At 43.3% G+C, this 115,343-nt stretch carries 85 protein-coding genes (2 of these 85 only partly in view); 58 read left to right on the top strand and 27 right to left on the bottom strand.

Annotation, left to right across the window (positions count from 1 at the left end; genetic code table 11):
* Positions 1–59: the 3' end of a putative sensor domain DACNV-containing protein gene (locus HUW51_RS08115; RefSeq protein WP_228466967.1), read on the top strand. The gene continues 1,123 nt to the left of window position 1, outside the view; only the last 59 of its 1,182 coding nucleotides appear in the window; its start codon lies beyond the left edge, outside the window; its stop codon occupies positions 57–59.
* A gap of 70 nt (positions 60–129) precedes the next feature.
* On the opposite strand, the gene HUW51_RS08110 is transcribed toward HUW51_RS08115, so the two are convergent.
* On the bottom strand, positions 130–990 hold the full coding sequence (locus tag HUW51_RS08110) for a restriction endonuclease (RefSeq protein ID WP_185273472.1): 861 nt from the start codon (positions 988–990) through the stop codon (positions 130–132).
* Between the two features lie 97 nt (positions 991–1,087).
* Here HUW51_RS08110 and hrpB point away from each other — a divergent pair, with 97 nt between their 5' ends.
* Together hrpB and HUW51_RS08100 are read left to right on the top strand one after the other, a co-directional pair.
* Positions 1,088–3,631 carry an ATP-dependent helicase HrpB gene (gene hrpB / locus HUW51_RS08105; protein WP_185273471.1) on the top strand — a complete coding sequence of 848 codons (2,544 nt, stop codon included), beginning with the start codon at positions 1,088–1,090 and terminating at the stop codon, positions 3,629–3,631.
* A gap of 231 nt (positions 3,632–3,862) precedes the next feature.
* A complete protein-coding gene (locus HUW51_RS08100; protein WP_185273470.1) occupies positions 3,863–4,756 on the top strand; it encodes an aldo/keto reductase in 894 nt (297 codons plus the stop codon).
* A 48-nt stretch (positions 4,757–4,804) separates the two neighbouring features.
* Here the strand turns inward: HUW51_RS08100 and HUW51_RS08095 are convergent, their stop codons facing one another.
* Positions 4,805–5,782: a pseudouridine synthase gene (locus tag HUW51_RS08095; protein WP_185273469.1), complete on the bottom strand. Its 978-nt coding sequence runs from the start codon at positions 5,780–5,782 to the stop codon at positions 4,805–4,807.
* A gap of 234 nt (positions 5,783–6,016) precedes the next feature.
* Between HUW51_RS08095 and HUW51_RS08090 the strand changes: the two genes are divergently transcribed.
* The 5 genes from HUW51_RS08090 (at position 6,017) to HUW51_RS08070 (ending at position 10,312) form a co-directional block, all read left to right on the top strand.
* Positions 6,017–6,646, top strand: a complete 630-nt coding sequence (locus HUW51_RS08090; protein WP_185273468.1) for a Crp/Fnr family transcriptional regulator — start codon at positions 6,017–6,019, stop codon at positions 6,644–6,646.
* A gap of 169 nt (positions 6,647–6,815) precedes the next feature.
* Positions 6,816–7,745, top strand: a complete 930-nt coding sequence (locus HUW51_RS08085; protein ID WP_185273467.1) for an NAD-dependent epimerase/dehydratase family protein — start codon at positions 6,816–6,818, stop codon at positions 7,743–7,745.
* Between the two features lie 194 nt (positions 7,746–7,939).
* A complete protein-coding gene (locus HUW51_RS08080) occupies positions 7,940–9,112 on the top strand; it encodes a glycoside hydrolase family 130 protein (protein ID WP_185273466.1) in 1,173 nt (390 codons plus the stop codon).
* A gap of 93 nt (positions 9,113–9,205) precedes the next feature.
* The gene (locus tag HUW51_RS08075; RefSeq protein ID WP_185273465.1) at positions 9,206–9,670 is read left to right on the top strand and encodes a DinB family protein; all 465 of its coding nucleotides are present in this window, start codon (positions 9,206–9,208) and stop codon (positions 9,668–9,670) included.
* Positions 9,671–9,889: 219 nt separating this feature from the next.
* Positions 9,890–10,312, top strand: a complete 423-nt coding sequence (locus HUW51_RS08070) for a glycosyl-4,4'-diaponeurosporenoate acyltransferase CrtO family protein (RefSeq protein WP_185273464.1) — start codon at positions 9,890–9,892, stop codon at positions 10,310–10,312.
* A gap of 132 nt (positions 10,313–10,444) precedes the next feature.
* Here the strand turns inward: HUW51_RS08070 and HUW51_RS08065 are convergent, their stop codons facing one another.
* Positions 10,445–13,444, bottom strand: coding sequence for an AsmA-like C-terminal region-containing protein (locus HUW51_RS08065; RefSeq protein ID WP_185273463.1), 3,000 nt, complete (start codon positions 13,442–13,444; stop codon positions 10,445–10,447).
* A 177-nt stretch (positions 13,445–13,621) separates the two neighbouring features.
* Between HUW51_RS08065 and HUW51_RS08060 the strand changes: the two genes are divergently transcribed.
* Together HUW51_RS08060 and gldJ are read left to right on the top strand one after the other, a co-directional pair.
* The gene (locus tag HUW51_RS08060) at positions 13,622–14,635 is read left to right on the top strand and encodes a PorP/SprF family type IX secretion system membrane protein (protein WP_185273462.1); all 1,014 of its coding nucleotides are present in this window, start codon (positions 13,622–13,624) and stop codon (positions 14,633–14,635) included.
* Between the two features lie 59 nt (positions 14,636–14,694).
* The gene (gldJ, locus tag HUW51_RS08055; protein WP_185273461.1) at positions 14,695–15,936 is read left to right on the top strand and encodes a gliding motility lipoprotein GldJ; all 1,242 of its coding nucleotides are present in this window, start codon (positions 14,695–14,697) and stop codon (positions 15,934–15,936) included.
* Between the two features lie 52 nt (positions 15,937–15,988).
* On the opposite strand, the gene HUW51_RS08050 is transcribed toward gldJ, so the two are convergent.
* A complete protein-coding gene (locus tag HUW51_RS08050; RefSeq protein ID WP_185273460.1) occupies positions 15,989–16,693 on the bottom strand; it encodes a ComF family protein in 705 nt (234 codons plus the stop codon).
* 112 nt (positions 16,694–16,805) lie between these two features.
* Here HUW51_RS08050 and HUW51_RS08045 point away from each other — a divergent pair, with 112 nt between their 5' ends.
* The 11 genes from HUW51_RS08045 to HUW51_RS07995 all read left to right on the top strand — a co-directional run bounded on the left by HUW51_RS08045 (position 16,806) and on the right by HUW51_RS07995 (position 28,770).
* Positions 16,806–17,147 (top strand): carboxymuconolactone decarboxylase family protein, encoded by a 342-nt coding sequence (locus HUW51_RS08045; RefSeq protein WP_185273459.1) that lies wholly within the window; start codon positions 16,806–16,808, stop codon positions 17,145–17,147.
* Positions 17,147–17,503, top strand: a complete 357-nt coding sequence (locus HUW51_RS08040) for a hypothetical protein (RefSeq protein ID WP_185273458.1) — start codon at positions 17,147–17,149, stop codon at positions 17,501–17,503. The genes HUW51_RS08045 and HUW51_RS08040 overlap by 1 nt, the downstream gene beginning before the upstream one ends.
* The gene (locus HUW51_RS08035) at positions 17,504–18,277 is read left to right on the top strand and encodes an exodeoxyribonuclease III (protein ID WP_185273457.1); all 774 of its coding nucleotides are present in this window, start codon (positions 17,504–17,506) and stop codon (positions 18,275–18,277) included.
* A gap of 391 nt (positions 18,278–18,668) precedes the next feature.
* On the top strand, positions 18,669–21,791 hold the full coding sequence (locus tag HUW51_RS08030; protein ID WP_228466966.1) for a DUF4175 family protein: 3,123 nt from the start codon (positions 18,669–18,671) through the stop codon (positions 21,789–21,791).
* 33 nt (positions 21,792–21,824) lie between these two features.
* Entirely contained in the window at positions 21,825–22,232 is a 408-nt protein-coding gene (locus HUW51_RS08025) for an ATP-binding protein (protein WP_185273455.1), read from the top strand.
* Complete coding sequence (gene ybeY, locus HUW51_RS08020; RefSeq protein ID WP_185273454.1) at positions 22,225–22,671, top strand: rRNA maturation RNase YbeY; 447 nt, start codon at positions 22,225–22,227, stop codon at positions 22,669–22,671. Before HUW51_RS08025 ends, ybeY begins: the two co-directional genes overlap by 8 nt.
* A gap of 48 nt (positions 22,672–22,719) precedes the next feature.
* Complete coding sequence (gene mnmG, locus HUW51_RS08015) at positions 22,720–24,582, top strand: tRNA uridine-5-carboxymethylaminomethyl(34) synthesis enzyme MnmG (RefSeq protein WP_185274465.1); 1,863 nt, start codon at positions 22,720–22,722, stop codon at positions 24,580–24,582.
* Positions 24,583–25,476, top strand: a complete 894-nt coding sequence (locus HUW51_RS08010; protein ID WP_185273453.1) for a class I SAM-dependent methyltransferase — start codon at positions 24,583–24,585, stop codon at positions 25,474–25,476. It abuts the gene before it with no gap.
* Between the two features lie 151 nt (positions 25,477–25,627).
* On the top strand, positions 25,628–27,214 hold the full coding sequence (locus HUW51_RS08005; RefSeq protein ID WP_185273452.1) for an Ig-like domain-containing domain: 1,587 nt from the start codon (positions 25,628–25,630) through the stop codon (positions 27,212–27,214).
* A 513-nt stretch (positions 27,215–27,727) separates the two neighbouring features.
* A complete protein-coding gene (locus HUW51_RS08000) occupies positions 27,728–28,222 on the top strand; it encodes a DUF4385 domain-containing protein (RefSeq protein ID WP_185273451.1) in 495 nt (164 codons plus the stop codon).
* Between the two features lie 77 nt (positions 28,223–28,299).
* Positions 28,300–28,770 (top strand): hypothetical protein, encoded by a 471-nt coding sequence (locus tag HUW51_RS07995; RefSeq protein ID WP_185273450.1) that lies wholly within the window; start codon positions 28,300–28,302, stop codon positions 28,768–28,770.
* A gap of 72 nt (positions 28,771–28,842) precedes the next feature.
* Here HUW51_RS07995 and HUW51_RS07990 read toward each other — a convergent pair whose 3' ends face one another.
* Positions 28,843–30,249, bottom strand: coding sequence for an inorganic phosphate transporter (locus HUW51_RS07990; protein ID WP_185273449.1), 1,407 nt, complete (start codon positions 30,247–30,249; stop codon positions 28,843–28,845).
* Between the two features lie 233 nt (positions 30,250–30,482).
* Between HUW51_RS07990 and HUW51_RS07985 the strand changes: the two genes are divergently transcribed.
* Positions 30,483–31,985, top strand: a complete 1,503-nt coding sequence (locus tag HUW51_RS07985; protein ID WP_185273448.1) for a glycine--tRNA ligase — start codon at positions 30,483–30,485, stop codon at positions 31,983–31,985.
* A 123-nt stretch (positions 31,986–32,108) separates the two neighbouring features.
* On the opposite strand, the gene HUW51_RS07980 is transcribed toward HUW51_RS07985, so the two are convergent.
* On the bottom strand, positions 32,109–32,759 hold the full coding sequence (locus tag HUW51_RS07980; RefSeq protein WP_185273447.1) for a hypothetical protein: 651 nt from the start codon (positions 32,757–32,759) through the stop codon (positions 32,109–32,111).
* 625 nt (positions 32,760–33,384) lie between these two features.
* Here HUW51_RS07980 and ileS point away from each other — a divergent pair.
* From ileS to HUW51_RS07945, 7 genes are all read left to right on the top strand, one after another.
* A complete protein-coding gene (ileS, locus tag HUW51_RS07975; RefSeq protein WP_185273446.1) occupies positions 33,385–36,786 on the top strand; it encodes an isoleucine--tRNA ligase in 3,402 nt (1,133 codons plus the stop codon).
* Between the two features lie 117 nt (positions 36,787–36,903).
* Positions 36,904–37,560 carry a lipoprotein signal peptidase gene (locus tag HUW51_RS07970; RefSeq protein ID WP_185273445.1) on the top strand — a complete coding sequence of 219 codons (657 nt, stop codon included), beginning with the start codon at positions 36,904–36,906 and terminating at the stop codon, positions 37,558–37,560.
* Between the two features lie 274 nt (positions 37,561–37,834).
* On the top strand, positions 37,835–39,646 hold the full coding sequence (locus tag HUW51_RS07965; RefSeq protein ID WP_185273444.1) for an ABC transporter ATP-binding protein: 1,812 nt from the start codon (positions 37,835–37,837) through the stop codon (positions 39,644–39,646).
* 176 nt (positions 39,647–39,822) lie between these two features.
* Positions 39,823–42,120, top strand: coding sequence for a ribonuclease R (gene rnr, locus HUW51_RS07960; protein WP_185273443.1), 2,298 nt, complete (start codon positions 39,823–39,825; stop codon positions 42,118–42,120).
* A gap of 12 nt (positions 42,121–42,132) precedes the next feature.
* Positions 42,133–43,134: a polyprenyl synthetase family protein gene (locus HUW51_RS07955; RefSeq protein WP_185273442.1), complete on the top strand. Its 1,002-nt coding sequence runs from the start codon at positions 42,133–42,135 to the stop codon at positions 43,132–43,134.
* Between the two features lie 51 nt (positions 43,135–43,185).
* Positions 43,186–43,818 (top strand): rhomboid family intramembrane serine protease, encoded by a 633-nt coding sequence (locus tag HUW51_RS07950; protein WP_185273441.1) that lies wholly within the window; start codon positions 43,186–43,188, stop codon positions 43,816–43,818.
* Positions 43,819–43,916: 98 nt separating this feature from the next.
* Positions 43,917–44,432, top strand: coding sequence for a fasciclin domain-containing protein (locus HUW51_RS07945; RefSeq protein ID WP_185273440.1), 516 nt, complete (start codon positions 43,917–43,919; stop codon positions 44,430–44,432).
* Between the two features lie 239 nt (positions 44,433–44,671).
* Here the strand turns inward: HUW51_RS07945 and HUW51_RS07940 are convergent, their stop codons facing one another.
* From HUW51_RS07940 to HUW51_RS07930, 3 genes are all read right to left on the bottom strand, one after another.
* Positions 44,672–45,220, bottom strand: coding sequence for an RlpA-like double-psi beta-barrel domain-containing protein (locus HUW51_RS07940; protein WP_185273439.1), 549 nt, complete (start codon positions 45,218–45,220; stop codon positions 44,672–44,674).
* Between the two features lie 348 nt (positions 45,221–45,568).
* The gene (locus HUW51_RS07935) at positions 45,569–45,796 is read right to left on the bottom strand and encodes a hypothetical protein (protein WP_185273438.1); all 228 of its coding nucleotides are present in this window, start codon (positions 45,794–45,796) and stop codon (positions 45,569–45,571) included.
* Positions 45,797–46,012: 216 nt separating this feature from the next.
* Positions 46,013–46,507, bottom strand: a complete 495-nt coding sequence (locus HUW51_RS07930; RefSeq protein WP_185273437.1) for a YciE/YciF ferroxidase family protein — start codon at positions 46,505–46,507, stop codon at positions 46,013–46,015.
* Positions 46,508–46,825: 318 nt separating this feature from the next.
* On the opposite strand from HUW51_RS07930, the gene HUW51_RS07925 reads away from it, so the two are divergent.
* The 3 genes from HUW51_RS07925 to HUW51_RS07915 all read left to right on the top strand — a co-directional run bounded on the left by HUW51_RS07925 (position 46,826) and on the right by HUW51_RS07915 (position 49,540).
* Positions 46,826–48,235 (top strand): sodium:solute symporter family protein, encoded by a 1,410-nt coding sequence (locus tag HUW51_RS07925; protein WP_185273436.1) that lies wholly within the window; start codon positions 46,826–46,828, stop codon positions 48,233–48,235.
* A 206-nt stretch (positions 48,236–48,441) separates the two neighbouring features.
* Entirely contained in the window at positions 48,442–49,149 is a 708-nt protein-coding gene (locus HUW51_RS07920) for a YebC/PmpR family DNA-binding transcriptional regulator (protein WP_185273435.1), read from the top strand.
* A gap of 142 nt (positions 49,150–49,291) precedes the next feature.
* Positions 49,292–49,540, top strand: a complete 249-nt coding sequence (locus tag HUW51_RS07915) for a hypothetical protein (RefSeq protein ID WP_185273434.1) — start codon at positions 49,292–49,294, stop codon at positions 49,538–49,540.
* A gap of 78 nt (positions 49,541–49,618) precedes the next feature.
* Here HUW51_RS07915 and HUW51_RS07910 read toward each other — a convergent pair whose 3' ends face one another.
* Together HUW51_RS07910 and HUW51_RS07905 are read right to left on the bottom strand one after the other, a co-directional pair.
* On the bottom strand, positions 49,619–50,332 hold the full coding sequence (locus HUW51_RS07910) for a TVP38/TMEM64 family protein (protein WP_394353947.1): 714 nt from the start codon (positions 50,330–50,332) through the stop codon (positions 49,619–49,621).
* A gap of 124 nt (positions 50,333–50,456) precedes the next feature.
* A complete protein-coding gene (locus tag HUW51_RS07905) occupies positions 50,457–51,389 on the bottom strand; it encodes a M48 family metalloprotease (protein WP_185273432.1) in 933 nt (310 codons plus the stop codon).
* 277 nt (positions 51,390–51,666) lie between these two features.
* On the opposite strand from HUW51_RS07905, the gene HUW51_RS07900 reads away from it, so the two are divergent.
* On the top strand, positions 51,667–52,395 hold the full coding sequence (locus HUW51_RS07900; RefSeq protein WP_185273431.1) for a hypothetical protein: 729 nt from the start codon (positions 51,667–51,669) through the stop codon (positions 52,393–52,395).
* Between the two features lie 306 nt (positions 52,396–52,701).
* On the opposite strand, the gene HUW51_RS07895 is transcribed toward HUW51_RS07900, so the two are convergent.
* Entirely contained in the window at positions 52,702–53,151 is a 450-nt protein-coding gene (locus HUW51_RS07895; protein WP_185273430.1) for an SRPBCC family protein, read from the bottom strand.
* A gap of 12 nt (positions 53,152–53,163) precedes the next feature.
* The gene (locus HUW51_RS07890) at positions 53,164–53,487 is read right to left on the bottom strand and encodes an ArsR/SmtB family transcription factor (RefSeq protein ID WP_185273429.1); all 324 of its coding nucleotides are present in this window, start codon (positions 53,485–53,487) and stop codon (positions 53,164–53,166) included.
* A gap of 289 nt (positions 53,488–53,776) precedes the next feature.
* Between HUW51_RS07890 and HUW51_RS07885 the strand changes: the two genes are divergently transcribed.
* The 3 genes from HUW51_RS07885 (at position 53,777) to HUW51_RS07875 (ending at position 57,091) form a co-directional block, all read left to right on the top strand.
* Positions 53,777–54,466 (top strand): HAD family hydrolase, encoded by a 690-nt coding sequence (locus HUW51_RS07885; RefSeq protein WP_185273428.1) that lies wholly within the window; start codon positions 53,777–53,779, stop codon positions 54,464–54,466.
* A gap of 23 nt (positions 54,467–54,489) precedes the next feature.
* Complete coding sequence (locus HUW51_RS07880) at positions 54,490–55,122, top strand: NUDIX hydrolase (RefSeq protein ID WP_185273427.1); 633 nt, start codon at positions 54,490–54,492, stop codon at positions 55,120–55,122.
* Between the two features lie 1,000 nt (positions 55,123–56,122).
* Complete coding sequence (locus tag HUW51_RS07875; protein WP_228466965.1) at positions 56,123–57,091, top strand: M28 family peptidase; 969 nt, start codon at positions 56,123–56,125, stop codon at positions 57,089–57,091.
* A gap of 54 nt (positions 57,092–57,145) precedes the next feature.
* On the opposite strand, the gene HUW51_RS07870 is transcribed toward HUW51_RS07875, so the two are convergent.
* The gene (locus HUW51_RS07870; RefSeq protein WP_185273426.1) at positions 57,146–58,513 is read right to left on the bottom strand and encodes an HTTM domain-containing protein; all 1,368 of its coding nucleotides are present in this window, start codon (positions 58,511–58,513) and stop codon (positions 57,146–57,148) included.
* A gap of 418 nt (positions 58,514–58,931) precedes the next feature.
* On the opposite strand from HUW51_RS07870, the gene HUW51_RS07865 reads away from it, so the two are divergent.
* On the top strand, positions 58,932–61,790 hold the full coding sequence (locus HUW51_RS07865) for a TolB-like translocation protein (protein WP_185273425.1): 2,859 nt from the start codon (positions 58,932–58,934) through the stop codon (positions 61,788–61,790).
* A 408-nt stretch (positions 61,791–62,198) separates the two neighbouring features.
* On the opposite strand, the gene HUW51_RS07860 is transcribed toward HUW51_RS07865, so the two are convergent.
* Positions 62,199–63,422, bottom strand: a complete 1,224-nt coding sequence (locus HUW51_RS07860) for a pyridoxal phosphate-dependent aminotransferase (RefSeq protein ID WP_185273424.1) — start codon at positions 63,420–63,422, stop codon at positions 62,199–62,201.
* Positions 63,423–63,858: 436 nt separating this feature from the next.
* Between HUW51_RS07860 and HUW51_RS07855 the strand changes: the two genes are divergently transcribed.
* On the top strand, positions 63,859–65,679 hold the full coding sequence (locus tag HUW51_RS07855; RefSeq protein ID WP_185273423.1) for a glycoside hydrolase family 3 protein: 1,821 nt from the start codon (positions 63,859–63,861) through the stop codon (positions 65,677–65,679).
* 103 nt (positions 65,680–65,782) lie between these two features.
* On the opposite strand, the gene HUW51_RS07850 is transcribed toward HUW51_RS07855, so the two are convergent.
* A complete protein-coding gene (locus HUW51_RS07850; protein ID WP_185273422.1) occupies positions 65,783–66,208 on the bottom strand; it encodes a hypothetical protein in 426 nt (141 codons plus the stop codon).
* Positions 66,209–66,445: 237 nt separating this feature from the next.
* Between HUW51_RS07850 and HUW51_RS07845 the strand changes: the two genes are divergently transcribed.
* Entirely contained in the window at positions 66,446–67,024 is a 579-nt protein-coding gene (locus HUW51_RS07845; protein WP_185273421.1) for a histidine phosphatase family protein, read from the top strand.
* 180 nt (positions 67,025–67,204) lie between these two features.
* Complete coding sequence (locus HUW51_RS07840) at positions 67,205–67,648, top strand: hypothetical protein (RefSeq protein ID WP_185273420.1); 444 nt, start codon at positions 67,205–67,207, stop codon at positions 67,646–67,648.
* A gap of 240 nt (positions 67,649–67,888) precedes the next feature.
* On the opposite strand, the gene HUW51_RS07835 is transcribed toward HUW51_RS07840, so the two are convergent.
* The gene (locus tag HUW51_RS07835) at positions 67,889–68,149 is read right to left on the bottom strand and encodes a hypothetical protein (protein WP_185273419.1); all 261 of its coding nucleotides are present in this window, start codon (positions 68,147–68,149) and stop codon (positions 67,889–67,891) included.
* A 48-nt stretch (positions 68,150–68,197) separates the two neighbouring features.
* Positions 68,198–68,389, bottom strand: coding sequence for a hypothetical protein (locus tag HUW51_RS07830; protein WP_185273418.1), 192 nt, complete (start codon positions 68,387–68,389; stop codon positions 68,198–68,200).
* A gap of 679 nt (positions 68,390–69,068) precedes the next feature.
* Here HUW51_RS07830 and HUW51_RS07825 point away from each other — a divergent pair.
* Positions 69,069–71,663, top strand: coding sequence for a hybrid sensor histidine kinase/response regulator (locus HUW51_RS07825; RefSeq protein WP_185273417.1), 2,595 nt, complete (start codon positions 69,069–69,071; stop codon positions 71,661–71,663).
* Positions 71,664–71,676: 13 nt separating this feature from the next.
* Here the strand turns inward: HUW51_RS07825 and HUW51_RS07820 are convergent, their stop codons facing one another.
* Both HUW51_RS07820 and HUW51_RS07815 read right to left on the bottom strand, forming a co-directional pair.
* Positions 71,677–73,008 carry a sigma-54-dependent transcriptional regulator gene (locus HUW51_RS07820; protein WP_185273416.1) on the bottom strand — a complete coding sequence of 444 codons (1,332 nt, stop codon included), beginning with the start codon at positions 73,006–73,008 and terminating at the stop codon, positions 71,677–71,679.
* A gap of 105 nt (positions 73,009–73,113) precedes the next feature.
* Complete coding sequence (locus HUW51_RS07815; protein ID WP_185273415.1) at positions 73,114–73,629, bottom strand: hypothetical protein; 516 nt, start codon at positions 73,627–73,629, stop codon at positions 73,114–73,116.
* 430 nt (positions 73,630–74,059) lie between these two features.
* On the opposite strand from HUW51_RS07815, the gene HUW51_RS07810 reads away from it, so the two are divergent.
* A complete protein-coding gene (locus tag HUW51_RS07810; protein WP_185274668.1) occupies positions 74,060–74,251 on the top strand; it encodes a hypothetical protein in 192 nt (63 codons plus the stop codon).
* A 143-nt stretch (positions 74,252–74,394) separates the two neighbouring features.
* Here the strand turns inward: HUW51_RS07810 and HUW51_RS07805 are convergent, their stop codons facing one another.
* On the bottom strand, positions 74,395–76,659 hold the full coding sequence (locus HUW51_RS07805; RefSeq protein WP_185273414.1) for a Tex family protein: 2,265 nt from the start codon (positions 76,657–76,659) through the stop codon (positions 74,395–74,397).
* 332 nt (positions 76,660–76,991) lie between these two features.
* On the opposite strand from HUW51_RS07805, the gene HUW51_RS07800 reads away from it, so the two are divergent.
* Positions 76,992–77,699, top strand: coding sequence for a GIY-YIG nuclease family protein (locus tag HUW51_RS07800; protein WP_185273413.1), 708 nt, complete (start codon positions 76,992–76,994; stop codon positions 77,697–77,699).
* Between the two features lie 612 nt (positions 77,700–78,311).
* On the opposite strand, the gene HUW51_RS07795 is transcribed toward HUW51_RS07800, so the two are convergent.
* Entirely contained in the window at positions 78,312–78,833 is a 522-nt protein-coding gene (locus tag HUW51_RS07795) for a transposase (RefSeq protein WP_185273412.1), read from the bottom strand.
* Positions 78,834–79,160: 327 nt separating this feature from the next.
* Between HUW51_RS07795 and HUW51_RS07790 the strand changes: the two genes are divergently transcribed.
* The 11 genes from HUW51_RS07790 to HUW51_RS07740 all read left to right on the top strand — a co-directional run bounded on the left by HUW51_RS07790 (position 79,161) and on the right by HUW51_RS07740 (position 98,822).
* Positions 79,161–80,498: an MFS transporter gene (locus tag HUW51_RS07790; protein WP_185273411.1), complete on the top strand. Its 1,338-nt coding sequence runs from the start codon at positions 79,161–79,163 to the stop codon at positions 80,496–80,498.
* Positions 80,499–80,815: 317 nt separating this feature from the next.
* Positions 80,816–82,081, top strand: coding sequence for an efflux RND transporter periplasmic adaptor subunit (locus HUW51_RS07785; RefSeq protein ID WP_185273410.1), 1,266 nt, complete (start codon positions 80,816–80,818; stop codon positions 82,079–82,081).
* Positions 82,082–82,086: 5 nt separating this feature from the next.
* Entirely contained in the window at positions 82,087–82,506 is a 420-nt protein-coding gene (locus tag HUW51_RS07780) for a nuclear transport factor 2 family protein (protein ID WP_185273409.1), read from the top strand.
* 55 nt (positions 82,507–82,561) lie between these two features.
* Positions 82,562–83,254, top strand: a complete 693-nt coding sequence (locus HUW51_RS07775; RefSeq protein ID WP_185273408.1) for an ABC transporter ATP-binding protein — start codon at positions 82,562–82,564, stop codon at positions 83,252–83,254.
* Positions 83,255–83,335: 81 nt separating this feature from the next.
* Positions 83,336–85,678 carry an ABC transporter permease gene (locus HUW51_RS07770; protein WP_185273407.1) on the top strand — a complete coding sequence of 781 codons (2,343 nt, stop codon included), beginning with the start codon at positions 83,336–83,338 and terminating at the stop codon, positions 85,676–85,678.
* A 132-nt stretch (positions 85,679–85,810) separates the two neighbouring features.
* Positions 85,811–88,228 (top strand): ABC transporter permease, encoded by a 2,418-nt coding sequence (locus HUW51_RS07765; protein WP_185273406.1) that lies wholly within the window; start codon positions 85,811–85,813, stop codon positions 88,226–88,228.
* 41 nt (positions 88,229–88,269) lie between these two features.
* Positions 88,270–90,741 carry an ABC transporter permease gene (locus HUW51_RS07760; protein WP_185273405.1) on the top strand — a complete coding sequence of 824 codons (2,472 nt, stop codon included), beginning with the start codon at positions 88,270–88,272 and terminating at the stop codon, positions 90,739–90,741.
* 140 nt (positions 90,742–90,881) lie between these two features.
* A complete protein-coding gene (locus tag HUW51_RS07755) occupies positions 90,882–92,537 on the top strand; it encodes a serine hydrolase (protein WP_185273404.1) in 1,656 nt (551 codons plus the stop codon).
* Positions 92,538–93,341: 804 nt separating this feature from the next.
* Positions 93,342–94,385, top strand: a complete 1,044-nt coding sequence (locus HUW51_RS07750) for a DUF4097 family beta strand repeat-containing protein (RefSeq protein ID WP_185273403.1) — start codon at positions 93,342–93,344, stop codon at positions 94,383–94,385.
* A 600-nt stretch (positions 94,386–94,985) separates the two neighbouring features.
* Complete coding sequence (locus HUW51_RS07745) at positions 94,986–98,144, top strand: TonB-dependent receptor (RefSeq protein WP_185273402.1); 3,159 nt, start codon at positions 94,986–94,988, stop codon at positions 98,142–98,144.
* A gap of 252 nt (positions 98,145–98,396) precedes the next feature.
* Positions 98,397–98,822: an STAS/SEC14 domain-containing protein gene (locus tag HUW51_RS07740; RefSeq protein ID WP_185273401.1), complete on the top strand. Its 426-nt coding sequence runs from the start codon at positions 98,397–98,399 to the stop codon at positions 98,820–98,822.
* Positions 98,823–98,994: 172 nt separating this feature from the next.
* Here HUW51_RS07740 and nhaA read toward each other — a convergent pair whose 3' ends face one another.
* From nhaA to HUW51_RS07715, 5 genes are all read right to left on the bottom strand, one after another.
* The gene (gene nhaA, locus HUW51_RS07735; RefSeq protein WP_185273400.1) at positions 98,995–100,164 is read right to left on the bottom strand and encodes a Na+/H+ antiporter NhaA; all 1,170 of its coding nucleotides are present in this window, start codon (positions 100,162–100,164) and stop codon (positions 98,995–98,997) included.
* Between the two features lie 170 nt (positions 100,165–100,334).
* Positions 100,335–103,091 carry an outer membrane beta-barrel protein gene (locus HUW51_RS07730; protein ID WP_185273399.1) on the bottom strand — a complete coding sequence of 919 codons (2,757 nt, stop codon included), beginning with the start codon at positions 103,089–103,091 and terminating at the stop codon, positions 100,335–100,337.
* A 268-nt stretch (positions 103,092–103,359) separates the two neighbouring features.
* A complete protein-coding gene (locus HUW51_RS07725; protein WP_185273398.1) occupies positions 103,360–103,611 on the bottom strand; it encodes a hypothetical protein in 252 nt (83 codons plus the stop codon).
* 191 nt (positions 103,612–103,802) lie between these two features.
* Entirely contained in the window at positions 103,803–104,900 is a 1,098-nt protein-coding gene (locus tag HUW51_RS07720) for an acyltransferase family protein (protein ID WP_185273397.1), read from the bottom strand.
* A gap of 27 nt (positions 104,901–104,927) precedes the next feature.
* Complete coding sequence (locus HUW51_RS07715) at positions 104,928–105,527, bottom strand: ankyrin repeat domain-containing protein (protein ID WP_185273396.1); 600 nt, start codon at positions 105,525–105,527, stop codon at positions 104,928–104,930.
* A gap of 995 nt (positions 105,528–106,522) precedes the next feature.
* Here HUW51_RS07715 and HUW51_RS07710 point away from each other — a divergent pair.
* The 4 genes from HUW51_RS07710 to HUW51_RS07695 all read left to right on the top strand — a co-directional run.
* Positions 106,523–108,619 (top strand): helix-turn-helix domain-containing protein, encoded by a 2,097-nt coding sequence (locus tag HUW51_RS07710; RefSeq protein ID WP_185273395.1) that lies wholly within the window; start codon positions 106,523–106,525, stop codon positions 108,617–108,619.
* A gap of 350 nt (positions 108,620–108,969) precedes the next feature.
* Positions 108,970–111,387, top strand: coding sequence for an ABC transporter permease (locus tag HUW51_RS07705; protein ID WP_185273394.1), 2,418 nt, complete (start codon positions 108,970–108,972; stop codon positions 111,385–111,387).
* A gap of 228 nt (positions 111,388–111,615) precedes the next feature.
* Complete coding sequence (locus HUW51_RS07700; RefSeq protein ID WP_185273393.1) at positions 111,616–114,042, top strand: ABC transporter permease; 2,427 nt, start codon at positions 111,616–111,618, stop codon at positions 114,040–114,042.
* Between the two features lie 191 nt (positions 114,043–114,233).
* Positions 114,234–115,343 carry the 5' portion of an ABC transporter permease gene (locus HUW51_RS07695; RefSeq protein WP_185273392.1) on the top strand. The gene runs 1,263 nt beyond the window's last position, so only the first 1,110 of its 2,373 coding nucleotides appear in the window; its start codon is at positions 114,234–114,236; the stop codon falls past the right edge of the window.

The following is a 115,343-nucleotide window of genomic DNA, read 5'->3' as shown; positions in this document are numbered from 1 at the left end:
CGTGGTCGCCGTGCGAAGGCATGGTACATGCACACCGGGTAGATAGCTTGTTGCTGTAGGAGAAAGCAATTTAACTTACTAGTTGTAAATCAATGTAAATTTTTAAAATTATACATTGATTTACTTACTTTATAAACTATTTCGGTGAAGGCTATCAAAATAATATAGTCGTGGAATCGAACTCTTGTTAAATTCAAAAGCATTATCATTGTCTTTCTGTTGTGCCTCTTTTAGAGCTTCATAAAAGCTCTGGGCGTTAATTAACATTATTGGAAAAGATTTGCTTATTGGAAAACAACCTGATTGAAAATCTGAAGTACAGACAAATAATCCTTTAGTCATATTATTAATCATTAATGCTCCTAAAAAGGATCTTATCTGTTCTACTTTAATAGATTTTTTATAACGTTTTATTTGAATTCCAATTAATTCCTTATCTGGTCTTTCTAATACAACATCAATTCCTCCATCATTGGAATATGCTGTGATGTAATTATTATATCCTAAACTTTTAAAAACACTAGAAACCACTTCTTCAAAAACCTTTGGATGAATATGGAAGCGGTGGTTATAACGTGCAGCTAAATAATTACGAATTTCCTTTATGGGAATACTCTGATCTGTAAAGTCAAGATTTTTTAATACACCACTTACCCCAAAGTAGGAATCCCACAATTGAGATGGTGCCCACATGGATAAATGCTTTTGAATCCGCCACCAACTACAGATGTTACAATGCAGTAGAGAAGTAGATTCATCATCTAAAGTATCCGGTCTTAAATTCAAAGTTTCATCTCCTACTCCAGTTTCTTTTCTCATGTAAAACTTCAATTCTTCAAAAGTTTTAATAAACTCAGCAGCAGTAATATCCCAGTAGGATTTAATTTCTTGAATCTCCATTTTGTTTCCACAATACCTACAATTAGAATTAAATGGAAAATCATTTATTATCTTCGGATTTATATGTTGTTTATAACTCCATGCTTTCATGGTCTTTGACAGTTAAATTTTAATAACTCTAGATTCTTTATTCACTTATATTATTACTTATAAGTAGATGAATAAAGAATTGTGATCTTGCATATAAATGTCTAATATTCTGTTACCGCTACTACCCAACTTACCCGTTACTGAAGCTTTGCCGCGGCTCGTACAAGCTTTAGATACCAATAGCCGCGCTATCTTGGAAGCACCTCCAGGGGCCGGTAAAACCACCTTAGTACCTTTAGCTTTATTAGAAGCTGCCTGGCGAAATCAAGGCAAAATTATCATGCTGGAACCCCGCCGCTTAGCTGCCCGGGCTTCCGCCCAGCGCATGGCTGATTTACTCCACGAAAAGGTAGGCGAAACAGTTGGGTACCGGGTAAGGATGGAACGGGCCATTTCGGATAAAACGCAGATTGAAGTAGTAACCGAAGGCATTTTAACCCGACTGTTGCAGGATGATCCGGCTCTGGAAGGAGTAGCCGCCATCATTTTCGACGAGTTTCACGAAAGAAGCTTGCAAGCAGATTTAGGATTAGCCCTGACTCTGGATGCCCAGGCAGTATTACGGCCCGACTTACGCATTTTAGTAATGAGTGCTACTCTGGATGCCGCCGGTATTGCTAACTGGCTGACAGCACCCATTATACGCAGCGAAGGACGAATGTTCCCCGTGAAAACGCATTATTCTACTCCTGCCGAAGTAGCCGCAGCGGGCAGCCGCACCCAGGATCGTTTGCAGAACTTAGTACCCAAAACCATCCGACAAGCCTTAACGCAGCATCCCGAAGGAGATGTTTTAGTTTTTTTACCTGGTTTAGGCGAAATGCGCAAAGTAGCGCAACACCTGGAAGGTAAATTACCCACCAACACCCAGTTGCATTTGCTGCACGGCGAACTAAGCTTAGCTCAACAACAAGCCGCTATCCAACCTACCGCAAAAGGGCAACGCAAAGTAGTATTAGCCACCAGCATTGCCGAAACCAGTTTAACTATTGCGGGCGTAAAAATTGTAATAGACGCCGGCCTGGCCCGGGTGCCAAAGTTTGTTGCCTGTACCGGGCTTACTACCCTGGCAACGGTTCCGGTATCGCAAGCCGCCGCTGACCAACGGCGGGGTAGAGCCGGGCGCTTAGGCCCCGGCGTTTGTTTCCGATTATGGTCGAAGGCCGACCAGTTGCAATTACCCGAGCAACAAGCGCCCGAAATCTGCGAGGCCGACCTGAGCAGTTTAGCCCTGGAACTAGCTATTTGGGGCATAAAAGACATTGCTTCCTTAAAATGGTTAGACCAACCACCAGCGGCCGCTATAGCCTTAGCCCGCGACCTATTATTGCGCCTTGAAGCCATAGACGCTGCTGGCAACGCTACTCGTCACGGAAAAGCTTTAGCGGCTTTAGGTTTACCGCCCCGCTTGGGCCATTTGGTAGTGCAGGGCCATCACTTAGGCTTAGGTTCTACGGCTTGCGCCTTGGCCGCCTTGCTCGCGGAGCGCGATATTTTAAAATCCCAGGATAATAGCCAAACCAATCTTTTACCTGATTTGGCTTTACGGTTGGAATTATTAGCTGGCCAACGGCCGCCCACACCAGGCTTTACCGTAGAAGAAAGCATTTTACGCCGGGTGCGCGAACAAGCCCGTCATTTGCGCCAGCGAATTCGGGCCACAGATAGCAAATTGGCGCCGGAAGCCGCCGGCTTACTCACGGCTTTAGCTTACCCCGATCGTTTGGCCCAACGGGAAACTTCCGGGAGGGTACGACTCATTACGGGCCAGCGGGCAAATTTAGCCACTGAACTGTTTTCAGAAGCCGAATTTTACGGCGTTGCTCATTTGAAAACCAATAACCAGGCGCGCATTTTACTGGCGGCGCCGGTAGCTAAATCAGATCTTATAAAACACTTTAGCGGCCAGTTAGAACAACAACAGGAAGTACGCTACGAAGAAAATACCGGCCGCGTCAGTGCCCGGCAAATTACCCGATTGGGTGCTTTAATTCTGGAAGAAACAACGCAAACAAAACCCAATCCGGAATTAGTCGCCGATGTGTTGCTGCAAGCTTTACTCGAAAAAGGCATCAGCCGCTTGCCTTGGTCCGAAGAAGCGCAAAATACCCGCCAACGGCTGCAGTTTCTGCATCAATTAGAACTCGAGCGCTGGCCCGATGTTTCCGATGAGGCGTTAGCTGCTACTGCATCGGAATGGCTGCGCCCGCACTTGCTGCAATTACGCTCGCTGGAGCAAGTAGCCCGGCTGGATTTTAAAGAAATTTTGCTGAGTGATTTATCCTGGGAGCAACGTCAGGAAATGGATCGCCTAGCGCCCACGCATCTCACCGTGCCCAGTGGTTCCCGCATTGCTTTAGATTATTCTGAGGTAACATCCCCGGTTTTGGCAGTGCGCTTGCAAGAAGTTTTCGGAATGCTGGATACGCCTCGCATTGGCAACGGCAAAGTACCTTTACTCATCCATCTGCTTTCGCCGGCTTCGCGCCCGGTGCAGGTAACCCGCGATTTGCGCAGTTTTTGGAACACCGGGTATTTTGATGTCCGGAAAGATTTACGCGGTCGTTATCCCAAACACCACTGGCCCGAAGATCCGCTCTCGGCGCCACCAACGCGAGGTACTAAGAAAAGACCAGGATAATAAATTTGTTTGCATCTTTGTAAAAAGAGAAAATTTAAAAAAAGCAATTAGTTTATTAATTAGCGCATGCCTGTGCCAGCATAATTTTTTTAAATTTTTACTTTTTTACAAACTAATACCGGGGTATAAAAATACTTTATTTGGCTCTTTATAACTTTAAGCAACAAATATCCGGAATAACGTTTAAGTTTGATGGTCGATAGCACCCAGGATAAAATTAGAAATTTACGCATGCAAAAAATTTATTTAAGCGACGCTGGACCCAAAGTATCCCCCGCCGTTTACAGTTTTCACCGTTGGCAGGAAGAGCAAAACACCACCCCCGCCGCCATGGAAAAGATTGTTAATCTTTGCTTGGAACTGGGCATTAACACCTTCGACCACGCCGATATTTACGGCACGTACCACGCCGAAGAATTATTCGGGCAGGTAATTAGCCAGAAATCGTTTAAACGCGAAGATATTGTGTTATTTACCAAGTGTGGCTTGCGACTGCCGCACCCGAGCAAGCCCGAAGTACGTGTAAAACATTACGATACCTCGCGCCAACACATATTGCGTTGTCTGGACGAATCGTTGCGTAATCTGCAAACCGATTACATTGATATTTTCTTGTTAAACTACCTCGATCCTATTTCTAATCTGGAGGAAACCGCCATTACGCTGCGGCAGCTAAAAGAATCGGGCAAGGTAAAAAACATTGGGGTGGCTAACTTTACGGTTTTCCAGCACCAGTTATTGGCCGCTTATCTCAACATTCCGATTGTAACCAACCACATTGAGCTGAATTTACTGAATACCTTGGCTCTGGATAATGGCCAGATCGATTACAGCCGGCAGCGCTACATGCGCCCAATTGCTTCTGGGCCGCTGGCCGATGGCCGCATTGCGAATGGTACCGATGAAGTAGCCGTGCGTGTACGGCAAAAGCTCCAGCAAATGGGGGAGAAGTATAACGCCGATCCGGAATCTATTGCTGTCGCCTGGATTATTAAACTGGATGCTTTGCCACTCCTGGGTACCCGCGACGAACAACGCCTACGCCACGCTGCCAAAGCGTTCACCATCGATCTGGAGCATCAGGATTGGTACGAACTATACGCTATCTCCCGCGGGGAAATGTAATTTTTTAAAAATTCCTGGATTGAATAAATAGAATTGGTTTAAGGCTCGCTACCTCTTCGGCGAGCCACCAGTTCTGCGACTGGTATTACGGGAAGCCGGGCGAGCTGAGGCGGGTTTGCTTTTACCAATCCGCTTCTGCCCCGTGGAGCCGGTGCTGCGCGGCGAACTTTTTGCACTTCTGTTAGCAGGAGTAGCACTCCGGGTTGAAGTGCCAGGTTTTGCCGGGGTTTTGGGCTTAGCAGGGCGGGTAGTACGTGGCGCAAAGTCTTCGTCAGTAAAATCATCGGCCACCCGGGAAGAGCCGAAGTTCCGGCGGGCTTTTTGAGAAATCTCGTTTTTAAGGCTGGTTATTTCGGTGCCGGTTAAGGTGCGCCACATGCCTACGTGAAGTTTTCCGGCGGTTAAATCGCTTAAGCGGGTTCTTTGCAAATGCACAATTTTATAGCCTAAGCCTTCTACTACGCGTTTCAGGTGGTGGTTGGTGCCGGGTTCCAGCACTATCCTAAAACGATTGGTACCTAATCGGTTAACAAAATTTTTCTTGCGTTCTTCGCCGGGCTCCGGAATGCCGCCTTCGCTTACTTTATTTAAAAAATCCGGGGAAATCAATTTATCTACCGTTACTATATATTCTTTTTCGTAGCGGGTATCGGCTTTGGTCATTTTCCGGGCCCATTCGGTATCGTTGCTTAGCAAAAGTAAACCTTCGGCGTCGCGGTCTAAAAAGCCAATGGGCTGCAAAGAAGCCGGGTAATTCAGCGCCTGAATAATATTGTTTCTGACTGAAAGATCGGTGGTTGTGGCAATACCAGCCGGCTTGTTAAATAATAGAAACACGGGTTCTTCGTGCCGGATGCGGAGCATTTCGCCGTCGATGCGTACTTTATCCTGAGCGGTTACTTTGGTGCCTGCATCCGGAACTTTACCGTTTACCGTTACCCGGCCTTGTTCCAACAAATTATCAGCCTCGCGCCGCGAACAGAAACCCGTATCGCTGATAAATTTATTTAATCGTTTTGCTTCCATGTAGTTTTCCTGTTTACCCCGATTTTTAAAATTTTACGTTAGCGGGCGGACAATGGTATATAAAATGGTAAAATAACGCTAATGTGAGTTGTCTGTTTGGGCGTTAAATACATGGGCAAAGGTAATCATCCGGAGCCAGAAAAATGAGGCTTTCTTTCGCCACCTCCTGGTTTTAATAAAGTACTCTGCATAAAAATTTAAAATATTCCGTAAATTTTAAAAAATTTAATTCGTATGGCCGAATTGACTGATTTGATGCTGACCATTTTTCGGCGTAACCTGAAAGTTTTTATCACATTCACGGATGAGGAATGGGAATTGTTTACGTCGCATTTGTACCTGCGAAAACTAAAGAAACACAAGACTTTTGTTAAGGGAGGCGCCGTTTGCCAGGAGGTAGGTTATATTTATTCGGGTTCTTTTCGCTTTTTCTTTTTAAAAAATGGCGTAGAAATTAGTAATTACTTTTGTTTCGCAGGCGAACTGGTAAGTTCTTACCGCAGTTTTTTAAAACAAGAACCCAGTATAACGCACGTAGAAGCCCTGGAAGATGCCGAGGTAATTTGCTTTTCGCACGCTACTTTGCAGCAATTAAGCACCGATCCGAGAATTGCTTATAAAATGGAACGCTTTGGCCGTTTGGTAGCGGAGTACCTGATTTGCTGCTACGAAGAGCGGGTGGTAGCTTTTGTTACGCAAACACCCGAAGAACGCTACCGCCACTTATTAGAGCAACAGCCCGATTTATTGCAGCGCATTCCGCAGCATTACGTAGCCAATTACTTAGGAATTACCCCAGTATCCCTGTCCCGCATCCGGAAAAGAATTGTTGCATCCGGCAAAGCAAAGGCCATTGCTGCTTAAAATTAAATTTTTTAAAATTGCCTGCGTTCATAAAGTAGCTTATTCCCTTTTCAACCACACGCTCAATCTATTCATCATTAAATTATTAAGCTCTTACTTTATTATCTTTTGTTAACGTTTTAAACAAATAATTCGCCTTAGCTTGCATCAGTTATAAACATCAAAAACTATGCATACTATATTAGGTGCTGGCGGACCGGTCAGCAATGCGCTGGCGCATGAATTATTAAAAAATAACTTACCCGTACGTTTGGTAAGCCGCCGCAAAATCGAAAATTTTAAAAATGCTACCTGGACAGGGGCCGATTTAAAAAATTATCAACAGGTATTACAGGCCGTGCAAGGCTCTACGGTTATTTACATGTGCGCTGGCTTGCAGTACAATAAAAAAGTATGGGCGGCCGAGTGGCCGGTAATCATGCAAAATTTGATTGATGCTACAAAAGCCACAGGAGCCCGGCTAATCTTCTTCGATAATGTGTATATGTACGGCCACGTTCGCGGGCAGATGACCGAGGAAACACCTTATAACCCCAATAGCGCAAAAGGCGAAGTACGCGCTAAAATTGCCGAAAAGTTAATGAACGAAGCCCAAACTGGCAATTTACGCGCTACCATTGCCCGGGCTCCCGATTTTTATGGTACCGATAGCCTCAATAGCTTTTACGATGGTATGGTGCTGGCTAAATACGCCCAGAAGGCTAAAGCCATGTGGCTGGGTAATCCGGAAGCTAAGCACGCCTTTATTTACATACCAGATGCGGGCAAAGCAGTGTATTTATTAGGCCAACATCCCGAAACCGATAATCAAATCTGGCATATACCCACAGCGCCCGCTCTTACCGGCTACGAATTTATTAAGCTAGCAGCCGATGCTTTTAATACCAAGCCAAACTTTACTAAAGTAAATAAGTTGATGCTACAGACTATTGGATTATTTAATAAATTGATTGCGGAAACTGCCGAATTGTATTATCAGTATCAATACGATTACGTATTTAGTTCTCAGAAATTTGAGAACAAGTTTGGCATAAAACCTACAGCTTATACCACGGGTATTACCCAGTACATGCCCCTGCTGCGCACTTTAATTAAGTAAGTTCTTTTACAAGAAATTCGGGTTACTAAATTACTGACCAAGTTGACTTATCAACAAAAGCAAGGTAGATAAAGACGCCTTATTTCCGGCAGCAGACTTGTGGATAACTTTATACAAGAATGTAAATTTTATTTATATATATTATTGATTAATAAATATTTGCAAAAAATTACACCCACTTAACTGCCCTATTTATGCGAATAGTGAAGCGCCTTAATTTTTTAAATTTTTTATTATTTATAGCAGTAGCTTGTAATCAACAAGCTAAACAAACCGCAGAAACCGGTACTGCCAACGATAGTACTAAAATTAGCTCCGAAACTAACCCAACAGCAATTAAAACAGAATCCTGGACTTTAGGACCTTTCCAGAAAGCAGATGATTTAAACCCGATTATGGGTCCCGATAGTACCACAAAATTCTACGATCCTATCCGGCGCGATTCGGTAAAATGGGAAGAGAAAGACGTGTTTAACCCCGCTGCAGTAGTGCGTAATGGTCAGGTTTATTTATTATACCGGGCCGAAGATAAAATAGGCAAATTTGCTGGTACTTCGCGTGTTGGTTTAGCTATTAGTCAGGATGGTTTACATTTCAAAAGAATGCCTAAACCGGTTCTTTACCCCGATAATGATTTTATGAAAAAATACGAGTGGGAAGGCGGCTGCGAAGACCCTCGGGTAGTGGAAACTCCCGAAGGCACCTACGTAATGACCTATACTACTTACGACGGTAAAACGGCCCGTTTATGCGTGGCTACATCTAAAGATTTACAAACCTGGAAAAAACACGGCTTAGCTTTTGAAAAAGCGCATAATGGTAAGTATAAAGATGTTTGGTCTAAATCCGGAGCCATTGTTTGCCAACGGAACGGCAGTAAGTTGGTAGCTACTAAAATAAACGGAAAATACTGGATGTATTGGGGCGATACCGATATATTCATTGCTACCTCCGATAACCTGCTCGACTGGACGCCGATGGAAGAAAATAATAAACTAGCGATTGCTTTTGGTCCGCGCCCCGGGCAATTTGATAGCCGCCTCGTAGAACCTGGTCCGCCCGCCATGCTTACCGACGACGGAATCTTGCTTATTTACAACAGTATGAACCTGGATAAAGGCGGCACCGCCGATTTGCCCGCGGGCACTTATGCTGCCGGCCAGATTTTACTGGATCCTAAAAACCCAACGAAAGTTTTACAGCGTACAGCTAACTATTTTATGAAACCCGATAAAGATTACGAAATAACCGGCCAGGTGGGTAATGTTTGTTTTCTGGAAGGGCTTGTAAATTTAAATAATAAATGGTTTTTGTATTACGGCACCGCCGATTCTAAAATTGCGGTGGCTACGCACGAGGCCAAATAGCTGCTAGGCTAATTTTTTAAATTTTTGCTTTTCTGACGACCGTGGTAAGTTTACTTTCTTTTAATTTGCGCTGTTAGCTAAAAGATAAACGAAATGGCAGCAGATTCTTTACTAAAAATGGCGGCTTATACCAGTTGGGCCAATCAACGGGTGCTGGAAACTTTAGAAAAAATCGGGGATCAGGTACCCGCTACCGCTTTACACTTGTTCAGCCATTTATTAAATGCCGAAGTTATCTGGTTATCCCGCATACAGCGTTTAGATAGTCCAGTGCAGGTTTTTGATGATCATACCTTAACCGAATGCCGCCGGATACACGAAAGCACTTTTGAGCGGTTTATTGGTTTAGCCGATGCCACCCCGGAAGAATTAGAAGCCGAAGTAACTTACAGAACCAGCAAAGGCGAACCGTTTAGTAATTCTTTAGAAGATATTTTGCTGCAAATTTTTAACCACGGCACGTATCACCGAGCCCAAATTGCCCGCGATTTACGCCAGAACGGCTTAGAACCTGTAAATACGGATTACATTACGTATGTGCGCCAAAGTGTAAAGTAAGCAGAATCGTAAATTTTTAAATTATTCCTTAATTTCCTTAAAAGGTAGTTCTTATGTTTTTGCTAAAATTTAAAAATGCCTGGTAGCACTTACAAATCCATTCTACCCAAGGTAATCGCGCTTTTAACTACTGCTGCAACTATCCTCTTTATTGTAATCATAACGCGCTTTACAGAGGTAACCTCTTTTTTATTCAGCTGGATTTTAAATTTTTCTTTAATGTTCTGGATTTCCATTGTTGAGTTACAGTTGCAACCAGCGCACCAATCCCGGTATTTCGATGCATTTCGGTTTGAAAAGGAAGGAAAAATTTACGAAAAGCTGGGTGTTCATTGGTACCGTAAACTATTGGTGTTTATTGGCTGGGAAAAACTAAATCGGAAAAATAATCCGGTTGAAAAATCTGCTTCTGCCTTATTTCAGCTGGAACGGGCAACCCGAGCTTCCGAATTCGGGCACTTGGTTATTGCGGTTTTAGTTTTGTTGGTTTCAGTTGTGGTTAGTTTTAAATATTCGGTTTTAGAGGCAAGCTGGCTTATTTTACTTAACCTTCTATTCAATGTTTATCCCATTATGGTGCAGCGGTACAACCGTCCACGATTACGGCGGGCCATTCAACGGTTTAAGTTATTAGCTTTATAAGAGCTATTTGCAAAAGAACTAGGCAATCTAAATTTTAAAAATTTTAAAATTCAGGTTAATCCCATTTAGCTTTTAAAAAGAAAACCAGATGCAGAAAGTCATCTGGTTTTTCTTTTTAAAGTTTTATACTCCTTAATTCTTCTTAGCAGTATCGGTAGCTGGCTTCTTTTTATTAAATAAGCTATTTATTTTTTCCGAAGCTTGTTTTTTTAATTTTTGCTCGGCTTCCTGGGTACGTTTCGCAATTTCGGCTTTGGCTTTCGCTTCGGCTTCCACCCGTTTCCGGTCCAGCTCGGCTTTAATGCTATCTTGCGCTTTTTGTTTTTCCTGCTCCAGGCGGGCTTTAGCTACATCTACTTTTTCCTGCACAATGCTTTGTACCACTTGCTTGGCCTGCGATTTAGCACTAGCCGTAGAAAGTGACACTTTTGGATTAGTAACCGTGCCGCCCACATTCAAATTCATGGTAACGCGATCCGTACCTTTTATGTCTTTCACGCCGGTAAGCGAAGTAAGTTTGGCATTTAAGGCATTGCCTACTTGCCCGGTAGGTACATCTAAAGCCAAGGCATACGTTAAATTACCATTAAAGCCATTGGTACCACCAATGGTAGTTTTAATATTACCTACCGTAAAATCAAATGGCTTTACTACCAAATTACCGTCTACGATTTCGGCAGAAATGGCTTTATTCTGGATAGTGAAATTCTTTAATTCTTTAAAATTAGTAACCTCACTAATGCGGTTTACAATAACGTTATCGTTTACTACAGCTTTTACTACTTCAATTAAGCCTTTACCAGTTAAGGTGCTGTAAACCGGCATCATATCGGCACCGAGTTCGCCGTTAAAATTGAAATTGGTGGAGAACTTACCGTCCAGGAACTGCGCAATCGGGGCTAAGGCTTTAATGGTGTTAAACGCATTGTAAGCCGATTTAAAATCTAAATTTTTAATATTTAACCCAAACGTAAAAGCCGGATGCTGCAAGTTTTTGGTATTATACGATCCCGTTGTTACAAACGAACCGCCTAACGTATTAAAAGCCACTTGGTCTAGTTTTGCCACCTGGTCGCGGAGCGTTACGGTTCCTTTCAAATTATTTAATTTTAAATTATCGTATTCTACCTGGTTGATATTGGTATTTAAAACAAAATCCAGGTTTTCAGGTACCGGAATAACGCCAGTGGCTTCTTCCGGTACGGGTTCCCCGCTCATTTCATCTACCATCCACTCGTTCACATCAAACCGCGACGAATTTAAATTAAAGTTACCGCGCAAAGATTGGTTTTTACCAAACAAATAGCCCATGTAGTTCGATACCGAACCGTTTACCTGCACATCGCTTTTACCCACAAAACCTTTCATGTCGCGCACTTCAATTTTCTCATTGTTAAAAACAGTATTGGCCGATGTAATTTTCATACCCTGGGGCAAATCGGTACTCTTATAAGTAAGATTATTGATTTGCATGTTACCACTGGAGGTGATATTGGCGTATTTACCGGCATCAATATCGGTCATTTTACCTTTGGCGCTTACATCGGCGTTAATGCGGCCGGCTAAGGTCATGTCTTCGAGCGGGAAGATTTTGGTAATTTTAGTTAAATCCAGAATCCCTTTGATACGGGCATCAAAAGCAGGTTTATCAATGTTCTGCACAAATACCCGACCTTCGAGTGGTTCACCATCCAGCAGCATATTAAAGCGTTCGATTAAAACTTTAGTATCGTCGGTGTTGCCGGTTGTGTTGGTAATGGTAGATACCACATTTAAATTCTGGATAGGTGCCGGAAATTGTTTAGCTTTTACAAAACCGTTGGCCAGGTTCATTTTGGCATTTACTACCGGCATCTGGGTTTTGCTGTAAGTACCTTTAGCTACTGCATCTACGGCTAGCAAGCCCCGCAAAGTCATATCGGCTATCGGGAAAACTTTGGTCATTTCCGCTAAATCTACACGGGCTTTTACGTTGCCATCTACTTTCATTGGTTCTAAGCCTTGAATCGAGGCTTTCGCATCCACGGGGTTTTTACCTAAATCCAAATGCATTTGCCGGATAAGAACGTTGGTGTTATTGATTACGCCGTCTTTATTATCCACACTCATATCGATGTTGATATTAGTAGCGGCCTGAGGCAAATCCGGATATTTAAACATGCCGTTGGTTACTTTTAAATCGGTACCAAAGCCAGGCATAGACGTGTCGTTAAAAGTACCTTTTACGTAACCGTTAAAAGCAACTTTCCCATCGGTTTTAATATTTTTAAATTTTTCGGTAAAAATGCCTGGCACGATAGATAAAATGCTTCGGAAGTCGGTATCAGCAGCCTTAAATGTTAAATCCATGTTGATATCATCGGTGGGCATAGCTAAGGAACCATCAAAGCCAAAACCAAACTCGTTCAGCTTAATGTTATTTTCTTTAAATGTGTATTTCGATTGGTTTAAATCCATGTCCATGGTAATATCGGCATCAAGTTGGGCACTATCCAGGTAATCCATCCCGTCGAAATTAAAAGTAAAGCCGTCGGCTGTGGTCCGGGATTTCATATCGAATACGTTTTGCTCAAAATCCCCGCTGCCGCTATGGTTCACGTGGTAAGCCTCGGCGCGGAAAGGAATGCTTAAGTCTTCGTAAACTAAAGTTCCGTTGTTAATTTCCCAACCTTTAATTGCCACGTTAAAGGTATTTGCGGTATCGGCGGGCGTTTCAACCTGGGTGGTGTCGGAGATAAAAATATCCCAGTTAGCCCGGCCACTTTTTAAAACTTTTAATTTCAGCCGCGGGTCTTGCAATTTTACCGAACGGATTTTTAACCGGTCACCCGCAATTACGCTCATTAAATCCAAACCTAAACTAAAGTTAGGCAAGGCGGCTAAGGTATCTCTCCGGAAAGAATCCTGCCCGATTACCGTTAAATCATCGATGCTTAAAGCCAGATTTGGAAAATCGCGAAACAAGCTGATATTAACATTATCGGTTTGGTATAACACTTTCGCGTTTACATTTTTGGCGATTTGTTTATCCAGTACCTGCTTGATTTTATCTTTAAATAAGTAGGGTGCTAAGGCAGCAGCGGCCAGCAGCACCACAATAAAAATGGCAAATCCTATAAATACTTTTTTCATAAGGCGTTCTTAGGTTTAAGGTCGGCAAAATTTAAAAAATCAAGTTTACTTTGCCCCACTACGAATTAATTAGACGAATGAACATACCACTAGGTTTAAAAACAACGTTTTTCTGGATACCTTGGTATTATTACCTTGGCCCAATGAAACCTCGGTAAGGCTTGCTCCTTCGTATCTATGCTGATAAAACTTTTTCAAATTTTATGCCTTTCTCTTTTTTGCAGCTTTTGGGCAGTGGGGCAAGATTATCAGTTTAGCCAGCAATATTCGAACCGCTTGTACCTAAACCCGGCCTATGCAGGTTTGCGCTCTGATTACAGCGTTACGGCCGCTTATCGCACCCAGTGGTTTAATTTAGATAAAGGATTTGTAACGCAGCAACTGGCTGCCGATTATAAATTTAAAAATAAGAAAACTTCGGCGGGCCTTATTGCTTCTTTAGATAAAGCGGGTTCGGCGGGGTTCACCCGCACGATGGTAGGTGGTATTTATGCCTATCAAACCAGATTAAACGAAAAATTTGCGGCAAGTGTCGCACTTCAAGCCTCGTATGGCTCGCAGTGTTTTTCTTTTAATGATTTAATTTTTGGCGACCAGTTAAGCAACGACGGTAATATTAACCCCACTTCACAGGAAAGTTACATTTACGATCCGGTATCTTATTTAAGTATAGCGGCTGGCGGTGTGCTTTACAACAATCAGTTTTGGGTTTCTTTGGCAGCGCATCATGCCAACCAACCCGCCATTGGTTTCGCCAATGAATCTAAATTACCGGTAAAGTTTACGGTAAACACCGGATATAAATTTTACGTGTCTAATTACTACCGCGATGCTTACTTATACGAGTTTAGTATAACTCCAACAATTACGTATACGCAACAACAATTTTTTAAAAAAACCGACCTTGGTTTATATCTAACGTATACGCCTGTAACGTTAGGAGTATTGTACAGGGGTTTACCGCTAACCGGCAATTTAGCTTATGATCAGTCGGTTGCTGTAATTGCGGGCGTTGTTTTAGAACCTTTTCGGATAGCGTACAGTTATGATGTAGTTTTTACTGGAGCCGGCAGCCGGAGCGGGGGAGCACACGAAATTGGAATATCTTTTGATAAGATCGATTACGACAAAATTTTTAAAAGCCGTGCATCTAAGAAAAATTATAAACATATCTCTTGTCCGGCATTTTAAATAGTGTTATTATTGCAGTAAATTCGGAAAATTAATATTTTTAGGAGCCAACAACTTTTATGAATTTGTTAAAATTTTTAGGTTACGCCGCCGCGAGCGCCGTTATTCTTACCGCTTGTAACAAAAAAGGGCATCCAACCAGTACCAACCCGGGCGATATTAGTGCTAAAACCGGTATTGAGTACAACACCGAGGAAGGTTTTCAGGTTGCCAGTTACGAACCATTGGCCGAAGGTCCCGGGCTTAAGTTTATTGAAGGTGGGCGTACCACGTTAGGTTCCATGGAAGAAGACGTAGCTATGACCCGCGATAACATTGAGCGGACGGTTACAGTGGCCTCCTTCTTTATGGACGAAACCGAAGTGGCTAACATTCACTGGTTAGAATATTTATCACACATTAAAAAAGATTCGGCAGAAGAAGTTTATACAAAAGCATTACCCGATACCACGGTTTGGCAACGGGAATTATCTTTTAACGACCCTTACGAGCAGTATTACCTGCGTTACCCTGGTTTCCGGTTTTACCCGGTAGTTGGCGTAAGCTGGGAACAAGCCAACGATTATTGCTTGTGGCGTACCGCCAAAGTAAACGAAAACATGGCCCGTAATGGTGGCGCAAGTAGTGGTGGCGGATTTAAGTTATTTGGCAAAAAGAAAAAAGGCGCCGCTGCCGAAGCTCCCGCCGAAGGTGGTTCTTTATCCATCGAATCGGGCCTAGTTTTACCGAATTACCGCCTGCCCACTGAAGCAGAATGGGAATACGCCGCACAGGCTATGATTGGTACTCAGTTAGATGAAGACGAAAATCAATCAAACAAACGGTTATACCCTTGGGATGGCCACCAAATGCGGAACCCTTACGGCAGACACCAAGGCCAGTTCTTAGCTAACTTTAAACGGGGTCGCGGTGATTATGCTGGTATTGCGGGTTCCTTAAACGATGGCGCTATGATTACCGAATGGGTTTACGCTTACCCAGCTAACGATTTTGGTTTATATAACATGGCTGGTAACGTAAACGAGTGGGTACAAGATGTGTACCGCCCATTATCTTTCCAAGACGTAGAAGATTTAAACCCGGTACGTCGGGGTGGCGGTATCAGCGACCCAGCAGCTAATTACGATGTAGCTGGTTTCCAGTCATTGATAAACGATGAAGTACGCGTATTTAAAGGTGGCTCCTGGAGAGACGTAGCTTACTGGTTATCGCCGGGTACTCGCCGGTTTATGGCGCAAGATTCAGCTACAGCAACTATTGGTTTCCGTTGCGCAATGATCAACACTGGTTCTAATAAATAAGAATTTATAAAAATATTAAAAAAGGCCTGCTAAACAGCAGGCCTTTTTTAATTTATGCTGCAGCAATTGCGGCTACACTTACCTCTTGCGCTCCGGCATCTAATAACACTAATGCACAAGCTTCCAGAGTTGCCCCAGTTGTCATTACATCGTCTACCAGCAAAATCCGTTTATTCTGAATAGTTGCAGGATTAACTACCTGAAACAACTCGCCTACATTCTGCCATCGTTCTAAACGCGTTTTCTTAGTTTGCGTGCTGGTATTGGCAGTACGTTTTAAAACATCGGATTGCCAGGAAACTTCTAAAATTTGCCCTAATCCTTTCGCAAAAGAATCGGATTGATTATAGCCACGTATTTTTAATTTTTGTTTATGTAAGGGTACTGGAGTAATTAAATCAAATTGCTGGTGGTAATTACTTTCTTTTAAATCGGCCCCGTACCAGTTGCCTAATATTTCGCCAACTTCTTCGTGCCCCTGGTATTTTAGAGCGTGTAATAACCTTTGTACCCGGCCCGACCGGGTAAAATATAAATAAGCAAAAGCATACTTAATGGGCACTTTGTTATAAAATCGTTGCAATAATTCGTTCTCCGGGTTAGCTGCTAAATGGCTGTTCGTATAGGGTAAATTAATCCGGCAATCAGTGCAAATAGCTTTTTCGCCGTGTTTAAGTAATTCTTGGCAAGCCAAACACGCCTGCGGATATAGCAAAGAGATAAAATCAGCGAATATATTCTTAATTGGAGCTAACATATCTGTTTAGAAAACGCCGCTATTTTGTAATTTTATAAACCAAACACTTTTGCTTATTAACTTGAAATTAGCAGTTGCTTTGTTAATGAGGCATACGTAAAATTTTTAAAAAATGAATAAAGTACAGGAATTTAATGATTACCGGACCCGCATGAACGAAAAAATAATGGCGGCCAATAATAAAGTTATTAAACGTTTTTTTAACCTCGATACGAATGCTTACCAGGAAGGTGCTTTAGACGTTAAAACCAAAGAAATGCTGGGCTTAGCCTGCTCGATGGTATTGCGCTGCGACGATTGCGTAAAATACCACTTAGGTAAATGCCAGGAATGCGGCGTAACAGACGAAGAAATATACGAGGTTTTTGCCATTGCTAATTTAATTGGGGGTTCTATTGTTATTCCCCATTTTAGAAGAGCCGTAGAGTACTGGGAAGAATTAAAAACAAGCTAATGGCAACCAGGCGCATTGATTACAACCCCGATTTTGAAAACCGGTGGTTAGAGCTCTTGCGGGATCTGCGGGAGAAATTTGGGAAAAACCTGCATCTAAACGGAATTCTTTTTTTAATCGGTATTCAGGAATTAGGGCAGGGTACTCGGGAGTTTACCAAAGAAGAAAAACAAGACTTGATGCACATTGCTACGTGCAAGTTATTCAGCCAGTCCGATTACTATGAATTCACGCACCGCGACGAAGACGGTTGGCCCCATTACCGCACCGTAAAAACCATCCCATCGGCTAATTTAAAAGAACAGGAACGTATGCTGAAATGGCATATTTTGGAATATTTTGATCAGGAAAATTAAATGAAAATTATTAGTTATAACGTAAATGGCATCCGCTCGGCGGTAAGTAAAGGATTTGTAGAATGGTTGCAGGCCGCCGACCCCGATGTAATTTGCTTGCAAGAAATAAAGTGCGACGAAGAAAAATTTGACAAACAGCTTTTCGAATCTTTAGGGTATCACGTGTACATTCATCCGGCGGTAAAAAAAGGCTACAGCGGTGTAGGCATATTCTCGAAGCAAAAGCCTAACAATGTAACCATAGGTTGCAGCAATGAATTATACGATGCCGAAGGCCGAGTTTTACGGGCTGATTTCAATGATTTTTCTGTGGTTAATGTGTACATGCCTTCTGGGTCGAGCGGCGATACGCGCCAGGATTTTAAAATGCAGTGGCTGGAGTATTTCTTACAATACATTAACCAACTACGCGCGCAATTGCCTAACTTAGTTATCTGTGGCGATTATAACATCTGTCACCAGCCCATTGATATCCATAATCCGAAGTCTAATGCCAACAGTTCAGGCTTTCTACCGGAAGAACGGGAGTGGTTCTCGCAATTTTTAAGTCATGGGTACATCGATTCGTTCCGGCACTTTAACCAGGAGCCACATAATTACACCTGGTGGAGTTACCGAGCCGGCGCCCGTAACAAAAACTTAGGCTGGCGCATTGATTATGCCATTGTTACTGAACCGCTCAAGAACCGTTTAAAACGAGCTGCTATTTTATCTGAGGCTAAACATTCCGATCATTGCCCGGTATTAGTGGAATTTACTCACGAAATAGCTTAATTGGATTATATCGTATTAACCAGCTTTACCGTTTTAATTTAAGCCTTAAGTTTCAGGCATATAACCCGTTCTAAATTATATTTACATTAACCGGATTACTTTAGATACGCTCACCTAATTACATGAACATCAATATTTTAGTTAATATTACTTGAATATTTTATTGTAGGTTATGAATCAGTATGTTACGATGGATATGGTTCTGCAGCATCTGCAGGCCTTCAAGAAAAAATTCTACCTTAATTTACTTATTAAAGGAAGCATTTTTTCAGCGGGATTGCTTTTAACTTTTTTTCTGGTTTATAACCTGTTGGAATACTTTTTTTACTTTCCGTACTACGTCCGGGCGTTTTTGTTCTTTTCATTTTTAGGAATAGTTGTCTACGCTTTTATGCGCTGGATCTTTGCGCCACTTAGCGCCTTCGCGAACTTTAAACGCTTATTAACCGATGAGCAAGCCGCCCAGAAAGTAGGAACCTTTTATCCGGAAATCAAAGACAAACTTTTAAACACCATCCAGCTTAAAGATCTCAGTAAAACCAATGACTTGATTGCAGCTAGTATTGAGCAAAAAAGCCAGCATTTGGTAAATTTTAAATTTGATGAAAGTGTAAAACTTCAGGAAAATAAGCCATTGTTAAAGTACGTGCTAATTCCGGTTGGCTTGATGCTAGCTGTTACTATAATTTACCCTAATCTATTTGTGAAGGGTACAGAGCGTATTATTAACTACAAAAAGTATTATGCCCCCGAAGCTCCCTTCCAATTTATTGTGGAAAACCCAAAGCTGGAGACCTTCCGCAACGAAGATTTTGAACTGATTGTCAAGCTCGAAGGAAAAACGATACCGAACGAAATTAAGGTATTATACAACGGCCGCGAACAAAATTTAACCCGGAACAAAAACAATACTTTTTCTTATACTTTCCAGAATTTACAAAAACCGGTTGCTTTCCAGTTGGCTGGTTCCGGCTTTTATTCGGAGGGTTACCTACTTCATGTTCTCTCCCGGCCTAACATTAAAGATTTTAACTTACAAGTTCAATATCCCAAATATTTAGCGAAAAAGCCCGAAGTAATTAATAACACCGGCAGCATTACCGTACCCGAAGGCAGCACCGTTACCTGGAATTTTGCTACGATGGCTACCGAACAATTGGAATTAGCCTTTACTAATCCAAATTCAACTCTGGCCGCTACCCACGACGAAACTAATTTTACAGTAAGTAAAAAAATTAACAGCACGCAGGAATACGAAGTACGGCTTAAGAATCGCTACAGTGGTAACAAAGATAAAATGAGCTTTTTGATTACTTCGATTCCGGACCGGGCACCCGAAATTACGCTGGAAAGCTTTCAGGATTCTGCTGGTTACGACAATCTGGTTTTAGGTGGTACCGTAGCTGATGATTATGGTTTATCGCGGCTAAGCATTCACTACCGGGTTACAACGGGTAATAACCCCAAAGAGGGAGGTTATAAAACCATACCATTGCGATTAGAACCGCAACAGAATAGCCAATCGTATTACTATCCCTGGAACGTAGCTAATTTACGTATCGGGCCAGGACAGCAACTCGAGTACTTTGTACAGGTTTGGGACAACGATGGCATCCGGGGACCTAAAAGCACCCGCTCGCAAGTATTATCGCTTAAAGTACCTTCGCGCTCCGAGTTAAATAAAGAAATTTCTTCTAATGCCAAGTCGATGCAGAGCCAAATGAGCAAATCGGTTCAGAAAGCGCAAAAACTACAAGAACAGATTTCGCAATCCGAAGAAAAGCTAAAAACGAAAAAAGAGCTGAATTGGCAAGACAAAAAGCAAATGGAAGATTTGCTTGAGAAAAAGAAACAACTTGAGCGCGATATTAACGCCATGAAGCAATCGTTTGATCAGCTAAACCAACAACAAGATAAGGTAGATGAGAAAAGCCTGCAGTTAGCCGAGAAAACAAAGCAGTTGCAAAAACTGATGGAAGATTTACTCGACGAAGAAACCAAAAAACTATACGAGGAACTTGAGAAACTATTGCAACAGCAAATGCCCAATGAGCGCGAGCTACAAAAACTTTTAGATAAACTTGACCAAAAAGAAAATAATTTAGAAAAAGAACTGGAACGGGCTTTAGAATTATTTAAGCAATTGCAATTCGAACAAAAACTCGAAAGTGCCACCGATAAGCTGAATGAGTTGGCCAAAGAGCAAGAACAGCTTTCCGAAAAAACAGAAGATAAAAAAGCACCCAATCAAGAACTGCAGCAAGAACAGGAAAATTTAAAAAAACAATTTGAAGCCGTTAAAAAAGAGCTAGATGATTTAGAAAAGCTAAACCAGGAACTGGAAGACAAAAATCAACTGGAAGATACTAAGCAGGAAGAAAACCAGATTGAGCAGGAAATGCAGAATAGTCAGGAATCGTTAGATAAAAAGCAAAATAAAAAAGCAGCACAGTCGCAGAAAAATGCCGCCGAAAAAATGCAGCAGATGGCTCAGAAAATGGAACAAGAAGCTGACAGCAACAGCATGGAAGAAGCGCAGCAAAACCTGGATCATTTGCGCGATATACTAAACAACCTGATTAAACTTTCTTTCGACCAGGAAGAACTCATGAAATCTTTCCGGAGTGTAAGCCAAAGTGACCCCCGGTTTATTACCTTAGGGCAGCAGCAGTTAAAGCTAAAAGATGATGCTAAAATTATTGAAGATAGCTTGTACTCCTTAGCCAAGAAAGTATTTCAGATTCAGTCTTTCGTTACCCGCGAAGTAGGAGCTATGAACAATAATATTTCGGAAAGTTTGAATCAGATTAGAGATCGTAACGTAGGAAAAGCAACCATGCACCAGCAACTCACCATGACATCGGTGAATAATTTGGCGTTGATGCTGAACGATGCTTTAAAGCAAATGCAGCAGCAAATGGCCATGGCTGCCAAAATGCAAGGCAAAGGTAAACCAAAACCGGGTGGTAAACCTAAGCCAGGTTCTGGCGAAATGGGCAAAATGCAGCAAATGCTTAACCAGAAAATGGAAGATTTAAAAAAAGGGAATCTGTCGGGTAAAGCACTTTCGGAAGAGTTAGCTAAATTAGCCGCCGAGCAACAACGTTTACGAAACGCCTTAAAAGAGCTAGAGAAACAAGGCGGCAAAGAAGGTAAAGGAACCAAAGAGGAGGGAGGCGAAGGTAGCGGCGGTAAGCTGGACAAATTAAACAAAATGATGGAACAAACCGAAACCGATCTCGTTAATAAACGACTTACAGAACAAACCATCATGCGGCAGCGCGAAATTTTAACCCGTTTGCTAGAAGCTGAGAAGTCGGCAAGAGAAAGAGAACTGGATAATAAGCGGGAATCACAATCGGGTAAAGAAATAGCCCGTGCCGTGCCGCCATCGTTTGAAAAGTATATTAAAAACAAAGAAAAGCAAACAGAATTACTTAAAACTATTTCGCCAGCCTTTACTCCTTATTATAAGAAAGAGGTAAACGAATATTTTCAAAAAATTGGTAAATAACTTTGCATATATTAGCGCAATTAAAAAACTATTATGGATCAAATTAAAATTCAGATTCCTTCTCTCATTGAAAACATTCGGGTAGTAGAAAGCTTTATAGACAACTCGAAAGAAAAGTTTCACATCGAAGATGACATATACGGCAATATTATGGTAGCCGTAACCGAATCTGTGAACAATGCTATCCGGCATGGCAATAAGTTTGATAAAGATAAAAATGTTTATTTATCGCTTTACGTAGAACCCGATTTGCTGCGGTTTGAAGTGCAGGACGAAGGCAATGGCTTTGATGCCGAAGCGCTCACTGACCCTACTGCGCCGGAAAACTTAGAAAACCCAGGTGGCCGCGGTATTTTCCTGATGAAACATTTATGCGATGAAGTTAAATTCACTAACGACGGCCGCAATGTTCAATTAACTTTTTACATTAATAATGCTTGATTTACCAATTGAGTTTATAGCCGAGGATATCCCGTTTCAAGTTCCAGACGAAGAAAAAATTAAAAAATGGATAGTCCAGGTAATAGAAGACTACGACTTTGAACTAGAAAATTTAACGTTTATATTCTGTTCCGATAATTACTTACTTGATGTAAATGTAACTTACCTGGATCACGATACACTTACCGATATTATTACCTTCGATAACTCCGATGAAGACGATACGATAGAAGGGGATATATTTATAAGCATCGACCGGGTAAAGGAAAACGCCACTAATTTTAACGTATCTTTTTTAGAAGAACTGCACCGTGTAATCATACACGGTGTTTTGCATTTAATAGGGTTCGATGATAAATCAGATTTGAGTAAATCTGAAATGCGGCAAAAAGAAGATTACTGGTTATCTTTGCGGGATTTTACAGCAAACGGAATTTAATCTACCTTCATCATTGTTTCACGTGAAACACACTAATCAAAATTTATGATCACCACAAAATACGACGTAATAGTTGTAGGCGCAGGACACGCCGGATGCGAAGCCGCCGCTGCTGCTGCCCGCATGGGTTCCAAAGTCCTGCTCGTAACTATGAACATGAATACTATTGCCCAAATGTCCTGCAATCCGGCTATGGGTGGTGTAGCTAAAGGACAAATAGTACGCGAAATTGATGCCTTAGGCGGGCAAAGCGGCATCATCACGGATAAAACCATGATCCAGTTCCGGATGCTGAACTTATCTAAAGGCCCGGCTATGTGGAGCCCCCGTGCCCAAAGCGACCGCATGCGTTTTGCAGAAGAATGGCGCTTAAACCTGGAGCAAACTGCTAACATTGATTTCTGGCAGGAAATGGCGGCTAGCATTTTAGTAGAAGGAGGTAAAGCAGCCGGTATTAAAACAGCTTTAGGTATTGAGTTTAGATCAGAAGCCGTTATTTTAACGAATGGCACTTTCCTGAATGGAATCATTCATATCGGTGAAAAACAATTTGGTGGTGGACGCGCCGCCGAAAGAGCAGCCACAGGAATAACCGAGCAATTGATTTCGTTAGGCTTTGAGGCTGGCCGTATGAAAACCGGTACCCCACCCCGGGTAGATGGTCGTTCCCTGGATTACTCCCGCATGGAAGAACAAAAAGGCGACGAAAATCCGTCTAAGTTTTCGTACACCAACACCAAGCCGCTAGAGCAACAACGCAGTTGTTATATTACTTACACCAGTACGGCAACGCACGAAATTTTAAAAACTGGTTTCGAAAAATCGCCCATGTTTCAGGGCCGGATTCAAGGTTTAGGTCCACGTTATTGCCCTTCTATTGAAGATAAAATTAACCGCTTTGCAGATAAAGACCGGCACCAGATATTCGTAGAGCCCGAAGGTTGGAGCACCGTAGAAATATACGTAAATGGTTTTTCCAGTTCTTTACCCGAAGACGTACAATACAAGGCCCTACGCACCATTGCGGGTTTTGAAAATGCCAAGATGTTCCGCCCCGGTTACGCTATCGAATACGATTTCTTTCCACCAACCCAGCTAAACTTAACTTTAGAAACCAAGTTAGTAGAGAACCTATACTTTGCTGGCCAGATAAACGGCACCACTGGTTACGAAGAAGCCGCTTGCCAGGGCTTAATGGCCGGTATAAACGCGCATAATAAGATAAACCAAAAAGAACCTTTTATATTAAAACGCTCCGAAGCTTACATTGGCGTTTTGATTGATGACCTGGTAAATAAGGGCACCGAAGAACCTTACCGCATGTTTACTTCCCGTGCGGAACACCGCATTTTATTACGCCAGGATAATGCCGATATCCGCTTAACTAAAAAAGGATTTGACTTAGGTTTAGCCAGTCAGGAACGTTTAGATCTGGTTAACCGCAAAATTACCGAAACGCAGGAAGTTATTGATTACCTCAATAACAAATCAATAGAACCATCTGAAATAAACGAAATTTTACAACGTTTAAACTCTGCGCCTATAACAGAAAAAGCCAAAGCCGGTAATTTGATCAAAAGACCAAACGTGGATATTGCCCACATTGCAGAAGCAGTGCCGGCTATTCAAAATTATCTGAGTAAATATTTAGTCGAAAGCATTGAGCAAGCTTCTATTGCCGTAAAATATGCCAGCTACATCGATAAAGAACATCAAATGGCAAACCGCATAGAAGAGCTAGAGAATTATATTATTAAAGAACGGCTCGACTATAAAAATATGCCGGCACTTTCGAAAGAAGCCCGCGAAAAATTATTAAAAATAAACCCCGAAACCATTGGTCAGGCTTCCCGCATCAGTGGCGTTTCGCCAGCGGATATATCCATATTAATGGTATACTTAGGAAAGTAAATGAATTACGAACGTCTGGAGCATTGCCCCATTTGCAACAAAGAAAGTTTCAAAAACTTTATGGTTGTAAAGGATAATTCCGTTTCTAAAGAAAGCTTTGTTATAGTTCAATGCGATAATTGCGGCTTTAAATTCACGAACCCCAGGCCCGATGAAGCAAGCATTGGTCAGTACTACCAATCAGAAGAATACATCTCGCATACCAACAAGGCTACCAGTATAACCAACCAAGCCTATAAACTTGTAAGAACATATACTATTAAGCAGAAAGTTGATTTAATAAATCGACTTTCTGCTAAAGGAGCTATTCTGGATTATGGCTGTGGTACCGGCAATTTTTTGGCAGCATGTAAGAAAAATGGCTGGCAGGTTCAAGGCTACGAACCAAGCGAGCTAGCCCGTGCTCAAGCAGAAGAACTATTAACTCAGAAAATACTGAATGCTAGCATCGCTCTAGAAACAATTCCTAAAGAAAGCTTTCAGGTAATTACTTTATGGCATGTATTAGAGCACATCCATACCTTAAATGATACCTTTAAGAAGCTGGTACAATTAACTAAACCTGAAGGCAAGCTGATTATTGCGGTACCTAACGCTGATTCGCATGATGCCCAAGTTTACAGAGAAAATTGGGCGGCGTACGATGTACCACGCCACTTGTACCACTTCAATCAGGCAACTATGAAGCGTTTTTTAAAAAAACACAAAATAGAGTTGACTGAAGTTATCCCGATGAAATTTGATGCTTATTATGTGAGTTTATTAAGCGAGAAATACAAGTCTGGAAACACAGCTATTGTGAAATCGGTACTTACAGGTTTAAAATCTAATAACCACGCCAGCAAAAACGCAAACGATTATTCGAGTTTAATTTATGTTGGTAAAAAGATCTAAATTTTAGATTTTAATTTATGTAATTAGTTGATATTATTTTAGATGTAAATCCTAAAATAATATCAACTAATTGAGTTATCAACATAGGTAGATTTTAAAATTAGTTTCTCTTAAGTTTTATTCTAAATCTTTTCTTTGCTCCTAAATCCGAATGTTTATTTCCCGAAAACTATTAAACTATACTATTTTATTAATAACATGTGGTTGCGCCAGCATCAGTCCACCGGAAGGAGGAGAGAAAGATATTCTAAGTCCGGAATTGGTAAGCAGTACTCCGGCAAACAAGGCGCTCCAAGTATCGGGTAAAACAATTACTTTGCGCTTTAACGAGGAGGTCCGTTTAAAAGACTTTAACCGGCAACTCATTATATCACCGAGTACCGAAAACCAGATTACATCGGAAGTAGACCGGGAAGAAGTTAAACTAACTTTCGAAAAAGAGTTCCTACCCAACACTACTTATTACCTAAATTTCCGGGAAGGCATAGAAGACATAACAGAAGGGAATAAACCTAAAAATCTTACTTTAACCTTTAGTACCGGTGCCTATCTGGACTCTGGCCAGGTACAAGGTGTAGTTACCGATTTACTAACAAGTGAACCGGCAAAAAACATTAATGTAGTTTTGTATAACGTAAACGACACCACTACCATCCGCAAAAACAAACCTTATTATCTAACAAAAACAGATGATCAAGGAAACTACGTTTTGCAAAATATTAAATACGGCACTTATAACCTGTACGCACATCAGGATAAAAACAACGATAATATCTATAACGACGAGAAAGAAAACATTGGGTATTTAGCTACTCCAGTAGAAATTACGGCTCAAACACCCCCTCAGGATTTACAATTAGTAAGAATAGATACCAAGCCGCCTTTTATCTCAAGCAGGCAGCCTTACCTAGATGAGTACCACCTAAACTATAACGAAGGAATTACAGCCATAAAAATTGCCGGCGGCGATTCTACAGATCTATATAGTTTTATAGGCCAGAACACGAAAACTGTACGTTTTTTCCCAAATACAAATCAAATAAAAGGCAAATATTTTATTACAGCGCAAGATTCTGCCGGCAATGCTAAAACCGATACCGTTAATATTGCTTTTAGCGGTAAAAAAGCCCGTAGGAATCCGACCTTTCAAGTTTTACCTAAAGCCAGCCAAGTAAAGGGTAATGAGCAATTTCAGTTAATATTTGATGCGCCACTGCGCTTAACTAATGGTCCCTTATTAACATTAGTTGAAGATTCGCTTACAAACCGGGTATTAACTTATCCACAGGAGGTAAAGGCTAATAGTAGTAAAAATATCTTGCTGTTTAACCTTAATTCTAAGGCTAAAGAAACAATTGACATAGTAGCTGATACTACTGTTTTAATTCCGGTTTCGGGTGATCGTTTTAAAAAGCAAAAACTAAATTTAACCATCTCTGAAAAAGATCAGGGAGGAAGTATCGACTTGAAACTTAAAACAGATTACAAGAAATACTTTTTAGAACTGCTGGATAAAGATTTTAAAATTTTAAAAACATACAATTCGCCTACATCTTTTTCTATTAACGACCTGGAACCTGGCACCTATAGAATAAGAGTTAAAATAGATGAAGATTTAAATGGAACATGGCGAGCTGGTAATCCGGATCTTAAAACAATTCCCGAAAAAGTAATTAATTTACCAAGGCCCATTGAAGTAAGAGTAAATTGGGTGCAAGATGTACCTTTCGAGTTTTAAACCGCATAAAATTGAAAAGCCAGATTAAATCTGGCTTTTTTTATTGGCTTATAAACTAACACGACTAATAACTTGTGGAAAAGTAGGGATAAAAAGCGCATAATTATTATCCAAGGCTGCTTAAAGGCAAGCTTTGCTTTAATAAAATAGAGCGCTGTGGGAAAAAGAAGTTTAATTCAATGCTATTTTTTAAATTATTCACGTGTTTACAAAACAACCGAAATTAACAAACCTGAAAGTGGATATGTGGATATTTTTGTTAAACCTTTCTAATTAAAACAGATATACAGATTATATCGGTTTATAAAAGCTAATAACTAGTGGAATAAAAACCAAAAATGGTGTAAAAAGCGAAAAGAGTTTAATTATCCACTTATAAACAGCCTTAACGACGAAGATTTAAAAATTTAAGATTTAATTTTTTTTATAATGAGTCTATTGAAAATGTGGAAAGAGGGAAAACTTTAAAGATTTAGATTTGAGTCCGGGCAAAAAAAGAATTTTTTAAAAATTATGCCGTTTGATTATACCATAGATTTCAGGAATACCGATTTCCGGAAAAATCCGGAATTATACCGGGTAGGGAAGGGCGAACAAGGCGTGCTGCTGGTAGAACCCTATAAATCGGAGATATTGCCGTACTGGCGCTTTAAAACGCCTGAAATTGCAGAACAATCGGCTGAGAAGATATACAGTTTATTTACTGCGTATTTAAAAGCACAGGACTTTATCGGCGCCGATATGGCCCGCAAGTTTTTACAAATGGGATATACGCGGTCGCGGCGCTATGCTAACCATAAATCCGGCAGAAAGTATAAACAAAATCCCCAGCATGAGCCAACTAAAGAATTAGAAAAACAAGCTCGCGAAAATTACTTATTACCCCGCGAGGAAGACGCCGTAAAAGCTGCTTCGGCTGCTATTTTTAAGAAAAAGTGGCAAGCCGCTAAAGAGAATGCATTATACCAACAATTAATGCAGGAACATAAAGCCAAATACGGCTTGTAAAAAATAATAAGCTTAATTTTGCTGATTATATCGGCTCCAGATAAAAGGCGTAACTTAATTTATTAAACACAAAAACAATGAAAGAAAACGAAATAAAGCTCGGTACGGGAATAAGCAATATCTATTTTGGATTTACTATGGACCAGGTAAAAGATATTATGGGCGAACCCGAAGAGATAGAAGAATCAGATGACGACGATGAGTTTGAGCACAAAGCTTTTAACTACTGGGAAAAAGGATATTCTTTTTTCTTCGACCGGGAAGATGATTACCGGCTAAGTTGCATTCAAACAGAAAATGACGAGGCTCAATTATTTAGCACCAACGTTATTCAAAAATCGACGAAAGAACTAAAGGAGCTTTTGCAAAAAAATAATTTAGTTGATTACGAAACAGAAAAATTAGAAACCGGCGAAATTAGATGGTCTTTTGAACAGGAAATGTTGGACTTGTACTTTGAAGAGGATAAGCTTATTGCCATAAACTTTGGTGTATTTATTAACGATGACCTGGAAGTGCAATGGCCTTCAGAAGGGCAGGAAAAATAAAATTTTAAAAATTACGGGAAATAAAAAAAGCCGCAAGTTATCTGCGGCTTTTTTATTATATGAAAAGCTTACTTAAGCAATCCAGCGGAAAATTAGGAAGAGAATACCCGCCAAAAACATAGACACCGGCAAAGTTAAAACCCAAGCCAAAGCAATATTGCGAATAGTGCCCGGGTTAAGATTACGAATACCTTTATTGGCCACCATACTACCCGCAATACCCGACGACAAAATATGGGTAGTACTTACGGGTAATTTAAAAATAAAGGTAGAAAAGCCAATTACGCCGGCAGCCATTAATTCAGCCGAAGCACCTTGAGCGTACGTTAAATGTTCTTTCCCAATTTTTTCGCCAATGGTTTTTACAATGCGTTTCCAGCCAATCATGGTTCCGCAGCCCAACGACATGGCAATCATTAAAATCACCCAGTCTGGCGCATAATCGGTAAAAGACCGCAGGGTGCTGATATTTTCTTTTAAAATATTGCGATCGGTTTGGCTAAGTGCAATGCCGGTGCTGGACAAAACTTTTTCTGAGTCCTTGGCTAATAAAAGAATATCTCTTCTGATTAAGAACCGACTTTTTTTCGGTAAGTCATCCATCGTTTTTACTGAAGTAAATAGCTGATGCAAATCCCTTGCTTCTTCTTTCATACTTGTTACCACTTCTAGATCTACTTTAGCTATAGTGGCAGTATCAATCTGGTTTATCGTTTGTTCTACCTGGGCCAGCGAAGCTTGCATTACTACCGGGTTTTTACTGTTATCCAGCGCAAAGAAAGAAGGTACAATGCCAATTAAAATTAACATTACTAAACCCACGCCTTTTTGCCCATCGTTGGAGCCGTGGAAAAAAGAAACCAGGGTACAAGTTAAAATCAGGATTAAACGGATCCAGAGGGGCGGTGGCTTGCGTTTGTGCGGCTGCCGGAAAATGGCTTTATTTTTAACAAACCGTTTTAATATAAACATTAAAAATACGGTTAAAGTAAAACCTAAAAATGGCGACACAATTAAAGATAAACCTGTTTTTATGGCTTCGTCCCAGTTTACGGCTGCCCCCGAGGTATTATCGGGCAGCAAGGAAAAAGCCACGCCTACCCCCAGAATAGAACCAATTAAGGTGTGGGAGCTGGAAGAAGGCAAGCCATAATACCAGGTACCTAAATTCCAGAGAATAGCACTTAAAAGTAAAGCGCCAATCATGGCAATGCCATGATAAATATTCTGATCGATGAGCGCTTCTACGGGTAACAAGTAAACGATACCCATAGCTACGCCAATACCGCCGGCAAATACCCCGATAAAGTTCCAGAAAGCGGACCAGACTACCGCCACCCACGGACGTAGGGTGTTCGTGTAAATAACAGTGGCTACAGCGTTGGCGGTATCATGAAAACCATTTACGAATTCAAAGGCGCAAGCCGCTAGTAAGCAAAGAAAAAGGAGGAGCAGAAGGTGAGTTTCTAATCCGAGCATACAGGTTGGTTGAGGTTGGATAAATTATCCGCAAAATTAAAGCAATTTGCTGCGGCTATTGTTAAGGAATTGTTAAATCAAGTTAAGTAAGTACGAACTTTATAAATAATCTAGCAAAAATTTTAAAATATTTAAACCAAAAGTACGCATTTTGGTGAGGTTCATTCAATTTCCATAATTTTTCTTTGGTTTATCTACATTTGGCTCCGTTCTAAATTTCTATATTTGCGGTTATGGCAACACAATCAGAAAAATCTGCACTCGAAAGCACCCAGTTAAAAGATATTATATCGCATGCCAAAGAATACGGCTTTGTATTTCCGAGCAGCGAGATTTATGACGGTCTACAAGCCGTTTACGATTACGGACAAAATGGGGTAGAGCTAAAAAATAATATAAAAAATGTTTGGTGGAAATGCATGACCCAACTCAACCAAAATGTGGTGGGTATTGATGCGGCTATTTTCATGCATCCGGATACCTGGAAAGCCTCGGGCCACGTCGATTCCTTTAACGATCCCATGATCGATAATAAAGATTCAAAAAAACGTTACCGGGCCGATGTGTTAATTGAAGACCGCGCAGCGCAGTACGAAAAAGAAGGTCAGCCCGAAAAAGCTAAAGAGCTGGTGCAACAAATGGCCCGCTTGCTCGAGGCCGAAGATTTAAGCGGCGTACAACAGCTAATCATTTCCGAAAAAATTACTTGTCCGGTTTCCGGAACTGCCAACTGGACCGAAGTGCGTCAGTTTAACTTAATGTTTTCTACGCAAACCGGATCGGTAGCCGATGAGTCTACTACCATTTACCTGCGCCCTGAAACTGCGCAAGGTATTTTTGTGAATTTTTTAAATGTGCAAAAAACCGGCCGCATGAAAATTCCGTTCGGGATTGCCCAAATTGGTAAAGCTTTCCGGAACGAGATTGTAGCCCGCCAGTTTACTTTCCGGATGCGCGAATTTGAGCAAATGGAAATGCAGTTCTTTATCCGGCCTGGTTCTGAAATGGAATGGTACGAACACTGGAAACAGATCCGGATTAAATGGCACCAAGCATTAGGCATACCCGCCGAGAAATTACGTTTCCATGACCACGAAAAATTAGCGCACTACGCCAACGCCGCCGTAGATATAGAATTTGAGTTCCCGTTTGGTTTTAAAGAAGTAGAAGGCATCCACTCCCGCACAGATTTTGACTTATCGCAACACCAGGCCCTTTCTAAGAAAAAACAACAGTATTTTGATAACGACCTGAATGCCGATGGCAAGCCGTATGGTAATTACGTGCCTTACGTTATCGAAACTTCGGCCGGCGCCGATCGCTTATTCTTGATGACCTTGTGCAACGCCTACACCGAAGAAGAAGTAACCGAAGGCGAAAGCGTTAAAACCAGGACTTATTTAAAATTACACCCGGTTTTAGCCCCAGTAAAAGCCGCTATTTTCCCGTTAGTGCGCAAAGACGGCTTACCAGAAAAAGCCCAGGAAATATTCGACGATTTAAAGTTTGATTTTAACATAATCTACGAAGAACGTGACGCCATTGGCAAACGCTACACCCGCCAGGATTTAATCGGAACCCCATTCTGTATTGCGGTGGATTACGAAACCCTGGAGAACAATACCGTAACCGTTCGCGACCGCGATACCCGGGAGCAAAAACGAATGCCCATTAGTGAATTAAGAAACTACATTGGAGATGCCGTAAGTTTAAAACGGATTTTTGAAAAACTGTAGAACAGTAATTGAACCAAATTTTATTTTTTTCTATAAAACAAAAAACCAAGCCATTACGGTTTGGTTTTTTGTTTTTATAAAATGAGTAATCAACAATAAAGATTTAGAAAACAGGCTTACTTACTAGCCAATTTCCACAATTCCTAAAATAAGAGCCAAGGCTGCAGCTATTACCGTAATCCCTAACACAACGCCCAAAACAGGCCCAATAATTGGTAAAGAAAGTAAAGCCACTAACAACAAAGCTGCTCCCACAATAATTAACACTTTTGCCTCAGTAGATAAATTTGTTTGCGGCTTGTCAAAAGAAACAACTACTTTATCGCCGGCTTTTTCGGTTTTTACGGAGTTTTTTAGTTCTTGCACTTCGTTGCGCAGTTCGTCTACTTTCTTTTCGTTGGTTTTAATAGTTACTCGGTCACGTTTTCTGGTGGTGTCCAGAACGGCTTCCAGGCGTTTTTTTAAATTTTTTAATTCCCGGCGCGTTGGTTTTTGAATACTTATTTTCTGAGGAACAGCTTGTTCGCGATTCTTGTCGGCTTCGGCTGTTATTTGGGCCTGTAATAAAGTATTTAAATCATTAACAGTTTTATTTGAACTCGCATTAGCCGTGAGATCCGTAGTTTTTGGCGAATTAGTTTTATAAGAATCATTAAAAGAGCCGGTACCTTTCGCAAAATAATAAGGCTGAGAAGTAGAACAACTGCTAAAAGATATTCCCAGTACTACCCAGGACACTACAGCAAATAAGCCAGAAAAAGATTTTGATTTCATAGTTAAAAGTAAATTGTAAAGTGGAAGCAAAATTAATAGTTTCTGGATGCAGAAGGGTAGTAAAATACACAGATGTTCCGGAAGTATTATTGGTTTCTTATTAGGGCAACACCAAACAAGCTTTAAATAAGTAGTCTAAGCCATAAAAAGAACACTGCTAAAATTGTGAGAAAAATCAGGAATATGGCTCTTTTTATTTCTTGTAAAATTCTAATTTTTAAAAATTTGTAAAAATTACATTCCAGCAAAAAGCAGAATTTATGCACATCTTTATAAAACGCGTAAATACAGTATATAATTAGTTAGAAGTACTTACACAAGTAGATCTTAGACTTATAATATAACGAAGCAGAATAAAGAACTGAGATATTTGTACCCCGATAAGATAGTATTTACCAGTATAATGTATACTTCTTCGGTTTTGTTGATTGGCTTTCTTATTTTTGTGCGGCTAAAGGTCTAAATTAGTTTAACTGTAAGCAGTTCAAAGATTAGAACTTAGCATTATTGGTTAAACGAACTTAATCAGGTTCTCAAACCAATTATAAACGCACCCGAAATAAATTGACCCATATGGGCAAGTAAGGTGATTAAACAGTAGAAGATTAAATTTTTAAAAATAGCAGTGAAATATAACGAGTACAAAAACCTGGACTACGCTAAGTTAGCCGAAGAAGTGCTGGCGCGGTGGAATAGTAACAAGATATTTGAAAAGTCGGTTGAAACGCGCGAAGGAAATACGCCTTTTGTCTTTTACGAAGGACCACCTTCGGCTAATGGCGCCCCAGGTATTCACCACGTAATGGCGCGGGCCGTAAAAGATATCTTTTGCCGTTATAAAACTTTAAAAGGTTTTCAGGTTAACCGCAAAGGTGGCTGGGATACCCACGGTTTGCCCATCGAGCTGCAGGTGGAAAAAGAATTAGGGATTACTAAAGAAGATATCGGTAAAAAAATATCTATCGCGGATTACAATGCCCGGTGCCGCGAAACCGTAATGCGTTATAAAAGCCAGTGGGACGACCTTACCCAGAAAATGGGTTATTGGGTAGATCTGGATAATCCGTACATCACCTTCGAAAACGATTACATTGAATCTATTTGGGCGCTTTTAAAAAAGCTGTATCAGAAAGGCTTCTTGTACAAAGGTTATACCATCCAGCCGTACTCGCCATCGGATGGTACTGGTTTAAGTTCCCACGAACTGAACCAGCCTGGTTGCTACAAAGAAGTAAAAGATACCTCCATTGTAGCCCAGTTTAAAGTAATTAAAGATTCTAAATCGGAGTTTTTATTTTCTAACCCTAAGGGCGATGTTTATATTCTAGCCTGGACCACCACTCCCTGGACCTTGCCTTCCAACACGGCTCTAGCAATTGGCGATAAGATAACTTATGTGCAGGTAAATACTTTTAATACCTACACGCATAAACCCGTAAGTGTAGTTCTGGCCAAAGAATTAGTGGGTAAGTACTTTTCTGAAAAAAATAAAAATTTAAAAATTTCGGATTACAAGCCCGGCGATAAAGCCATTCCTTTTGAGATTGTGCAAGAGTTTACGGGTAAGCAATTAGTAGGTATCCGGTATGAACAACTTATGCCCTACCTGCAACCATTCTACGATGCAGATAAAGCCTTTCAGGTAGTAGCCGGCGATTTTGTTACTACTTCTGACGGAACCGGCGTGGTGCATACGTCACCCACTTTCGGTGCCGATGACTTCCGGGTAGCTAAACAACAAGGCATCCCGGCTTTAACCATAAAAGATGAACTAGGTAATGAGTTGCCCACCGTGGATAGACGCGGAAAATTCATTAACGAAATTGGCGTAAGACTGCTCGAAGGTGTTGATAAGTATAAAATCAAAACGCATAAAGTATTAGGTGCCGATGATTTTTATGTGAAAAATTACACCAACGAAGATGAAAGCCATCCGGATTATAAAACCACGGATGTTATTATCTCCATCATCCTGAAAGAAGAGAATAAAGCCTTTAAGGTTGAAAAATACGAGCACACCTATCCACACTCGTGGCGGACAGATAAACCGGTTTTATATTATCCACTGGATGCTTGGTTTATCAAAACAACGGCCGTTAAAGATCGGTTAGTAGAGTTAAACAAAACCATCAACTGGAAACCTGAATCTACTGGCTCAGGCCGTTTCGGTAACTGGCTCGAAAATTTGGTAGATTGGAATTTGTCGCGCTCACGTTATTGGGGTACGCCTTTGCCAATCTGGCGCACCGAAGAAGGTGACGAAGAAATTTGCATTGGCTCTGTAGCTGAGTTACAAGCCGAAGTAGACAAAGCAGTTGTAGCTGGAGTAATGGAACCAACTGTGGTTTCAGAAATGGACCTGCACCGGCCCTATGTGGATAACATTGTATTGGCCAGCAAATCGGGTAAAGCCATGCGCCGCGAACCGGACTTAATTGATGTTTGGTTTGATTCAGGAGCTATGCCGTATGCGCAGTGGCATTATCCTTTCGAGAATCAGGAAACCTTCAAGCAAAACTTCCCCGCCGATTTTATTGCCGAAGGTGTAGACCAAACGCGCGGTTGGTTCTTTACCTTACACGCCATTGCGGTAATGCTGGAAGACAGCGTAGCTTTTAAAAATGTAATGGCTAACGGTTTGGTACTCGATAAAAACGGCAACAAAATGAGTAAGCGCTTAGGCAATGCCGTTGATCCGTTTGCCACCATAAATACCTACGGCCCAGATGCTACCCGCTGGTACATGATTTCGAATGCGCCGCCTTGGGATAATTTAAAATTTAATACCGATGGCATTGTAGAAGTTCAGCGCCGTTTCTTTGGTACTTTACAGAATACGTATTCGTTCTTCGCGCTGTATGCTAACCTGGATAACTTTACTTACGCCGAAGCCGAAGTACCTCTGGCAAATCGGACGGAAAGTGACCGGTGGATAATTTCAAAATTAAATTCTTTAGTTGGTTTAGTAGATGCGGCCTACGCCGACTACGATCCTACTAAAGCTACTCGTGCCATTCAGGATTTTGTAAGTGATGATTTGAGTAACTGGTACGTGCGCCTGAACCGCAAGCGTTTCTGGAAAGGCGAGTACAACGAAGATAAAATTGCCGCTTACCAAACACTGTATACTTGCCTGGAAACAGTAGCTTTATTGGCTGCCCCGGTAGCGCCGTTCTACATGGATCAGTTGTTCTTAGATTTAAATAAAGTTTCCGGTAAAAACCCAGTCGAGTCGGTGCATTTAGCTAATTATCCACAGGTAAATGAAACTGCAATTGATGCTGAACTGGAAGAACGCATGCAGTTGGCGCAAACCGTGTCGTCGTTGGTGCACTCGCTCCGGAAAAAAGAAACCATTAAAGTGCGCCAGCCTTTATCGCGTATTTTAATTCCGGTACTTAACCAAAAAACCAGACAGCAAATACAAGCCGTTGCCGATTTAATTTTATCGGAAGTAAACGTAAAAGCCATCGAATATATTGATGATACTTCGGGCATTTTGGTAAAGAAAATCAAACCAAATTTTAAAAAATTAGGTCAGGTTTATGGCCCACGCCTGAAAGAAGTAGCTGCCGCTATTCAGAAGATGAACCAGGAAGATATTAATCAACTGGAAAAAGAAAACGGCTTTGCTATAACTTTAGCTAACGAATCAGTAACTATTACCCCGGAAGATGTAGAAATTACTTCGGAAGATATTCCGGGCTGGCTGGTTGCTACCGAAGGTAAATTAACGGTAGCCCTGGATATTACCTTAACAGAAGAATTAAAGCAAGAAGGTATTGCCCGTGATTTAGTAAACCGCATTCAAAATTTACGGAAAGATAGCGGCCTGGATGTACAGGATCGGATCCGGATTTCGTTACAGAATAATAATGCCGAAGTAAATGCCGCGGTACAAGCTTTTGAAAAATACATCAGCGAAGAAACCCAGGCTACCGATGTGCAACTGCTCGAAATAATTGCGGGAGGCACCGCTTTAGAAATAGACGAATATACCCTAACAGCCAAACTGGAGGTAATTTAAAAAAGGTAATTTTTTATAATTAACTACTATGGGAATTATGTGCCGGTAAATTTGTTTAAGTTTAAAACTTACGTTTTAGTTGCCGTAGCTCTTAATAGTTTATAGAATAAGTTCTAAATGAAATATTTAAAATATTACCTGCTCAGTCTGCTGGTTATTCTTATCGACCAAGTGGTAAAATTCGTGGTCCATTTTAATATGGAAATGGGTTTACCTGGCGAAATTCACTTAATTGGCGATTGGGCTAAATTACACTATACCCTTAATCCCGGCATGGCTTTCGGGGTGGAGTTAGGATCGAGCTACGGTAAATTAATTTTAAGTTTATTCCGGATGGTAGCCATGGTATTTATTGGCTACGGTCTGTATTACCTCTGGAAAAACCGGGCGCATCCGGGCTTTATCTGGTGCGTAGCTTTAATTTTAGGGGGCGCTATTGGTAATTTAATTGATAGTGTTTTTTATGGTATTTGGTTCGACAATGCGCCTTATGGTTCGCCTACGCCTTGGTTTCATGGGCAGGTAGTAGATATGTTTTACCTGGATATCTGGGAAGGCATTATACCACATTGGGTACCTATTATCGGCGGAACGGCTATGTCGTTGTGGCCTATTTTTAACGTAGCTGACTCGGCCATTTTTATTGGGGTGTTAATTATTTTATTTAATCAGAAACGTTTCTTTTCTAGTTTACCCGAAAAAAACAATGCACCGGTTACAGAAAACCCCGAAAAGAATCAGCCGGAAACTACTAATGCCAAAATAGAAGCTTAAGCAACTTAAAATTTTAAAAAAATAGAAAAGCCATACTGCTCCAGTATGGCTTTTCTATTTTAAAAATCAATCCAAGTAAGCATACTTCTTTGTGCCATTTCGTTTACTAGAACAGAAAGTAACTACACTGCACTTCCATATTTGTAGTAGAGTACCAGATAAATCTTTCTTTTGAGCCACAAAATTTAAAATACAGTAAAAGAATACAGAAAAGTATTTCAGGTAAACCGAATATCCAGTAATATTAAGCTAAATATAGCTACTATTTGCCCCGATGCCAGCATTACCCTTGTTACAAATCAATAACCTGCAAACCGAATTTAGTTCGCATTTAGGTGTAGTAAAGGCTGTAGATCAGGTTTCCTTTCATTTGTATCCCGGCGAAACAGTAGCTATTGTGGGCGAATCAGGTTCGGGCAAATCAGTTACTTCTTTGTCTGTGCTACGACTTATCAACAGCCCACCGGGTAATATTAGCGGCGGCGAAATCATGTACCAGTCCCGACAATACGGAATGGTAGATTTGTTGCAATTGCCCGAAAAACAAATGCAGCACATCCGGGGAAACGAAATATCCATGATTTTTCAAGAACCAATGACCTCGCTTAACCCGGTTTATACCTGCGGTTTCCAGGTGCGGGAAGTGTTGCAATGGCATAAAGGTTTAACTAAGAAAGAAGCCAACGAAAAAACATTAGCCCTTTTTGAACAAGTTAAGCTGCCGCGGCCCGATAAAATTTTAAAAAGTTATCCCCACGAAATATCCGGTGGCCAAAAACAACGCGTAATGATTGCCATGGCCATGGCTTGCAACCCGGCTGTCCTGATTGCCGACGAACCAACCACCGCTTTAGACGTAACCGTGCAGGCGCGTATATTACAACTGCTGGATGATTTGCAGCAAACCCACCAAACTGCTATTTTATTTATCACCCACGATTTAGGAGTTGTAGCCGAAATTGCCGACCGCGTGTTGGTAATGTATAAAGGTAAAATTGTAGAACAGGGTACGGTAAGGCAGTTGTTCGAAAATCCCCAGCATCCGTATACTAAAGGACTGTTAGCTTGCCGGCCAGCTTTATCGTTTGGGAAAAAAGTTTTACCTACCGTTTCTGATTTCCTGCAGATTGCTCCGGATGGTACCATTTCCGAAAGGCTTAATTTAGTAGTACCCGAGGCTGTAGAAATAAATAATTTTAAAAATTTACCCGATAATAGCACAACCCAGCAGGTAAATAATTCACCATTACTATCGGTGGAAAACCTGCAGGTATACTTTCCGGTTCGTAAATCTTTATTCTCCCGTTCTCAGGAAGTTATAAAAGCCGTAGATGGGGTTAGTTTTGAAATTTTCCCCGGCGAAACGGTAGCTTTAGTGGGCGAATCGGGTTGTGGAAAAACTACCTTAGGCCGGGCTATTTTAAAAATGGTAGAACCTACCGGCGGAACCATACACTTTAACAACGTAAATATTTCCAGCTTGTCCGGGAGTGAGCTGCGGCGGGAGCGCCGGAACCTACAAATGATCTTTCAGGACCCGTATGCCTCGCTTAATCCCATGCAAACAATTGGTGAGGCCATAATGGAACCTATGCGCGTACATAATGTTTATAATACTGAGGCAGAAAGAAAAGAACGCGTATTAGAACTGCTTCATACTGTGAACTTAAGCCGGGAGCATTACTCCCGCTATCCACACGAATTTTCTGGTGGGCAGCGCCAACGCATCTCCATTGCCCGGGCCTTAGCCTTACAACCCCAATGCATTATTTGCGACGAATCAGTTTCTGCCCTGGATGTGTCGGTGCAGGCCCAGGTACTTAACTTATTAAACAAGTTAAAAGCAGAATTCGGCATTACTTACCTGTTTATTACGCACGATTTGGCCGTAGCCCGGTTTATGGCCGACCGGATTTTTGTAATGAGCCAGGGAAAAATGGTGGAAAGCGGAACAGCTACTCAGATTTACGAGCACCCGCAACACGCGTATACCCGTACCTTAATTCAGGCAATTCCGGCCGGCGAATTAAAAGATATAGTGGCCGTCCAAGAAAAACGAGCGCTCCGGAAAGTACATCGTGTTTAAAAACAACTGATAAACAAAGCGGTTGTATATGCCGGAAGCGGCCCCTAAAATTTAAAAATTTAAAAAATAAAATTAAAAATCAGCTATAAACTTAAGAATGTACCCAGTACTCACGCACAAGTAATAGATTGGGCGCGTATAAGTCTTGTAACAGCTGATTTACATTATAAAAATACATGCGAAACAAAGAAAGAACATCATCCCGTGGCAACAGCAATCGTGCTGCTAATGCAGGTACTCCTGCTAAATCGCGGGGTAAAGAATTAGCCGTAACAAAATCCAGATTATATAAAATTTTTCTTAATAATCCGGAACAAGCTTTTGGCTACAAACAACTGTCGCGCCGGCTGGGCGTGAACGACAAAGCAGGCCGCGATTTAATCAACGAATACTTAAAACAACTCCGGAAAGAAGGAAAATTGAAAATACTGGAAGGTAGCAACTATGTTTTAAACACGACTGCTTCCTACATTACCGGTATTGTTGATTTAGCAAATCCTAAATACGCCTACATTGTTTCGGATGAAACCGAAGAAGATGTGCGGGTATTCAGCGAGAAATTAATGTTTGCCATGGGCGGCGACCGCGTGAAAGTGCGGGTGTACTCATCGGGCAGTGGCGACAGGCAAGAAGGCGAAGTAGTGGAAATACTCGAACGGGCTAAAGACGAAATTGTGGGAAAAGTAGAGCTTTCAAAAAACTTTGCTTTTATAGTACCCGATTTTCGCAAACTATACTTTGATGTGTTCGTGGGCGAAGATGATTTGCTCGACGCGAAAAACGGCGACAAAGTTTTAGTGAAAATTACCGAATGGCCTACTTCCAGCAATAAAAGCCCGATTGGTAAAATTATACGCACCTTTGGCCCGGCCGGCGAAAACGAAGCCGAGATTAATTCGATTATGGCTGAGTTTGGTTTGCCTTTCGAGTTTCCGGAAAATGTGGAAAAAGAAGCCGAAGTTATTCCGGTAGCTATTCCGGAAGAAGAAATTGCCAAACGCCGCGATTTCCGGCAGGTTACCACCTTTACCATCGACCCGCTGGATGCCAAAGATTTTGATGATGCCTTATCTATTCAACAATTAGAGAACGGGCATTGGGAAATTGGCGTGCACATTGCGGACGTAACACACTACATTCAGGAAAAAACGCAGCTGGAGCGCGAAGCGTACCATCGGGCTACATCGGTTTATTTAGTAGACCGTACCATTCCCATGTTGCCTGAAAAATTATCAAATGGTTTATGCTCATTGCGGCCTCACGAAGAAAAACTTACTTTTTCGGCGGTGTTTGAACTCGATGAATCAGGTAAATTATACGACCAATGGATTGGTAAAACCATTATTTACTCCGACCGGCGGTTTACCTACGAAGAAGCGCAGGAACGCATTGAAACCGGCGAAGGCGACTTTGCGCAAGAGATTTTAACTTTAAACAAAATTGCGCACGAGCTAAAAGACAAACGGTTTAAAAACGGCGCCATTAGTTTCGAAACCGTAGAGGTTAAGTTTAAACTGGATGAACAAGGAAAACCCTTATCGGTTTACGTGAAAGAACGCAAAGACGCGCATAAGCTAATCGAAGAGTTTATGTTGCTCGCTAACCGCAAAGTAGCCGAGTTTGTGTTTAACATGAAGAAAACTAAAGTCCGGAATACCATGGTGTACCGTACCCACGATGCCCCCGATCCGGATAAACTCACTAATTTTTCGATGTTTGCCAAACGTTTTGGATATAACTTAACGGTGGATAACATTGATAAAATTTCAAATGAGTTAAACAAACTGGCCGAGCAAACCGAAGGGAAACCAGAACAAAACGTGTTGCAGAATCTGGCAATTCGTACCATGGCGAAAGCCAAATATACCACGGAGCCGCTAGGTCATTTTGGTTTAGGTTTTGAGCATTATTCGCATTTTACTTCGCCTATCCGTCGGTACCCCGATATGATGGCGCACCGGTTGATTTATCATTATTTAAACGGCGGCAAATCAGAGAACAAAGAAGAGTACGAAGAAAAATGTAAGTATTCGTCGGAAATGGAGAAGCGGGCCGCCGATGCCGAACGGGCCTCTATTAAGTATAAGCAAGTAGAATTTATGCAGAATACCGTAGGCCAGCAGTTTAAAGGTATTGTGTCGGGTGTTACGGAATGGGGCTTGTACGTGGAGGTTCAGGAAAATAAATGCGAAGGCATGGTGCGGTTAAGTGATCTGGAAGATGATTTCTATGAACTGGATGCGCAAAATTACCGGATTATTGGCCGGCGCAATAAACGCATAATTTCTTTCGGCGACGAAGTTACAGTAGAAGTAAAAGGTGTAAATTTGAACGACCGAACCATTGATTTGCTTTTGGTAACCGAGCAAACCGAAAAGAAGAAACCCAGCCGCAGTAAGAAAACAGATACCGCCACTACCGACGATAAAACGGCTGGCTACAATCTGAAAGATTATTATGGCTTTGATGATTAAACTATAATTACCTTGAACCAGCCCTTACAGCACCCTCTACCGGTTAATATTGCCGATTTTGCGCATAGAATAAACGCGAAGATTTCCACACTTTCTTTTGGGGATAACCCTTCTGAATTGTACGAGCCTATCCGGTATATCATGCGCCTGGGCGGTAAACGCATTCGGCCAACGCTTACTTTAATTGCGGCGCATCTGTTTGGTAATGAGTTGGAGCACGTGTTAATGCCGGCAATTGGTACTGAAGTTTTCCACAACTTTTCGTTGTTGCACGACGACATTATGGATAAAGCCCCGCTTCGGCGGGGCCAACCTACCGTGCACGAAAAATGGAACCCCAATATTGCCATTTTAAGTGGTGATGTAATGCTGGTGCGGGCTTACGAGTTTTTTTTAAACGTAGAAACCAGTAAGCTGCGCAAAGTGCTTACCTTGTTCAGTCATACGGCTGCCCAGGTTTGCGAAGGGCAGCAACTAGATATGAACTACGAAAACAGCCAGCAAGTAAGCATTCCGGATTACCTGCACATGATTACCTTAAAAACGGCCGTTTTACTGGGTTTTAGTTTGGAGTTAGGCGCTATTTTAAATAATGCTTCTGATAATAACGCTTTGCAACTAAAAAATTTTGGAATTAACATTGGCATTGCTTTTCAGTTGCGCGACGATTTACTGGATGTTTACGGCGACCGCGAAAAATTTGGGAAACAGGTAGGCGGCGATATTTTGGCGGATAAAAAAACCTTTTTGTTATTAACCGCTTTAGAGCAAGCTAACCCGGCCCAGAAAGAAGTTTTCGCAAAATACCGGAACCAGGCGGTGTACTCGCCGGAACAAAAAGTGCAGGAAGTAACCGCCATTTACGACCAATTACAGATAAAAGCCCAAACTCAGGATAAAATAAATTATTACTTCGAAGAGGCCATGCAGTGTTTACACGCCGTAGATGCTCCCGCCGACCGCAAAGAAGTATTACAAGGCCTGGCTTTTGAGTTAATGGCCCGCGAAAGCTAAACCGAAACAGTATCTAACATTCCTAAATACCTAAATTTTAAAAATTTCAACATGAGCATTACCCTGATTCTAATTATCCTGACATCCGGAATTTCAATTTACGCCTGGTCGCATCAGGATTTATTAGATAAGTGGGTTTTTCATCCGTTTAGTGTTACCAAAAAGAACCAATGGTACCGGTTTGTTACTTCCGGTTTTCTGCACGCCGATTGGACGCATTTATTTTTTAATATGCTGTCGTTGTATTTCTTTGGCGAAGTAGTAGAACGGGTATTTATGTCTTATTTTGGCTATGAACTAGGCATTGGTATGTATCTGCTTATTTATCTGGGCGGAATGATTATTGCCGATATACCCACTTACATCAAACACAAGAAAGATTACGATTATCGGGCATTAGGGGCTTCCGGTGCAGTATCGGCTATCATTTTTTCCAGTATTTTATTTAATCCGTTAAACCTGATTTGCCTGTTCGCCTTTATCTGCATGCCTGGTTTTATCTTTGGCCTTATTTATCTGATTTACTCCTATTACGAGGCCCAACGCATGGGAGGAGCCATTAACCATAGCGCCCACTTTTACGGGGCGGTATTTGGCTTTGTAGTTAGCTTTCTGCTGATAGAAGGTTCCGGCTTAAACTTTATTGAGCAAATTGGGCAGTGGCGGCTACCATTCTTTAACTAGAAATTAAAAATTTTTAAAAAATTTCTGATTCTAATCTCAGAATCAATCGTATACAAAATAGATAATCTGTTCTGGATTATTATTTGGAGTATACTGCTATGAAACGTGGTGCCGGACTTTTGGCCATTCTTATTTTACTACTGCTTTTTTGCAGTGGCACTACCCTTAGGGCTCAACAATTGCTAAATAGTCCGATTTCGCTGGTAACTCCTGTTCCGGTAAATAGCACCGCCAACGAGCTTATACAGTTCGCAAATCAACGCCCTTTATTGCGCGAATTACTTATTCAATCGGGCATTTTAACTACTTTATCTAACGATAAGCCATACACTTTTTTTGCACCTACCGAAGCTGCCTTGCAAGAAATTCAGTACGAAAGTGCCGAAAAGCTCCAAACCATTATGCAGCATCATATTGTACCGGGTAGGTACCCGCTGCAAAATTTAAAAGATGGCGCCTTATTGCCCACTTTAGCCGGCGATAGCGTTATGGTTTTCCGCAAGTTTCAGGCGGCAGCTATAAACAGCATTCGGGTAAACGGCAGCTACGAAACCGCTAACCATATAGTAGTACATACCATTGAGGATATTCTGAAGCCCAAAAAGCTGGAATAAGTAAAGAGACCCTGGTTGGTATTTAATTTACCAATCCTAAAACTTTACTGGCTGCAATATCCTACCAAATAGTTGCCAATAAGCATGTCTCTTTACTTAAATAGTAACCTAATTAAACTTAGATCAAATACCTTATCCGTTAGTATATCCTGCTTCTGTTTGTGCCTTTTTAAAAGCAACCAGTAAGCATATTCGTTTTCCGGAGGTAAATAATGCTGTGTTAAGGTAAGCAGGAGTTCTTACAATTTAGTAAGCTTTACGCCATTCCAGCGGCCCATAATGTTATCGTTGGGGCCAACCAATATATCAATGCGGTTACGCAGGCGTTTTTTCATGGTATCGCGGACAATGTACACGCCATCCAGCCGCTCTGAAATGCCGCTCACATGCACTTTATCGCCGTAATCAATATGACCACCCCAGCGAGTAAGCAAATTACGCGATACGGCAATCCATTTATGCTTTTTAGGATGCGTTTCATTTATCCGGGAGCCATCGGCGGTTATAAAAGGAGTAGAATCGGTTTGCGCTTCTTCGGGGAAATAAACCGAAGCGCTCACGTGTGTAATAAATGACTCTTTAACCGGGGCTGTTTTCTTTTTTTCTAATGATTTTTTAACGGTACTAACACGGGTTGATTTAAATGAGTTAGCTCTATTAAGAAGGCTCTCAAAATGGTAAGAGGTAGAATAAGTTGGCTTTTCTTCCTTTGAGTAGGACACGAGGTGCGGGAACGTAACTAAAGAAATAAATAAGAAGAAAATACCATCGATTTTGTATCGTAACATGTGTAAAAATTTAGTTTGGACACTAATTTCATTGGTAGTTTGTCTTAAACGCGTAAGTATTTAATTTAGTTTATTCCGTTTTTTCATTGAATTTTTCTTTTTTAACTATATCAAGTTTCCAAATAAATGAACAAACTTGTTTGTAAAGTACAGTTTTTTACCTGTAACTGGGGTAAAAAGATAGTTATCAAAGAAATTTAATGTTTACTGCCGCAGCCGAAAGCTATTTTGTATCCTAACTTTTTTAGTACTATTTAAAGCAAAATTTTTTTTTAAATTTTTTCTGCGGCAAACATTAAAAAAGGGCGGTAAATTTTGTCGTAAAAACCAAATTTACCGCCTGTTTTTTTAAAAATTGTTCTCGGTGTTGGCATCGCCATCGTTGGTGTCGCGGTCTTCCAGGTCTTTTTCATCAGCCTGCTGCTGCTCCTGGTCCCAGTTTTCGTCGGATTTACTCGCGCCGGTTCCAATCATAGAACGCTTTACTTTATCGTCGTCGGAGCCGGTTAGTTGGCTGTGGGTTGTTTGGGTTTGTTCGTCTTTTATTTTGTTATCCTGCGGTTGTTTCTTTTCCATGGTTTTAAAATTTTGTTTAATAATTATACCGGGCTTGTTGGTAAGCCAAACTAATAGTACTCTTATCCAGCATTTAAGGTTATTTTACGGAATAGGTTTAACCCGAAACTCGAAGAATCCTTAATTTTTAAAATTTTGAATTTCCGGCAATTAAAGAAGCTCTTAAATAAAAGAACCTGCGCAAAGCAGGTTCTTTTAAGCAGTAGATCATATATTTTACTGCATGGCTTTTTGGTTGATGTACCCTTTAGCCAGTTTGTTTAATTTAGTATCGGCAGTTTGCTCTTCTTTTAAGGTTTCGTTTAATAACTCAAAAGCTTCTTTCTGGCCTAAGCGTTCGGCATAGTGCGCAGCGGTACCGTAACCCGAAATTTCGTAGTGCTCAATGCGCTGGGCACTGGCAATAAGGCCGGCATCTTTTACTTCCGGGTCGGCATCTTCGGCAATTAATTCCTGGCCTTCTTTAATTAAACCTTCCATGGCTTCGCACTTCATGCGGCCCGCCGAAATGCCCAATATTTCGCATACTTTTTCGATGCGTTCTTTTTGGGCTTTGGTTTCTTCCAGGTGCTGTTCAAATTGCTCTTTTAGTTTAGGATCAGTAGCCGTTTGGGCCATTTTGGGCAGCGCCTGAATGAGTTGTTTTTCGGCGCTGTATAAGTCTTTAATTTCGTGGTGAAACAGGTCTTCTAAATTTTTTAACTTAGTCATAGTTTTATGGTTTAAGGTTGCCAAATCATTTGTTTTGTTTCAGCTATACGGCCCGCTTCTGCAAAGTGTTAATGGATATTTCTACCGTTTTTTGGGACATAATCTGGTTCATTTCTCCTGTAAACAGGGTAAAAACTTAGCTTTAAAGGCTTTACCTAATTACTAGCCAATTTTAGGGTACATTATATTTTTTAATCGTTTTCTGCCCTCGTTTTTAACTTACCAACTAGTTTTATGAGGTAAGAAGCAAGCGGAAGAGGTAATTCTTAAAATCAGTTATTTAAATTTACGCCGGACCCGTGTCCATTTTTAAAAAATATGCTTTTACTGTTTATCGGATTATACTTGCTTATTAACGTGTTTATTGGGGTATGGGCCGCACGCCGGGTGCAAAACACCAGCGATTTTTTACTGGCTGGTCGGCAATTGCCTTTTTACATTTCTACGGCGGTAGTGTTTGCTACGTGGTTTGGCTCCGAAACGGTTTTGGGCGCTTCGTCGGAATTTGCCGAACATGGCTTGTTGGGCGTTATTGAGGATCCGTTTGGGGCGGCCTTGTGTTTGGTGTTGGTGGGCTTATTTTTTGCTAAAAAACTCTACCGGCTTAACTTACTTACCTTCGGCGATTTTTACCGGTTGTATTTTAACCGCACCACCGAGCTGGTAGCTTCGTTTTTTCTGGTAATCTCGTACTTTGGCTGGGTGGCCGCGCAGATGGTGGCACTCGGTATTATTCTTAATTTAATTTCCGGTTTATCTATCTCGGTGGGTATTATTTTGGGCTCGGTAGCCGTTATTATCTATACCTACATGGGCGGAATGTGGTCGGTATCGATCACCGATTTTCTGCAAACCATCATGATTATTGGTGGCCTTATTTTCGTTACCACCAGCATTGTGGCGCAAGTGCCCTTACCCGAAGTACTCCGCACCGTTCCGCCGCACTTCTTTGATTTTTCGCCAGTTCAAAACTCTTCTGTAACAACCTGGCTCAACTACCTGGCCCTTTGGATTACCATTGGTTTAGGTTCTATTCCGCAGCAAGACGTATTTCAGCGGGTTATGTCGGCTAAGTCCGAGAGAACGGCGGTATATTCATCTTTAGCGGCCGCCGGCCTGTACTTAACCATTGCCTTTTTACCGCTCCTTTTGGTTTTATACGCCAAGGTGCTGCACCCGGAATTGCTGAAAGGCGATACGCAGTTATTATTGCCCGGCTTAATTCTGCATTCTTCTTCGTTGTGGGTAAAGATTTTGTTTTTTGGGGCTTTAATTTCGGCTATTATCAGTACAGCCAGCGGGGCAATCTTGGCGCCAGCCGCTATTTTAAGCGAGAACATTTTCCGGCCTTATTTTACCAAAATCACCGATAAACAATTGCTGCTGTTGTCGCGGGTGTGCGTGTTGCTGGTATCGGGGGTAGGTTTAATAATGGCTTTATTAAAAAGTAATATTTATGAGTTGGTAAGTTCGTCGTCGGCTTTAAGTTTAGTGTCGTTGTTTGTGCCCTTAGTGGCGGGTTTGTACAGCAAACGGTTGTCGTCGGTAGCGGCTATTACATCGATGGTAGCGGGCATGGTGGTTTGGTTAGCAGCTTTGTGGCTCGATACTGCTATTAATCCGTTGTTATATGGTTTGCTGGCTAGTATCTTGGGTTGGATATTGGGGTTGTTGTGGCCGGTTTCTGCTACCGCAGAAAAGGTCAGGGTAAAGGTTATTTTGGAGTAAGTATTTGTTACCTGAAGTCGCATTTTTTTAAATTTTAAAAATTTCGGTTGCTGAATGTCTGGCTATTTCCACGTGAAACGGGTATAAGTTTAAAATCCTGAAGTGGATAACGTAAACTTACTTGCTCCATTACCCGAAAGAAGTGTAACTTGCTTCTTTTAAAAATCAGCCAAAAGAATAAATAGATTAGATTATAAGATACTATTATGGGAAGAGCATTTGAATTTAGAAAAGCCCGTAAGTTTAAGCGTTGGGATAAAATGTCGAAAGCGTTTTCGCGCTTAGGCAAAGAGATTGTAATGGCCGTAAAAGAAAATGGACCTAATCCGGATTCGAATGCGCGTTTACGGACGGCCATTCAAAACGCAAAAGGCGTAAACATGCCCAAAGACCGGGTAGAAGCGGCCATTAAGCGGGCATCGAGCAAAGAAGAAAAAGATTACGAAGAAGTAGTTTACGAAGGCTACGGCCCGCACGGCATTGCTATCTTGATTGAAACCGCCACCGATAATATTAACCGCACCGTAGCAAATATCCGGGTGTACTTATCGCGGGCTGGCGGTACTTTGGGTAAAACCGGCTCCCTGGATTTTATTTTTACCCGCAAAGGCATTTTCCGGTTACCCGCCGAAGGTTTGGATCTGGAAGAACTGGAGCTGGATTTAATTGATTTTGGTGCCGAAGATATTTACGAGCACGAAGGCGAGATTATTGTGGAGACAGCTTTCACTGATTTCGGTGCCATGCAAAAAGCGCTGGAAGAAAAAGGACTACCCGTTACCAGCGCCGAGCTGCAACGCATCCCCAACACCCGCACCGAACTAAACGACGAGCAAGCCGAAGAAATTGAAACCTTAATCGAGAAAATAGAGGAAGATGATGACGTACAAGCCGTTTACCATAACATGGCATAACTGACGTATAATGACCCTTTTGTGTGTTCAATAAATTAGGAATAGCCCTGCAATGATGAAAAATCCTACGCCTGTATTATATTTTAATTTAGTATAGGCGTAAGTAATATTTATAAGTTTAAGAAGGATAAAGAGCAGACAAATGGCCTTAGCAAGTATAAAAACAGACTTTCATCAACTCATCGATAAAATTGAAAATGAGGAGTTATTAGCCGCATTTTATCAGTTACTAATGCAGAGAAGTCAGGACCAAACGGGCTTGCTTTGGAATGCCCTTACGGAAGAAGAAAAAAACGAAGTTCTATTGGCAGACGATGAAAGTAAAGATTCTAGTAATTGGCTAACTGACCTAGAAGTTCGACAAAAGCATCAACAATGGCTAAACAAATAGTTTAGCTAGAACTAAGTTTTTAATATTTTCACAATTTCGCAGCCTGATTTACTAAAGTCAGGCTGTTTGTTTTTAAGTTTAATCCTGTTTTGCCTGTTTTTTCCGTCTCTGGCGATCGTAAATGTAATAAGCAATTAAAGCTACAACGCCAACCACCGAAACCACAATTAGCCCGGTTTTTAAGCGGTCAATGTTTTGGCCTAGGTACGCAATAAGCAAAGTAAGCGGAATAATGCCGCCAGCCGTAGCCAGCATAAATTTACCGTAAGGCATTCGCACAATACCGGCTACAATACTAATGGCATCGTTGGAGATAATAGGAGAGATACGGGCCAGCACTACCGCCCATATGCCGTAACGCTCTACCTGTTCGGCTACTTTCTCCTGGGTTTTGGCGCCTAAAAATTTGCCAATGGTAGCCGGACCTAAGCCGCGACCGAGCAAGTACCCCACCGTAGAAGCTACAAAAATGCCCCCGATAGAAATGACCGAACCCCATACCGGTCCGTAGGCCAATACCGCTACAACCATTAAGGCTACCACGTTTACCACCACCAGAAACATTTGTGCTACCATAAACCCGATTATAAACACGGGTCCCCAAAAGCCAAACTGACTCACCCACCTGGAAATGCGTTCTTGATCGCCGCTGGTTAATACCTGCCAGGCTTCGTTGATGGTTTCCTGAAAGGCGGGCCATAAAAAATAACACGCCAGTAGTAATCCTATAAAACTGCCCGAGATAATCCAGGGCGCTTTACTGGTTCTTATGATAGCTTCGGGCTGGCTCAAGTACATCAGTGGTTATAGTAAAAGCCCGTATACGTAAAAAGCCCTTGCCAAAGGTTACCGGCAAGGGCTTACAAACAAAGAAACAAGAAAACAGGAAAGTAAAAAATTTTAAAAAATCTTAATTCTAACTCACGTAACCCACCCGTTGTCCGCGTCGGTTTACAATAGTACCCTCCTGGGTTAAATACAACGACTGAAAATAATCGCTTTCAAAAACAAAAGGTACTTCGGAGTTATTCGTACGGGTAAGTTTACCAACCACTTCTATGCCGTCGTCGGTAACGCGTACGAGGTTATAACGCGTCGTCACGTAAAACTGTTCCCGTGGAGCGGCCTCAAAAGTAACTTTCCCCAAAATAGACCGGCTATCCAGGCCAGCAGCCGTAGCTTGCTTGCGCACAACGGGCTTCGTAGTAACCGGCTGTTTCGGGTCTTCAACTTGCGCAATTACGGGTGGTGTAGCTTTAATACTAGGTTTTGCACTAGCTAAAATTTGACCATTGGCATTTTGCCAGCCGGTGCTAATGGCCGTTAACCGCGACGAACGACCGGGGTGGGTAGCCGAATAACTTTCGTCGGTTAAGGCCGCAATAGCCGCTTGGGCTTGCGGTAAAGTAGCCCCCATTTTGCGGAGCACAAATCCCGAAAACTCATCGGCTTCTAACTCATCGGTGGGGTTGCTGCCGCCCCGGATTAAAGTATGGCCATTTAAATGATGCCCGATTTCGTGCGCCAGAATGCTCACCGCCGCCCAGTCGGTTTTAACCGCATTGTTTACCGAAGCCACAAACTGCGGGTTGTATAGTATATAGCGTTTGCCGTTGTAAATAACCGCCGCCGCGTTGGGTACCTCCGTAGATTCCCGCACTTCAAAGCGTGGTTTTAAGCCAACTACGTCAATAATTTCTTTTATAATATCGCGGGCTCCCACCGGGTTCGCCACCATTACAGTACCGGAAGCAATTACTTTACCCGTTGCGCGGGCTGCATCCGGAAGCTGTAAAAATGGCACGGTTAGCGCCAGTCCTAAAGCTATTTTCTGCCAGAATTTTTTCATATTTTATCTTACCAGTATCAATTATTTATCTCGTTAAAAAGCCCTTTACCAGTGCATGGAGGCTGGTTAAATCTGCCTTTATTTCTAATTCAGGATACACCTAATAGATGCAATATTTTTGCCAACCTATTTTATTCTGACAGAATGCTAGTATGGGCTAGTACGCTGTTCCCAAGCCATTTATTTACTCTAAATTAAGAATATACTTTCGGGGGTAATTTTACGTATATACCAAAATATTCCTATTGCAGTTTATATACTGATGAACGCAACAACTATGAAATTATTGAATAAAACAGCGCCTTTTCTTTTACTATTTTTTACCATGGCAACCGCTCTTTCGGCGTGCGAAACCCGGCGGACGATTGCCACCGAAGAAGCTATTACGGCCAGTACGGGAGCAGACCAATCCGGTTCCCGGGATACCATTCTGGTAATCCGGGGCAATACCAGTGCCGTAAAAGAATTGAAAAAATTTAAAGATTGGGTAAACCAAAAAGCCAGTAAAGTAGACTCGGCCACTAACGAAAATTTACCCGAAATACAAGCCGAGTTTAAGCGCAAAACGGCTCATTTAGAGAAAGGTCTGGATAGTTTATCGAAAGATGCCAAAGCCGAGTACCTGGAAGCCAAAGCCAAATACAAAGCCTGGGAAGCACAGAATAAAGAGCGTACCAGCAAACCCCTGCAAGCCGCAGAAATTAAAAAACGCCAGAAGCAACTGCTCGGCGAATACCAGAATTTGAATAAGATTAACGCCACAAACGTGCGCGAAGCTTACCTGGTGTTTATGGGCATGGTACGCGCCAAAAAACGCAACTGGGACCAGAACGACTGGGATTATACCGACTACGTGTACCGGCAACTCAACGACCGGAAACAAGAAATTACTACTTCTATTTCGGCTAGCGATGAGCTGAAGATTAAAAGCTTACAAGCCGAATACCTGGCCTTGGAGGCGGGCAAGGATGCCAAAGATTTGATAAAAGCCGTAAGAAGTAAATAAGTTATTACAGGTTCCTACTGTAAAGCTGCTCCAGATTACCGGAGCAGCTTTTTTTATGCATTTTTTAAATTTTTACTTTTTGCAACTGACTGGTTTTAAAGTAGCAGCCGGATATAGTAACGCTCAGTTCTCGTACTATCGCGAGCGCCCCCGCTCGCAATGATTATAGTCCGGCCTCTGGCCGGTAGGAACTTGCCGACTGATTTGCTCCTAAGAAAAGTTTATTTGTTTGTCCGGCAAGAGGCCGCCCAAATAGTTAGGCACGAGCGTCAGATCCTGCTTCTTTAAAAAAGGTAGCAAAGGCTTTTACTTGGCATTTAGCTGAGCTTCAGGTTCTAAATACGTGCGCAAAGAATCATGCACAATGCTGTTCCAACCTTCGACAAAGTTGTGAGCGGCCAAATCCGGATTTTCTTTCGGGAAAGATTCCAGGCCCGCATGCGTTAATCGCAACAGCGTACCGTTTTCCTCCGGGAACAACTCAAAAGTAACAAACGAGTTACCAGCATAACCTTCGTAGCGCCAGCTATAAGTCAACTTGCTTTCCGGAACAACTTCGGTTACTTCGCACAGATGCAGGTATTGTTTTTCGGGACTAGGGCCGCCTGTAAATGTAAAGGTAAAACCTACTTCGGGTGTAAATTCTTCCAGATCAAAGTACCAGTTTTTCATTTCGTCTTTGTCGGTAATAGCCCGCCATACTTTAGCCGGCGGCACCCGGAAGTGGCGCTCAAAAACAAGGGGTTGTTGGTTCATCGTCTTACTTATTTAAGGATTTTTTAAATTTTCGTCTTTCTGTATGTGCTGTTCTAAAGCATCTAATTTGTTGTTCCAGAATAAACGGTATTGCTCCAGCCATTCCGACACTTGCTTTAAGTTTTCCAGGTGCGCTTCGCAAAATCTTTCGCGACCTTGTTTTTTAATTTTAATTAACCCGCACTCCCTTAAAATTTTGATATGCTTGGAAATAGCCGGCCGGCTTACGTTAAAGTTATCGGCTACAGCATTTAAGTTTAAGGTTTGGTGCGCTACCAAATAGATAATCTGCCGCCGTGTGGGGTCGGCAATGGCCTGAAACACATCCCGTCGCATGGTAAGTGGTTGTTATGTAACTAAACGGTTACTAATATATGTGTAACCATTAGGTTACGCAAGTTTTTAGCTGTAAATTTTTAATTTGTGAAAAGTCCGGGATAGCTTTGCCGCAGAAATTTTAAAAATTAAGGTCGATCAGGAGAACAAGGCGTGAATAAAACCGGCAACGTTTTAAATTTAGCTGGATAATAAAGCAGTTTACTTTTAAAATTAAACCGACTTTTCCGGCTTAAATCCGTATGAACACGACTTGAAGAAGCGGCTGCCTCCAGCCATTACTAGTAAAATGAAGAAAGAATTAGCAGTATTATTTGATATGGACGGTGTTATCTGCGATACGAACCCGTACCACCTAAAAGCCTGGAAAAAGTTTGCGGAAAAGCACCAACTCAATTTAGAAGGCAAAGACTTGGGCCATTACATTTACGGCCGCACCAACCGCGACGCCCTGCAGTTGTTTATAAAAGATAATGCCTTCGCCAACGGCAACGATTTTACCAGCGATCAGCTAACTGATTTAAGCGAAGAAAAAGAAGCTTTGTTCCGGGATATTTACCGCGACCACGTAGAACTTACCGGTGGCTTGCAGAACTTTTTGCAAGAGTTAAAAGATGCTGGGGTGCCCATGGCCTTAGCTTCCAATGCGCCCATCAGCAACATCGATTTTATTCTGGATGCCACTAACACCCGTACTTATTTTGATGCCGTAGTAGATGCCACCCAGGTAACTAAAGGCAAACCCGATCCTGAGATTTACTTGCGAGCCGCTGAGCTGCTGAACGTAGAACCCAGCAATTGCATTGTAATGGAAGATTCTACCGTAGGCGTAGAAGCCGGGCAAAAAGCCGAAATGAAAGTAGTGGGCATTACCACTACGCACAGCGCTGAAGAGTTAAGCCACACCGATTTGGTCATTGATAGTTTCACGGAGTTAGGCCTAAACGAATTAAAAAACCTGTTGCTCAGCGGCCACTAAGCCGCTTTGTAAATCTGGATTTTATGGCACCATCCGAAGCGACCGAAAAATGGCTGGCATTTGCCAAGCGTGTGCAGGCCATTGCCCAGGCCGGCTTAACCTACGCCGTAAACGACTACGACACCGAACGCTACGAAGAACTGCGCGCCATTAGCGTGCAGATCCTACAGGAACTTTCCGGCGAAGAACCGCAAAAAATTAAAAATTTATTTACCAACGAAACCGGTTATCAAACCCCAAAGGTAGATGTGCGCGCCGTGGTTTTCCAAAATAACCAAATCCTGCTGGTGCACGAAAAGCTCGATAATTGCTGGTCGATGCCCGGCGGCTGGGCCGATGTAGGCTACTCGCCGGCCGAAGTAGCGGTAAAAGAAACGCGGGAAGAAGCTGGTTTGGAGGTAAGGCCAGTTAGGTTGCTGGCGGTACTCGATAAAAAGCACCACCCGCATCCGCCCTCGCCGTACCACACCTACAAAATTTTTATTCTATGCAAAGTTATCGGGGGTTCGCTCCAACAAGGCATGGAAACGCAAGGTGTCGGCTTTTTCGACCGCAATCACTTACCGGAACTCTCGCTGGAGCGCAACACGGAGTCGCAGGTGCAGTTTCTTTTCGAGTATCTGGATAATCCGGAGAAAGAAGCGTATTTTGATTGATTTTTTAAATTTTCTGTTGGCGGAGCTGCAAGTTCATCGAATTTTGTGCTTGTTTGCACTTACAGATTAGCTAAAAGCTTTCGTTCGTATAGCTGCGGCTACTATGGCGCGGATTTACTTCCCTGCCTTGCTTTACTTAAAAGAATTTAAAAGTTCTCGTTCATATAGCTGCAGTTGTAGTTGTAAATTCTTAGTGAAGTTGTTTCATAGCTGAGGTTCTGTTCTTTTTGTCTTGACACAAAAAGAACCAAAAAAGTCAAGACGCTAAAAACTCGCTGACCGCTCGAACAGTTTAGCGTCAAATTTTGCACCTGGCTCAGGCTACTTGTTGTATTGCTAGCCAGTAAAATTTTAAAAATTTCAATATTAGGACATTCAATATATCCACTGGGTCATTCAGGAGGAACCTATTTAGCTACGAAGCAGAACTGCTTCATCTAGTAAAAGCCTACTCTAATAAATCAAGGCCACTACAGGTAAAAAGTTTCACTTCGGAGGGGACAGAGTAGGATTAATTTCACAAAGAAATTCAGGTCAATGGCATTTGGTACCTGGTAAATGGTAAATGTCCAAAAGCTCCCCGCCTTAGATAAGGAGGGGTTGAGGGTGGTTGATTTTAGTAGAGAACAGTTAATTATTTAAGTTTCCTCAACCCTTCTCAACAACACCATCAAAACTTATCAGCAAACGGAAAATCAGTAACTAAAAGCACAAAGACACCAGTTTGGCTATTGAGGGCCTTCTGGATTCTTCGAAGCTTAGGTTCTGGTTCTGCGAAGCAGAATTCCGCAGACGGAGTCGAGGAAAGGAAGCTTAAAAGGCCCGAAAGAGCCGAACGAGGCCCGCCGGCCACGAGGCAAAACTTGAAGCCAGCAGGTTAGATAGCGCCTCAGTCTGGAGACTTGAACAAACTCCAAAGAACAACCCTTACTAAAAGCTTAACCCTATAAAGTATCTCTCGTTAGTATTCTTCTAACTCCAAAACCATCGGCCAAAATCTATGAAAAAAGTGTTGGTTTTACTGGCAATCGTAATAAGTATTGGGCTGATTAGTGCGTATGTTATTTTTAATCCTGTAATAGAAGTTGGTATGAAGAGCACGCCGGAAATAAAAGTAGTAAATAGCCGACTTTACGCTGATGTACAGTATCTGACAAACATTAAACCGGCCCGGCAGGCTTTTAATCCTGCGGGCATCGAGCAAGCCGCTACATACATTTATCAGGAATTTAAAAAAATAAGCGAACGGGTAAGTTACCAGGAATTTCAGGTAAACGGGCAAACGTATAAAAACGTGATTTGTACCCTGGGTCCCGGTACCGGCGAACGCATTATTCTGGGCGCCCACTACGACGTGTGCGGCAACCAACCCGGCGCTGACGATAATGCCAGCGGGGTGGCCGGTTTGCTGGAGTTAGCCCGGCTTTTACACGCCGAAGAAAAAACTTTAAAATACCGCATCGATCTGGTTTCATATTGCCTGGAAGAGCCGCCATTTTTTAAAACCGAATCCATGGGCAGCGCGGTACACGCTAAATCTTTAAAAAAAGAAGGCGTAACGGTAAAAGCCATGGTGTGCCTCGAAATGATTGGCTATTTCTCTGAAGAAAAAGGCTCGCAACGCTACCCGGTACCCGGCATGGATGCCATTTACCCCGATAAAGCTAATTTTATATCGGTAGTCGGAGATTTAAACCAGAATGAGTTAGTAGCGCACGTAAAAAAGTACATGCTGGCTGGTAGCGCCATTGACGTGCAATCCCTGAACGCGCCCGCATCTATTCCGGGTGTAGATTTTTCAGATCACCTGAACTATTGGGCCAATGGGTACCCGGCCGTAATGATTACCAACACCTCTTTTTACCGCAACCCTAATTACCACCAGGTTACAGATACCCTGGATACCTTAGATTTCGCCAAGATGGCCGAAGTAGTAAAAGGGGTGTACTGGGCGGTAATGCATCTGTAAGCTAGTTATTACTTTATTTTTTAAAATTTTTACATTTCACCACTCAACCTAACGCTATTTCTGGTACGGTAGAATCCAGGCGGCGTGTTGAAAGGGTTGCCAGGGTACTGCGGCTAAATCGGTTTTCGGGTCAATGTACGGTTGGTACGGCCGGCCGTTGAGGCTGGCTTGGGCGTGGGCAAAAACCTGCACTTGTTTATAGCCTTGCTGCTGGTAGTGTTTTTTTAAAAATTGCGCAAATTGCCAGATTAAATCGGGCCGCACGGCAATAACGCTGGCTTGTTTGCTGGTAAGAAATTGGTTGGGGGAAACGGTTTGGCTTTGGTTAGTGCTGGGGTCGCGCACTTCAAAAGTAATAGTACCAGTTTTCGCGCGGAGCATCATTTGCCAGGACATGCGGTGACCTTCTTCGGTCCAGTGCACGTCGCCGGGAATAAACCAATGCCGCAACGGTAAAACTAGCTGAATAAAGAAGTAAACCGCTAGTACATAAAGTGCCAATGGCGTGCGGGAAACTTCCATCTCCGGTTGGCTTAATTCTCGGTTGGCGGATAGTGGAGGCTTTTTTCTGAAAAATAGCCGGCGAATGGTTTCGGGGTTAAAAAAGAATACCGACAAAGCAATAGCGATGTACGGAAAAACACCCACCTGAAAAACCGCGGAATTAAACAAATGAAAGAAAAGGGAAGCAATAAAGGCCCACTTCCGGGTTTTGCGCCACAGTAAAAAAGGGGTAATCAACAAATCAAACAAAATACCGCCGTAAGCAATAAATACCTGCAAGGTGTGGTTTTGCAGCCAAGGGCCGATGATGGGATAAGGCGCTTTTACACTGAACCACAGTTTAATAGGCATAGCCTGAACCCAATCGGGGTACATTTTGGCAATGGAGGCAAACGTATACACAATGCCAATTTGCGCGGCAAAAATAGCCATGCACCACCGCGGACAGGTTAAGGATTTTATTTCCGGTTTCCGACGAACATCCCAGGAAGCATAAGCGTTAGCCGGCACCAGCAACATTAAAAAACAAAGCAGAATAATTAAGTAGTAATGGTTGTTGTAACTGGCTTTTTGCATGAGGTAAGTAGCCCACCACAGTATGGTATAAGCCGTCAGGCTCACCCGGTAATAAGCGCCCACCATAATCAATAATCCTAATACCGACATGACACCGTAGTAATAATACATGCCGTTGCCGGGTAAAGGCTGGAGCCACTCAAAGCCAATAAAAGGCAGATGCACGGTGGGGTCGATGAGGTTCCGTTTTACCCAGCCGGTAGCAATAGCTCCGCCAGCCTCCAAAGCCAGCAACAAACCAAAAAACAGCCGGAAAATAATTAAAGGACTGTTATCTACGGGTTGGCAGAGCCAGCTTGTTAACCGGGAAGTAACGGGTGGCGCCGTAACGGGATGTGCCATACGAAGTAGTTGTTCGTTATTAATTGTTCGTTGTTCGGTGATAAAGTAAAGACAATCACTAGATCATCATAAAGTATATTTTAAGTTGATTTCGTCGAAGTACTTATCTCAAAAATTTAAAAATACTTGCCTTGTAAGATTCCGGATAAAATTAAGTTGAAATACTTATGTACGGTGTTGCGGTAATCAGATACTTTTATGCCGTCAATTAATTTTTTAAAAATTTTGACGTGCAACACCCATGTCGGCTTACTTAAACCGGACGAAATACCTGCATTCTGTAAAATAGAAATAAAATGTTATCTTCCGCCTGCGGCTTTCCTGTTTTCGGTGAAGTAGTACGGAGCCTTGTTTCTGCGAAGAGCTGCCGCCGAAATCCCATAAAATTTTAAAATTTACATCACGCTAGTTATCCTATATGCCTATTAGTACGTTGCTTTTTTCGTCGAAGCGCAAGGTATTGTTTTTATTTGCTTCTGTTTTTTCTTACCACACGGCCCAGGCCCAGCTGGATACCAATCCACCGGATGTGTCGTGGCGGCAAATTAACACCGAAAAGTTTCAGGTAATTTTTCCGGAAGGTTTTGAAAACCAGGCCCAGCATGTAGCCAACACCCTACAGTACTTGCACGCGCCTTTATCGCGTAGCCTGCAGAAAGAACCCCGCCGCTTGCCGCTGATCTTACAAAATCGCAACGCAATTTCCAACGGTTTTGTAACCCTGGCGCCCCGCCGGTCGGAGTTTTACACCATGCCCCCGCAGGATTACACTTTATTGGGTACTAACCGTTGGCTCGATTTACTGGCGGTACACGAGTTCCGGCACGTGGTGCAATACGACAAAGCCCGGCAAAGCTTATCTAAATTAATGTATTATTTGGGCGGCGAATACGGCTTATCCGTTGCCAATAATATTTCTATCCCTAACTGGTTTTGGGAAGGCGATGCCGTGAGTACCGAAACCGCATTTACCCGCAGTGGCCGCGGTCGCACTCCGGATTTTGATTTACTGTACCGCACCAATTTACTCAGCAGCCGCAATTACTCCTACAACAAGCAGCATTTAGGTTCTTTTAAAGACCCGGTACCCAACCACTACGTGTTGGGCTATCATTTGGTAACCTATGGCCGCCGGCATTACGGGGCCGATTTCTGGAGCGGCGTAATAGACCAGGCCGCGAGCCGATTTTTTGTGCCTTTTGTGTTTTCGTCGTCGTTGCGCTACGAAAGCGGTTATAGTTTGCCCGCTAATTACCGCCGCCTGCAACACGAACTCGATTCACTCTGGACGGGGCAAGTGAACCAAATTGAACTTACCGAGGCTACCACGATTACCAAACGCAGCGATTCTGTTTACACCAACTACGAGTTTCCGCAGGAACTGCCGGATGGCAGCATTGTGGCGCTTAAATCCGGCTTAGGCGATTACCCGCAGTTCGTACAAGTTAAACTGGATGGTACCGAAGAAAAATTGTTTACCCCAGGCCCGTTGAACGGCAACGCCATGTTATCGGTGGCGCAAAATAAAATTGTGTGGTCGGAGTACGAGTTTGACCCGCGGTGGCAAGTAAGAACTTACTCGGTTTTAAAAACCTACGACCTAGCTACCGGTAAAAAACAGGTTTTACAACGGAAAACCCGTTTAGCAGCCCCGGCCTTTTCGCCGGATGCCAGTAAAATTGCAGCCATAGAAGCTACGTTAAAAAACGAATACGCTCTGGTTATTTTGGATGCTATTACCGGGAAAGAACTAAAACGGATTCCAGCGCCCCAAAACGACTTCCTTTCGATGCCGCGCTGGTCGCCCGATGGTAAAAACATTGTTTTACTCCGGACTGCCAATGGCCAGCGTACCATTCAATTGCTCGATCCCGAAAGCAATACTTTTACCGAAGTGCTGCCACCTACTACCGAAAACATCGGGCACCCCGTAATGGTGGGCAATTACGTGTACTTTAATGCCCCTTATACCGGCATCGAAAATGTATTTGCCCTGGATATAACTACCCGGCAGCAATACCAGGTAACTTCCCGGCCATTTGCCGGCACCAATGCCACCATCAGCCACGATGGGCAACAAATTATATTCAACGATTTCACCAAAAACGGGTATATTGTCGCCCGCATGCCGCATAACCCGGCTACCTGGGTACCGCTGGCGCAGGTGCCAGATACCCGCGTAAAATACTACCAGCCCGTAGTGGAACAGGAAGGCAATCCGGATATTTTAACCCAGGTACCTAACCAGGTGTACCCCGTGCAGCCTTATTCAAAATTTAAAAATATTGTAAAGCCCCATAGTTGGGCACCTGGCCGCGACCCGGTTAACAACATTTATACCGCTACCCTTTACTCCCAGGATTTGCTCAGTACTACCGTAGCTACGGCAACCTATTCCTACAACGCCAACGAGAAAACCAGTCGGGGACAGGTGGGCCTCAGCTATCAGGGCTTTTACCCGATTATAAATGTTGCCGGCGCTATCGGTCAGCGGGCCGAAGTAAAAGACGATTCCTTAGAGTATGGCTGGCGCGAAAAAAGTATCACGGCCGGTTTCCAGATCCCCTTAAATTTAACGCACTCCCGTTACCAGGAAAGTTTAGTTTTTGGCGCCGATGCCAATGTTACAGATGTTTCGGATTACGAACGGCCGCGGACTGCTTTAACCGAGCAATCAAATGGTACGCTGCGTAACTTACATTATAATGTAGCTTATATCCGCAGCCATAGCCGAAGCAAGCGCGATTTAGCCGGCCGGTTTGAACAACGTTTAGCGATAAATTATTACCATACCCCCATGGGCGGAGATTATAAAAGTGGTTTGTTTGCGGCTACGGCGCAATTTGCTTTTCCGGGTTTGTTTAAGCACCATTCTTTCCAGATTGGCGGTAATTACCAGCACCAGGATGTCGAGAATTACCGCTTTGCCAGCACCATTATTTTCCCAAGGGGCTATAGCTACCGCTCGCACCAAAATTTTGCGGGTGGTTTTGTGCAATACCGCTTACCGCTCTGGTACCCCGATTTAGCTTTAGGGCCTTTCCTGTATTTTCAGCGGTTGCGGGGTAACGTATTTTTTGATTACGGCCAGGGCAGGAGCAAGGCGGTGATTTACCAGCCCAACAGAAATTACCAATCCATCGGCGCAGAGCTAAGCACCGATTTTAACGTCATGCGCTTCAACGGGATTTTATGGAATTTCGGGGTTCGCTTCTCGTATTTGCCCCAGGAAAAGGATTTACAGGTGGAAGTGCTGGTAGTGGATGTTGGTTTTTAAATTCTGTTGAGCTTGCTTAAATAGCGACTGGTACTGGATAGAAAATTTTTAAATTTTTGCAAATTTAGCTGTGAAGACACAGCCAATGGGCGAGGCAAGTGAACATGACCAATGAGTAGTATTATCAATAAGCAGTGCCTTCGCGTTACTCTATCCAGTAAGTACCTTCATTTGTACCTGAGTGCCGTCGTTCAATGCCGTCGTTTGTGTCTTCACAAACGACCTTAAGTTCTTGCAAAAGCCTTGATTCAAATGCATTAAATGATCCAGGTAGAAGAAAAAACAAAAGGCCAGCGGATACAGCTGGCCCTTTGTTTTTATCAATCAATAGAATGATCTATTTACTTAACTTTAAATTTAAAAATATTGCTTTGGTAAAGCTTTTTACAATATATCATTGAAATATATCTACTGAATCTTTGCTACGCCTTCGTAATCTTTCAGGAACAAAGCCATGCGGTCGAGGGTGGCGTTTAATTCTTCTACCGTAGGTAAATACACAATCCGGAAATGATCGGGATGCGGCCAGTTAAAGCCCGTACCGTGCACAATTAAAATATGCTGATCTTCGAGTAAATCCAGGGCAAACTGCATATCGTCCTTGATGTTAAACTTTTGCACATCCAGCTTCGGGAAGAGGTAAAAAGCGCCTTTGGGTTTTACGCAGGTAATTCCCGGGATAGAAATTAACTTTTCGTAGCAGGCATCGCGTTGTTTGCGCAAGCGGCCATTTGGCATAACTAACTCGTTGATGCTTTGATAACCGCCCAAGGCAGTTTGAATGGCAAATTGCGAGGGCACATTGCTGCACAAGCGCATACTCGATAAAGCGGTTAATCCTTCGATATACGATTTAGCCCGGTGCTTGGCCCCGCTCACAATCATCCAGCCAGCCCGGAAACCAGCCGCCCGGTAGTTTTTCGATAAACCGCTAAAAGTTAGAAATAAGATATCGCTCGAAAAAGCCGCCGGCGAATAATGCACAGCATCGTCGTACAAAATGCGGTCGTAAATTTCGTCGGAGAAAATAATCAAGTTGTGGCGTTCGGCAATAGCTACGAGGCGGCGCAACACATCTTCGGAGTAAACCGCCCCCGTGGGGTTATTCGGGTTAATTACCACTAAACCTTTAGTCCGGGACGTAATTTTACTTTCCAAATCTTCCAGGTCCGGGTACCAATCCGAAGCTTCGTCGCAGAGGTAATGCACGGCTTTACCGCCGGCTAGATTTACCGCAGCGGTCCAGAGCGGGTAATCGGGTGCTGGTATTAAAATTTCATCGTCGTTGTTGAGCAACGCCTGCATGCTGAGCAGAATCAGTTCGCTTACTCCGTTACCAATGTAGATATCATCAATTTTTACGTCGGCAATGCCTTTGCGCTGGCAATCGTGCATTACGGCTTTGCGGGCCGCAAATAAACCTTTTGATTCGGTATAGCCCTGGGCACGGCGCAAATTAATAATTACGTCGTGAATAATTTCGTCGGGCGCATCGAAGCCAAACGGCGCGGGATTACCAATATTTAAACGGGTTATTTTATAGCCTTGCAGCTCCAGCTCCATGGCTTTCTCGAACACGGGGCCGCGGATTTCATAAAACACATTATGCAGCCGGTTACTCTTCTGTATCATACCTAATTAAAATTTGGGCTTAAAGTTAAAAGAAAAATCAGCCGGGAGCAGAAATTAATAAATCTTAAATCTTATTTCTTCGGGAGTTTTTAGGCGAGATAAGTAACGGTATAATCAAATAGTCGCATTCTATTGCAGTTGCCGGCTACTATTTTAAAAATGAGCTTATGTTTTCAGGGTAAGCAGATTTGTAGCTAGCAGCTAAATAGGGGCAAAAGAAGTAAATGTTTCATTTTTCGACTATTAAACAGTAGTTAAATATAAACCTTGTTATATTAACCCACTTGGTTACAAACCGGCAAGAACTAACTGTAAATAGAGCGGGGAATAAGCAAAATTTAAAAAATGATTGTAACACTAACCGCAAAATACAGGTAGATCTGCTTGAAGAATTATTATTTCTGCCGGAATACACGCGCCTATTAAACCTGAATGCATGCTATTTTTTAAAAATTACGCTTTCAACTGCCGCCTGTTACGCTTCTGGATAACTGGATTTTTACTGTTGGCCGGTTTGTACCTGAGTTCGTGCCGCGAAAAAGAACCGCCCGCCCGCAAAGTAGTATTTAAAGCCCGCGAAGTAGAAATAGACATAGAAGATACTTTAAAATACCCTAATGCGCTTATTACCTCGCTGCACCGCAAAAACCGGTGGGTAGATTCGGTGTTTCGGCGTTTAACGCCCGAAGAGCGCATTGCCCAGCTCATGATTGTAGAAGCTTTTTCGAACCAGGGACCGGAGCACGAAGAAGATGTGCTGCACTTAATTAAAAAGTACAAAGTAGGCGGTTTAATCTTTTTTCAGGGCGGACCGGTGCGGCAAGCCAAACTCACCAATAAGTTTCAGGCGGCCAGTAAAGTGCCTTTACTCATTAGCATGGACGCCGAATCGGGTATTGGCATGCGCATGGATAGTGCCATTCAGTACCCATTACCCATGTTGCTGGGCGCCATTAACAACGATAGTTTAATTTACCGCATGGGCGCCGAAATTGCTATGGAGTTTAAACGTTTGGGCATGCACCTGAACTTTGCCCCGGTGGTAGATATTAACAATAACCCGGCTAACCCCATAATTGGCTACCGGGCTTTCGGCGAAAATAAAAACGATGTGGCTTCTAAAAGCTTGGCATACATGCTGGGCATGCAGAGCGAAGGCATTATTGCTACAGCCAAACACTTTCCGGGCCACGGCGATACCAACGTAGATTCGCACCACGATTTGCCCGTAATTCCGTATGGCCGCGACCGGCTGGATTCTTTAGAGTTATACCCGTTCCGGGAGTTAATACAAGCGGGAGTAGGTGGTATTATGGTGGCCCACATGCACTTGCCTAAACTCGATTCTACGTCTAACTTACCCTCTACGCTCTCGCGGCCCATTGTTACCGATTTATTAAAAAAAGAACTGGAATTTGGCGGCCTGGTAGTTACCGATGCTATGGTAATGAAAGGCGTAACCAAATATTTTAAAGCGGGTGAGGCCGAAGTAAGAGCTTTAGAAGCCGGCAACGATGTTTTGGAACGTTTAGTAAGCGTGCCTAAAGCAATTGAAGCTATTAAGTTAGCGATCCGGCAGAAACGCCTGAGCCAGGTAGATATTGATAAACGTTGCAAAAAAGTATTATCGGCCAAATACTGGGTAGGCCTAAATAAATACCAACCCATTGTGCTGGATAGCTTATACGCCGATTTAACGGCTTCGCGCGCTTACGAAACCAACTGGCGTTTGGCCGAAGGCTCTTTAACCATGCTGCACAACCAGAGCCACATTATTCCGCTGCAACGCAAAAAGCGGGTAAAATACGCCGTAGTAGCGGTAGGAGCATCCAAACCCACATTTTTTCAAAAAAGATTAAGCGAATACGTGCCCGTGGAAAACTTTGTGCTGCCCCGGCGCAGCGATAAAAAAGCGCGTTTAGCTTTGCGCCGGAAACTGAAGAAATACAAGCAAGTGGTTATTGGTTTATACGGACCCAGCATCCGGCCGAGTAATACCCTGCTGCTTGCTAAAGAAGAATTGGATTTAGTAAACGAACTCCTGGATCAGAAAAACAGCCTGGTAGTTTTGTTTGATAATGCCTACACGCTTACGCAACTAAAAGATATCAGGAAAGCCGATGGTTTGATTGTGGGTTACCAGCAGCTCTTACCAGTGCAGGAAGCCGCGGCTAAACTGGTAGCTGGCCGTATAAGCGCCAATGGTAAACTACCCGTAACCGTAAACGAGTATTTTAAATACGGTGATGGTTTGTGAAGCCAGTAGGGAATTTTCGTAAAAGGTATTAAAAAATTAATCCGGCCAAAACCAAGCGAATTGGCTCTGACCGGATTAAAGTTATATAAAAGCCAAAAAGATTTTAGTTGTTTTGTATAGCGTCGTTGGCTTCGTTGGCTTCTTCTTTAATTTTGTCCTTGGCTTTCTGAGCGCCGGCTTTTAGTTTGGCTTTTGCTTCTTCGGTTTCTTGTTTAATCTCAGCACCGGCTTCTTTTGCTTCTTGCTTTATTTCCTGGCCGGCTGCATTTAATTTAGCGCCTGCTTCCCGACCCTCTTCTTTAATATCCGCGCTGGCTTCGTTCGCGGCCGCTTCGGTTTTATCACCGGCCGCTTCGGCTTGGTCTTCAATGTTATCAGCGGTTTCTTTGGTGTCTCCTTCTATCGAGGAATTATTGGCATCTTCTACATCTGTAGCGGTTCCGCTGTTTTCAGTGGTTTTGGTTTCGCAGGCCACAAACGAGAAGGCCACAAAGGCAGCAATGAAGGATAATTTACTTAGCTTTTTCATAGTTTTTGTGCTTGGTGTAAGTTATTAATTGAATTGTATACGCAATTAAACCAGCAGGTTGCCAGATAATCGATTTGTGAATTTAAAATTCAACAGAACAGACGTTACAATCAGAAGATTTTAAAAAATTTTAAATCTATTTGAAGTTTGCGAGTTCCATAAAGAAGCTGCAGCAGAAAAGTTTAACCCTGTTGGTTGATTAGCGTTTTAAGCGGATACCCAGATTTACGTTTAATTATGAAGGAATTGGCTACCCGGCACATTTTTTTAATTCGCCACCAACGACCCAATGTATCGAAAAGCGGATTTTTTAATCAGCAGCAAGCCAGTCAGTTTTTAAAAAATTACGACATCTGTACTATTGAGCAACTCGTAAACAAGCCCGCCGGGCTACCCTACGAACACGTAACCCAGGTATTTTGCAGTACTTTGCCACGGGCCAAGCAAACGGCACAGGCCATTTTTGGGAATGAAGTAAGCTTAATAGCAGATCCGGTATTTAACGAATTTCCGCGCCAGATCTTTCCGGTACCCTTTTTAAAGTTTCCGATTAAATTCTGGCTTTACGGCGCGCGCGTTCTTTGGCTGCTCGGTCTGAATAACCAGGATTTAGAACCATTTCACCAAGCCCGGCAACGAGCCCGTAAAGCAGCGCAAAAGTTAGCACAACAAGCCGATAAAGACGGGAAAGTAGTACTGGTAGCACACGGTTTTTTAAATTTTTTTGTGCGACGGGCTTTACGAAAAATGGGTTGGCAGGTAGTGCGCCAGGACGGTAGCGGCTTTTTGGGAGTTACCGAATTGGTGAAAAAGTAATAAGTTCTAAGTTTAGGTACGGGTTAATAGCACTTCTCTTTTAAGTAGTTACTTGTTGTAAATAAGATACTTAAAAATTTTTAAACATTAATTATTATTGTAGCTTGTATGCTTTAAAAGTATTCGCTTTAACAAGTCATTAATAAACCCAAAAAAGCCTAAATTTTAAAAATTAAAGTCATGCAGAAGCTATTATCTTTATCTATTTTGCTATTACTATTTCTAACGGCTTGTAAAGAAAATACAGAATCGGACCTAACATCAGATAAGCTTATTTTGGGTAAATGGGATTATTTTTTAAAAGTAGAATATTACGATGCTGCTAATAACAAAGTATTTGAGGAACGGTATAACGATTCTACCTTATATAACTTTACGCGTAACCGGCTTACTATTTCTTACCCTAATTCTGAAAATACTAGTGCCACTTACTCTACATTCAGTACTGATGATAAAAAGTACATACTGGTTGAAAGCTCCATCGCTTCCCAATCCGAAATTATCTATTTAACCAGAACCAATATGGAATGGCGAATGGCTAGACAGCCGGACAGTTATTTGGAAAATGGTACCCGGAAGAATGCAGCTAAAGCAGTTTACATTGAGGTATTTACCAAAAAATAACACAGATTAGAATAAAATTAAACCTTTCTGATTTAAAACTTAAGCGCAGCACTTCTTGGACCGAATAACAATAAGCAGTCTCCCTACTGGCGAGCCAAAAATAGCAGATTCGGGTTACGGAAATTAGGAGATTCACTTTTGTCTATTAAGCATAAGTGCGGCTTCGCTGAACACTAGTGCTAGAACGTATTCTCTCTCCTGATACCTAATACTTACTACCTGATACGGATCTGCCGCTTATTAACTCCGCAAAACTTTGCCTTTTAAATCCCAATGGCTCGCGGCAATCTGGTCGGAGTTGGGCGCGCGTTTAATGGTACGGACGTAGCGTTCGCCGGTAATGGCTCCGTCCGGGCGGCGTTTGCCAATAAATAATGTTACGGGTTCGCCCAATTCGTTGGTAATAAAAGTAAGATCTAAACCTTGGTACGTATCATCCAGTCGGCTATCCGGAGCAAAACGTTTATTAAGCTTTTCAGCTAATTTTTTATTTAAAGGCATAACCTAGTTTTTTAAAATTTCCGGACTTGTTGCTAATACCTGTACCACTCAGGCCTGGGTGTACTCTTGAAAAATAAGTAAGGCTTCGGCATCAGATGCTTCAACTACTTCATCAATAACCTGCTGAATTTCGGCCTCAGACCAGTTAGCTTTTTCGGCCGCTTTTACAAATACCCCTAAGGCCTCGAACTTGCCCGCTTCTACGGGTAAAATAGCATTTACTTTCTTACGAATACGCATAATAGAGCAGCATAAAAAGGTTTACCAATACCTTACAACAGGATACTAAGTTACGAAGTCTTGCCAGAACGGTTCAGCAGAATAAGGTTAATTTACCCGGAAGTTGGTTTAGAATTTTTGCTGGTACAAACACATTTAACACGGGAACCCAATTACTAAAGGCTGATAATTAAAAAAATATAAAAAATAAAATTAGTCATTTCCCAAGGTTGCTCTTTTTAAGTAGTTCAGCAGCAAACACGTATAATCCAATTTCAGTATTACTGGCTTAAAACAAGGATTGTAGTGGCAAAGCTTTCCCACACAACCGGAACTTACTCTACCCAGTGACGGTTGAAAACCTGATTCTAAAACTTAGAAGGTTAAGAATTAGTTAATTATATATTTTCTAAATATATTTCAGCATATTCTAAACATTTTTATATCCTGGCTTTTATTCTATTATCGTCTTTTAGTTTTTTAAATTTTTCGGTTCGCATATGCGGTAAAACAGCTAAATTTGGTTCTTTAGCTGCGGGCAGATTCTATTCAGGTAGTTAGTCTGCACGCTAAAAAGAATAATGGGCCGTTTTATATTTCGAGCTAAAAAGAAACTGTTTAATCAAATATAATAAAAGGCAGATTTAATTTTTTGCTACCCACAAAGTGGTTGCAAAAATTTTTAAGTACCAAGTAACAAATGGCCAAATTTACCGACAAGTTTTTCCTGCAATCGATTCGCCGGAAAGTTATTGCCGCCTTCTTGATTGGCGCCATTGCCATTGGTTTATCGTGGGTAGTAACCCGGGTAGGCTTCGAAGAAATGCTTTTTACGGTGAATAAATTGTCGACGCCGAATGAAAAACTAAAAGTAGTAAACAACCTCTTCCGTTCTATTACCCAACTCGATCAGTTGCAGCGGGTGCAAGCCATTAAAAATCCGAATAAACCTTACGCAGCGTTTAAAAAAGAATCGGATTACCTGTTAAAAACCCTGGATACCCTACGGGAATTAAGCACCAGTAACCCTTTGCAGGTGCGGCGCTTAGATTCCATGGAAACCATTTTGCGCTCCCGCGATAAGCTTTTCATGAGTTATCTGAAACTGCGGAAAGATTTGGTGCACAACGAAGCCCTTTCGCGGCGTATACAAGGCGTATCGAAGTACATTGCCAAAAATAACAAACCTAAGGTAGATACCAGCATTGTTATTACCAACCAACGGTACGTTACCACTACCACCCTGCCCAACGCCGATACGCTGCAGATTGTAATTAAGAAAAAGCCTAAAAAATCTTTTCTCAGTCGCTTATTCGGGGGCCGTAAAGAAGAACCGGTATTACCGGCTTTAAAACAAGTAGAAGAAGAATTAAAAATTCAGGTAGATACCTTAGCAGTAGCCAAACAGGATAGCTCTATCTGGAAAATTCAGAAGATGATGCGCCGCATGGAGCGCGAGCAGCACGACCGCACCACTAAACTCCTGAATCGGGAACTGGCTTTAATTCATACCAATAACCAGCTGCATACCCAGTTACTCGCGATTCTGCACGTAATAGAGGCCGAAGAAATTAACCTGGATAAACAAAACAGCCACCAGGCTACCGAAGTAGTGCGCGCCAGCATTAGCCGCATGAACGGCATTATGGTTGTTTTCTTTGCGGTAGCGGCTTTTTTGGCTTACCTTATTTTAATTGATATTGCCCGCAGCCACCAGTACCGGAAACAATTAATTGCGGCCAAAGAAGAAGCCGAGCACTTGGGTCAGGTAAAACAACGCTTTTTGGCCAACATGAGCCACGAAATCCGGACGCCTTTACAAGCCATTATTGGCTTTGCTGAGCAGGTGCACCAACAACCGCAACCCAAACGCGAAGCGCTGGAAGCGATTTATCGCTCCGCCGAACATTTATTGCAAATTGTGAACGAAGTCCTCGATTACAGCCGCATTACTTCGGGTAAATTTACCTTTGAGCAGCAAGTGTTTAACATGCACCAGCTTATTGCTGATGTAATCCAAACCATGCGGGTGCCGGCCGAGCAAAAATCCTTGGCTTTAATTTTAAAAAGTACTTTACCCGCTTCGTTGTACGTTTCCGGCGATGCGTTCCGGTTGCGGCAAGTGTTGTATAACTTGCTGGGCAACGCCATTAAATTTACGCATACTGGCAGTGTTGTATTACAGGTAGAACATACGCCTGGGGAAGATATGGTAGATATTTCTTTCTCGGTGATAGATACCGGCATAGGCATACCGGCTCCTGAGCTAGAACGCATTTTTTACTTGTTTGAGCAAGCCGATGCTTCGGTGGTACGTACCCATGGCGGCACCGGTTTGGGCTTAAGCATTGCTAAAACCTTAGTAGAAAGCCAGAACGGTACTATTGATGTGGGCAGCGAGCCGGGCGTAGGATCTTGTTTTGTGATTAAGTTACCTTTTGCGCTGGCCACGGCTCCCGAGCCGGAAGTTCCCGGATTACCCGTGCACCAGCCGCTTAAATATATCTCGCCCAATAGCCCCAATGGCAAAGTGTTAGTGGTAGACGATGATGCTTTTATTATACAGTTGTGCAGCACCATCTTAAATAAATACGGTATTTTAAATACCTGCACTTCCAATGCGGCCGCCATCCTGAACCAGCCCTGGGACTCCAACATTAAACTGGTGCTGATGGATATCCGGATGCCCGAAATTAACGGGCTGGAGCTTTGCCGCCGCCTCCGGAAAAAAGTAGGCAAGAACGTTAAAATAGTAGCACTTACGGCCCAGGCTTTGCCCGAAGAACGGGAAGCGATTCTGGCGGAAGGTTTTGATGGTATTTTAATGAAACCGTTCCGGGAGCAGGAATTGCTGGCCTGGATTAATGCCCAGCAAATTACCGGCACCGGCATTCTGCCGGAATCAACTCCAGATGTTCTGGTTACTCCGGCTGCCGTGGAGCTGGATTTATCTTTGTTAACCCGAATGACCGGCAACGACGACGAGCAGTTACGCGCTATTTTAAACCAGTTTATCTGGGATACTGAACAAGATATAGACGAACTGGAAATTAGCCTGGAAGAAGAAGCGCCCGAAACAGTAGCCGCAATAGTTCACCGCTTAGCCGGACGCACCGGCCAGGTGGGAGCCAAAGAGTTAGCCGAACGTTTGCGCCAGATAGAAGTAGCGTTAAATAACCAACAACCTTTGGCGCAGGTAACACCGGAACTAGAACCGCTGCAGCAGGAAGTAAAAGAATTGACTAAGAAAATTATTCAAAAAGTAAAAAGTTTAAAAACCGTACCGGCCAAGTAAATTTTTAAAAAATTTAATTTTCCAGGTTATACTTGGCCAGCTTCAGGTAAAGCGTTTTCCGGTCGATGTTTAACAGGCGGGCGGCTTTGGATTTGTTGTATTTTACTTCTTGTAAAGTTTTATAAATAAGCTCGCGTTCGTTAGCTTCCTGCAGGGCTTTTAAGTCCGGGCCTTCGGTTTTAGGCACTTCGTTTACCGCATTTACCATTTCTTCGGGTAAAGTTTCGGGGCCGGCAATTTCGCCCGGTGAGAGCAATACGGCTCTTTTAACCACATTTTTTAATTCGCGCAAATTGCCGGGCCAATGGTAATCCCGTAAAATAGCCATCATTTCCGGCGAAAATGCCTGCACGTTCCGGTTAAGTTCCTGATTAGCCAAATCGATAAAGTGCGTCACAAATTCTTCTAAATCAGCTTCCCGGTCGCGCAGCGAGGGCACTTTAATTTTAAATTCGTTTAAGCGGTGGTATAAATCTTCGCGAAAGTCGCCGTTCTTTACGCTGTTTACCAGGTCGTCGTTGGTAGCGGTAATTACCCGTACGTCTACGTTTATTTGTTTATTGCTGCCCAGCGGTTGAATAATACGTTCCTGCAAAGCGCGTAAGAGTTTTACCTGAATTTCATAAGTAAGATTACCTACTTCGTCGAGGAAAATAGTGCCGCCGTGCGCGGTTTCAAATAAGCCTTGTTTATCGTGGGTAGCACCGGTAAAAGCGCCTTTTACGTGCCCGAAAAGCTCGCTGTTGGCAATTTCGCCGGAAATAGCGCCGCAATCTACGGCCACAAAAGGAGCTTCGGTCCGTTTACTTTGCTGATGAATGGTACGGGCTACGTATTCTTTGCCGGTGCCGCTTTCGCCCTGCACAATCACCGACATATCCGTAGGAGCTACCAACTGTATAAACTCGTGTAATTGCTTGGAGGCGTAGCTATGGCCCGCGATAAACAGCGACGAACCCGCCAATTTTGCCCGACCCGCTTCCTCTTCGGAGGGTAGTACTTCTTTAATTACCATCAGCAACTCGTCGGGGTTAACGGGTTTGGTAATGTAATCGAAAGCGCCCAGGCGCATGGCCCTAACGGCCGTACCCACATCCTGAAAGCTTGTCATCATAATGCCGGGAATCGGGGCCGGCAGATTCCGGATAAATTCTAAAATTTCAAAACCAATACCATCGGGTAAGCGGTAGTCCATTAAAACCAATTGGTACTGCTGGCTTCCCAACAACTTTATGCCATCTTTAACCCGGTGGGCTACGTTTACTTCAAAGCCTTGTTTTTTTAAAAAGCCTTCCAGTATCAGCGCAAAGGTTAAATCGTCTTCTATCACTAATATTTTTGCCATTCCTTATTGAAAATACGTGGAAATTGTAAAAATAAAAAAAAGCCGGGTAATTCCCGGCTTTTCTTTTAACGTTGCAATAAGGTAGCACTTATTAGATTTTTTAAATTATTTTACTGGTTTACCTTCTTTACTTAATTTAACGGTACCAATCTGGTTAGCTTGTTTTAACTCGATAGAGTAATATTCTTTGCCAGAAGCATCAGTTACTAACTGAGCGCCGGATGGAGTCCAGGTTTTTAATTTTTCGCTGGCTAAAGTAGCTTTTACTGCAGCCGGAAGTTCTTCCAGAGCCACGGCAGTTCCGGCAGGGGCAGCGGTGCTAGCAGCATCAGCAGCAGTACCTGCACCTGTAGCGGTACCAGCAGCAGTGCTTGTAGCAGCTCCTGTTGCGGCAGCGCCGGTCGCATCGGCCGCCGGTGTAGTGGCGGTGCTAGCTGCGGTTCCATCCTGCGTACCGCTCTGGGTTCCTGCTGGAGTTGTTGATTGGGTAGCACCCGACGTAGCGCTTGGAGTAGTGGTTTGCGTAGCAGTACCAGACTGACCACCAGTTGTAGTTTGCGCGTTAGCAGATACAGCACCTAATAAAAACAGGGAAAAAGCGGACACAACAATTTTTTTCATAACAGTAATTTTAATCTATTAAACATTCATTGGTGCTCTTATTAATTCGAAAGCTGTGCCAAAAACAAGAATTAGGATTATGCAACTGTAAACCAGTATTTTAACAAGAATTAAAAATTTTTAAAAAAAATTAAATTGTAGAATTATTCCGCAGGTTGGGGGCGCAAAACTGGGGAATAGGTGCTTTTTTGCCACACTTTGTACATTCAGGCGGGTAGATTTTTAAAATTCAGGTTTATTCCGGTGAGATAAACAGCAGTACATTAAGTTTAAGTTAAATAAGCAAATGCTGTTTTTGCTTTTTATCTATCCTTATTACCTTGGAAATAAATAAGATATAAAAATGAGATTAAATTTATTAAATACTTCTGCAAACCACAGAATTGAGCCAGTTCAAATTATTAAACCGCAAAATTTAAAGCTTGACAGCGTGGCTTATAACTCATCTTTGCTTTCCTCGGGCTTATTTTATCAGCTGCATAAGGAAGATGAGTTGGAGAAAACCATGTATCAGGACGATTTTTATGACTTGGAGGAAGAAGATGAATTTTACCCGGAAGAAGACGGCAATCGGGATAACTACGAAGATGATTACGAGTATGATTACCACCGGCACAAATAAAATTTAAAAAGCAAAGGCTGAAAAGAGAAGAACCAGGCAGTTCTTTATTTTCAATCTTTGCTTTTTAAGTTAAGGAGTTGCTTTGCCGGCAACTTGATGGATTTTTAAATTTTTAAAATTTTAGCCTTTTAAAGAGTTTGTTCTTACTTAAACTTTCCTTTGAGCATGGCTAGTTTTGCCTGAAAATCGTTCTGTGGTTCTTCTTCCCGTTTGTTGCGGTCGCCTTTTTTACCCGCTCCACTGCCACCACCAGCGGGTTTAGCCGCCATGGGTTCCGTTTTTAAAGATAAAGAAATTCGTTTGCGGGAGGCATCTACTTCCAGTACCGTTACCTCTACCCGTTGTCCTACTTTTACAACTTCGTGCGGATTACTCACAAACCGATCGGATAAGTGACTCACGTGTACTAATCCATCCTGGTGTACCCCAATATCCACGAAAGCACCAAAAGCTGTTACGTTGGTGATAATGCCGGGTAATTTCATGCCGGTACGCAAATCGTTTATTTCATTTACGCCTTCGGTAAACGAGAACGCTTCGAAACTTTCGCGGGGGTCGCGGCCGGGTTTGGCCAACTCGCTCATAATATCCTGCAGCGTAGGCAAACCAACGGTGTCGGTTACGTAATTTTTTAAATTTATTTGTTTGCGGAGCTCCGGTTTTTTCATCAGGTCGGTAACCGTAGCGCCTAAATCTTTGGCCATGCGCTCAACCAATTCGTAGCGTTCGGGGTGCACGGCACTGGCATCCAAGGGGTTTTGCGCGTGGCGGATGCGTAAGAAACCGGCGGCTTGCTCAAATGCTTTGTCGCCTAAACGCGGTACTTTTCTTAGCTCGGCGCGGGTACGGAACGGACCGTTTTGGTTGCGGTATTCCACAATGTTCTGGGCCAGACTGGGGCCTAATCCGGAAACGTAGGTTAATAATTGCTTGCTGGCGGTGTTTACTTCCACACCTACGGCATTCACCGAACTCATGACCACATCGTCCAGAGAATGTTTTAAGGCAAACTGATCGACGTCGTGCTGGTACTGACCTACGCCAATGCTTTTGGGGTCGAGTTTTACCAGCTCGGCGAGTGGGTCCATTAAACGGCGGCCAATGGAAACAGCGCCCCGCACAGTAACATCGTAATCCGGAAACTCTTCGCGGGCCACATCCGAAGCCGAGTAAATAGAAGCACCGCTTTCGTTTACCATTACTACCGCAATGGTGTTGGGTAAGCCTAAGCCGCGGACAAAAGTTTCGGTTTCGCGACTAGCCGTACCGTTGCCAATGGCGATGGCTTCTACTTCGTACTTCGAGGCTAAATATTTAACGGTACTGGCGGCTTCCTGCGCTTGCCGGGCGCCAGTGTGCGGATACACGTTTTCGTTGTGCAGTAACTTGCCTTGTTTATCCAGTACCACCAGTTTACAACCGGTCCGGAAGCCGGGGTCCAGGGCTAATACGGTTTTCTGCCCCAACGGCGCAGCTAATAACAACTGGCGCAAATTGTCGGCAAATACCCGGATAGCTTCTTCGTCGGCGCGCTTCTTCGATAGCATCCGGATTTCGGTTTCCATTGAGAGTTTCAGCATGCGTTTGTAGGCGTCTTTGGTCGCGATTTTTACCTGCTGGGCGGCTTCGTTATTGCCTTTCACGAACATATTTTCTAATAATTCAATCGCTTCTTCTTCTTCGGGTTGGGCGTTGAGCATCAAAATCATTTCGTTTTCGCCGCGACGCATGGCCAGCACGCGGTGCGAAGGCGCTTTATCAATGGGCTCTTCCCATTCAAAGTAATCTTTGTATTTCTGGCCTTCTTCTTCTTTGCCCAGCATCACGCGGCTCTTGAACAGGCCTTTCTTCTCGAACAAATTCCGCATACGAGCCCGGGCATCGGGGTTTTCGTTAATCCATTCGGCAATAATATCGCGGGCGCCGGCTAAAGCTTCTTCGGTATCTTTTACTTCTTTTTCCGCGCTAATGTATTGATGGGCTTCGGCAGTTACGTCAAATTTCTCCTGCTCAAATAAACGTTGCGCCAGCGGTTCCAGCCCTTTCTCGCGGGCAATGGTAGCTTTGGTGCGGCGTTTGGGCTTGTAAGGCAGATAAATATCTTCGAGCACCGCCATGGTTTCGGCGGCGTGAATCTGCTCTTCGAGTTCGGGGGTTAGTTTTTGCTGCTCCCGGATCGATTTCAGAATGGCTTCGCGGCGTTTATCCAGTTCGCGGAGCTGTTCCATGCGGTCGCGGATGCCCGCCACGGCCACTTCGTCCAGCGAGCCGGTAACTTCTTTGCGGTAACGGGAAATAAAAGGCACGGTAGCGCCTCCGTCTAACAATTCTACGGTTGCTTGTACTTGCTTGATGCTGATACTCAGCTCAGTGGCAATTTTAAGGTAATTTCTAATTAATTCTTCCATGCGGCACTAGGCTTCGGGTTAGACCTCAAATTTACGGTGGAAAAATTGGAAGGCAAAGCCGGAGAGGGGGTTGATGTTTTAGAAAGATTTTGGTATAGGTAGGGGAGGATTAAGTTGATGGGTGTTGAAAAACGTTTGTGAAGACACAAACGTTGGCGTAAGGAGGCTGTTACGGTACCTACCTGCACGACATAGTGATATAGGATTAGTTGTTAATTTATGAATTAACTTAATCTTACCTTTTTAAAATTTAAACATGATTCTAAAGTTCTTATCATGATTCTAAAGTTCTTATATTAAAGATAAAATTGGGGCATCTAAATTTTTTTATTATGGATTTTAAAAGCTATTTCCAAGAATTTTCTGATAGAAAAGAAAGTATAAAGTTGCAAGAGAAACAATTACAAGAAGATTATAAAAACTTTGTAAATACTAATAGAACAAAAATTCGTAAATATATTCCTAAGAACGGTGATATAGTGGAGTATATACCAGAACAAGATGTAGATAGAAACTATTATGGAAGAGATGAATGGAAATATTTGAAGGTAACCGATAACCGAATTATTTCATCTGATCGTTGGCATTCTTTTATACCGGAAATAGGCGTTATTCCACTAAATGAGTATTACGCGCCATTAAAAAATTATAACGAACGTATTGCTATTACAGCATTTAAAAAGATAGAGAAGGTAGTAGATAAATCAGCAACAATTGGTTGTATTTATATTTTGAATATTGAAAACACTAATATTTATAAAATTGGGTTTTCTATCAATCCTTTAAACCGAATAAGCAGTATCCGTACATCTAATCCCTTTGATATCAGTATAACAGTGATTTTTAAATGTTTTCATGCTAATAAGCTTGAACGAGAACTACATAATCTTTTCCAAAGTAAGAGAAAGAATAGAGAATGGTTTGTTCTGGACAGTGAAAACTTTAAAGAGATAAAAGAATATATTGGTGAGAATCTAATAGTAGAATTAGATGAAGATGGATTGGAAAAAGAAAAGCCGATTGATGATTCTGCCTTGTGACTGCAGGGATACGAGATAGAAAAAAAGCAAATTAAAAAAGCATTTGAAGATCTAAAAAGGAAATATATTGAGAAATATAAAGCTAACTTTATTGGTAAGAAAGTTAAATGCAATTATGGCTATGTTTATCTTATAACTAGTGTTTCTATTAGGGATACATTAGAGGAAAGACAAACAAAGTTATTAATCTACTACTATGGCAAAAGAATCTCTAAAAGCGGTAGAATAACTATTGAGCAGAGACAGTTTTTTCTAGATAAACGTTATGCGATAATAATACCGCCTTATTTTACAGACAATAAGTACTTTGAAGAAAAAAGATGTCTATTTAGACAATATACAAAGTTAAAAGCAAACTTTATTAGAGAGAATAACCCTTTTAAAAAAGGAGAGGAAGTAATTTATAGTTCAGGAGAACGATTTATAATAGAGAAAACAGTCTTTAATGATACTTTGATTTGGGAAAATGAAGCTTTCTTTAGCTATACTGGTAGAATGATACAGAAGAATGGAAAACTTTCTGCCAAAACATATAATTTATTTTGTAGAGCCATTATAAAAACTAAATAAATCTGTTCCATTACGCCCTCGTTTGTGTCTTCACAAACGAGTTTACAGCCGCTCCCCAATATGCGTTAAAAAGCCAAATTCATTTACACCAGTTTCATAAAAAGTAGCGGAAGAATACTTATACTCTAAAGGAGATTGCGCTAAGAGCCATTTGCCTTGCACCGGATTGTTATGGATGTAATCTAATTTTTGAAAAATAACAGCAGGCGAGTATAGGTGAACGGGTAATGCATCGCGTTGCCAGAACTGGTACTTCCTGGTTTTTAGATTTACTGCAAAATACGGCAGCACTTCCGGATGAAATTGCTGTAGGTCCGTGAGTATTTGGTGGCTGGTAAACTTCATAAAGCTGGCATGCGGTAGTTCTTTGCCGTTAAGTTGCGTAAATTCCCAAATCAGATGAAGGTGGTTGGGCATTATAACAAATCCGTAAACCACGATTTTCTTTTCAGCTACTAAAAACTTTAAACTGTTTACAAGTATGTCTTTGTATTTATCTGGTTTAAGCAGATTTTTCCAGTTTAAGATGGTCGCGGTGTAAAAGTAAATGGAGCCCAGTTCCATAGTCTAAGAACGGTAGAAAAAGGAAAGTGTTTGTGGCGCTAATAATACGAGCAGGATGTTTATATGGATAAGAATTAAATAGTACGAAAACGTTTGTGAAGACACAAACGAGGGCTATGGGTCAAAACATAAACGATAACGAGAGAAGCAGTTGATAATAGATTTTTTGTCAGGTATTTTAACAAAGAATCTATTGTCAACTGCTTTAAACGAAAAATTTTATCTTAAAAAAATTAAGGAAGTTAACCGTTAAAGCTTTTGCTAAATAAGGATAATTTGTTTTATTGAAGTGGCATCACTTTTCTTCATCTAGCAAATAAGCATTACATGTCCGTACCAGGCAGTTCAGCAAAAGTATCTACAGAAGCTATTAAAACCAGCACGGATCAACCCAACCGCTTAAAAGCCATTATTAGCGGCTCCATGGGGAATTTGGTGGAGTGGTACGATTGGTACGCCTACTCGGCTTTTTCTATTTATTTTGCCCCGGTATTTTTTCCGAAGAGCAGCGCGACGGCGCAGCTTCTAAACACGGCCGGTATTTTTGCGGTGGGCTTTCTCATGCGGCCCATCGGGGGTTGGTTATTTGGTCGCCTCGCCGATAGAGTGGGGCGCAAGTTTGCCATGACGCTCTCGGTGTTGCTCATGTCGTTTGGGTCTTTGCTCATTGCAGTTACGCCTTCTTACCAGTCTATTGGCGTGCTGGCGGCAGTTCTGCTTTTGTTTGCCCGTTTGCTGCAAGGTTTAAGCGTAGGCGGGGAATACGGTACTTCGGCTACCTATTTAAGCGAAATGGCCACGGCTAACCGGCGGGGTTTTTATTCCAGCTTTCAATATGTTACACTTATTGGCGGGCAACTTATTGCTTTGGGTATTCAGTTACTCATGCAGCAGTTGTTTTTAACCGAAGACCAGATGCACGCCTGGGGCTGGCGCATTCCGTTTGTAATTGGGGCGGGTTTGTCTCTTACGGCTTTGTATTTGCGCAGCCACATGCAGGAGTCCGTAGCTTTTACCCAGGAAAAGGATAACCCAGTAAAAAAGAAAAGCGGCACCATTAAACAATTGCTGCAACACCCGCGCGCCGTAGCCACCGTGGTTGGTTTAACTTTGGGCGGTACCATTGCTTTTTACACCTACAGCACCTACATGCAAAAGTTTCTGGTAAACACGGTGCACCTCAGCAAAAGCCAGTCTACCCAGGTAACGTTTGTGTCGCTGCTGATTTACGCGGCCCTGCAACCACTTTTTGGCTTGCTTTCCGACCGCATCGGCCGCAAGCCTTTGCTCATTGGGTTTGGCGTTTTAGGTACTTTGGCCACCGTGCCTTTACTTACCGCTTTAAGCCAGACAACTAACCAGTGGCAGGCTTTCGGGCTGATTATGTTGGCATTGCTCATTGTGAGCGGGTATACCTCCATTAACGCTGTGGTAAAAGCCGAATTGTTTCCTACCGAAATCCGGGCCTTGGGAGTAGGCTTTCCTTATTCTATAACGGTAGCTCTTTTTGGTGGAACCGCGGAGTACGTGGCGCTCCGTTTTAAAAACGCCGGTCACGAAACGTATTTTTACTGGTACGTTACCGCTTGTATTTTTATTTCGCTGCTGGTATACCTCACCATGCGCGATACCAAACACACCTCCCTGATAGGTGCTACTTCCTGATTATTCCGGGTCTAGAGATTAGCCGGCTGCCCGTTTAAAAATCCGTTTACCAGATTCCCGGATAAGCTTATATTTACTAAAAGTTACAGTTGTCGGGTAAAATGCTTTTATGCATTTCAGGGGAAAATACCCGCTATTGCGGCGTGTTACATCACCGGACACTTTGCCCGGTTTAGGTGTATCAAAACCGGACAAATTTTTTAAATTTTACGTAAAATAATGGCGTAAAATACTGAAATAAAGACGATTATATGTTTGGCATTTTTATTTCTTTAGTTCCGGTACAAGCAAGAAATTAATTATTAAGAAATACAACAATGGACGTTTTAATTAAAAAGAAGAAGTGGACTACCAAAAGAATCGTGAGCCTGGCCATGGGAGCCTTGGTGGTGGTGCTGGTGGGCGCTTCTTATTTTTCGACCAGTGGCAAAGCTAAACTAAATGTAGATACCAATAAAATTACCATTAGCAATGTTACCAAAGGCAATTTCCAGGAATTTATTCCCCTGGATGGTATTGTGCTCCCCATTAAAACCATTTACCTCGATGCCAGCGAAGGCGGTACCGTACAAAAAGTTTTAGTAGAAGACGGCGCTAAATTAAAAGAAGGAACGCCGATTGTGCAACTAGCCAATACCGATTTGCAGCTCGAAATGATGAACCGCGAAACGGCCGTGTTCGATTTAATTAACAACATGAACACCACCCGCAACTTAATGCAGCAAAACCGCATTACGCAGCTCAACCAACTCGCCGACATTGATTACAACCTGCGCGATGCCGAGCGTTTATACGTGATGAACAAAAAGCTCTACGAAGAAAAAGTAGTACCGCAACAAGAATTTTTGCAAGCCAAATACAAATACGATTACCAGGTCCGGAAGCGCCAGTTAACCCTGCGTACCTTAAAGCAGGATTCCCTGAATATGAGCCAGCAATTAGGCCAGATGAAAGAATCGGTGGAGCGGATGCAAAACAATTTGGCTTTGATGCGCAAGAAAATGGACGATTTGCTGGTAAAAGCTCCCGTAGAGGGCCAGATTACTTCGCTTAACGCCGAAATTGGTGAATCAAAAACCCGCGGTCAGCGCCTGGGCCAGATCGACGTACTGGATGGCTTTAAAGTGCGCGCCAACATCGACCAGCATTACATTACCCGGGTATTTACCAACCAAAAAGCTACTTTTTCTTACGCCGATAAAGATTACGAATTAGTGATTAAAAAAGTATTCAGCCAGGTAGGCGCCAACGGCCAGTTTCAGGTAGATATGGAATTTGTGGGCGAAGTACCTCAGGGCATCCGGCGCGGCCAATCGTTGCAACTGCGCTTAGCTTTATCCGACCAAACCCAGGCTGTTCTGGTACCCCGCGGCGGCTTTTATCAGAAAACCGGCGGCAACTGGATCTTTAAACTCGACGAGAACGGCGATAAAGCTTACAAAACCGAAATCCGGTTGGGTCGCCAGAATCCGGAGTATTTCGAAGTGGTGTCGGGCCTGAACCCCGGCGACAAAGTAGTTACCTCGAGCTACGAAAACTACGAAGACATGGGCGAACTGGTGATTAAAGAAGAAAAAGAATAAAGGCCATGAAAAGCTTGCTGGTTTTTATCGGTATCTGGATTTTTAGTTTCGGGGTGCAAGCCCAGAACCTATCCGAAGAAAAAGCAGTACGCCAGGCCATCCGGAACTACGTTGATAGCTTTTATAATGCCGATACCGCCAAAGTTTACGCCAGCGTACATCCCGAACTGGCTAAACGCGGTTACTACAAACGCGAAGGTCAATACCAGGAAACTAAAATGACTTTCCGCCAAATGGTAAAATTATCGGCAAGGTGGAACAAAACCGTTAAGCTCGCTCCGGATGCTCCTCAGGAAATCACTATTTTCGAAATTAAAGATAAAATAGCAGTAGCAAAAGTAAAGGCTCATTGGGGTACCGATTACTTTCATCTGGCTAAGGACAACGGTACCTGGAAAATTTATAATGTTATCTGGCAAGATTAACGCGAAAAGCATAAAAATTTAAAAAAAGACTATCAACAGCATAATCACGAAAGAAATGATTACTATCTCGAACCTCGAAAAGGTGTACCGCACCGAAGAAGTTGAAACGAAAGCCCTGAATAAAGTCTCGTTCGTGATAAACGAAGGGGAGTTTGTGGCCATCATGGGACCGTCGGGTTGCGGTAAATCCACTTTGTTAAACATTCTGGGCTTGCTCGACCAACCCGATGGCGGTAGCTTCCAGTTTCTGGGCCAGGAAATTGCTACTTTCTCGGAGCGCCAGCGGGCCGATTTACGCAAGAAAAATATTGGCTTCGTGTTCCAGAGCTTTAACCTGATTGATGAATTAACGGTGTTCGAAAACGTAGAACTGCCTTTAATTTATCTGGGCGTGGGTGCCGCCGAACGCAAGCAAAAAGTAGAGGCTGTACTCGAGAAAATGCAGATTATGCACCGCCGCAACCATTTCCCGCAACAATTATCGGGTGGTCAGCAGCAGCGGGTAGCCGTGGCCCGGGCCGTTATTCAAAAACCCCGTTTAATCCTAGCGGATGAGCCCACTGGTAACCTGGACTCCAGCAACGGGAACGAGGTAATGGAACTGCTCACCGATTTAAACGAAAATGGTACCACGGTAATCATGGTAACGCACTCCGAGCACGATGCCCGTTACGCCCACCGCATTCTGCGTTTGCTCGACGGCGAGGTAGTGCTCGAAAACATAAAAGAACAATTCTCCGGGGTGTAGCGCTGCTGAACTGCCACTACCAAGGTTTTTTAAATTTCAGCAAGCTATTGGCTTGGCTGCCCATCTTTAACGCCCGTTTGTATGCTCAAAAGTTACTTCATTATCGCTGTCCGCAATTTGGTACGGCATAAAGTATTTTCTTTTATTAACTTATTCGGGCTGGCTTTGGGTATGTCCGGCGCTTTGCTGATTGGCTTGTGGGTGCAGGATGAACTAAAATTTAACCGCTTTTACCCCGACCTCGATCGGCTTTACTTCGTGCGGATTTTCGATGGGCAGTATACCAGCAATATTACCAGTAGTCCGCTTACCGAAGCGTTAAAAACCGATATTCCCGAAGTGGAAAAGGCCACCAAGTTGAGCTGGTCACAAGACTTGCTGGTGACAGTAGGCGAAAAAGCTTTTAAAGAAAGTGGCTATTATGCCTCCAGCGATTTTTTTGATGTGTTTCAGCTTCCTATTATTCAGGGTAATCCCCGCACGGCTTTACAATCGCTAACCTCCATTGTTATTACCCGGAAACTAGCCGAAAAATACTTCGGTAACTCCGACGTAGTCGGGAAAACCATCCGGCTCGATAATGCCAAAAACTATCTGATAGGCGCGGTCGTGGAAAATATTCCGTTTCATTCCTCCGTCCAGTTTGATTGGATCGTTAATTTTAAAGTTTTCGAGGAAGATTGGATGCATAACTGGAATAACAACAGCTTCCAGACTTACGTAAAGCTCCGGCCAAAAGTAACGGCCACCCAAGCAGAAAATACCATGCGCACGCTCGTGTCCAGGTATAATCCGGGTCCGGACAGCAAGAATCTCCGGCCCATCCTGCAACCACTCTCCCAAGTATATTTATACGGCGAATACGAACAAGACAAACCAGTAGGTGGGCGCATCGAGTATCTTCAGCTGTTTACTTTAATTGCGGTATTTACACTGCTAATTGCCTGCGTTAATTTCATGAATTTGTCAACGGCCCGTTCTGCCGCCCGCTCCCGGGAAGTAGGCGTCCGGAAGGTAATAGGCGCCGGTCGTTCTTCTCTTGTGCAGCAGTTTATGGGCGAATCGTTACTGATGGCGTTATTAGCCTTAGTGCTCGCGCTGGCTATAACATGGTTAGCCTTGCCCCACGTAAACAGCTTTACGCAAAAACAACTTTCGCTGCAGCTGGCTCAACCAGTATTATGGATTGCCTTACTGGGGCTGGCCGTACTCACCGGCTTAATTGCCGGTAGTTATCCGGCGTTGTTTTTGTCTGCGCTCCAGCCAGTGCGGGTACTTAAAGGAGCTTTAAAAACGGGAGTTAGTGCTACGCGTTTACGGCAGTCCTTGGTAGTTTTTCAGTTTATCCTGTCTATATTCCTGATTATAGGCATGCTGGTTGTAGGGCGGCAAATAGATTACCTGCGCACCGCCCGGCTTGGGCTGGATCGCGAAAACATATTTTACGTACCCATCGAAGGTAATCTGGCAACCAAACGAAAAGTTTTTCAGCAGGAGTTATTGCGCTCCGATGCGATACAAGCAGTAACTACTACCGGAGAATTACCTATAAATATCGGATCTAATACTTCGGGTAACCTGGATTGGCCCGGTAAAGATCCAAAGCAAATCGAAACTATCTGGCAAATGACGGTAGGCACCGGATTTGTAAAAACAATGAATATTACGTTGTTGAGCGGCCGGGATTTTCAAGCTATCCCCAACGATTCCCTTCACATCTTGGTAAACGAATCGGCGGCTAAGCTAATGGGCTTTCAGGATCCGGTGGGGCAATCGATCACGTTTATGGGCCAGAAAGGACGCATAATCGGGCTGATGAAAGATTTTCATCTGGCTTCGCTGCACGTTCCCATTCAGCCCCTGGTTATCCGGCATATCTCTAACTGGACCAATTTTGTGCTTGTTAAAACCCAACCTGGTCGTACGGTAGAAGCTATTAAAACTGCCGAGAAAATTGCCCGGCAGCTAAATCCAGCTTACCCCTTTGATTATCATTTTCTGGACGATAATTACGAAAAGCTGTACCGCAACGAAATGCTTATTCATACTATTGTGAATGTATTTGGAGTGGTGGCCATATTAATTTCTTGTTTGGGCCTATTTGGTCTGGTAACCTACACGGCCGAACAGCGGACTAAAGAAATAGGCATTAGAAAGGTACTGGGTGCTTCGGTCGCCAATATTGTTGCTTTACTTTCGGCTGATTTTTTAAAATTAGTGCTGCTGGCTAACATAATAGCCTGGCCATTGGCGTGGTGGGCCGTGGATAACTGGTTACAGAATTTTACTTACCGAGCATCCGTGGGTTGGGAGTTATTTGCGCTGGCCGGCGTTGCCGCTGTTCTTATTGCTTTACTTACGGTTAGTATGCAGGCCATAAAAGCGGCCATAGCTAATCCGGTAAAAGCTTTGCGCAACGAATAAAGTCAGCACCCTTGGGTTATCCGGACGGATACTGTACTTATTGGCTGGAGTAAATTTTGTTAGGTTTTGGCCTTTCTGTTTACTTTTTAGCCTTGCCATACGCCCATTCTATAATTTTAATAGTTCAAGCCAATGCTGAAAAACTACTTTAAAATTGCGGTTCGCCACTTTTTCCGGCATAAGACTTATTCGGCCATTAACATGCTAGGCCTGAGTATAGCCATCACCTGTTGCTTGTTAATAGGGCTGTTTGTGCGACACGAATGGAGCTACGATGATTTTCACGCGAAAGCCGATCGTATTTATCGCCCCTGGATTAACGAGGTTTATAAAAATGAGCCTTTCATTAATACTACTACCCCATATCCGCTGGGACCAGCCTTGGTCGCCAACTACCCCGAAGTAGAAAAAGCCACCCGCCTGGTAAAGCTAGATGGCAAAGTACAGCGCGGCAGCGAAATTTTTACCGAGCAAATTCACCTGGTGGAGCCGGATTTTTTCCAGATGTTCGACTTTCCTTTGGTGCAAAAAGAAAGCCCCGAACCTTTGCGAGAAATTAACAGCGTGGTTCTAACTCAAGCCACCGCCCACAAATACTTTGGCGAAACAAACCCCATAGGTAAAATTTTAAAAATACAACTGGATTCTACCCTGGAAGCTTTTACCGTAACTGCCGTAGCCCAGAATGTACCTACCAATTCCAGCATTCAATTTAATTTTTTACTGCCATTTGGGCGCATTAAACAACTCCGCAGCGAAAAAGCATTGAACCACTGGCAACGTGTAGAAGCTGAAACCTACGTGCTGCTGCGGTCCGGTACCCAAGCTAAACAATTAGAGGCCAAGTTTCCCCAAATGGTAAAAGTAGCTTTCGGCGAAAAATACCAGCCGGGAGCCTACGATGTTCACCTGCAACCCATCCGGGATATTCACCTCAATAACACTTTGCCCGAAGGACTGGAACCAATTAGCAATCCGGCTTACTCGTACATACTAGCTACCATTGCGTTTTTTATTTTACTCATTGCCTGCATTAATTTCATGACGCTCTCGATTGGCCGTTCGGTGAGCCGGGCGCGCGAAGTAGGCGTACGCAAAGTAATGGGCGCCATCCGGGGTCAACTCATTCAGCAGTTCTGGGGCGAGGCCTTGTTCTTAACGGTGCTGGCCGTGGTTACCGGTTTTTTGCTGGCCGTTTTGCTGTTGCCTGTATTTAACCAGCTCGCCGATAAAAATTTAAAATTTGTGCTCGATACCGGCACCATGGGTTTGTTGCTGGTTTTAATAATGGTAGTGGGATTAGTGGCCGGTAGTTATCCGGCCTTGGTGCTTTCTAACTTTAAACCCGTAGAAGTTTTAAAAGGCAAACTAACCATTAAAGGCGACCAAAGCTGGTTCCGGCGCAGCCTGGTAGTAGTGCAGTTCGGGCTTTCGGTGTTTCTGATGGTGGGCACCCTGGTAATGAACCGGCAAATGCATTACCTGCAAAGTAAACCTTTGGGTTACTACACCAACCGTTTAGTAGTAATTCCTACTACCCAAAGTGGCGAAGCTGGTCAGGCGCAGATTACCCGTTTTCGGGAGGCACTTAGTAAACACCCGGCGGTAGCAGCGGTGGCGGCTTCGGCGTTTCCTTTTGGCAATGGGCCCTGGGCCGAAGTAGGCTACAACGATAACCAGAAAGTATACCGCGAATTTGCCCAAAATAACGTAGATGCGCACTTTATTCCTACCTACAACATTCAATTAAAGGCCGGCCGCAACTTTTCAGCCAGCAACACCGCCGATAAATTTCAATCGGTTATTGTAAACGAAGCTTTAGTAAAAGAATACGGCTGGAAAGATCCGTTGAACGCCCGTTTACCCGGCGACTTTCCGGCGCACCGCATTATTGGCGTAGTCGAAGATTTTAACTTCGAATCGTTGCATACGCCGGTAAAACCGCTGGTACTGGTCATGCAGCCCGACTCTTTGTACCAAGGCATCGAAAATTTAATGATCTCTTCTTCGTCGCAATCCGATATTTCCGTAAGGCTGCACCCTGGTAACCTGGCAGAGCAAGTAACCTTACTGGAACAAACCTGGAAAACAATTGCGCCCAACGAACCATTTTCCTATACCTTCCTGGACCAAAACCTGGAAAACCAGTACCGGCAGGAGCAGCGCCTGGGCCAGATGATTAACATTGCATCGGGCTTGTCTATTTTTATTTCCTGCCTGGGCTTGTTCGGGTTGGCTACTTTAGCCGTGGCGAGGCGTACCAAAGAAATTGGCGTGCGCAAAGTTATGGGCGCTTCCGTTCCGGATATTGTTACCCTGTTATCCAAAGATTTTGTAATGCTGGTTATAATTGCCAATGTGCTGGCCTGGCCGGTGGCCTGGTATAGTTTGCACCAGTGGCTCCAGGATTTTGCTTACCAGGTGCCCGTAAGCTGGTGGGTGTTTGGGGTAGCGGGCCTGGCCACGGTTATAATTTCCTTAATCACCATTTCTTTTCACGCGATCCGGGCTGCTTTAGCCAACCCGGTGCAAGCGTTGCGTAGCGAGTAGTTGATCACCCGAAATTTTAAATTTTTAAAATTTATAAAAATATGTTCCGGAACAATTTAAAAATAGCTATTCGCAACTTGTGGAAGTATCCGGCTTTTTCCGGAATTAATGTGCTGGGCTTAGCCATTGGCATTAGCGCGTGTTTAGTTATTTTTTTACTGGCCCGGTTCGAATTAAGTTACGATACGTTTCACGCGGAACAAAGTAAAATTTATCGGGTGGTATCGCACCTTGGCTTTGCCGGGGAGATTTACAAAAATAATGGGGTTTCCGGGGCTGCTCCTGCCGCCATAAAACAAGAAATTACCGGTTTAGCCCACGTAGCGCCTTTTCAATTGTATTCGGTAGAGCAAGTACATGTGCCGCAATCTTCGGGTAAAATTAAAATGTTTGATTTTCGTACGGTGGATTACAGCCCCAGCAGCATTAAATATATTATTGCGGATCCGGAGTATTTTGCCATTTTTAAATATAACTGGTTGGCTGGTAACGCGCAGACCGCCCTACAGGAACCGTACCAGGTGGTACTTTCGGAAAAGCAGGCGCAGACCTACTTTGGTAAGCAAAAAGCCGCCAATTACCTGGGTAAAACGCTGACTTATCTGGATGGCCAGGATACCACCACCGTCACCGTGTCGGGCATTGTGCAGGATTGGCAGCAAAACACCGATTTACATTTTACCAATTTTATTTCGCTCGCTACCGCTAATCAAAACCCAGCCTGGCAGGAAAATTTAGCTTTGAAACAATGGGCTGGTACCAGTTCGTCGTCGCAGTTATTTGTGCAACTAACCCCCGGAACCACGCCCGCCCAGGTTGCCCGGCAGTTTCCGGCTTTAATAAACCGGCACGTACCCAAAGACGAGTACAATAACAATCGTTCGTTTTTACTGCAGCCACTACGCGATATTCATTTTAACGCCGATTATGGTGGCGGGTACGTGCGGCTGGCGCATCGCCCCACTTTGTACGCGCTGATGGGAGTAGCTGCTTTTCTGCTGTTGATTGCCGCTATTAATTTTATCAATCTGGCTACGGCGCAATCGGTACAACGCGCTAAAGAAATTGGCGTGCGCAAAGTATTAGGCAGTAACCGGGGGAGTTTAATAAAACAGTTTTTAAGCGAAACGTTTGTATTAACTTTAGTAGCAGTACTGCTGGCAGTGTTGCTCACCAACCCTGTTCTGGTTGCTTTTTCAAAATTTTTACCCGCGGGTATTTCTTTGCCTTGGTTTAGCCCGGCGGTATGGTTGTTTTTAGCCGCAGTATTGGTAATAACTACTTTGCTGGCAGGTTTTTATCCCGCCTGGGTTTTATCGGCTGCCGCGCCCATCCAATCGCTCAAAGGTCAAATAGCAACGGCTACTACCCGCAAAGCTTACCTCCGGAAAACCTTAATTGTGTTTCAGTTTACCATTTCGCAGGTATTTATTCTGGGAACCCTCGTCGTAGGGGCGCAAATTAATTACCTCCGCAACCAGGACATGGGTTTCAAGCAAGACCAAATTGTTACTTTTGAAACTGACTGGCGCGACCAAAGCCAGAAGAAGTTTGTGTTACTAAACAAGATCCGGCAAATGCCCGCAGTAGCGCAAGTAAGTTTAAGCCACTCTACCCCGGCCCTTTCCGGCACCAACACCATGGTATTTAAGTACCTCGACGGTAAAAAAGAAATTAGCTTAATTCTGCACAATAAATCCGGCGACGAAAACTACATTAATCTGTATGGCATTAAGCTGCTAGCCGGGCGCAATATACGCCCCGCCGATACTTTACAGGAATTGCTGATAAACGAAGCTGGTGCCCGAAGTTTAGGTTTTAAACAGGCCGACGAAGCTGTGGGCAAATACCTGCTGCTCGACCAGAAAAAGCTGCCTATTGTGGGAGTAATTTCGGATTTTAACGTGCAATCCTTACATAAAGCCATTGAGCCGGTTTTTATTGGTTCCGAAAATAGATATGCTCGTACTTTCAATCTAAAATTAGTCACTTCCGGCAAGTCTGCCGCGGAAGTTAAAGCCACGATGGCCCAAGTGGAACAAGAATTTAAAAAATTGTACCCGGACCAAAACTTCCACTATACTTTCTTGGATGAGACCATTGCCCATTTTTACGACAATGAGCAAAAGACGGCGGCTATTGTGCGGCTGGCAACAGGGTTGGCCATTTTTATCGCTTGTTTGGGTTTACTGGGCTTGGTAGCTTTTACCGTTACGCAGCGCACCAAAGAAATCGGCATCCGCAAAGTACTGGGGGCTTCGGTTACTTCTATTGTAACGTTGCTTTCCCGTGATTTTTTAAAATTGGTGTTACTGGCTAACGTAATTGCCTGGCCTTTAGCTGGCTGGTTTATGCACCAGTGGCTACAGGATTTTGCTTACCGTACCCCGATCTCGTGGTGGTTATTTGCTCTGGCGGGTCTGGCGGCTATTCTAATGGCGTTGCTAGCCGTTAGTTTTCAGGCCATCAAAGCAGCAGTAGCCAACCCGGTAAAGAGTTTGCGCACCGAATAGTTTTTTAAATTTCCGACAATTATCTTTCATGCATTCATGCGCGAGTTGTGCAAAAAAGAGGTGCTGTTATGTTGTTGCCAACGCAAAAATTTAAAAAATGGCTGTTTGTAAGCCTGTGTTTAGCTTTCACTGGTAGAGCTATGGCGCAGCGTGTTGTGGATCAAAGAGATTTACCTAAAATTCAAACCGCCATACAGTTAAATAATGCTATTCCGCCTCTGCTCGATAGTGCCGGAATTCCCGGGCTAGCTATATCGGTGATTAAAGAGGGTAAAATGCATTACACCCAGGTTTACGGGTTTAAAAACGCCGAGACCAAAGAGAAAATGGCTATCAATACTGTTTTTGAGGCGGCTTCGTTAAGCAAACCGGTTTTTGCCTATGCTTGCCTGCAATTAGTAGATCAAGGATTATTAAACCTGGATAAGCCCCTGTATACGTACTTGCCTTACCCGGATATTGAAAAGGATGCGCGCTATAAAAAAATAACCGCCCGCATGGTGTTGAGCCACACGTCCGGGTTCCCGAACTGGCGCAATAACGACTCGCTGCGCATTAACTTTGAACCCGGCCAGAAATTTAGCTATTCCGGCGAAGGCTACGTGTACCTGCAAAAAGTAGTAGAGAAAATAACCAGTAAAACGCTCAATGAGGTGGTAAGCGAAAAAGTATTTAAACCACTGGGCATGCCCAACAGCAGCTATACCTGGCGGCCCGATTTCGACGCCAAAACGGCTACGCCGCACGATGCCTTTAGTAATCCTTTGCCCAAAAATAAACCCACTACTGCCAACGCCGCCGCTTCGTTACACACCACGGCCCCCGATTATGCAGCCTTTATGACGGCCTTGCTCAACGGGGAAAAACTTAAAAAAAGTACCTTGGCCGCTATGCTCACGCCCCAGGTAGCCGTACCGGAAAAAAGAACGAAAGATGAAGCCGAAGCTATGTCCAAGACAGTGGCCTGGGGTTTAGGAGTAGGCTTGCAGGAAGTGGCCGGCGCAAAAGCTTTCTGGCATTGGGGCGACAATTACAGTTTCCGGTGCTACATGCTGGCTTACCCGAAAGAAAAACTAGGTGTGGTATATTTTACCAATAGCAATAACGGCCTGAGCGTAGCCAAACGCATTTTGCAGCTAGTCACAAGCAAAGAACAGCCCGCCATTGCTTTTATCGACTACGAACAATACACCAGTCCAGGATTTTTATTCCGGCAGCATATTCCCAAGCAAGGCGTAACCGCGGCTATTCAGCCGTTCTTAAAACCCGATCACAAACCCGAAATTGCCGAAGATGAACTGAACAACATTGGTTACCAATTGCTGCGGAGCGGGAAATTACGCGAAGGCAAAGAAGTGCTGCAACTAAACCTGGAGGCCTACCCACAATCGGCGAATGTGTACGACAGCTACGCCTATGCCTGTTTGCTCAACGGCGATAAAGAAGCCGCTGCTACCAACTACTTAAAAGCCTACGCCCTCGACCCGCAAAACAAGGAAGCCAAACATATTGCCGACCAGCTAACGGCCACCAACCCACCCAAGGGCAACATCGAATTTAAATTAAAAGGGTATAACAATGCCAAATTAATTACTCTGGCCGGCAGCTTTAACGGCTGGAATGCCTATCATCACTTTTTTGTAAAACAAGGCGATACCTGGATTTGCCGCCTGAATTTAACTCCCGGTCAATATCAGTATAAAATAGTAATAGACGGCAACTGGATGCTGGATCCCGGCAATACCGCCACCCTGGAAGAAAACGGATATACTAATTCGGTGTTGGTGGTAAAGTAATCGGGAGAAATTTTAAAAAAAGCAGATTTTAACTTAGGACTTTCCGGATTTTACCCCTCCGGCTGCGGCAAGCTAAGAACAGGGGAGGAGATGCGGCTTTTGGGAACTGCTACTTAAGGAGAGTCTTTTATTTTATGTTTCTGACTACAACTGGTCATTATTCAACACTCTTATAATGAAGTTGATAAGACTTTATAAGACGCTGCTTAAGTAAGATAAAACAAGAAGCTGTTAAGCATTCTAAAGTGTAATAAGTAAAGGTACCAACCAGAAGCTTTTAGGAGTAGTATTTTATTGCGCTATCCCGTTTTGGTGGTGGAGACACCCCCAAAGGCGAAGGTGGCCTCTAGTTTTATATAGGCTAAACAGCTTCCAAGTTACTCACATCATTGTAGCCAAAGTTAAATTTTTACCGCTAGATTCTACCAGGTGTAGTGAGTTGCTTACTGCAACTTCCAGGATAACTGCATCTCCTTCCCTGTTTTTAGGGAAGGTGCCCTTTAGGGCGGAAGGGTAAAGCCGCCAATAGGCAAACTCCTCAACCAGCAAGATTACTCATAATAACCTTCCGCCGCCGTACAAATCCGGACAGCACTGTACCGCAACCGTACACTTTTAAATTGCAAAATTACCGTTTATATTTACACAAATGTTTGTTTATCAATGCAGTATATTTTATGGTATTGTTATTATGAGTAAAATTATAAAATAAATACTCCACTCCACGCGTCTGTTTGTATACATGGCTTCTGCATAAAGTTTTTTGAAACAGCATAATAAATGAAATTTTAAAAATTTAAAATTATGAAAACCTTTATCTCTCTTTTATTGGTTGGCCTGAGTTTAACCGCAAACGCCCAGATTAAAGCGGGCCAGGCACCTTACCTTACCAAGTCCTTAGCTAACGAGGCAATAAAAAACGTAGAAGTAAAAACCTCAGGGGGCAGCATTGCCGTAACGGGGGGCAGTAATGCCGATGCCCGCGTGGAAGTTTACGTAAACAGCAACCGCGAACGCTCCGGCCAAACCTTAACCAAAGACGAAATTCAGAAACGCTTAGCCGAAGATTATGACCTTTCGGTTACGGTAAGTGGCGGCAAACTTATTGCTCGGGCCAAGCCTAGAGAACAAGGAATGGATTGGAAACGCGGCCTGAATATTTCGTTTCGGGTGTTTGTGCCCGAGAAAGTGGCTACCAATTTAACCACCAGCGGGGGCAACATTCAATTAACCAACATTTCCGGAGAGCAGCATTTTACTACCAGCGGCGGCGATTTACAGATTGACCGGGTAAGCGGCCGCACCAAAGGCAGTACATCCGGAGGCAGCATTCACCTGAAAAATTCGAAAGATTTTATGGATTTAACTACCAGCGGCGGCGATATAAACGCCACTGATTGTACCGGTAATTTGCAGCTGGCTACTTCCGGTGGTTCTTTACACTTAACTAACTTAAACGGGGTAATTAATGCCAGTACTTCGGGCGGCGATGTAGACGGAAATAACATTACCGGCGAACTAAGCGCTCACACTTCCGGCGGCGACATCGAATTAAAAGATATGGCCTGTAGCTTGTCCACGTCAACGAGCGGGGGAAACCTGGAAGTAGCGATTAAAAAACCCGGCAAATACATTAAACTCAACAACTCGGGCGGCGATATTTCTTTGCATTTGCCCAAAAACATTTCCGCAGATTTAGATTTACAAGCCGATGAAGTAAACGTAGGTACGCTAAATGCCTTTAATGGAGTTATTCAAAAAGACGAAGTTCGGGGCAAGTTAAACGGCGGCGGCGTCCGGATAACCGCTGATGCCGGCAGCGGTAATTTATCTTTGTCGGTACGCTAATACATAATACGCCAGAAATTTAAATTTTTTAAAATTCTGCTCTTTATATAAGCATTAAAGAAATAAGCAAACAACCCCGGCGGGTAGCAGATGCCAGATCGTATCTGCTACCCGCCGGGGCTGTTTGCTGTTTGCCTGTTTCTTTACATTAAACGTAACACACCATTTTTCTTAATGCACGCGATATTGCCTACCTACAAGTATTCTGCTTTATTAACCCTACTTATCCGGAACCTTTTCCTGAACCCGCCATTTCCGCTTCTAATATTTCATCCCAAAATCAATGCGGCCCCGCGAAAAGCAACAGTAAGTTAACTATGGGTTAATACATCCTTAACATTGCCAATCTACTTTTGCGCCCATAAAGACGGGATTAATTACAGATAATAAATATTTCTGACCAATATGGGTTAGCGCTTACCAATACAATTCAAAACTGAATGTCGGGGTGCCAGCAAGGCAGCCGGACTATACTCTAACTAAAATTATTCTGCTTTCCACTAGCGTCACCTCCATTTTCGGGGTGAAAGAGAAAGTATTGCCTGATTTTAACACGACAACCACTACAACAAAAACTACTACTTACTTAATTAACAAACAATGAAACGATTATTTACAGGATGTATTTTACTACTTACCCTGCTGTTTTCGGGCTTCTTACCTGTTTACGGGCAAGGGAACGAGGCTACCATTATTGGTAAAGTAGCTGAAGCCAACAACAGCCCCATCATCGGGGCTACGGTTTTAGTCCGGAACGAATCAACCGGTTTTCAGGCGGGTACGGTTACCGACTTAAACGGCGATTATATTATTAAACAGTTGCCTTTAGGAGCGCCTTACTCTATTACCGTATCTTTTATTGGCTACACCGAACAAAAGAAAACCGGATTTGCCCTGAACCAAGGCGACCAATTAAAAGTAAATTTTGCTTTACAGACCAGCGCCACCGAACTGGAGGCCGTAGAAGTAGTAGCCAGCTCTCTAAAAAACACGGTACCAAACTTAGGAGCCTCCACGCCTATCACGGCTAAAGACATTGCGAAGCTGCCTGTAAACGGCCGGAATTTTACCTCTTTAATCGACCTTTCACCGTTGAGCAGTGGTACGAGCTTGGGCGGGCAGTTGGCTTCTTCTACCAACTTTACCATCGACGGCATGACCTCGCGTGGTACCATTGCTGGTGGTTCTACGTCCAGTGCTTATTCTATTTCCATGGAAGCTATCCGGGAATTTAAAGTAGTAACCAACGAATACGATGTAACCATGGGCCGCAGCGGCGGGGGTACTATCAGCACCGTAACTAAATCAGGAACCAATAAATTATCCGGTAGTGCTTTTAACTTTATGCGTACCGATTGGCTGGCCAGCCCTTACGATTTACGGGGTAACAAACGCGTGCAGGACTACAATACCAATCAGTACGGATTCTCCTTGGGCGGTCCGATTATTAAAGACAAAGCGCACTTTTTCGTAGCCTGGGACCACCAGGCCGACTCTCGTCCGGTATATATCGCCAACATCCAAGGCGCGGCCGATGAAGCTGCTAACCGGGTAACCCAAGGAACCCTGGATAATTTCTTAAGCATTGCCCGCTCTAAATACGGCGTTTCTAATAATCCGCAGTTTGGCGCATTTGGTAAAACCAAAGGAACCGACGCGATTTTTGCCCGCATCGATTGGCAGTTAAATTCTAAAAATTTATTGACTTTACGGAACAACCTGGTACGCGAAAACGACCTGTTATCCGAAGGCGACAATTCCGGTATCAACGCGTACGAATCGTACATCGACCGCAAAAAATTCGACAACAGCTTGATGCTTTCTTTACGGACTATCCTGAATCCGAAAATTACCAACGAAGTAAAAGTGCAGCATTTCTTCCAGGACGAAGCTGTAATTCCAAGTCCCGAGCTTCCATCGGACGGTATCCCGCGCGCGATCGTGGAAAACGTAGAATCAAAAACAGGTTCTAGCAGTTACTTTAATTCTATTCAGATTGGGGGTCAGCGTTTTTCGCCGGAATGGTTTAAAGGCAACGTGGTGCAGTTGGTAGATAACTTCTATTACAATACCGGTAAAATTAACTTTACTTTCGGGGTAGATGTGATGTACAACCGCATGAATTCCCGGTACGGCAGCGAAATGAACGGCCGGTTCTTCTTCACTGGTTTAGAAAATTTCAACAGCCTGACGCCGTACCGGTACGTACGGGAAATTTACCTGAACGAAGACCAGAGCAACGTGGTAAATTCATTAGCTTCCGGCGTTTACGCCCAAATGGATACAAAACTGGCCCACGGCCTGGAAGTAATGGCCGGTTTACGACTGGATAATACCCAATACCTGAACCGCGCAAATTTTAGCCCGGTAGTATATAACGAGTTAGGTATCCGGACCGATAATAAAATTAACACTACTCAATTGCAGCCCCGCGTGCAGTTTACCTGGGACGTGAACGAAGAACGTAAGAACATCATCCGGGTAGGAGCCGGGGTATTTGGTTCGGCCTTAAACCCGTACTCCATGATCAACAACATCTTATTCGACGGCACTAAAGTAGCTTCCGTAGACCTTACGGGAGCCTTAGTACCAACTCCTAATTTCCCGGGCTACCGGGCCGACCCATCTACCGCTCCCGGTGCCGAACTGTTTAACAATCCGGCTATTCCGAAATTAGTAACCATTAATACCAACAGCCCCGACGCAAAGGTGCCCGTGGTTTACAAAACTAACTTCTCTATCAACCGCTTTGTAAACGATAACCTGCGGATCGGAATCAGTGGATTTGCCGCCTGGGCGCGGAACAACTACATGTACGTAGATCGCAACATGGTAGACCAACCGTATTTTAGAATTGAAGAAGAAGCCAATCGGGGCGTGTATGTACCTGCTTCTACCATTGATACCAAAAATGGCGTGGCTAACTGGGTAAATAGCCGCAAAACTACCGAGGTAGGTCGGGTGTTGGAATTAATCAGCGCCGGCCGTAAAAACCAGTACGCCTTGGTAGTAGACGGAACGTACCGGTATTTCCGCGACGGACAAATTACCGCTTCTTATACCTGGAACGATTCGAAAGACAACACTTCGTACAACGGTAACGTGGCGAACACCGCTACGCTGGATTTAATGGTAGCCGACGATCCCCGCGATTTAAGCCGCATGACCTACGCTAACAACCAGTTCCGTAATAAGGTAGTTGTTTACGGTACCGCACCTACCTTCTGGGGCACTACCTTCAGTGTACGTTACTCTGGTTTGGGTGGCACGCGCTACTCTTTAGCGGTGGGCGGTAACGCGAACGGCGACTTTGTTAACTCCAACGACTTAGCGTACATCTACGACCCGAACGATCCGGAAGTGCCGCAGTACTTACGCGAAGGCATCCAGGCCATCCTGGATAATCCCAATGCTGAGCAAAGTATGAAAGACTATATCCAGCGGAATATGGGCCAGATTGCGGAGCGTAACGGCGGTATCAATGGATTTTACGGTGTATTCGACGCCCGATTAGCTAAAAAATTCAGTTTCCTGGGTAATCACGGGTTAGAAGCTTCTATTGATGTGTTCAACGTAGCTAACCTGCTTAAAAGAGATTGGGGCGTGGGCTACAACTTAGGCAAGCAAAACCTGTACACCATTAAAAGTTTTGACCCAGCTGCCGAACGGTTTGTTTACAACGTGAACAAAGCCGCCGGGGTATCCAGCTTAAACGGTAACCCTTACCAAATTCAATTAGGTTTGCGGTACGCGTTTTAATAAAATACAAAATTTAAAAAGAGGAGCCTGGTTCAGTCCAGGCTCCTTTTTTTATGTTTGAAAAGCAGCAAAAAATTTAAAAAATTGCGGTTGTTTGATGAACAATTATTGCTTTCATTTTCGCAACCACCAGATTCGGATTTGGGTAAAAGCTTTGATCTAACTACTTGTTACGCGGTGAAATCCTGTTTGACGGTAAAATCCGTATATAAAACGGTAGCCAGGTGCTGGCATTTTTAAGAAAAGAGTCAGGTGAAAAAAGAACTAAAAAATAATTACGGGAAGATATTTCTGACGATTACGTTCGAGGCCGAGAACAACTGGGTTTATAATAACTGGTTCGGTTCGCAGTCGCAGGAAAACGTGCGTTTGGGAGCAAATACTTGCCTGGAAATATTAATGCAAAACCACTGTTCTTACCTGATTAACGATAACCGGTTGGTAGCCGGTCCGTGGAGCCAGGCTACCGATTGGCTTTTAACCAATTGGCTGCCACGCGCCATTGCTGGCGGTTTAACGTATTTTGCCCACATTACCAGCCTCGAACCGCTGGCCCGTTTATCCGCCGAAAACCTCCGGAATCACCTTGTTGGAAACCTGCAAATGGAAATTTTTGAAGATGTGCCCCGCGCCGAAGCCTGGTTAAAAGCCAAACAACAATTAAAGAACCATGAGTAACCAACCTTCAAACAAAATTTAAACATTTACCAGTAACAGATTTTCTAACTTCTTTTTTGGAAATAGTAGGCAAACCAAGAGTTTTTTTAAAATTTTGCTTTTTTGGATACTTCTGAAACAGGCAAAATTACGGTAATGATGTTAATGGGTTTTAACTAAAGGATTACCTGCATCAGGAACTTTTATACAGATTTTTTAAAAATAAGTAGCCCGAAACTCCCGCTATTAAAGAAGCAATTAAAATAGAGAATTTAGCTTCGGCTTGCAGTTCGGGAGCGTCGAACGATAACAGGGCCACAAAAATAGACATGGTAAAACCAATGCCGGCCAGCAAACCGGCGCCGAGCAACTGCACCCATTTTATATCGGGCGGTAAAGCACTTATACCCAATTTAACCGAAAGCCAGGACAAAAAAGTAATACCCAGCGGCTTACCCAATACCAATCCCAGCACAATGCCCAAACCTAAGCTACTGGATAATCCTTCTACCATGCCGGCTTCGAACCGGATGTTGGTGTTAGCCAGGGCGAATAGGGGCATAATTACAAAATTAACGGGCTTGGCTAAGGCATGTTCCAACTTTTCTAACGGCGATTCGGTCGCATCGGGGGTGGTAGGTAAAGTTAAAGCGGTTAATACCCCGGCAATGGTAGCGTGTACCCCCGAGTGATGCACAAAATACCACATAAACAGCCCCGGTATCAGGTAAAAGAGCAGGTTTTTAACTCCCAACCGGTTAAAGAGCAACAACAGCGCAAAAACCCCAGCGGCGTAGAGTAAGTACATGGGGTGCATTTCGGTGGAATAGAAAAATGCAATTACCAGAATCGCGCCCAGATCATCCACAATGGCCAGGGCCGTTAAAAACACTTTTAACGATAGAGGCACGCGATTGCCTAACAACGAAAGTATGCCAATGGCAAAAGCAATATCGGTTGCCATGGGAATACCCCAGCCTTTGGCGGTAGGCGTACCGCCATTGAACAAAGCGTATATGGCGGCCGGAACCAGCATACCGCCCACAGCCGCAAAAACCGGCAAGGCCGCTTGCTTAAAAGAAGATAATTCCCCTTCTACTAACTCGCGCTTTATCTCCAGACCTACCAGCAAAAAGAAAATGGCCATTAATCCATCGTTAATCCAAAGCAAAACCGGGTACTGTAAATGCACTTGGGGCGAAGAATAACCTATTTCAAACGCGAGTAAATCTTCGAAGGACTGACCTAAAGGAGAATTAGCAATGCCGAGTGAAAGAACTAAAAAAGCTAAGAGTAAAAAACCACCGGCCGAACCCGATTGAATAAACTTTTTGAATGTTGTAAGATTGATCAATTTAACCATTAAGCTTTGTACGAAAGCAAACCGGATAAAGCCGGAATTACTGGCACCGACACCTGGCTTCCTAGTTTTTGCTTCCGCTATTTAGTTTAACAAAAATACATTTACCGGAACTACGGGCAATTTACTGCGTTCGAAATTCCGGTAAAATTTTAAAATTTTAAAAATTCGGGTTAATTCCGGTTTGGTTTGTTTTCAAAATCTTTTTCGCTGGCGCCTACGCCAAAGTAACGGATGTTGTAGGTAAAAGTAAGCATGAAGTAACGTTGCAGCACGTTGGTTTGCACGTCTTCTACGTACGCGTCGGATATATTGCGCCAAATGCTGTTGTTTTGCTTGAGTAAATCGTACACGCTCAGGTTTACTTCGCCGCGTTTATTCGCGAATACTTTTTTACCCACGCTCATGTTCCAAAGCAAAAAGTTGTTGCTGATTGGCGATAAACCCACATTGGCCTGATGGTTTAAATCGGTGCGGTAAACAAAGCCACGCCAAATAACCCAGTTAAACCGCAGCCGGGTATTTTGCAGAAAGTAGTTATTGTTCATGTTGGGGCGCAACGTGTTTTTTACAATGTTGTACCGGGAGTTGGTAGAAACGGTAAAATCTACGTTCTCACTGATATTACTGCTCACCGATAAACCTATCCGGAAATTGTTGGTGGTGGCAATGTTTTCGGCTTCATCAATTAAGCCGGGCCGCCGGGTACGGCCAATGGAGCCGTTCACGTTTACGTTCGACGAAATAAAATTAACCGGCTGACCATAACTAAAGTAAGACCGAACATCGTAATACCCATCCAGGTTTACCGGTCTAATTAATTGGGCACCCCGGCCCAGCGTTACGCTTTCGTTTAGTTGCAAAGGCTCGCGCACAATTAAAGTGCTGTTGGTAATGTAATTATCTATAAAAGTACCCTGTACGTTGGCGTAAAAAGATTTATTGGTTTCGGGGTTGTGTGCGCGGTACTCCAGGCGGGCCCAGTTCTGGTAAGCTTGCTGCAATTCGGTATTACCGCGCCTTACCTGCAAGGGGTTGGAATAATCAATCACGTCCTGCAACTGACTAATAGACGGCGCACTGGTAGAAGCCCGGTAATTTAATTGAATGTTGTTGGATTTAGAAAATCGGTATTCCAGGCGGGCGTTGGGCAAAATGCTCTCGAAAGTACGGTTAATGTTGTACACGCTCGGGTACTCTTGTTCGTTTTGCAGCTTGGCGTGCTGGTACGAAGCCTCGACTTGTAACCGGATTTTTTCGGAATTGTACCGGTAACCTGCTTCGGCTTCCTGGGTTAAATAAGCATTGTTAAAAGTGTTACTCAAGCCCGGGCTTAGGGAAGTAAAATCGCCTAGTTGCTCCAGGTAATCGTAGGTGCGTTTATCCGAATCGTTGATGCGGTTGCCTATTTCGTACTCCAGTTCTATTTGTCCGTTTTTACCAACAGGCTCGGTATAAGAAACTTCGCCTTCCCAGTTGTAGCCTTTCCGGTCCAGGTTGGTGTATTGGTTTAGGGTTTGGCTGCTATCGGGGTTGTAAAACCGGTTGGTGGCTAAGCGATAACTATCGCCGCCGTCGGTGTGGTAGCCACTCCTGAAATTAAATGTTACACTGCGGCCTTCTTTTAAAAAACGGTGGCTATACAGCAAGGTATTATCAAAATCGCCGTTCAGTTGGTCGCCGTTGGAGCGGTTTTCAGTTTGGTTTAAAGTGCCTAAATCGTAATCGGTGCGACCCAGGAAATAGGAATCAAAATCATAGTTCTGCATCCGGATGTTGGGCCGGAAAAGAATGCGGTTGCGTTCGTTTATTTTGTACTCCAGGCGCATGGCAAACTGGTGGTTGGCATCTACGTTGGTGGAGCGGTTATTCTCGGTATAAACCTGTCCGGAGTCGGCGTTGGCCTGTTCTACCGCCGAAGGAATAATGTAATCGCGGTAACGGTTTTGGGTAGTGAGGTTGCGCCGATTATTGTAAAAGTAACTGCCCGAAACGTCTATCTTTTTGCCCCACTTATTCGCGTAGTTTAAACCAATGGCATTGGTATTAATAATCCCGTTCTGCGGTCTTTGCTCGCCCGAGTTGGGGTCGGCGGAAAAATTTAAAGTATTAATGTTATTACCCAGCCCGGTTACGGTAATGCGCCGGTCGTCGCTGAAAAAATTAACGCTGGCACCGGCCAAGTACCGGTTATCGCTACCGTATCCGCCCGACACCCGGCCAAACCGGCCAATTTTGCGGGTGGGTTTGGTTATAATGTTGATGGTTTTAATGCGTTCGCCATCGTCGAAACCGCTGAGTTCGGCTTTATCGCTTTTTTTATCGAATACCTGAATGTTGGCGATTACATCGGCGGGTAAATTTTGCAAAGCGGTGTTTACATCGGTGCCAAAAAAAGGCTTACCGTCAATTAAAATTTGCTGCACGTTTTCGCCCTGCGCCTGGATGGCCCCGTCCTGAATCATGATGCCCGGCATTTTTTGCACCAGGTCCTGAGCGCTGGCATCGGCGGCGGTTTTAAAAGCCGCTGCGTTAAACTGGGCGGTATCGCCTTTCAGTTCGCCGGGCGGCGTGCGGCCAATAATTTCCACGGCGCTTAACGTAACGGCTTCTTCCTGAATGGCCAGCGTGCCCACGTTTAACGAAGTTTGGGTTATTTCGATGGGCTTAGCCAAAGGGTAATAACCGATAAACTGCACCCGCAGCATGTACTTGCCGGGCGTTACGGGTTCTAATCTAAATTTTCCTTCTACATCGGTAGTACCGCCCATAATAGGCACCGAATCGGTTTCTTTGGTTAGAATGACGGTAGCACCGGGTAAAGCACTTTTATCAGCGGCACTTTGTACGGAGCCAAAAACGGCTAAACGTTGAGCGTAAACTTGCGAAAAATTAAAAAAACAAAATAACAGGAGTAAAAACCTTTGCATTTTAAACTATAAACTACTAAAAAAGAGAAAAAATCAGGTATTAAGACTTAAGCCGAATGCAGGCATTCCGGACTAAGCTACGGCTCAACTTTGGGCTAAATCTGAAGTTTTTTAAAATTTTTAAATTTTTGTTAAAATCAGGAAGCAAAAAAGGCTGGAGTAACGACCCCGGCCTTTTTTTGCTTAGAAGAAAATTCTGGTTTATTTATTCCGGGGTATGGGCAACTTAGCCGTAGAACCCGTGAAAGGCCAAAGCAATAAACTTACATCAATAGCCTCTTTTAACCTGCGATTTTAGGGCATCGAGTTCGTGTTTAGCGGCTTTTAAACGTTGCCGGGCCGCTTTTTCCCGTTGTTTGGCTTCTTTCAACTCCGATTGCCGAAGCTCCACAATATCGGCCTGCGCCGAAACGCGGGGATCGTCGTATGCTTTACCTCTAAAAACGGAGCAACTAACCAGTAAAGGAAAAATTAAAATAAAAATGCCGGATGCGAATTTAAAAAAATAGTTACTTTTCATAATTAAATACCAGTAATAAGTACCAGCTCCCGCGGGCAACAGTTTGTTTTAAGTGTTTAACTCACCGGGAGGCATACGCTTTTTAATTGGTTTACTGGTTTTAAAGCGGTTCCGTTGCAAAAATGCGGAATCGCCGGGCTGGTGGATTTAAAAGCACTAAGCCCATACTACTCCGCAACTTGTTAGGTTCATTATACTTTTTTTAAAATTTTTAATTTTTCAAATGCGGGGGCCAGTTCTTTCCTCTTCAATCCAAACAAAGGCCGCAGCAGGTTTACGCGCCGAATGAGAAATTCGTAAACCAGAAAACAGCCGGACGCGGTAAACAGCAATACCAGAGTAAACTGCCCAGGCGCGGGTATCTGCATTGGAAAGAAAAGCAGGGAGCCTAAGTACAGAAATGCCATGTGCAGGATATAAACCGGGTAAGCGGCCTGGCTTAAATAAGTAAGCGCTTTGCTGGGGTGGTTCAGGTATTTGTAACTAAACGCCAGCACCGAAACAATCCAGAATACCGATTCCAGAGCCAACAAGTAATTGGGCGCGACTTGCTGAAAATAAGTGAGCCGGAGCGCAAAGAGGAAAGTGGCTACACTCAAAAACAACCAGCGCCATTTTAAAAGCATTGACCAAAAAAACGTCCCGCTCCACACAAACCAAAACCCGAAGAAAAAAGCCAATAAACCCAGAAAGAATCCGTGCCAAGTCATGGCATAGAGGGTATAGGGGTTGGGGTTAACCAGTAAGGCTTCGGCCACAAAGGCCACCAGAACGGGTACTATACCTACTGGGCTGCTTAAACTCATTTTAAGGGCAATGAGCAGGTGGTTCGATGGGTTATTTTTTAAAAAAAAGAACAAGGGCGATAGTACTAACACGTAAACAAAGATATTACCCAAAAACCACAAGTGGCCGGGGTTGGGCAGGTAAGCTGGACTGGTGTGGTAATGATACTGCCACAAATATAAATGCAAAGGTACAATGCAGAAAGCGCCAAATACAAAAGGCAGTAAAATGCGACTGGCCCGCTCTTGCAACAATTGCTTCCAGGTGCGGTTTTGGATGGCAAAGTAAACGCCCATACCCGACACGAAAAACAAAAGCGGAATGCGCCAGACGTTCAGCATCGACATGGGAATCCATAAAGCTTCCCACGTTTTTTCGGTGGTAATAAAGCCAATCATCATGCCCCACGGCTGAAACCCAATGGCTACGTGGTACACTAAAAGCAAGCCAATAGCAATGACTCTGACCCAATCAATATCGTATCTTCTTATAACGGCTGACATGTTTATAGTTGGTTTTGGGTGAATTAATTACTGTAACAGCGCCGCAATTTGCGGCCGGGTTTTTTCGAGGTAGGCGTAATCCAGTTTCAAGCCGAGCGGACTTAAGGCTTTGCCCATCATGTCGTAAGCGGTTTTTACTTCACTAAATGGCGCCGACACCGATTCTAAAGCTGTGGCACCGTAGCTGTTCTTAATCGTTTTATCGGCGCCTTTGGCTAGTAACATTTTTACCAGCTCGGGTCTGCAAAAAAAGGCCGCAGTATGCAGGGCCGTAGAACCTTCTTTATTTTTAAAATTTACGTCGGCCCCGGCATCCAGGAGCAACTGCGCGGCTTCGGGTTTATCAAAAATAGTAGCCGTAATTAAAGGGCTGGACCCGCCAAAAGGATCCTTCTCGTTTAAATTTGTGCCCGCCTGAATGTGCTGCTGCAAAGCCGACATATTGCCCGTAAGCACCGCCGTATGAATATCTATTTTGGGTGGCTTTATTTTATTAGTTGTAGCCGCAGTAGCTTTTTCCGATTGATCTGCAGCGGGCGCGTTGTTGCAGGAAACATTGAATAAAAGAATAATAACAAATAGGAGGGAAGTAGCTACCCGGAGCAAGTTTACTGGTTGTGTTTGCATGGTTAGATGTTTTTAATTTTTGCGATAGCTCAAAGGTCGGCTGATCGGGGAGGGCACACTAAATACCTATGCGGCAAAAACCATCAAGTTTGCGCGCAGCCATATCAATTATGACGAATTAATATAAATTATGACGCAAACTACCGGCGCAAAGCGCTATATATGGCAGGAAGTAGCTTTTTTGATGGTGGGAGTAAGGGCTTTGCGAAGAGATAAGATATTGCTTAAATCAATGTAAAAATCAACCACCCCCAACCCCTCCTTATCCAAGACGGAGAGCTTTTTATATTTTCAAAGAGTATTTATCAGGTAGAATTTGTCAGAATATGTTTAGGGGAATTAATCCTCTCCCTACCCCCTCCAAAGGGGGACTTATATGTTCTTAACTTATCACATACTATCGCGAGCGCCCACGCTCGTGATGCTAATCGTCCGGCCTCTGGTAAATTACATTCTGTTAAATTTTATCGGTTCGCCCGGCCAGAGTCCTACCAGATTGTAGAGACGAGCGGGACGCTCGCGCCAGCGTGGGGAACGTGGGATGTGTAGTAAAATTTAATATTTTAAAATTTTTAAAATTCTGCTCGCCAGCAATGCAACAAGTAACCATTCCAGGTGCAAGCATTAACGCTAAACTGTTCTGTTGTTCAGCGAGTTTTTAGCGTCAGGATATTTCATGTATTCCAGGATAACCGCATCTCCTTCCCTGTTTTTAGGGAAGGTGCCGTAGGCGGAAGGGTATTTATAGCACGGCAAAAAGACACACTAAGCAAGGAAACAACTTCAATCAAAAACCAAAGTAACAGCAGTAACTATGCGAACAATGTTTTTAGTTGCTAGCATTGCTCTGTAAGTGTAACTATGCCAACAATAATCAATTCGTTACAGCACCAGCAACAACTTCAAAATCCATTATTTAAAAAGATTTAAAATCAGTATTTTCGAATTGGTTTGCGCGTTGATTTTAAGAAATTGCGCTTACCATCATACAACCCATGCCGCAATCCAGTATCATCGATAACGACTTTATAAACCAAATCACCGCCATTGTGGAGAAGAACATCGCCAATGAGCAATTTGGGGTGTCGGAGTTGGCTGAGGAGATGAACATGAGCCGGTCGAACTTGCTGCGGAAAATAAAAAAACTCACTAATTTGTCGGTAAGTCAGTTAATCCGGGAGGTGCGGTTGCAACGTGGCATGGATTTGCTGCGGCAAACAACTTTAAACGTATCGGAAGTAGCTTTTCAGGTAGGTTTTAGCAGTACTTCGTATTTTATCAAGTGTTTCCGGGAGTACTACGGTTATCCGCCCGGCGAAGTAGGCAAAAGGGCCGAAGAAGCGGAGGATGATGAATTAGTAAAAACAGAAGAAGTAGCAGAATCGAGCCCGGTTCCGGTTGTAAAATCAAAGCCTCGTTCTAAATATGGTTTTATCGCTTTAGCCGGGCTGGTTTTAATTATAGCGTTGGGATTATGGTATTTTTTTAAAATTTCTTCTTCCCCAGTTCCGCTGCGGGAGAAATCGATTGTGGTGCTGCCTTTTAAAAACGACAGCAGCGATTCCAGTAACGTATATATCATTAACGGTTTAATGGAATCTACCCTGAATAACCTGCAAAAGATTAAAGACTTAAAAGTAATCAGCCGTACTTCCGCGGAAAAGTACCGCCACACCACCAAGACCATTCCGGAAATGGCCCAGGAACTCCATGCTAACTACTTCGTGGAAGGCAGCGGCCAGAAAATCGGTAACCAGATTTTATTAAATATTCAGTTGATTGATGCCACCACCGATCAGCATTTGTGGGCGAAACAATATAAGAGAGAGACCCAGGATATATTTACTTTGCAGCAGGAAATTGCCCGCAATATTGCCCAAGAAATTCAGGCGGTAATTACCCCGGAAGAAGAAAAACGGATAAACAAAAACCCGACGAACAACCTGGTAGCATACGATCTGTTTTTAAAAGGCCAGGAGTTTTACCGCCGGGGCAGACCCGAAGATTTAGCAAAAGCAATTCCTTTTTTAAAAAAAGCCGTAGCGCATGATTCTTCCTTTGCCCTGGCGTACGCCGAGTTGGCTACCGTGTATTACTACCGCGATTTGCACCACACCGAAAAAAAGTTTACCGCCGAAGTAAACAATTACGCCGATAAAGCCTTGCTCTACGACGCCAAATTACCGGAAAGTCTGGTAGCCAAAGCCATGTACTACATGCTGCGGAAAGAATATAGCCAGTCGGTGCCTTACCTGGAAAAAGCGCTGGAGTACCACCCGAATTCAGCTTTGGTGATTCATTTTCTCTCGGATTTGTATAATTTGTATTTGCCCAACGCCGCTAAATACCTGGAATATGCCTTAAAAGGATTGCGGCTGGATGTGGCATCCTACGATTCGGCTACTACCAGTTACACGTACCTGCACCTGAGTAACGCCTTTGTGCAAACCGGTTTTATAGATGAGGCCCTCCGTTACATTAATAAATCGTTGCAGTATAATCCGCATAATCCTTTCGCGGGGTATTTAAAGGTGTTTATTCTGTACGCCAAAACCCACAACCTGCCCCAAACTAGGCAGCTCATGCTACAGGAGCTAAACAAAGACACCACCCGCCTGGATATTATGCTGCAAATGGGGCAAATCTGTTACCAGATGCGAGATTACAAAAGTGCCTACCAATATTATAAAAGGTTTACGCAGATTAGGGAGCAGCAAAAGTTAGAAGTATATCAAAACCAGGATTTAAATATTGGCATTACGCTGGCCAAAATGGGTTATTCCGCCGAAGCCGAAAAATACATTCGGAGTTATAAGAAATTTGCCGATCAGGATAAATCGATTTACCAGCATTTATATTTGGCCACCTACTACGCTTACCGGAATAATGTCCCAAAAGCCTTGGAGCATTTTGAGTTATTTTCCCGGGAAAACAACTACCAGTACTGGGTACTCTTGAGCGATAAAGACCCGGTGGCTGACACGGTTAAAAATTTGCCGGAATTTAAAAAAACAATGGCGAACATAAAGGCCAAGTTCTGGCAGAAGCATCGGGAACTTAAAAAGTCTTTAGAAGCGCAACAACTGCTGTAGGCATAGCAACGGCAAACCTGTAAACTAATCCGGCGAGTGCTTATTTTTGCTTCAGCGCTTGAATTTACACCAGCTTAACGGGCTAAAATTTAAAAAATTTGATTTTTCGCCGATGGGGTTTTACTTGTTCTAAAAGCGAACGAAACCTGTATCAAAACCGGACAATTTTACGCGGGTAAGTAAGTTTATTTACTTGTAAGTTGTTGTGTAATAATAGTATGCATTTCTGGCATTTTTCTTCCTTGATTCTATCCGGCAGGTATTAGCAAAAGTTTAAAACGGTATAATTAATAAACTGAATTTACTACCGGCCAGGCCAAATATCTGTCTTACTTATTACGGCTACGGTTATGTTCCAGAATTATTTAAAAATAGCCATTCGCAACTTGTTGCGCCATAAAGCTTTTTCGGCAATAAACATTTTTGGGCTGGCCTTAGGTATGGCTACTTGCCTGGTAATATTGCTGTTCGTGCAAAACGAATGGAGTTACGACCGCTTTAATACCAAAGCCGACCGCATCGTGCGGGTAGTATTCCGGGGTTCTATTCAGGGCGAAAACATGGAAGAAGCGCACGTAATGCCGCCGGTAGCACAAACGCTCCGCACCGATTACCCCGAAGTGCAGGAAGCCACCCGCTTGCGCAATTACGGTTCGCCCCGTGTGATTTACCAGAACAAATCTTTCCGCGAAAATGCCTTTGCGTTTGTCGATTCTAATTTCTTCCAGGTATTTACTTTGCCTTTTGTGCAGGGCGATCCTAAAACGGCCCTGCTGGAACCTAATACGGTTGTTATCTCGGAAGAGGTGGCGCATAAATATTTCGGCAAGGCCAATCCGTTGGGTAAAATGCTGTTTTTTAAAGATTACAACACTTCCTTAAAAGTTACTGGGGTAATTACTAAAGTACCGGCTAATGCACACTTCCATTTTGATTTTTTTGCTTCCATGGCCAGCTTCCCCGATGCAAAAAAATCTTCCTGGTTAACCTCTGAATTTTATACTTACCTGGTTTTACCTAAGGGTTACGATTATAAACAACTGGAAGCCAAACTGCCCCAGGTCGTAGAGAAGTACATGGGGCCACAATTCCTGCAAGCCATGGGCATCAACCTCGAGCGGTTCCGGCAAAACGGCAATAGTGTTGGGTTGTTTTTGCAACCGCTCACCAGTATTCACCTGCGGTCGCACCTGAGAGGCGAGTTGGGTAATAACAGCAATATGCAGTACATCTATATTTTTGGGGCTACTGCGGTACTGATGCTGCTTATTGCAACCATTAATTTTATGAACTTATCAACGGCTAGCGCTTCTAAACGGGCCAAAGAAGTAGGTATCCGCAAAGTGCTGGGTTCGGTAAAAAAAGAATTAGTGAGCCAGTTTCTCACGGAGTCGGTTTTACTAACCTTTATCGGGTTGGTGCTGGCTATTGGTTTAGTGTACTTGGCTTTGCCGATTTTTAATAATCTGGCGGGCACCACCTTAACGCTAAACTTAATTGCTAATGCCTGGTTATTGCCCGGTTTGTTGTTTTTTGGCTTGTTTGTGGGCGTTTTAGCGGGCAGCTATCCGGCGTTTTTTCTGTCGTCGTTCCGGCCGGTAGCCGTGTTAAAAGGCCATTTTACCGCAGGTAAAAAAAGCTTAAGTTTCCGGAGTGGTCTGGTGGTTTTTCAATTTTTTATTTCGGTGATGCTGTTGGTAAGTACTACGGTGGTGTACCGGCAATTGCAGTTTATTCAGAGCAAAGAGTTAGGTTATAATAGAAACCAGGTACTGTTATTCCCGGAATATGCTTTAGGTAAAAAAGCCGCTGTTTTCCGGCAGCAGTTGCGGCAAGATGCCCGGGTAGTAAGTGTGAGTTCCTCGGGTTACCTGCCGGCTGGTCCCAGTAACAATAATAACTACATTGTTTACCCCGACGAAAATACTACCCAGTTAATTAAAACTTTGCGGTACGATGTAGATGACCAGTATATTCCTACGTTGGGCATGCAGCTAACCGCAGGGCGTAATTTTTTGCCAAAAATGGTTACTGATTCTTCGGCCGTTATTTTAAACGAAAAAGCGGCAAAAGCTTTTGGCTGGGGTAAAAATGCGCTGGGCCATACGCTTACTTCTGCCGATAACGCAGGCAATAAAACTACTCACCGGGTAATTGGGATAGTAAAAGACTTTCATTTTAAATCTTTTCACGAACCTATTTCGCCGTTGGTAATGACCTTGAGTAATAATGGCGGTACTTTAATTGTAAAAGTAAAAACTACCGATATGGCCGGTTTCCTGCAAGCTACTCAAAAACAATGGCAGGCTTTAACCACCGAGGAACCATTTGATTACGCTTTCCTGGACGACCGTTTTAACCAGACGTACCAGGCCGAACAAAAGATTGGTAAAATCTTGGGTATTTTTGCGGGACTTACTATTCTGGTAGCTTGCCTGGGTTTGTTTGGCTTAGCTACTTTTGCCACCGAACAGCGCACCAAAGAAATCGGCATCCGCAAAGTGTTAGGTGCTTCGGTTACCAACATTGTAGCCTTGCTCTCCCGTGATTTTTTAAAATTAGTAATACTGGCCAACCTTATTGCCTGGCCGCTGGCCGCCTGGCTCATGCACCGCTGGCTGCAGGATTTTGCTTACCGCATTGAATTAGGTTGGTGGGTATTTGTTTTGGCCGGAGTAGCGGCGCTGGCAGTAGCTTTATTCACGGTAAGTTTCCAGGCCATAAAAGCAGCCGTAGATAACCCGGTAAATAGCCTGCGGAGTGAGTAGTCTGAACCATGATTTATTCGATTTAAGGATTATCAGGAAGGCTAAATTTTTAAAAAACAGGTAAATCTAATGACTAACAAGTAGGCTGAACCACAATTCATAGGATTTAAAGATTGGCAGGAGAGCTAAATTTTAAAAAAGCGGAAGAATCTAATGCATCATCAAGGCAATCTTAGAATCTTATAAATCAAGGTTCTGACAATATTAAACTATTCAATAGAAAACAGGATGTTTCAAAATTACTTTAAAATCGCTTTGCGCAATTTGTGGCGCAACAAAGCTTTTTCGGCCATTAATATTTTTGGTTTAGCGATTGGTATTGCTACCTGTCTGGTAATTATGCTGTTTGTGGCCGACGAACTAAGCTACGACCGGTTTAATCAGAAGGCCGACCGCATCGTGCGCATTGTTTTTAAGGCTACCCTGAACGGCGAAACGCTGGAAACGCCTACCGCTTCGGCGCCTACCGGGCAAACGCTCGTGCGCGATTATCCCGAAGTAGAAGCAGCTACCCGGGTGCGGGTAAACAGCGCGCCTTTTATTACCTACCAGGATAAAACCTTTAAGGAAGATAAATTTGCCTTTGTGGATGCCAACTTTTTCCAGGTATTTACGCTGCCGCTCATCCAGGGCGATGCCAAAACGGCTTTGCTGGAACCCAATACCATTATTATTAGCAAGGCCATGGCCCAGAAATACTTTGGCACCGACAACAACGCCGTAGGCAAAATACTGCAACTTAAAAACGAAAAAACCAGCTACAAAGTAACCGGCGTAATTGATAAAGTACCGGCCAATTCGCATTTTCATTTTAACTTTTTTGCTTCTATGGCCGGTTTAGAAGAAGCCCGCCAAACCACCTGGATGAGTAATAATTTTAATACGTATCTGGTGTTGCGCTCCGGTTACGATTACAAGCAACTGCAAGCCAAAATGCCGCAGGTAATCGAAAAATACATGGGTCCCGAAGTGCAGAAAGCCTTGGGCATAAGCTTAAAACAATTCCGGGAAAAAGGCGACGACGTGGGTTTGTATCTGCAACCGCTTACTGCCATTCACCTGCGATCTAAATTAACCAACGACCTCGAACCGGGCGGAGATGTACGGTACGTGTATATCTTCGGGGCTATTGCGCTGTTTATGCTACTTATTGCCAGCATTAATTTCATGAATTTATCTACCGCCGGGGCTTCTAAGCGGGCCCGCGAAGTAGGTATCCGCAAAGTGCTGGGTTCGGTGAAAAAAGAGCTGGTGCAGCAATTCCTGCTCGAATCTGTTTTGCTGAGTGCAATTGCCTTGGTGGTGGCTATTATTTTGGTGTATCTGGCCTTGCCATTTTTTAATGATTTAGCCGGTAAAGAACTTACCTTACAGTTTACCGATAACCTTTGGCTATTACCGGCCCTGCTGTTTTTTGGGCTAGTTGTAGGAGTTTTAGCGGGCAGCTATCCGGCGTTTTTCCTGTCTTCCTTTCAGCCGGTTAAAGTACTAAAAGGTACGCTTACTGCGGGTAAAGAAAGCTTAAGTTTACGCAGTGGTTTAGTAGTGTTTCAGTTTTTTATTTCCGTGGCTTTAATGATTGGCACCACGGTGGTGTATCAGCAGTTAAATTATATCCAGAACAAGAAAATAGGTTTTGATAAAGACCAAACCTTTGTGCTGCACGATACCTACGTTTTGGGCAAGCAAGAAGAAGTTTTTCGGCAGCAGCTTTTGCAAGACCCGCGGGTAGTTAATGCGAGCGTTTCGGGGTTTGTGCCCGTGGGGCCAACCAGTTCCGAGAACTCCGTAGTATTGCCCGAAAATAACGCTGCCCAAAGCGTAAGTACCCGCCAATACTTCGTAGATCCTAATTACATTCCTACGTTGGGCATGGAGGTAGTAGCGGGCCGCAATTTTTCGAAAGATTTTCCTTCTGATTCTACCGCCATGGTTATTAACGAAGCCGCTGCAAAGGCATTTGGCTGGGGAAAAAACATTTTGGGCCGTAAAGTTTCGCGGTTTATCAATAACGAGGGCGATAAAAAGGAATACCGGGTAATTGGCGTGGTAAAAGATTTTCATTTCGAGTCGTTGCACCAACGCATTACGCCGCTGCTCATGATTTTAAATAATAACTCAGGTGCCATTATTGTAAAAGCTAAAACCAAAGATATTGCCGGCTTACTAACTTTCGCGAAGCAACAATGGAGCAGTTTTACCGCCAATGCGCCTTTTGATTATACTTTTATGGACGAGCGTTTTGCCGAAACGTACCGGGCCGAGCAAAAAGTAGGTCATATCCTAAGTATTTTTTCGGGTCTTACCATTTTTGTGGCCTGTTTAGGCTTATTCGGGCTAGCTACTTTCACCGCCGAACAACGCACCAAAGAAATTGGCATCCGCAAAGTACTGGGCGCCTCGCTGCCCAACATTGTATCCCTGTTATCCCGCGATTTTTTAAAATTAGTACTGATTGCTAACGTATTGGCCTGGCCCTTAGCTTGGTGGGCCATGCACCAATGGCTGCAAGACTTTGAGTACCGCACTACTATTGGCTGGTGGGTATTTGGTTTGGCTGGTGTAGGCGCTTTGTTGATCGCTTTGCTTACAATTAGCTACCAGGCTATTAAAGCAGCCATTGCTAACCCGGTGAAGAGCTTGCGCAGCGAGTAATCCGGACCTTGATTCGGAGGATTTATGGATTAGCCAGATTAATGAGATTTAAGCAAAAATCCTGTAACCAATTTAAAATAACAAAGTTGCCCCATTATCCTGAAATCACCCAAGTTATAGTTTCAGCAACTAAATCGGGCAACTTAAAATCCCTCAAATCATGGTTCTAACAATTATTAACTACTCTGGTCATGTTCCGAAATTATTTTAAAACGGCCTGGCGGCATATTCTGCGCAATAAAGGGTACAGCGCCCTGAATATTCTGGGTTTGGGTACCGGCATGGTCGTAGCTTTGTTAATTGGCTTGTGGGTGCACTACGAATACTCGTACGATAAATTTTTGCCCGATTACGAACGCTTATACCAGGTTCGCCGCAATTTTAACAGCAACGGCGATATTTTAAATTTTACTACTAACTCGCTGGCTCTTGCTGATGCGCTCCGGAATGAAGTGCCGGAAATAGAGTACGTAGCAGAATCCGATTGGATGAGCGCGCATGGTTTAAAAGTAGGGGAGAAGAAGTTATACCTAAACGGCGGACAGGTAAACAGCGATTTTTTAAAAATGTTTCGTTTTCCGCTGCTTGCGGGTACCCCCGACCTGGTTTTAAAAGATCCGTATTCCATTGTGCTTACCGAATCTACGGCGCAAGCTTTATTCGGCGATGAAGATCCGCTGAACCAAACAGTGCGCTTCGATAATAAACATGATTTAAAAGTAACCGGTATTTTAAAAGATTTACCGGGTAATTCTACTTTTCAGTTTAAGTACCTGGTGCCTTTTAGCTACTACGAGGCTACCGAAAATTTTGTGAAGGAGCAACGCCGCGGCGGATTCTCCGAGAATTCGTACCAGATATTTACCAAACTAAAACCCGGTATTAGCTATGCCCAGGTAGCACCTAAAATTAAAAATATTACAAAACGAGAGAAAAACAACCCCAATGCCCAAAACTCCGAAGTGGTGATGCAGGCCATGGCCAGGTGGCATTTGTATTCGGAGTACGAGAACGGTCAGGATACCGGCGGCTTTATCGAGTACGTACGGATGTTTAGTGTCATTGGCGGATTAATCTTGCTGATTGCCTGTATTAATTTTATAAATTTAACCACCGCGCGTTCTGAGAAAAGAGCCCGTGAAGTAGGTGTCCGGAAAGCCATTGGTTCGCAGCGCAAAGATTTAGTTATTCAGTTCTTAATTGAATCGTTGGTATTTGCTTTGCTGGCTTTTGTTTGGGCGCTGGCTCTGGTGCAATTAGCTTTACCCGCTTTTAATACGATTACCGGTAGTATTATTAAA

Origin of the sequence: Adhaeribacter swui, assembly GCF_014217805.1 — a bacterium.
Taxonomy (GTDB): Bacteria; Bacteroidota; Bacteroidia; order Cytophagales; family Hymenobacteraceae; genus Adhaeribacter; species Adhaeribacter swui.
The sequence above is the reverse complement of the archived record's forward strand: the minus strand, read 5'-3'. Positions and strand labels throughout refer to the sequence as shown.

Excerpts from the sequence above, each read along its gene's own strand:
- HUW51_RS08005 (WP_185273452.1), top strand. The coding sequence starts at position 25,628 with ATGTTTATTTCCCGAAAACTATTAAACTATACTATTTTATTAATAACA.
- HUW51_RS07900 (WP_185273431.1), top strand. The coding sequence starts at position 51,667 with ATGAAATTATTGAATAAAACAGCGCCTTTTCTTTTACTATTTTTTACC.
- HUW51_RS07715 (WP_185273396.1), bottom strand. The coding sequence starts at position 105,527 with ATGCAAACACAACCAGTAAACTTGCTCCGGGTAGCTACTTCCCTCCTA.
- HUW51_RS07835 (WP_185273419.1), bottom strand. The coding sequence starts at position 68,149 with ATGCCTTTAAATAAAAAATTAGCTGAAAAGCTTAATAAACGTTTTGCT.
- HUW51_RS07875 (WP_228466965.1), top strand. The coding sequence starts at position 56,123 with ATGAAAAAAGTGTTGGTTTTACTGGCAATCGTAATAAGTATTGGGCTG.
- HUW51_RS07785 (WP_185273410.1), top strand. The coding sequence starts at position 80,816 with ATGGACGTTTTAATTAAAAAGAAGAAGTGGACTACCAAAAGAATCGTG.
- HUW51_RS07925 (WP_185273436.1), top strand. The coding sequence starts at position 46,826 with ATGCTTTTACTGTTTATCGGATTATACTTGCTTATTAACGTGTTTATT.
- HUW51_RS07830 (WP_185273418.1), bottom strand. The coding sequence starts at position 68,389 with ATGCGTATTCGTAAGAAAGTAAATGCTATTTTACCCGTAGAAGCGGGC.
- HUW51_RS08090 (WP_185273468.1), top strand. The coding sequence starts at position 6,017 with ATGGCCGAATTGACTGATTTGATGCTGACCATTTTTCGGCGTAACCTG.
- HUW51_RS07700 (WP_185273393.1), top strand. The coding sequence starts at position 111,616 with ATGTTTCAAAATTACTTTAAAATCGCTTTGCGCAATTTGTGGCGCAAC.
- HUW51_RS07820 (WP_185273416.1), bottom strand. The coding sequence starts at position 73,008 with ATGGCAAAAATATTAGTGATAGAAGACGATTTAACCTTTGCGCTGATA.
- HUW51_RS08045 (WP_185273459.1), top strand. The coding sequence starts at position 16,806 with ATGAATAAAGTACAGGAATTTAATGATTACCGGACCCGCATGAACGAA.
- HUW51_RS08070 (WP_185273464.1), top strand. The coding sequence starts at position 9,890 with ATGTTCTGGATTTCCATTGTTGAGTTACAGTTGCAACCAGCGCACCAA.
- HUW51_RS07760 (WP_185273405.1), top strand. The coding sequence starts at position 88,270 with ATGTTCCGGAACAATTTAAAAATAGCTATTCGCAACTTGTGGAAGTAT.
- HUW51_RS08065 (WP_185273463.1), bottom strand. The coding sequence starts at position 13,444 with ATGAAAAAAGTATTTATAGGATTTGCCATTTTTATTGTGGTGCTGCTG.
- HUW51_RS07965 (WP_185273444.1), top strand. The coding sequence starts at position 37,835 with ATGCCAGCATTACCCTTGTTACAAATCAATAACCTGCAAACCGAATTT.
- HUW51_RS07780 (WP_185273409.1), top strand. The coding sequence starts at position 82,087 with ATGAAAAGCTTGCTGGTTTTTATCGGTATCTGGATTTTTAGTTTCGGG.
- HUW51_RS07985 (WP_185273448.1), top strand. The coding sequence starts at position 30,483 with ATGGCAACACAATCAGAAAAATCTGCACTCGAAAGCACCCAGTTAAAA.
- HUW51_RS07950 (WP_185273441.1), top strand. The coding sequence starts at position 43,186 with ATGAGCATTACCCTGATTCTAATTATCCTGACATCCGGAATTTCAATT.
- HUW51_RS08075 (WP_185273465.1), top strand. The coding sequence starts at position 9,206 with ATGGCAGCAGATTCTTTACTAAAAATGGCGGCTTATACCAGTTGGGCC.
- gldJ (WP_185273461.1), top strand. The coding sequence starts at position 14,695 with ATGAATTTGTTAAAATTTTTAGGTTACGCCGCCGCGAGCGCCGTTATT.
- HUW51_RS07885 (WP_185273428.1), top strand. The coding sequence starts at position 53,777 with ATGAAGAAAGAATTAGCAGTATTATTTGATATGGACGGTGTTATCTGC.
- HUW51_RS08035 (WP_185273457.1), top strand. The coding sequence starts at position 17,504 with ATGAAAATTATTAGTTATAACGTAAATGGCATCCGCTCGGCGGTAAGT.
- HUW51_RS07890 (WP_185273429.1), bottom strand. The coding sequence starts at position 53,487 with ATGCGACGGGATGTGTTTCAGGCCATTGCCGACCCCACACGGCGGCAG.
- HUW51_RS08025 (WP_185273455.1), top strand. The coding sequence starts at position 21,825 with ATGGATCAAATTAAAATTCAGATTCCTTCTCTCATTGAAAACATTCGG.
- HUW51_RS08030 (WP_228466966.1), top strand. The coding sequence starts at position 18,669 with ATGCGCTGGATCTTTGCGCCACTTAGCGCCTTCGCGAACTTTAAACGC.
- HUW51_RS08080 (WP_185273466.1), top strand. The coding sequence starts at position 7,940 with ATGCGAATAGTGAAGCGCCTTAATTTTTTAAATTTTTTATTATTTATA.
- HUW51_RS07980 (WP_185273447.1), bottom strand. The coding sequence starts at position 32,759 with ATGAAATCAAAATCTTTTTCTGGCTTATTTGCTGTAGTGTCCTGGGTA.
- HUW51_RS07990 (WP_185273449.1), bottom strand. The coding sequence starts at position 30,249 with ATGCTCGGATTAGAAACTCACCTTCTGCTCCTCCTTTTTCTTTGCTTA.
- HUW51_RS07720 (WP_185273397.1), bottom strand. The coding sequence starts at position 104,900 with ATGTCAGCCGTTATAAGAAGATACGATATTGATTGGGTCAGAGTCATT.
- HUW51_RS08100 (WP_185273470.1), top strand. The coding sequence starts at position 3,863 with ATGCAAAAAATTTATTTAAGCGACGCTGGACCCAAAGTATCCCCCGCC.
- HUW51_RS08000 (WP_185273451.1), top strand. The coding sequence starts at position 27,728 with ATGCCGTTTGATTATACCATAGATTTCAGGAATACCGATTTCCGGAAA.
- HUW51_RS08040 (WP_185273458.1), top strand. The coding sequence starts at position 17,147 with ATGGCAACCAGGCGCATTGATTACAACCCCGATTTTGAAAACCGGTGG.
- HUW51_RS07880 (WP_185273427.1), top strand. The coding sequence starts at position 54,490 with ATGGCACCATCCGAAGCGACCGAAAAATGGCTGGCATTTGCCAAGCGT.
- HUW51_RS07945 (WP_185273440.1), top strand. The coding sequence starts at position 43,917 with ATGAAACGTGGTGCCGGACTTTTGGCCATTCTTATTTTACTACTGCTT.
- HUW51_RS08050 (WP_185273460.1), bottom strand. The coding sequence starts at position 16,693 with ATGTTAGCTCCAATTAAGAATATATTCGCTGATTTTATCTCTTTGCTA.
- HUW51_RS07865 (WP_185273425.1), top strand. The coding sequence starts at position 58,932 with ATGCCTATTAGTACGTTGCTTTTTTCGTCGAAGCGCAAGGTATTGTTT.
- HUW51_RS07895 (WP_185273430.1), bottom strand. The coding sequence starts at position 53,151 with ATGAACCAACAACCCCTTGTTTTTGAGCGCCACTTCCGGGTGCCGCCG.
- HUW51_RS07845 (WP_185273421.1), top strand. The coding sequence starts at position 66,446 with ATGAAGGAATTGGCTACCCGGCACATTTTTTTAATTCGCCACCAACGA.
- HUW51_RS07905 (WP_185273432.1), bottom strand. The coding sequence starts at position 51,389 with ATGAAAAAATTCTGGCAGAAAATAGCTTTAGGACTGGCGCTAACCGTG.
- HUW51_RS07805 (WP_185273414.1), bottom strand. The coding sequence starts at position 76,659 with ATGGAAGAATTAATTAGAAATTACCTTAAAATTGCCACTGAGCTGAGT.
- HUW51_RS08110 (WP_185273472.1), bottom strand. The coding sequence starts at position 990 with ATGAAAGCATGGAGTTATAAACAACATATAAATCCGAAGATAATAAAT.
- HUW51_RS07840 (WP_185273420.1), top strand. The coding sequence starts at position 67,205 with ATGCAGAAGCTATTATCTTTATCTATTTTGCTATTACTATTTCTAACG.
- HUW51_RS07825 (WP_185273417.1), top strand. The coding sequence starts at position 69,069 with ATGGCCAAATTTACCGACAAGTTTTTCCTGCAATCGATTCGCCGGAAA.
- HUW51_RS07710 (WP_185273395.1), top strand. The coding sequence starts at position 106,523 with ATGCCGCAATCCAGTATCATCGATAACGACTTTATAAACCAAATCACC.
- HUW51_RS07770 (WP_185273407.1), top strand. The coding sequence starts at position 83,336 with ATGCTCAAAAGTTACTTCATTATCGCTGTCCGCAATTTGGTACGGCAT.
- HUW51_RS07995 (WP_185273450.1), top strand. The coding sequence starts at position 28,300 with ATGAAAGAAAACGAAATAAAGCTCGGTACGGGAATAAGCAATATCTAT.
- HUW51_RS07765 (WP_185273406.1), top strand. The coding sequence starts at position 85,811 with ATGCTGAAAAACTACTTTAAAATTGCGGTTCGCCACTTTTTCCGGCAT.
- hrpB (WP_185273471.1), top strand. The coding sequence starts at position 1,088 with ATGTCTAATATTCTGTTACCGCTACTACCCAACTTACCCGTTACTGAA.
- ybeY (WP_185273454.1), top strand. The coding sequence starts at position 22,225 with ATGCTTGATTTACCAATTGAGTTTATAGCCGAGGATATCCCGTTTCAA.
- HUW51_RS07730 (WP_185273399.1), bottom strand. The coding sequence starts at position 103,091 with ATGCAAAGGTTTTTACTCCTGTTATTTTGTTTTTTTAATTTTTCGCAA.
- HUW51_RS07755 (WP_185273404.1), top strand. The coding sequence starts at position 90,882 with ATGGCGCAGCGTGTTGTGGATCAAAGAGATTTACCTAAAATTCAAACC.
- HUW51_RS07790 (WP_185273411.1), top strand. The coding sequence starts at position 79,161 with ATGTCCGTACCAGGCAGTTCAGCAAAAGTATCTACAGAAGCTATTAAA.
- HUW51_RS07915 (WP_185273434.1), top strand. The coding sequence starts at position 49,292 with ATGGCCTTAGCAAGTATAAAAACAGACTTTCATCAACTCATCGATAAA.
- HUW51_RS07800 (WP_185273413.1), top strand. The coding sequence starts at position 76,992 with ATGGATTTTAAAAGCTATTTCCAAGAATTTTCTGATAGAAAAGAAAGT.
- HUW51_RS07750 (WP_185273403.1), top strand. The coding sequence starts at position 93,342 with ATGAAAACCTTTATCTCTCTTTTATTGGTTGGCCTGAGTTTAACCGCA.
- rnr (WP_185273443.1), top strand. The coding sequence starts at position 39,823 with ATGCGAAACAAAGAAAGAACATCATCCCGTGGCAACAGCAATCGTGCT.
- HUW51_RS07970 (WP_185273445.1), top strand. The coding sequence starts at position 36,904 with ATGAAATATTTAAAATATTACCTGCTCAGTCTGCTGGTTATTCTTATC.
- nhaA (WP_185273400.1), bottom strand. The coding sequence starts at position 100,164 with ATGGTTAAATTGATCAATCTTACAACATTCAAAAAGTTTATTCAATCG.
- HUW51_RS07725 (WP_185273398.1), bottom strand. The coding sequence starts at position 103,611 with ATGAAAAGTAACTATTTTTTTAAATTCGCATCCGGCATTTTTATTTTA.
- HUW51_RS08085 (WP_185273467.1), top strand. The coding sequence starts at position 6,816 with ATGCATACTATATTAGGTGCTGGCGGACCGGTCAGCAATGCGCTGGCG.
- HUW51_RS08060 (WP_185273462.1), top strand. The coding sequence starts at position 13,622 with ATGCTGATAAAACTTTTTCAAATTTTATGCCTTTCTCTTTTTTGCAGC.
- HUW51_RS07920 (WP_185273435.1), top strand. The coding sequence starts at position 48,442 with ATGGGAAGAGCATTTGAATTTAGAAAAGCCCGTAAGTTTAAGCGTTGG.
- HUW51_RS07930 (WP_185273437.1), bottom strand. The coding sequence starts at position 46,507 with ATGACTAAGTTAAAAAATTTAGAAGACCTGTTTCACCACGAAATTAAA.
- HUW51_RS07850 (WP_185273422.1), bottom strand. The coding sequence starts at position 66,208 with ATGAAAAAGCTAAGTAAATTATCCTTCATTGCTGCCTTTGTGGCCTTC.
- HUW51_RS07815 (WP_185273415.1), bottom strand. The coding sequence starts at position 73,629 with ATGAAAAAAATTGTTGTGTCCGCTTTTTCCCTGTTTTTATTAGGTGCT.
- HUW51_RS08095 (WP_185273469.1), bottom strand. The coding sequence starts at position 5,782 with ATGGAAGCAAAACGATTAAATAAATTTATCAGCGATACGGGTTTCTGT.
- HUW51_RS07705 (WP_185273394.1), top strand. The coding sequence starts at position 108,970 with ATGTTCCAGAATTATTTAAAAATAGCCATTCGCAACTTGTTGCGCCAT.
- HUW51_RS07745 (WP_185273402.1), top strand. The coding sequence starts at position 94,986 with ATGAAACGATTATTTACAGGATGTATTTTACTACTTACCCTGCTGTTT.
- HUW51_RS07940 (WP_185273439.1), bottom strand. The coding sequence starts at position 45,220 with ATGTTACGATACAAAATCGATGGTATTTTCTTCTTATTTATTTCTTTA.
- HUW51_RS07855 (WP_185273423.1), top strand. The coding sequence starts at position 63,859 with ATGCTATTTTTTAAAAATTACGCTTTCAACTGCCGCCTGTTACGCTTC.
- HUW51_RS08010 (WP_185273453.1), top strand. The coding sequence starts at position 24,583 with ATGAATTACGAACGTCTGGAGCATTGCCCCATTTGCAACAAAGAAAGT.
- HUW51_RS07775 (WP_185273408.1), top strand. The coding sequence starts at position 82,562 with ATGATTACTATCTCGAACCTCGAAAAGGTGTACCGCACCGAAGAAGTT.
- HUW51_RS07935 (WP_185273438.1), bottom strand. The coding sequence starts at position 45,796 with ATGGAAAAGAAACAACCGCAGGATAACAAAATAAAAGACGAACAAACC.
- HUW51_RS07795 (WP_185273412.1), bottom strand. The coding sequence starts at position 78,833 with ATGGAACTGGGCTCCATTTACTTTTACACCGCGACCATCTTAAACTGG.
- HUW51_RS07860 (WP_185273424.1), bottom strand. The coding sequence starts at position 63,422 with ATGATACAGAAGAGTAACCGGCTGCATAATGTGTTTTATGAAATCCGC.
- HUW51_RS07870 (WP_185273426.1), bottom strand. The coding sequence starts at position 58,513 with ATGGCACATCCCGTTACGGCGCCACCCGTTACTTCCCGGTTAACAAGC.